The organism is Sphingopyxis sp. Root154, assembly GCF_001427105.1.
Lineage (GTDB): Bacteria > Pseudomonadota > Alphaproteobacteria > Sphingomonadales > Sphingomonadaceae > Sphingopyxis.
In genome coordinates this window covers 741,355-856,697 of the sequence record NZ_LMGI01000001.1, presented here as the reverse complement: position 1 = coordinate 856,697, position 115,343 = coordinate 741,355, and the positions used below count along the sequence as shown (strand labels likewise).

Annotated in this window: 91 protein-coding genes, 1 tRNA gene, 1 other RNA gene and 1 pseudogene (2 of these 94 only partly in view); 51 read left to right on the top strand and 43 right to left on the bottom strand. The window is 64.8% G+C overall.

The genetic code is table 11. The features are described 5' to 3' along the window. A protein-coding gene (locus ASD73_RS03765; protein ID WP_056369008.1) for a lipopolysaccharide biosynthesis protein crosses the window boundary here: on the bottom strand, positions 1-636 show its 5' end (the start). 846 nt of this gene lie to the left of the window's left edge; only the first 636 of its 1,482 coding nucleotides appear in the window; it begins with the start codon at positions 634-636; the stop codon falls past the left edge of the window. Further along, entirely contained in the window at positions 626-1,387 is a 762-nt protein-coding gene (locus tag ASD73_RS03760; protein ID WP_082521338.1) for a glycosyltransferase family 25 protein, read from the bottom strand. The genes ASD73_RS03765 and ASD73_RS03760 overlap by 11 nt, the downstream gene beginning before the upstream one ends. A gap of 223 nt (positions 1,388-1,610) precedes the next feature. On the opposite strand from ASD73_RS03760, the gene ASD73_RS03755 reads away from it, so the two are divergent. The 4 genes from ASD73_RS03755 to ASD73_RS03740 are packed head-to-tail and all read left to right on the top strand — an operon-like array spanning position 1,611 to position 5,654. Then, entirely contained in the window at positions 1,611-2,480 is an 870-nt protein-coding gene (locus ASD73_RS03755) for a glycosyltransferase (protein ID WP_056369010.1), read from the top strand. Further along, the gene (locus tag ASD73_RS03750) at positions 2,480-3,445 is read left to right on the top strand and encodes a glycosyltransferase family 2 protein (protein WP_056369012.1); all 966 of its coding nucleotides are present in this window, start codon (positions 2,480-2,482) and stop codon (positions 3,443-3,445) included. The genes ASD73_RS03755 and ASD73_RS03750 overlap by 1 nt, the downstream gene beginning before the upstream one ends. After that, positions 3,442-4,359: an endonuclease/exonuclease/phosphatase family protein gene (locus ASD73_RS03745; protein WP_056369014.1), complete on the top strand. Its 918-nt coding sequence runs from the start codon at positions 3,442-3,444 to the stop codon at positions 4,357-4,359. Before ASD73_RS03750 ends, ASD73_RS03745 begins: the two co-directional genes overlap by 4 nt. After that, positions 4,356-5,654 (top strand): outer membrane beta-barrel protein, encoded by a 1,299-nt coding sequence (locus ASD73_RS03740; protein ID WP_056369016.1) that lies wholly within the window; start codon positions 4,356-4,358, stop codon positions 5,652-5,654. The genes ASD73_RS03745 and ASD73_RS03740 overlap by 4 nt, the downstream gene beginning before the upstream one ends. A 7-nt stretch (positions 5,655-5,661) precedes the next feature. On the opposite strand, the gene ASD73_RS03735 is transcribed toward ASD73_RS03740, so the two are convergent. Genes ASD73_RS03735 through ASD73_RS03725 form a run of 3 tightly spaced genes read right to left on the bottom strand, consistent with a single transcriptional unit; the run spans position 5,662 to position 8,128 of the window. Next, a complete protein-coding gene (locus tag ASD73_RS03735; RefSeq protein WP_082521337.1) occupies positions 5,662-6,387 on the bottom strand; it encodes a serine acetyltransferase in 726 nt (241 codons plus the stop codon). Continuing rightward, the gene (locus ASD73_RS03730) at positions 6,387-6,950 is read right to left on the bottom strand and encodes a polysaccharide biosynthesis/export family protein (protein ID WP_056369017.1); all 564 of its coding nucleotides are present in this window, start codon (positions 6,948-6,950) and stop codon (positions 6,387-6,389) included. Before ASD73_RS03730 ends, ASD73_RS03735 begins: the two co-directional genes overlap by 1 nt. After that, on the bottom strand, positions 6,947-8,128 hold the full coding sequence (locus ASD73_RS03725) for a glycosyltransferase (protein WP_056369019.1): 1,182 nt from the start codon (positions 8,126-8,128) through the stop codon (positions 6,947-6,949). Before ASD73_RS03725 ends, ASD73_RS03730 begins: the two co-directional genes overlap by 4 nt. Positions 8,129-8,314: 186 nt before the next feature. Here ASD73_RS03725 and ASD73_RS03720 point away from each other — a divergent pair, with 186 nt between their 5' ends. Together ASD73_RS03720 and ASD73_RS03715 are read left to right on the top strand one after the other, a co-directional pair. Next, a complete protein-coding gene (locus ASD73_RS03720; protein WP_056369022.1) occupies positions 8,315-9,475 on the top strand; it encodes an acyltransferase family protein in 1,161 nt (386 codons plus the stop codon). A 15-nt stretch (positions 9,476-9,490) separates the two neighbouring features. Beyond that, positions 9,491-9,769 (top strand): hypothetical protein, encoded by a 279-nt coding sequence (locus ASD73_RS03715; protein WP_156377274.1) that lies wholly within the window; start codon positions 9,491-9,493, stop codon positions 9,767-9,769. Here ASD73_RS03715 and ASD73_RS03710 read toward each other — a convergent pair. From ASD73_RS03710 to ASD73_RS03700, 3 genes are read right to left on the bottom strand one after another with little or no spacing between them, the layout of a single operon-like run. After that, a complete protein-coding gene (locus ASD73_RS03710; RefSeq protein WP_056369025.1) occupies positions 9,766-10,956 on the bottom strand; it encodes a glycosyltransferase family 4 protein in 1,191 nt (396 codons plus the stop codon). The genes ASD73_RS03715 and ASD73_RS03710 overlap by 4 nt on opposite strands. A gap of 37 nt (positions 10,957-10,993) precedes the next feature. After that, complete coding sequence (locus ASD73_RS03705; RefSeq protein WP_037516405.1) at positions 10,994-12,007, bottom strand: NAD-dependent epimerase/dehydratase family protein; 1,014 nt, start codon at positions 12,005-12,007, stop codon at positions 10,994-10,996. Then, entirely contained in the window at positions 12,004-13,350 is a 1,347-nt protein-coding gene (locus ASD73_RS03700; RefSeq protein ID WP_056369028.1) for a UDP-glucose dehydrogenase family protein, read from the bottom strand. The genes ASD73_RS03705 and ASD73_RS03700 overlap by 4 nt, the downstream gene beginning before the upstream one ends. Positions 13,351-13,661: 311 nt before the next feature. Between ASD73_RS03700 and ASD73_RS03695 the strand changes: the two genes are divergently transcribed. The 5 genes from ASD73_RS03695 (at position 13,662) to ASD73_RS03675 (ending at position 20,508) form a co-directional block, all read left to right on the top strand. Further along, positions 13,662-14,933, top strand: coding sequence for an aldehyde dehydrogenase family protein (locus ASD73_RS03695; RefSeq protein WP_056369030.1), 1,272 nt, complete (start codon positions 13,662-13,664; stop codon positions 14,931-14,933). A 68-nt stretch (positions 14,934-15,001) separates the two neighbouring features. After that, positions 15,002-15,940, top strand: coding sequence for a hypothetical protein (locus ASD73_RS03690; RefSeq protein WP_056369031.1), 939 nt, complete (start codon positions 15,002-15,004; stop codon positions 15,938-15,940). Positions 15,941-16,097: 157 nt separating this feature from the next. After that, on the top strand, positions 16,098-16,955 hold the full coding sequence (galU, locus tag ASD73_RS03685) for a UTP--glucose-1-phosphate uridylyltransferase GalU (protein ID WP_056370327.1): 858 nt from the start codon (positions 16,098-16,100) through the stop codon (positions 16,953-16,955). 22 nt (positions 16,956-16,977) lie between these two features. Then, a complete protein-coding gene (locus tag ASD73_RS03680; protein ID WP_082521391.1) occupies positions 16,978-19,134 on the top strand; it encodes a polysaccharide biosynthesis tyrosine autokinase in 2,157 nt (718 codons plus the stop codon). Between the two features lie 12 nt (positions 19,135-19,146). Further along, positions 19,147-20,508: a hypothetical protein gene (locus ASD73_RS03675; protein WP_056369033.1), complete on the top strand. Its 1,362-nt coding sequence runs from the start codon at positions 19,147-19,149 to the stop codon at positions 20,506-20,508. 7 nt (positions 20,509-20,515) lie between these two features. On the opposite strand, the gene ASD73_RS03670 is transcribed toward ASD73_RS03675, so the two are convergent. After that, complete coding sequence (locus ASD73_RS03670; protein WP_056369035.1) at positions 20,516-21,760, bottom strand: acyl-CoA dehydrogenase family protein; 1,245 nt, start codon at positions 21,758-21,760, stop codon at positions 20,516-20,518. 95 nt (positions 21,761-21,855) lie between these two features. Then, a complete protein-coding gene (locus ASD73_RS03665) occupies positions 21,856-22,767 on the bottom strand; it encodes a LysR family transcriptional regulator (RefSeq protein ID WP_056369037.1) in 912 nt (303 codons plus the stop codon). A 210-nt stretch (positions 22,768-22,977) separates the two neighbouring features. Here ASD73_RS03665 and ASD73_RS03660 point away from each other — a divergent pair, with 210 nt between their 5' ends. Both ASD73_RS03660 and ASD73_RS03655 read left to right on the top strand, forming a co-directional pair. Further along, positions 22,978-25,353, top strand: coding sequence for a TonB-dependent receptor plug domain-containing protein (locus tag ASD73_RS03660; RefSeq protein WP_056369039.1), 2,376 nt, complete (start codon positions 22,978-22,980; stop codon positions 25,351-25,353). Between the two features lie 17 nt (positions 25,354-25,370). Continuing rightward, positions 25,371-26,639: an aminotransferase class V-fold PLP-dependent enzyme gene (locus ASD73_RS03655; RefSeq protein ID WP_200934869.1), complete on the top strand. Its 1,269-nt coding sequence runs from the start codon at positions 25,371-25,373 to the stop codon at positions 26,637-26,639. Here the strand turns inward: ASD73_RS03655 and ASD73_RS03650 are convergent. Then, on the bottom strand, positions 26,631-27,809 hold the full coding sequence (locus ASD73_RS03650) for a winged helix-turn-helix domain-containing protein (protein ID WP_056369043.1): 1,179 nt from the start codon (positions 27,807-27,809) through the stop codon (positions 26,631-26,633). The two genes, ASD73_RS03655 and ASD73_RS03650, sit on opposite strands and share 9 nt — an antisense overlap. A 183-nt stretch (positions 27,810-27,992) precedes the next feature. Here ASD73_RS03650 and ASD73_RS03645 point away from each other — a divergent pair, with 183 nt between their 5' ends. From ASD73_RS03645 to ASD73_RS03630, 4 genes are all read left to right on the top strand, one after another. Next, positions 27,993-28,991: a LacI family DNA-binding transcriptional regulator gene (locus ASD73_RS03645; RefSeq protein ID WP_200934868.1), complete on the top strand. Its 999-nt coding sequence runs from the start codon at positions 27,993-27,995 to the stop codon at positions 28,989-28,991. Positions 28,992-29,112: 121 nt separating this feature from the next. Continuing rightward, positions 29,113-32,088, top strand: a complete 2,976-nt coding sequence (gene pgmB / locus ASD73_RS03640) for a beta-phosphoglucomutase (protein WP_235534120.1) — start codon at positions 29,113-29,115, stop codon at positions 32,086-32,088. Next, positions 32,082-34,445: a TonB-dependent siderophore receptor gene (locus ASD73_RS03635; protein WP_056369047.1), complete on the top strand. Its 2,364-nt coding sequence runs from the start codon at positions 32,082-32,084 to the stop codon at positions 34,443-34,445. The genes pgmB and ASD73_RS03635 overlap by 7 nt, the downstream gene beginning before the upstream one ends. A gap of 70 nt (positions 34,446-34,515) precedes the next feature. After that, complete coding sequence (locus tag ASD73_RS03630) at positions 34,516-35,745, top strand: MFS transporter (protein ID WP_056369050.1); 1,230 nt, start codon at positions 34,516-34,518, stop codon at positions 35,743-35,745. 132 nt (positions 35,746-35,877) lie between these two features. On the opposite strand, the gene ASD73_RS03625 is transcribed toward ASD73_RS03630, so the two are convergent. Next, entirely contained in the window at positions 35,878-36,348 is a 471-nt protein-coding gene (locus ASD73_RS03625) for a DUF3237 domain-containing protein (protein ID WP_056369051.1), read from the bottom strand. A gap of 68 nt (positions 36,349-36,416) precedes the next feature. Beyond that, complete coding sequence (locus ASD73_RS03620) at positions 36,417-38,567, bottom strand: TonB-dependent receptor (RefSeq protein ID WP_056369054.1); 2,151 nt, start codon at positions 38,565-38,567, stop codon at positions 36,417-36,419. A 182-nt stretch (positions 38,568-38,749) separates the two neighbouring features. Between ASD73_RS03620 and ASD73_RS03615 the strand changes: the two genes are divergently transcribed. From ASD73_RS03615 to ASD73_RS03585, 7 genes are all read left to right on the top strand, one after another. After that, on the top strand, positions 38,750-40,129 hold the full coding sequence (locus tag ASD73_RS03615; protein WP_056369056.1) for a spinster family MFS transporter: 1,380 nt from the start codon (positions 38,750-38,752) through the stop codon (positions 40,127-40,129). Positions 40,130-40,223: 94 nt separating this feature from the next. Continuing rightward, positions 40,224-40,691, top strand: a complete 468-nt coding sequence (locus ASD73_RS03610) for a MarR family winged helix-turn-helix transcriptional regulator (protein ID WP_056375933.1) — start codon at positions 40,224-40,226, stop codon at positions 40,689-40,691. 93 nt (positions 40,692-40,784) lie between these two features. Next, complete coding sequence (locus tag ASD73_RS03605) at positions 40,785-42,065, top strand: hypothetical protein (protein ID WP_056369061.1); 1,281 nt, start codon at positions 40,785-40,787, stop codon at positions 42,063-42,065. Between the two features lie 102 nt (positions 42,066-42,167). Then, positions 42,168-43,907, top strand: a complete 1,740-nt coding sequence (locus ASD73_RS03600) for a sulfatase-like hydrolase/transferase (RefSeq protein WP_056369063.1) — start codon at positions 42,168-42,170, stop codon at positions 43,905-43,907. 29 nt (positions 43,908-43,936) lie between these two features. Further along, a complete protein-coding gene (locus ASD73_RS03595; protein ID WP_162248129.1) occupies positions 43,937-46,171 on the top strand; it encodes a TonB-dependent receptor in 2,235 nt (744 codons plus the stop codon). Between the two features lie 18 nt (positions 46,172-46,189). Beyond that, entirely contained in the window at positions 46,190-46,804 is a 615-nt protein-coding gene (locus tag ASD73_RS03590) for an NADPH-dependent FMN reductase (RefSeq protein ID WP_056369067.1), read from the top strand. After that, positions 46,801-47,337: a MarR family winged helix-turn-helix transcriptional regulator gene (locus tag ASD73_RS03585; protein WP_082521336.1), complete on the top strand. Its 537-nt coding sequence runs from the start codon at positions 46,801-46,803 to the stop codon at positions 47,335-47,337. Before ASD73_RS03590 ends, ASD73_RS03585 begins: the two co-directional genes overlap by 4 nt. A 57-nt stretch (positions 47,338-47,394) precedes the next feature. On the opposite strand, the pseudogene ASD73_RS23455 reads toward ASD73_RS03585, so the two are convergent. The 4 genes and pseudogenes from ASD73_RS23455 to ASD73_RS22695 all read right to left on the bottom strand — a co-directional run. After that, a pseudogene (locus ASD73_RS23455) lies at positions 47,395-47,565 on the bottom strand (PhoD-like phosphatase N-terminal domain-containing protein); the annotation flags it as partial. A gap of 234 nt (positions 47,566-47,799) precedes the next feature. Then, entirely contained in the window at positions 47,800-50,445 is a 2,646-nt protein-coding gene (locus tag ASD73_RS03580) for a TonB-dependent receptor (RefSeq protein WP_082521335.1), read from the bottom strand. An 80-nt stretch (positions 50,446-50,525) separates the two neighbouring features. Continuing rightward, positions 50,526-51,917, bottom strand: a complete 1,392-nt coding sequence (locus ASD73_RS03575) for an alkaline phosphatase family protein (RefSeq protein WP_200934867.1) — start codon at positions 51,915-51,917, stop codon at positions 50,526-50,528. Positions 51,918-52,591: 674 nt separating this feature from the next. Continuing rightward, the gene (locus tag ASD73_RS22695) at positions 52,592-53,500 is read right to left on the bottom strand and encodes a hypothetical protein (protein WP_156377273.1); all 909 of its coding nucleotides are present in this window, start codon (positions 53,498-53,500) and stop codon (positions 52,592-52,594) included. Between the two features lie 264 nt (positions 53,501-53,764). Between ASD73_RS22695 and ASD73_RS03565 the strand changes: the two genes are divergently transcribed. Both ASD73_RS03565 and ASD73_RS03560 read left to right on the top strand, forming a co-directional pair. Next, a complete protein-coding gene (locus ASD73_RS03565) occupies positions 53,765-54,124 on the top strand; it encodes a VOC family protein (protein ID WP_056369076.1) in 360 nt (119 codons plus the stop codon). A 29-nt stretch (positions 54,125-54,153) separates the two neighbouring features. After that, positions 54,154-54,900, top strand: a complete 747-nt coding sequence (locus tag ASD73_RS03560) for a DUF899 family protein (protein WP_056369077.1) — start codon at positions 54,154-54,156, stop codon at positions 54,898-54,900. Positions 54,901-54,956: 56 nt separating this feature from the next. Here the strand turns inward: ASD73_RS03560 and ASD73_RS22690 are convergent, their stop codons facing one another. Further along, entirely contained in the window at positions 54,957-55,862 is a 906-nt protein-coding gene (locus ASD73_RS22690) for a LysR substrate-binding domain-containing protein (RefSeq protein ID WP_056369079.1), read from the bottom strand. 91 nt (positions 55,863-55,953) lie between these two features. On the opposite strand from ASD73_RS22690, the gene ASD73_RS03550 reads away from it, so the two are divergent. After that, positions 55,954-57,849 (top strand): TonB-dependent receptor, encoded by a 1,896-nt coding sequence (locus ASD73_RS03550; RefSeq protein ID WP_056369082.1) that lies wholly within the window; start codon positions 55,954-55,956, stop codon positions 57,847-57,849. A gap of 419 nt (positions 57,850-58,268) precedes the next feature. On the opposite strand, the gene ASD73_RS03545 is transcribed toward ASD73_RS03550, so the two are convergent. From ASD73_RS03545 to moaA, 3 genes are all read right to left on the bottom strand, one after another. Next, a tRNA-Asn gene (locus ASD73_RS03545) sits at positions 58,269-58,343 on the bottom strand. Positions 58,344-58,426: 83 nt separating this feature from the next. Next, positions 58,427-59,197: an NAD kinase gene (locus tag ASD73_RS03540; protein ID WP_056369084.1), complete on the bottom strand. Its 771-nt coding sequence runs from the start codon at positions 59,195-59,197 to the stop codon at positions 58,427-58,429. A 30-nt stretch (positions 59,198-59,227) separates the two neighbouring features. Next, the gene (moaA, locus tag ASD73_RS03535; protein WP_056369086.1) at positions 59,228-60,250 is read right to left on the bottom strand and encodes a GTP 3',8-cyclase MoaA; all 1,023 of its coding nucleotides are present in this window, start codon (positions 60,248-60,250) and stop codon (positions 59,228-59,230) included. 54 nt (positions 60,251-60,304) lie between these two features. On the opposite strand from moaA, the gene ASD73_RS03530 reads away from it, so the two are divergent. Then, positions 60,305-61,504, top strand: a complete 1,200-nt coding sequence (locus ASD73_RS03530) for a GGDEF domain-containing phosphodiesterase (protein WP_056369088.1) — start codon at positions 60,305-60,307, stop codon at positions 61,502-61,504. Here ASD73_RS03530 and mfd read toward each other — a convergent pair. Beyond that, positions 61,501-64,995: a transcription-repair coupling factor gene (mfd, locus tag ASD73_RS03525; protein ID WP_056369090.1), complete on the bottom strand. Its 3,495-nt coding sequence runs from the start codon at positions 64,993-64,995 to the stop codon at positions 61,501-61,503. The two genes, ASD73_RS03530 and mfd, sit on opposite strands and share 4 nt — an antisense overlap. Beyond that, complete coding sequence (locus tag ASD73_RS03520; RefSeq protein WP_056369093.1) at positions 64,992-65,258, bottom strand: FAD assembly factor SdhE; 267 nt, start codon at positions 65,256-65,258, stop codon at positions 64,992-64,994. The genes mfd and ASD73_RS03520 overlap by 4 nt, the downstream gene beginning before the upstream one ends. A gap of 75 nt (positions 65,259-65,333) precedes the next feature. Between ASD73_RS03520 and recG the strand changes: the two genes are divergently transcribed. Beyond that, positions 65,334-67,400 carry an ATP-dependent DNA helicase RecG gene (recG, locus tag ASD73_RS03515; RefSeq protein WP_056369095.1) on the top strand — a complete coding sequence of 689 codons (2,067 nt, stop codon included), beginning with the start codon at positions 65,334-65,336 and terminating at the stop codon, positions 67,398-67,400. On the opposite strand, the gene ASD73_RS03510 is transcribed toward recG, so the two are convergent. Together ASD73_RS03510 and tyrS are read right to left on the bottom strand one after the other, a co-directional pair. Then, positions 67,397-67,738: a PilZ domain-containing protein gene (locus ASD73_RS03510; RefSeq protein ID WP_056369097.1), complete on the bottom strand. Its 342-nt coding sequence runs from the start codon at positions 67,736-67,738 to the stop codon at positions 67,397-67,399. The two genes, recG and ASD73_RS03510, sit on opposite strands and share 4 nt — an antisense overlap. Before the next feature lie 74 nt (positions 67,739-67,812). Beyond that, positions 67,813-69,039 (bottom strand): tyrosine--tRNA ligase, encoded by a 1,227-nt coding sequence (gene tyrS / locus ASD73_RS03505; protein ID WP_056369099.1) that lies wholly within the window; start codon positions 69,037-69,039, stop codon positions 67,813-67,815. 41 nt (positions 69,040-69,080) lie between these two features. On the opposite strand from tyrS, the gene ASD73_RS03500 reads away from it, so the two are divergent. The 4 genes from ASD73_RS03500 to ASD73_RS03485 are packed head-to-tail and all read left to right on the top strand — an operon-like array spanning position 69,081 to position 73,108. Next, a complete protein-coding gene (locus tag ASD73_RS03500) occupies positions 69,081-69,629 on the top strand; it encodes a DOMON-like domain-containing protein (RefSeq protein ID WP_056369101.1) in 549 nt (182 codons plus the stop codon). Between the two features lie 2 nt (positions 69,630-69,631). Next, positions 69,632-70,831 carry an exo-beta-N-acetylmuramidase NamZ family protein gene (locus ASD73_RS03495; RefSeq protein ID WP_056369102.1) on the top strand — a complete coding sequence of 400 codons (1,200 nt, stop codon included), beginning with the start codon at positions 69,632-69,634 and terminating at the stop codon, positions 70,829-70,831. Between the two features lie 11 nt (positions 70,832-70,842). Continuing rightward, positions 70,843-71,847, top strand: coding sequence for a hypothetical protein (locus tag ASD73_RS03490; RefSeq protein WP_056369104.1), 1,005 nt, complete (start codon positions 70,843-70,845; stop codon positions 71,845-71,847). Positions 71,848-71,863: 16 nt separating this feature from the next. After that, positions 71,864-73,108 carry a M24 family metallopeptidase gene (locus ASD73_RS03485; RefSeq protein ID WP_056370333.1) on the top strand — a complete coding sequence of 415 codons (1,245 nt, stop codon included), beginning with the start codon at positions 71,864-71,866 and terminating at the stop codon, positions 73,106-73,108. On the opposite strand, the gene ASD73_RS03480 is transcribed toward ASD73_RS03485, so the two are convergent. From ASD73_RS03480 to ASD73_RS03465, 4 genes are all read right to left on the bottom strand, one after another. Next, on the bottom strand, positions 73,105-73,953 hold the full coding sequence (locus ASD73_RS03480) for a DUF817 domain-containing protein (RefSeq protein WP_056369106.1): 849 nt from the start codon (positions 73,951-73,953) through the stop codon (positions 73,105-73,107). The two genes, ASD73_RS03485 and ASD73_RS03480, sit on opposite strands and share 4 nt — an antisense overlap. Then, the gene (locus ASD73_RS03475; RefSeq protein WP_082521333.1) at positions 73,946-74,752 is read right to left on the bottom strand and encodes a lipid II flippase Amj family protein; all 807 of its coding nucleotides are present in this window, start codon (positions 74,750-74,752) and stop codon (positions 73,946-73,948) included. Before ASD73_RS03475 ends, ASD73_RS03480 begins: the two co-directional genes overlap by 8 nt. A gap of 31 nt (positions 74,753-74,783) precedes the next feature. Beyond that, positions 74,784-75,962 carry a vWA domain-containing protein gene (locus ASD73_RS03470; protein ID WP_056369108.1) on the bottom strand — a complete coding sequence of 393 codons (1,179 nt, stop codon included), beginning with the start codon at positions 75,960-75,962 and terminating at the stop codon, positions 74,784-74,786. Positions 75,963-76,050: 88 nt separating this feature from the next. Continuing rightward, positions 76,051-77,064 (bottom strand): hypothetical protein, encoded by a 1,014-nt coding sequence (locus tag ASD73_RS03465; protein ID WP_056369110.1) that lies wholly within the window; start codon positions 77,062-77,064, stop codon positions 76,051-76,053. Positions 77,065-77,224: 160 nt separating this feature from the next. On the opposite strand from ASD73_RS03465, the gene ASD73_RS03460 reads away from it, so the two are divergent. Beyond that, positions 77,225-78,622, top strand: coding sequence for a methyl-accepting chemotaxis protein (locus ASD73_RS03460; RefSeq protein ID WP_056369113.1), 1,398 nt, complete (start codon positions 77,225-77,227; stop codon positions 78,620-78,622). 84 nt (positions 78,623-78,706) lie between these two features. On the opposite strand, the gene ASD73_RS03455 is transcribed toward ASD73_RS03460, so the two are convergent. The 6 genes from ASD73_RS03455 to ASD73_RS03430 form a co-directional block, all read right to left on the bottom strand. Next, complete coding sequence (locus ASD73_RS03455; protein WP_056369114.1) at positions 78,707-79,552, bottom strand: AAA family ATPase; 846 nt, start codon at positions 79,550-79,552, stop codon at positions 78,707-78,709. A 124-nt stretch (positions 79,553-79,676) separates the two neighbouring features. Then, positions 79,677-80,348 (bottom strand): DUF6975 family protein, encoded by a 672-nt coding sequence (locus ASD73_RS03450; protein ID WP_056370336.1) that lies wholly within the window; start codon positions 80,346-80,348, stop codon positions 79,677-79,679. A gap of 298 nt (positions 80,349-80,646) precedes the next feature. Then, positions 80,647-80,937, bottom strand: coding sequence for a PspC domain-containing protein (locus tag ASD73_RS03445; RefSeq protein ID WP_056370338.1), 291 nt, complete (start codon positions 80,935-80,937; stop codon positions 80,647-80,649). Between the two features lie 376 nt (positions 80,938-81,313). Further along, positions 81,314-83,341, bottom strand: coding sequence for an RNA polymerase sigma factor RpoD (gene rpoD, locus ASD73_RS03440; RefSeq protein ID WP_056369115.1), 2,028 nt, complete (start codon positions 83,339-83,341; stop codon positions 81,314-81,316). A gap of 34 nt (positions 83,342-83,375) precedes the next feature. Next, entirely contained in the window at positions 83,376-85,259 is a 1,884-nt protein-coding gene (gene dnaG / locus ASD73_RS03435) for a DNA primase (protein WP_056369116.1), read from the bottom strand. A gap of 55 nt (positions 85,260-85,314) precedes the next feature. Then, the gene (locus ASD73_RS03430; protein ID WP_056369117.1) at positions 85,315-85,767 is read right to left on the bottom strand and encodes a GatB/YqeY domain-containing protein; all 453 of its coding nucleotides are present in this window, start codon (positions 85,765-85,767) and stop codon (positions 85,315-85,317) included. A gap of 131 nt (positions 85,768-85,898) precedes the next feature. Between ASD73_RS03430 and carA the strand changes: the two genes are divergently transcribed. The 5 genes from carA to ASD73_RS03405 all read left to right on the top strand — a co-directional run bounded on the left by carA (position 85,899) and on the right by ASD73_RS03405 (position 92,151). Beyond that, a complete protein-coding gene (gene carA, locus ASD73_RS03425; protein WP_056369119.1) occupies positions 85,899-87,071 on the top strand; it encodes a glutamine-hydrolyzing carbamoyl-phosphate synthase small subunit in 1,173 nt (390 codons plus the stop codon). Continuing rightward, complete coding sequence (locus ASD73_RS03420; protein ID WP_056369121.1) at positions 87,068-87,610, top strand: hypothetical protein; 543 nt, start codon at positions 87,068-87,070, stop codon at positions 87,608-87,610. Before carA ends, ASD73_RS03420 begins: the two co-directional genes overlap by 4 nt. Beyond that, complete coding sequence (carB, locus tag ASD73_RS03415) at positions 87,610-90,930, top strand: carbamoyl-phosphate synthase large subunit (RefSeq protein WP_056369122.1); 3,321 nt, start codon at positions 87,610-87,612, stop codon at positions 90,928-90,930. Before ASD73_RS03420 ends, carB begins: the two co-directional genes overlap by 1 nt. Before the next feature lie 95 nt (positions 90,931-91,025). After that, positions 91,026-91,502, top strand: a complete 477-nt coding sequence (gene greA / locus ASD73_RS03410; RefSeq protein WP_056369124.1) for a transcription elongation factor GreA — start codon at positions 91,026-91,028, stop codon at positions 91,500-91,502. 13 nt (positions 91,503-91,515) lie between these two features. Further along, positions 91,516-92,151 carry a rhomboid family intramembrane serine protease gene (locus ASD73_RS03405; RefSeq protein ID WP_056369129.1) on the top strand — a complete coding sequence of 212 codons (636 nt, stop codon included), beginning with the start codon at positions 91,516-91,518 and terminating at the stop codon, positions 92,149-92,151. Positions 92,152-92,307: 156 nt separating this feature from the next. Here ASD73_RS03405 and ASD73_RS03400 read toward each other — a convergent pair whose 3' ends face one another. The 4 genes from ASD73_RS03400 to ASD73_RS03385 form a co-directional block, all read right to left on the bottom strand. Next, positions 92,308-92,853 (bottom strand): NUDIX hydrolase, encoded by a 546-nt coding sequence (locus ASD73_RS03400; protein WP_056369131.1) that lies wholly within the window; start codon positions 92,851-92,853, stop codon positions 92,308-92,310. A 100-nt stretch (positions 92,854-92,953) separates the two neighbouring features. Continuing rightward, positions 92,954-93,640 (bottom strand): TPM domain-containing protein, encoded by a 687-nt coding sequence (locus ASD73_RS03395; protein WP_056369133.1) that lies wholly within the window; start codon positions 93,638-93,640, stop codon positions 92,954-92,956. 12 nt (positions 93,641-93,652) lie between these two features. Beyond that, positions 93,653-94,492 carry a TPM domain-containing protein gene (locus ASD73_RS03390; RefSeq protein WP_235534118.1) on the bottom strand — a complete coding sequence of 280 codons (840 nt, stop codon included), beginning with the start codon at positions 94,490-94,492 and terminating at the stop codon, positions 93,653-93,655. Between the two features lies 1 nt (position 94,493). Continuing rightward, a complete protein-coding gene (locus tag ASD73_RS03385) occupies positions 94,494-95,090 on the bottom strand; it encodes a LemA family protein (RefSeq protein WP_037517941.1) in 597 nt (198 codons plus the stop codon). Between the two features lie 143 nt (positions 95,091-95,233). Between ASD73_RS03385 and mscL the strand changes: the two genes are divergently transcribed. Further along, positions 95,234-95,656, top strand: coding sequence for a large conductance mechanosensitive channel protein MscL (gene mscL / locus ASD73_RS03380; RefSeq protein WP_056369135.1), 423 nt, complete (start codon positions 95,234-95,236; stop codon positions 95,654-95,656). 25 nt (positions 95,657-95,681) lie between these two features. After that, positions 95,682-96,038, top strand: a transfer-messenger RNA (tmRNA) gene (gene ssrA, locus ASD73_RS22150). A 50-nt stretch (positions 96,039-96,088) separates the two neighbouring features. Here the strand turns inward: ssrA and ASD73_RS03375 are convergent. After that, positions 96,089-96,499 carry a MerR family transcriptional regulator gene (locus ASD73_RS03375; protein ID WP_056369136.1) on the bottom strand — a complete coding sequence of 137 codons (411 nt, stop codon included), beginning with the start codon at positions 96,497-96,499 and terminating at the stop codon, positions 96,089-96,091. A 68-nt stretch (positions 96,500-96,567) separates the two neighbouring features. On the opposite strand from ASD73_RS03375, the gene ASD73_RS03370 reads away from it, so the two are divergent. After that, positions 96,568-97,191 (top strand): cation transporter, encoded by a 624-nt coding sequence (locus tag ASD73_RS03370; RefSeq protein WP_056369137.1) that lies wholly within the window; start codon positions 96,568-96,570, stop codon positions 97,189-97,191. 6 nt (positions 97,192-97,197) lie between these two features. Here ASD73_RS03370 and rhaT read toward each other — a convergent pair whose 3' ends face one another. The 3 genes from rhaT to ASD73_RS03355 are packed head-to-tail and all read right to left on the bottom strand — an operon-like array spanning position 97,198 to position 100,760. Next, complete coding sequence (gene rhaT, locus ASD73_RS03365) at positions 97,198-98,259, bottom strand: L-rhamnose/proton symporter RhaT (protein WP_056369138.1); 1,062 nt, start codon at positions 98,257-98,259, stop codon at positions 97,198-97,200. Between the two features lie 21 nt (positions 98,260-98,280). Further along, positions 98,281-99,423 (bottom strand): FMN-dependent L-lactate dehydrogenase LldD, encoded by a 1,143-nt coding sequence (lldD, locus tag ASD73_RS03360; protein WP_056369140.1) that lies wholly within the window; start codon positions 99,421-99,423, stop codon positions 98,281-98,283. Then, positions 99,420-100,760, bottom strand: a complete 1,341-nt coding sequence (locus ASD73_RS03355; RefSeq protein WP_235534115.1) for an FGGY-family carbohydrate kinase — start codon at positions 100,758-100,760, stop codon at positions 99,420-99,422. Before ASD73_RS03355 ends, lldD begins: the two co-directional genes overlap by 4 nt. Before the next feature lie 193 nt (positions 100,761-100,953). Here ASD73_RS03355 and ASD73_RS03350 point away from each other — a divergent pair, with 193 nt between their 5' ends. The 9 genes from ASD73_RS03350 to ASD73_RS03310 all read left to right on the top strand — a co-directional run. Next, a complete protein-coding gene (locus ASD73_RS03350; protein WP_056369144.1) occupies positions 100,954-103,068 on the top strand; it encodes a bifunctional rhamnulose-1-phosphate aldolase/short-chain dehydrogenase in 2,115 nt (704 codons plus the stop codon). Positions 103,069-103,083: 15 nt separating this feature from the next. Next, positions 103,084-104,379, top strand: a complete 1,296-nt coding sequence (gene rhaI / locus ASD73_RS03345; RefSeq protein ID WP_056369146.1) for an L-rhamnose catabolism isomerase — start codon at positions 103,084-103,086, stop codon at positions 104,377-104,379. An 84-nt stretch (positions 104,380-104,463) separates the two neighbouring features. Further along, positions 104,464-105,225, top strand: coding sequence for a DeoR/GlpR family DNA-binding transcription regulator (locus ASD73_RS03340; protein WP_327196896.1), 762 nt, complete (start codon positions 104,464-104,466; stop codon positions 105,223-105,225). Positions 105,226-105,435: 210 nt separating this feature from the next. Beyond that, complete coding sequence (locus ASD73_RS03335; RefSeq protein ID WP_056369150.1) at positions 105,436-108,081, top strand: TonB-dependent receptor plug domain-containing protein; 2,646 nt, start codon at positions 105,436-105,438, stop codon at positions 108,079-108,081. Between the two features lie 12 nt (positions 108,082-108,093). Beyond that, complete coding sequence (locus ASD73_RS03330; RefSeq protein WP_056369151.1) at positions 108,094-111,351, top strand: alpha-L-rhamnosidase; 3,258 nt, start codon at positions 108,094-108,096, stop codon at positions 111,349-111,351. After that, positions 111,348-112,811: a carboxylesterase/lipase family protein gene (locus ASD73_RS03325; RefSeq protein ID WP_056369154.1), complete on the top strand. Its 1,464-nt coding sequence runs from the start codon at positions 111,348-111,350 to the stop codon at positions 112,809-112,811. Before ASD73_RS03330 ends, ASD73_RS03325 begins: the two co-directional genes overlap by 4 nt. Positions 112,812-112,825: 14 nt before the next feature. Further along, positions 112,826-113,680 carry an alpha/beta hydrolase gene (locus ASD73_RS03320; protein WP_162256163.1) on the top strand — a complete coding sequence of 285 codons (855 nt, stop codon included), beginning with the start codon at positions 112,826-112,828 and terminating at the stop codon, positions 113,678-113,680. Then, on the top strand, positions 113,677-115,275 hold the full coding sequence (locus ASD73_RS03315) for a tannase/feruloyl esterase family alpha/beta hydrolase (RefSeq protein WP_056369159.1): 1,599 nt from the start codon (positions 113,677-113,679) through the stop codon (positions 115,273-115,275). The genes ASD73_RS03320 and ASD73_RS03315 overlap by 4 nt, the downstream gene beginning before the upstream one ends. After that, positions 115,272-115,343, top strand: the 5' end (the start) of a protein-coding gene (locus ASD73_RS03310) for an AMP-binding protein (RefSeq protein WP_056369160.1). It continues 1,605 nt past the right edge of the window; only the first 72 of its 1,677 coding nucleotides appear in the window; it begins with the start codon at positions 115,272-115,274; its stop codon lies off the right edge, out of view. The genes ASD73_RS03315 and ASD73_RS03310 overlap by 4 nt, the downstream gene beginning before the upstream one ends.

The window sequence follows — 115,343 nt, the reverse complement described above, 5'->3', positions numbered from 1 at the left end:
AAGCCAGTCGAACTGCCAGCCCGGTTTCCAGTCATAGGAGGCGCGTGACAATATGACCCCGACGATCTCGGTCACGAGGCGCTGGATGACGAGGCTCCAGAGGCCGAGCCCGGCAAAGGCGGCGGCGACCGCGCAGGTGCCGCCGATCAGCCCGCCGACCACCGAGCGGAGCGCGGTGGTGCGATGCCCGAACTCGCGCAGGCGCAGCGCCATATGCGTGGCGCCGAAGGAGGAGATCGGCAGTGCGAGGCTCATCACCGCGAGCGGCAGCGCGATATCGGGTGCGCCCATCCAGTTCGCGATCGGCTGCGCCAGCGCCATGATCAGGATCGCGGAGAGAAAGGAGAAGGCCTGCTGCGAGCGATAGATGGTGTCGAGAAAGGCCGGGGTGATCTCGCGCTTGCGGGCGATCGTCTGCACAAGGCCGGCGGTGGCGATGATGCGGAAGGCTTCGGCGGTCACCGCCATCACTGCAAAGGCGCCGATATCCGCGCGCGTCAGCAGGCGCGCGAGGATCACGAAGACGACGAACGAGAAGATCTGATCCGACAGGAAACGCGTGATCGTCCAGCCGATCGAGCTGCGACTGCGCGCGCGTAACCCGTCGTCGAAGCGGGCGGGGAGGTCAGCGCTCAAGCAGGCGTCTCGCTTTCAGCATCCGCATGCGTGCGCGTTCGAGAGCGCGCCAGGCCTTTTGCCTGACCGAATGATAGAGCGGATCTGCCTTGGGCCCGAAGCGCGAATTTCCGATGTCCGAGACGATCGCGGCTTCGAGGATCGGCGCGGGATAGAGCGCGAGATTGGGCAGGCCGTGCGCCCACGACCGGTCCATCTCGTCATCGATCGGGCGGCGGACGGTGCGGCAATGATTGGCGAGGCGCTGCGCGCCTTCGAGCGTGATCGCATAGCCCTGCGTGCCATAGGCGAGGCCGACCAGCTCGACGATCGCGCGCGAATGCTGGAGGAAGTCGCGCCGCACGACGCGCTGCCATGTCGGCCGCTTGGCGTAGAGCCTGAGGTAATCGATGCCCTCGGCGTGAAGATCGGTGCGCGCGAGCGGTTCGAGATAGGCCCAGTCGACCACCGTATCGTCTTCGAGGACGATCGCCTGCCGCACGCCGCGCGTGACCATGTCCTGCCAGATCGAGAAGTGGCTGGCATAGCAGCCGATCTCGCCCTTGCTCATCGGCCGGCCTTTGTTGCTGCGGATCGCGGGCTCGTCGATCGTCATCCCCGGCGCCGGGGCGGTACAGGCATCAAAAAAACGCCACGCAAGCGACGTGTCCGCCGCGCGCGCGGCAAAGGCCGCCCGGCGGGCCGCTGCTGATTCGAGCGACACCACCAGAACTTCGGTGGTTTTGCCCGATTCGGGTAGGGAATCACCCACTTGGATCGCCTTTTTACTTGCGGTTGCGCATGGCTGCGCGGTTCAGAACCAACGACGGGCCGACGCGATCCTTGGTAGCTGGCAATTATTTGAGAGCGAAGGCACCGGCGCTCCGGTCGTCCGGTCAACGGGGCAACTCGTCTTCGCAGGTGCAGCATATTGTTGACCGGCATGCGGTCGACAGCCGATTGGACCGTCGCGGGGGCACTGGACAGGCGTATCTATGTTTCAAGTCGCAGTCGTCATACCCGTGTGGAACGGAGAAAAGGTGCTCGGCCGTTGCCTCGACGCGCTCGCGCGCCAGACGCTCCCACGCGCGGCATATCAAATCATCGTCGTCGACAACGGATCGAACGACGCAACGCGCACCATTGCCCGCAGCTATGCGGGCGTCGAACTGCTCGAAGAGACAAGGCCCGGCTCTTACGTGGCGCGCAACCTGGGGATCGGCCGGGTCCGCGCGCCGATCACCGCCTTTACCGATGCCGATTGCGAGCCCGCGCCCGACTGGCTCGAGCAAGTGCTGCGCGCGGCGGAGGCGAATCCGGGGTTCGGCGTGCTCGCCGGCAAGATCGAGCTGTTCGACGAGATTGCGCAGGAGCGCGAGGTGTTCGGCGACTACGAGCGGCTGTTCAGCTTTCCCCAGGCGCACGCGGCGCGCGGCAATTGCGCGACGGCCAATTGGGCGAGCGAGACGGCGTTGCTGAAGGCGCTCGGCGGGTTCGATGCGGCATTGAAGTCGGGCGGCGATCGCCAGATGGCGCTGCGCATCCGCGATAGCGGTCATCCGCTCGTCTATGTGTCGGCGATGTTGGTGCGCCACCCGGTGCGCGCGAGCCGCGCGGAGCTGGTGCGCAAGCGGCAGCGGCTGAGCGGCGGGCGCTGGGATCGCACCCGGCGGCGTCCGCGCCTTGTCCATGTGCTCGGGGTTACGGCGGTCGATACGATCCGGCGGCTGCGCCGCGCGGCGATCTCGCGCGAATTGTCGTTTCGGCGGCGGCTGGCCGTGATGTGGCTGACACTGGAGCTCGCCGGGGTGGCGGTGAGCGAATATCTCAATCTCGCGGGGGGACGAAAGGCAGCACGCGACTGATGACTCCTCCCCATGATGCGCCACGTTTTTCCGTGGCGATGCCGCTCTATAACAAGGCCGCGCATGTGCGCGCCGCGATCGAGAGCGTATTTGCCCAAACGTTCCCGCCGCACGAGATACTGGTGGTCGACAATCGTTCGACCGACGGCGGGCGCGAGATCGTTGCCGCGATCGGCGACGAGCGAATCCAGCTGCTCGACCTCTCGACGCCGGGGCCGGGCGGCTATGCCGGGCGAAACATCGGCATCCGCGCGGCGCGCGGCGACTGGATCGCCTTTCTCGATGCCGACGACCTCTGGAATCCCAATCATCTCGCGGTGCTGGCCGAGGGCATAAGCGCCGACCCGGGCGTGCGCGCGGTGGCGACGCGGTTTGACCATGTTTTTGAGGATCGCTCTCAACCCCAGCGGATCGCGCCGGAGCTGGAGCAGCCGCAAAGCCTCGATCTCGCCGGCTTTCTTGCGGCGTGGCTGGCGGTGCGCGAATGTCCGATGTGGACGGGCGCGATCGCGGTCCGGCGCGATACATTGTTCGAGGCGGGACTGTTCCCCGAAGGGCGTGCGGTGCGCGGCGGCGACAAGGATTTGTGGCTGCGGGTGCTTGCGAAAGGGGCGCTGCGTTATGATCCGCGCGTCACCGCTGTCTTTCACCGCGACAGCGAAAACAAGGTCAGCAAGTCGACGACGACGCTCGACGTCCCATGTCTGGTCGAGACCGCGCGCGGGATGATTGCCGGTGCGACGGCGCGCGAGACGGCGTTGCTGCGGCGGCTCGTGAATCAGGAAATCGCGCATTATGCGCGTTATGCGATGAAATATCCGGGGCGCACGGCGATCCGGGTGGGCGATCTCTATCTGCCCGAGGGGGCGGGCACCGCGGCGCTGCTGCTCGCCGCGAAGCTGATCCCCGCATCGCTCCGGCAATCGAGCTATGCCCTGCGCAACCGGCTGCTCGCCCGCGCGTGAAGCTGGCCCGCATCTTTGGCACCCTGCTGGCCGGCGGGGCGAGCCTCGCCGCGTGGCTGTCGCTTGGCGGCGCGCTCGTGCCGATGCTCGATGTTCTGGCGTCATTTCTGCCGCTATTTGGCGTGGCGGTGCTGGTAGGATTGCTGCTCGCCCGGCCGCGCCTGCGCTGGACGGTCGTCGCAGCCCTGGTTGGCCTCACGCCGGTCGCGATTGGCGTGATGCCCGAGCTGACGCGCGAGATTCCGGCCCCGCAAAAGGGCGCGATCCCAATCCGGCTGCTGACCCACAATGTCTGGCAGGGCAATCGCGACCCCGCCGATACCGCGCAGGCGATCATCGACGCCAAGCCCGATGTCGTGATGCTGCAGGAGGTCGATGGCAGTTTTGCGCCGATGCTGGCGGCGCTGAACCAGCATTTCGCCCATGCAACCAAATGCCCGCCGGGCTGTGACCTTGCCATCTTTTCGCGTTGGCCGATCGACGATAGCGACTATTTCCTGAAGGATCCGGGGGGCCGCAAATTCGGTCCCGCGATGCTCTGGGCGCGGGTCGCGGAGCCCGGCGAAAACCCCTTCACCGTGGTGACGCTCCATTATCCCCGGCCGACGTCGCGCGATCAGGCGGTGCGCAGACACGACGTGGCGCGCGCCCTGGCACGGATCGATCGTGACGCGTTGATCGTTGGAGGCGACATGAACCTCACCCCCTGGGCCGCGGCGATGCGAGAGCAGGACCGCGCCTTCGCACCGCTCACCCGCATGACGCGCGCGCTGCCTAGCTGGCCGCGGGCTTTTCCCGTGCTGCCGATCGACCAGCTTTATGCCGGACCCGATTGGAGACTGGTGTCGGCGCAGCGGTTGCCCGCCACCGGGTCGGACCATGTGCCGATCCTTGTGACGCTGGCGCGCCGATGAAGCGCGCAATCACCTTTGCGCTGCTCGGCAGCTGCTGCCTCGCAGTGCCCACGCTCGCCCAGCAATCCGACGCGACCGACGGACTCGGATCGGTTTCGAGCGAGAACAGCTTCGGGCGCGACCGCAATATCGGCGTGCTGGAACGCCGCCGGCCCGATTATACGCCCGAGCCGATCCAGCTCGGCGTGCTCGAACTGATGCCGCGCATGGCGATCGGCGCCGGATATGACGACAATCTCTATGCGCAGGAGAATGACCGGATCGGCGATGCCTATCTGCGCATTCGCCCGCGCGTTTCGCTGGTGCGGCCTTCGCCGACCCTCAAGCTGTCGCTCGACGGTGAGCTCGACCTGCTGCGCTACGCCAGCCGTGCGAGTGAGAACGCCACCCAATATTCCGTGAATGCGGGCGCGCTTTACACGATTAGCAAGTCGGACACGCTGAACCTGACGCTGCGCAACGGGCGCTACAGCCAGGAACGCGTGTCGCCCGATAGTCCGACGCAAGCGTCGCGGCCGGTGCGCTTCACGCTGAGCGGGGGGACGGCGACCTATACGCATGTATTCAACCGGCTGCGCGTGCGCGGCGTCGTCGACGTCGAGAATCGCAATTACAGCGACAGTGTGACGCCGCTCGACGACCCGATCGACCAGGATTTTCGCGATCATACGACCTACACCGGCACCGCCGTCGGCGAATATGCGCTGAGCCCGAGCATCGCGCTGTTCGTCGCGGGCTCGCTCAATAAGCGCGATTATCGCGAGCGCATCGGCCCGGTGCCGGCACGCGATTCCAAAGGGTTCGAGCTGGCCGGTGGCGCGAGTTTCGAACTGGGCCGCAAGGCGCGCGGGGCGCTGCGGCTCGGCTATTTCCAGCAGGACTACCGGCCGGTCGAGTTCGAGGACGTCTCGGGCCTCCTTGTGCGCGGCGAGATCGCCTATTTCCTCACCCCGCTGGTGACGATCACCGGCACCGTCGACCGCGGCATCAAGGAAACCGGCGTCAATGGCGCGACGGGCTATCTCGCGACCAACATGACGCTGCGCGCCGACTACGAACTACTGCGCAACCTGATCATCAGCGCGGGCGGCGAGCTCGAAAAGCGCGATTTCAACAATATCGACCGCAAGGACGATCGCTGGACCTGGCGCGGCAGCGCGTCGTACCTCGTGAGCAAGCGGATGGCGCTGCGCTTCGACCTGCAGCGGCGCACCCAGGCGAGCTGGGGCGCGACGGCGGGCCGCGAATTCACGGACAATCGGGTTTCGGTGGGGCTGACCTTCTCGGGCCTTTAGGGCCCGATCAGCCGGACTTTGTGCGCGATCCGTAGAGCGCGCCTTCGCACGCGGCGAGCAATTCGGGCGGCGCGAGGCGGTTGATATAGCCGTCGGACCCTTGATCGGAGAGCAGCTTCGCGGGGATGCCGCCGACGACGCCGCGCTCGGGCACGTCTTTCGTTACCACCGCATTGGCGCCGATCGCCGCCTCGGCGCCGACATGGATGCCGCCGATTACCTTCGCGCCCGAGCCCAGGAAGGTGCGGTCGCCGATCACCGGTGCGCCGCGCCGGCTGCCGCGGTTCATATAGCCGAGCACGACGCCGTGGGTGATGTTGACGTTGCTGCCGAGCACGGTGTCGCCGTGAAAATAGAAGCCGCCGAAGCGGTTGAGGAACAGGCCCGGCCCGATCTCCATATATTCGGGAATCGCGAAGCCATATTTATAGCGTGCGCGCAGCAGCAGCCATTTGGCGACGACGTAGAGGCCGAAAGCTTTGGCCGGCTTGAGCTTGAGCCAGCCCGTCGTGCGCATCAGCACCGTATATTTATACCCCGGCGTGAAGGCATAATGTTTGGCGAAGGCGCCGAAGCCGACGCGACCCGCGTAGCGATAGAGATCGGCGGCGAGGAGCGCCTTGAGCTTGGCAAAGCTCACCGGGCAGCCGCGCCGATGCGGCTTGCCGCTCTCGTCGGACACGGATTCTTCGAACGCCGGCACGGGCGTCAGCGATGCGGTCGCCATATCCATCAGAAATAGCGTTCGCCGAAGCGGATCGTGTCGCCGGGAAGCACGGCGAAGTCGGCGCTCAACGGATATTCCTGCTCGCCGGCCTCGCCCGCGCGTTTCAGGAAGACGCGCTTCTCGTTGGCGCGATAGGTGAAGCCGTCGGCTTTCGCGACCGCGCCGCGGATGGTGAGGCCCTGCGTATAGGGATATTCACCCGGCTTGTTCACTTCGCCGAGGACGTAGACCGGGCGGAAATTGGCGACCTGGACCGAAACCTGCGGTTCGAGCAGATAGCCGTCGCCGAGTTTTGCCTCGATCGCTTTGGACAGTTCTTCGGTCTGAAGCCCCGCAGCCTTGACCTCGCCGATCAGCGGGAAGGCGATCGTGCCGGCGGGCGAAACCTCGAAATCGCCGGTGAGTTTTTCTTCGCCATAGGTCGCGACCTTGATCTTGTCGCCGGGCGACAGGACGAAAGCCGTCGCGGGCGGCGGCGCGGCACCGCTGCCCGCGAGCGGGGTTTGCCCGGCGCATCCGCCGAGCGCCATCAGCGCCCCCGCCAGTGCGATCTGCATGTGCCATTTCATGAACTTACTCCCGGACGATACGCTGACATGTCTTCGATTTCGGACGCGGCAGACGGCGCGCGCAGCGCCGCCTCAATCCGCGCCCAGTAATTTGCGGCCGCCTGTTCGACGCCATAGGCCAGCGAGCGGTCGCGCGCCCGCGCGCCGCAGGCGCTGCGGCGCGGCACGGCGAGCACGTCGACCAGTGCCGCGGCAAAGGCTTCAACACCATCGGTCGGCACCAACGCACCGGCATCGACATCGATCCTGCCGCTGATCGCATCGCGCGACCGGCCGGCCAGAATTTCGGACGGACCTGATGCGCAATTGGTCGCGACGACGGGGACGCCGCACGCCATCGCCTCGACAAGTCCGTTGGGGAAGCCCTCCGCGTTGGAGGGCATCGCGTAAAGCGCTGCGCGCGCGACGACCGCGAAGGGATTGGCGACGAAGCCGGGCATATCGACCCGGTCGGAAATGCCGAGCGAAGCGGCGAGCGCTTCGAGCGCGCCACGCTCCGGGCCTTCGCCAAGGATGACGAGGCGCTCGCGCGGCGAGGCCTGCGCATAGGCGCGCAGAAGGAGTGGAAAATTCTTGTTCGGCATGAGCCGCCCGGCCGAGACGATATAGCGATCGGCAGGCACGAAGGCGGGTGGCTCGGCTGCCAGTTCGGCGATGCGCCGATGGTCGACCGGATTGGCGATCGCCGACATGCGCGCGCGCGCGACGCCGAAATTGGCGGCAAGATCGTCGACCACGCCTTCGGACACCGCGATGACATGCGCGGCGCGCGGATAAACCATGCGAACCATCGCCTTGGCCGCGCGCGCGTCGCCCAGATGGGCGCTGGTGTTGACCCGCTCGCTGATCAGCCAGGGCCGACGCCGCCCCGCCATCGCCCAGGCGTTGGCGATATTGGCGCGGGTCAGGAAGCTGAGCGTCGCATCGGGCGACACGCGCCCTACAAGCGCGCGAAGCTGGGTCAGGCTCGGCAGCAATTTGTGCCGGGCATCGAGCTGATGAACCTCGACCCAGTCGGGCACGTCATAGGCGCGCGGCTCGTCGTCGAGCAGCGCGAGATGGATGTCGTAGCGCGTGCGCCAGGGCACGGACCCGGCCAGCAGGGTGGCCAGAACGCGCTCGGCGCCGCCCCCCACGAGCGAGTTGATCGCGAATAAAATCCGCTTTCGGTGCAGCATGGTTCCTCGCTGGAGTTTCGGGCGGAATTCGCCACTGGAGAACTCCTACCACGGGCATTTGTTGCAGTGCACACAGGTCCGCCCGCTTCATCGCCCCGCTAGGGCAACTGGCCGATTTAAAGGGGTTTCGCGACGCGAGGCGTCTATCAGGGCGAACATCGACGGACGATTTTGCGGAGGTATTTAATGGACATTCGGCGAGTCGAGTGTCTGGATGGCCTGCGCGGCGTCGCGGCCCTCTGGGTGCTCATCGGGCATATGATGATCCTGACCGGTTTCCGCTTGCCGCTGATCGGCAAGCCGGACCTCGGCGTGGACCTGTTCATCCTGCTCTCGGGCTTCCTGATGATGTACCAGTACCGGCTGCGCGCGGGCAGCGAAGACTGGGATGCGCCCGGTACCTGGGCGGCGTTCTGGACGCGCCGTTTTTTCCGGCTGGCGCCGCTGTTCTATGTGACGCTCGCAGCGGCGCTGATCGCGGGGCCGTCGATCTATGCCGACCGCGTCGCGATCGACAGCTTCCTCGGGCAGGCGCTCCAGCCGACGGAGCGCTATACCGATGCGAGCCTCACCAATATCGTCCTGCATCTGACCTTCCTGTTCGGATTGCTGCCCGAATATGCCTTTCGTACGCCGCTGCCCGACTGGAGCCTCGGGCTCGAAATGCAATTCTACCTGCTCTTTCCCTTTCTCATCCTGCTCGGACGGCGGATCGGCTGGGTGCCCGCGGCGCTGGTCGCGGCGGGCGGCGGTGTGGCCATCGCCTTGCTCGCCGGGGCGGCGGGGCTCGATTATCCGATGCCATCCTTCCTGCCATTGAAGCTCCAGCTTTTCCTCGCCGGCATGCTGATCGCCGCCGATCCGGGGGAGAGCCGCGCGCGGCTATGGTGGCGCCTTGGCGCGGCGATGCTGCTCGCCGCGATTCCGATCGGGGGCGATCAGGATCTGCTCCATTTCGCGGTGCGCGAACTGCTCGTGTTCGGATTTTTCGCACTGGTTCATTGGCGTTCGCTCGGCGTGATCGGCTGGGTTTCGCGCCTGCTCGGCAGCCGCCCCTTTTATTGGCTGGGCGAGCTTTCTTACGGCACCTATCTGATCCACCTGCTGATCCTGCAGCCCGTCGCGGCGGCGGTGATCGCGCAGTTCGGCACCGGGCTCGGCGCCGCCGGCCGGTTCGCCCTGACCGGAGCGGTCGTGGTGCCGGTGACTTACGCGCTTGCCTTTGTGACCTATAAGCTGGTCGAGCTGCCCGGACAGCGGCTGGGCAAGGCGATGATCAAGCGCGTGGCCGGGGGCAGCACGCCGCGCGCGCTTCAGACCGTGCCCGAAAAGATCGCCGCGCCCTAGCTACAGGATACGGAAATGGATCGACGAACGCTTCTGACTTCGATGGCCGCCGCGGCGGCCGGCAGCGCATGCACTGCAAAAGACCCCGGGTCCGGGTCCGAAAAGACGGGACGGCCGACGCTGGCGATCGATTCCGACGAGCCGGGGCGCTGGCGAATTCGCAGCTGGGCGTGGCGGGAGAATGCGTGGCACCCGCGGATCGCGCGAGCGACGCAGACCGGTGCAGGAATCGAAGTACGTGGGCCGATCGATGCGGCGGACCGGGCGAAAGTCCTCGCCCGGCTCGGCGCCTAAGCCTCGACCGCGTCGGAATAGGTGGAAGTGCGCGGGGCGGTCCGGCCCGGCGCGAGCGTGGCGCGATAGACGTCGAGCGTGTCCTCCGCCGCCTTGTCCCAGCTAAAGCGCGCGCGCACGGCGTCGCGGTCGACCTGAAACTCCGCGCAATCGGCGTTCAGCCGCTCGGTGAGCGCGGTGACGTCGCCGACCGGGAAATAATTCTGCCTGTCGAGCGCGATGTCGAGATTGGCGGGGATGTCGCTCAGCAGCATCCGCGCGCCGCAACTCGCCGCTTCCAGCGCTGCGATCGGCAGGCCCTCGTGATAGGAAGGCATCACGAACAGCGCGCAATGTTCATAGAGGCATTTCAGTGTCGCGCGCGACTGGACGCCGGCAAAGATCACGCGGTCGCCGGCGCGTGCGAGCAGTTCGCGGGCATATTCGCTTTCGTGATCGGCCGAGCCGGCGATCACCAGCTTGGCGGTGCAATTCGAGCGCTCATAGGCGTCGATCAGGTCGTGCAGGCCCTTCTCCGGGACGAGTCGGCCCACGGCGAGGAGGAAATCATTGTCCTTGAGGCCCAGTCGTTCGAGCACCAGCGCCGGATCGGCATCGCCGGGCAGGTCCGATGTGCCGTTGGGAATGTAGGAGATCGCGTGCGCGCGTTTCGGGAAGCTCTGCCGGAGTTGTGCGGCGAGCGAGGGCGAGACGGCGATGACGCGATTGGCAAAGCTGAGCGCCAGCCACTCGCCGGTGCGCAGCGCGGTGCGTGCGAGCAGGCCCCATTTGGCGCGGTGATAGTCCGTGCCATGATGCGTCACGACCACCTTCAGCCCGAGCAGCCGGGCAAGCGGCGCGAGCAGACCGGGACCGATCGCATGGATATGGATCAGCCCGGCGCCGCGCTTGCGGGCGGACAGGACCGCAAGGAAGGTCGACACCACCGCCTCGAGATTTTGCGAGCGAGGGCAGGGGATGCCGATAATCTCGACGCCGCGATGCTCGCCCACCGGCTCGGGCAGGTAGGGCGCGCGGCCGAGCACGACCGAGCGGTGATCGGGCCAGATCGCCTTGATCCGCGGGAGAAGCTCCTCGCAGTGACTTTCGATCCCGCCCATTACGTGCGGGAAGCCGCGGAGGCCGGTCACGCAGATGACGGGCGCGCCCGCGGGCGCGCTGGAAGACAGACTTGTCCGTTGCAGCATTGTTAAACTCCATTAGCGCCCGGCCGGATTTCCCGGCTCAGGCCACCGCTGCCATCGGCCCTCTTCCACCATTTTCTATTTCGCCCAGATACCAGTCGACGAACCGCTCGATCCCCCGCGCAAGCGGGACCTTGGGGCTGTATCCGGTGAGCGCGTTGATCGCCGAAATGTCAGCGTAGGTCGCGGTCACGTCGCCCGGCTGCATTGGCCGCATCAGCTTGATCGCCGGCCGGCCGAGCGCGCGTTCGAGCACTGCGATCATGTCCATCAGTCCGACGGGATTACAGTCGCCGATGTTGAGCAGCCGGTTTTCGCCGCCCGCCGGCGGCCGGTCGAGCACGCCCACCACCCCGTCGACGATATCGTCGATATAGGTGAAATCGCGCGCCATCCGGCCCTCGCCGAACACCTCGATCGGCTGGCCTAGGAGAATCTTCTGCGCGAAACCATAATAGGCCATGTCGGGACGGCCCCACGGGCCATAGACAGTGAAGAAGCGCAGCCCGCTGAGCGGCAGGTGATAGAGCTTGGCATAGCTTTCGCTCATCAACTCGCAACTGCGCTTGGTCGCCGCATAGAGCGAGACCGGCGCGGTGCAGGGCTCGTCCTCGCGAAAGCCGGTGCCGCCGAGCGGGCGGTCGCCATAGACCGAACTCGACGAAGCGTAGACGAGATGCTCGATATTGCCCGCGTGGCGCGCCGCCTCGAGCACCGCGAGATGCCCCTTGAGGTTGCTATGCTCATAAGCGAAGGGGTTTTCGAGGCTGTAGCGCACGCCCGCCTGCGCGGCGAGATGAACGATCCGGCGGATGCCGTTCGCTTCCACGAGCTCGCTGATCAATCCCGGGCTCGCGATGTCGCCATCGATCAGCCGGAAGTTGAAATTATCGACCAGCCGCGCGGTGCGCGCCTTTTTGAGCGAAACGTCGTAATAGTCGGTGAAATTGTCGAGCCCGAGCACGCGTTCGCCGCGCGCGAGGAGCCGTTCGGACACCGCATGGCCGATGAAGCCCGCGGCGCCGGTTACCAAAATGGGGCTGTCGTCGGTCACGCGGCGTGCCTCTCGTTCGCGGCATCGTCTGCGGACTGGCCAGGCCGGCCGATGCCGACGTAGCGCAGGCCCGCTTCTTCTGCTCGTGCGGGCGGATAGATGTTGCGCAGGTCAACGAGCACCGGCTCGGCCATTGCGGCCTTGAGGCGCACGAGGTCGAGTGCGCGGAAGGCGTCCCATTCGGTGACGATCACGGTCGCCGCCGCGCCTTCGGCGGCGGCATAGGCCGAGGACGCATATTCGACGTCGGTCAGCACCGCTTTGGCGGCGTCCATGCCCTCGGGGTCATAGGCGCGCACCCTGGCGCCGGCGTCCTGCAGCGTCTGGATGATCGCGATCGACGGCGCGTCGCGCATATCGTCGGTGTTGGGTTTGAAGGTCAGGCCGAGCACCGCGACGGTACGGCCGCGCACGCGCCCGTCCAGCGCGGCGATGACCTTGCGGCCCATCGCGCGCTTGCGCTGATCGTTCACCGCGACCGTCGCCTCGATCAGCCGCAGCGGCGCGTCGTGATCCTGCGCTGTCTTCATCAGCGCAAGCGTGTCCTTGGGGAAACAGGAGCCGCCATAGCCGGGGCCGGCATTCAGGAACTTCGCGCCGATCCGGTTGTCGAGCCCGATGCCGCTCGCGACCTCCTGGACGTCCGCACCGACCTGTTCGCACAGGTCCGCCATCTCGTTGATGTAGGTGATCTTCATCGCGAGGAAGGCGTTGGCGGCATATTTGATCAGCTCGCTGGTGCGGCGGCTCGTGAAGACGATCGGCGCCTTGTTCAGCGACAGCGGGCGATAGACCTCTTTCATCGGCGCGCGCGCGCGCTCGTCCTCGATGCCGATCACGACCCGGTCGGGGCGCTTGAAATCCTCGATCGCGGCGCCTTCGCGCAGGAATTCGGGGTTGGAGGCGACGGCGAATTCGGCGGCGGGGTTGCACTCACGGATGATCCGCTCGACCTCGTCGCCGGTGCCGACGGGCACGGTCGATTTGGTGACGATCACGGTGAAGCCGGAGAGTGCCCCGGCGATCTCGCGCGCCGCGTCATGGACATAAGACAGGTCGGCATGGCCGTCGCCGCGGCGGCTGGGGGTGCCGACCGCAATGAACACGACGTCGGCCGCGCCGACCGCCTCGGACAGTTCGGTGGTAAAGGCGAGATTGCCCGCCGCGACATTGCGCGCGACCAGGTCGTCGAGACCGGGCTCATAGATGGGGATGCCGCCGGCCTGAAGGCGGGCGATCTTGTTCGCGTCCTTGTCGACGCAGGTCACATGATGGCCGAAATCGGCAAAACACGCGCCCGAAACCAGCCCGACATAGCCGGACCCGATCATTACGATACGCATTACGCGCTGCTCCCTATTTATATGAAGTCGGCTTTTTGCTGCACGTGCGAACAATCGCGTCGCAACGGTTAACGGTCAACTTGCCAGCTTTGAGCGGAGGCAATTGAAAGGCGAAATGATCGTTCCCAAAATCCCGACCCAGAACGGGACAAGGTGAAAAAATGCGATATATTAGAAGCGGATAATTCGGGGCTTTGCCTAAACGACGGCCAGGCGAATTGGCTGCAATGCGACGAAACGCTTCGACTTGATCTTGCCACGGGTCGGCGTCGGAGTAGAAGCTGGACAGGATAAAATGCGGGAAGGGTGAGATGCTGGAAGCGCAACGTGGGGCATTTTTCGCCGACTTGCCGGTGTCGCTGGCCATTCGCCGCGACCGGCTGCGGCGCGCGGTGCTGATGATCGAAAAAAACGCCGATGCGCTGTGCGACGCGCTCGCCGCTGACCAGCCGAATCAGGATTCGGACTCCGCCAGGCTTATCGAAGTGGCACCGGCGCTCGCGGCGCTGCGGGCGTCGATCGACGGGGTGGGCCGCTGGATGCGCGCCGAAAGCGGGCGCGGGCTGCTCGCGCGGCTGCGCGGGGCTGGCGACTATTTGGAATATCTGCCGGTCGGCGTGATCGGCATAGCGGCGCCGGCGTCGCTGCCGCTGCTCCGGACGGCGGGCATTCTCGCGGGGGCGCTCGCCGCGGGCAACAGGGTGACGTTGAAATTCGACGCGGCCTCGGTGCAGCTGGGCCGGCTGGTCGGCGAGCTGGCGCCGGATTTCTTCGATCCGCTCGAACTGGCGGTGGCGTCCGGCGCGGACTTTGCACAGCAGGCGTTCGACCTGTTGGTGACCAGCGAACCGCAGGAAGGCGATGGGGCGACGCTTGCGCGTTCGGACAAGTCGCCGGTCATCCTCGGGCGCTCGGCCGATTTTGCCAAGGCGGCCGACAATGTGATTGCACGCAAGCGTCTCAAAGGCGGACGCGCGCCGCTCGCGCCCGACTATCTTCTCGTGCCCGAAGAGCAGGAAGAGGCGATGGCTTCATGGCTGTGGCGCGCGGCGATGCAGCCCGGGGTGAACGAAGCGGCGTTGCCCGACGCCGAACATCGACGGCTGGCGCGGCTTTTGGATGACGCGCGCGCGCGGGGGGGCGAGGTGATGACCGCGGAGCCGCGCGGGCCGGCTATGCCGCTCCACATCATTCGCCACGCCAGCGAGGACATGCTGGTGATGCAGGAGGAGTTTCGGGGGCCGATCCTGCCGCTGCGCAATTATGCGCGGATCGAGGATGCGATTGCCACGATCCACCGGCGACCGCCGCCGCTCGCCATCTATTATTTCGGCCGTGATGCCGGCGAGCGCCGGCACGTGCTGGAACACACGCTGTCGTCGGCGATCGCGATCGACGGGCGAATTCCGTCGGCGGCGAAGGCCGGTGCGGGCATGACGCTCAACATCGACCATGGCGAAGCCGGCTTCCGACGGTTCAGCCGGACGAGGCACGTTTGTCGCGAGCCTTTGGTCGGTTTTTCGGGTGCGTCCGCGCGCGACGCCGGCGACGATCTGGGTGGAGCAGCGCCCGCGCTGCACTGACCCCGGACGCGCCACGCCGCGCCGCATCGCGCTGGCCTTGATCGGTGCGCTCCGATTAGCGCGGCGGCATGGATGACCCATCCTCTCGCTTCGCCGCCAAGCCGGTTCAGATCAATGCAGGGGGCGAGCCGGTCTATTTCGTGGAGTCGGGCGCCGTTTATCGCGGCGTGCGCGCGCGCGATGTCGGCAACGGCCTGTTCGTGATCCGCGAGCCGGTCCACAATGTGCAGATCGCCAATATCAGCGTGGCGGGCGGCTACCGGGTGATCGAGAACAAGGCGGCGCCGGAACTGGCGGGGGCGGGAAGCGTCGGGCTCCGCGTGCGCGGGGCGCGGGCGACTGATCTCGAACGCAGCTTCGCCCGCATTCGGTATGACAGCCATGACGGGGTGATCGAGGATGTCAGCGCGAGCGGCATGCTGACGACAGGCGCGACCGACCTGCCGGTCGGCATCGCCTTCGACGGCACCGCGCACGACTTCCGGGTCGAGCGCTGCTCGATGCGTGGTTTTCAATGGCAGCGCAAGGCCAGGCAATATTGGAATGGCGACGGTTTCTCGACCGAGCGGGGCAATGCGCGGATGTTGTTTCGCCAATGCGCCGCGTGGGACAATAGCGACGGCGGATTCGACCTGAAGTCGACCGAGACTTTGCTCGACGACTGCGTCAGCGGCCGCAACGCGCGTAACTTCCGGCTCTGGTCGAGCATCCGCGCGACGCGGCTCAGCAGTCTCGATCCCGTCAAGATCGGCGGGATCGGCGACACCAACCATTTCACGATCATGGCGGCGAAAGGCGCGGGAGAGCCGCTGGTCATCCATATCGAGCATCTGGTGGTGAAGAGCGACCGGGGCTGGCCGATATTTGACGTGCACCACGGGCCAGCGAAAATCATCATCGGTTCGCACGATATCCAGGTGCCGCCGGGCACGCCGCTGGTCCGCTCGCGTGGCGGGGGTTCGGTGCCGGGCGGAGTGTCCTTTGCCGGGACACCTCCCAAGCTCTGAATGGCCTGGCGCACTTTGGACACGTTTCGACGCCGGGCTCTTGCTGCAATGCAGCGTAAAGGCGCAGGTCGCTCCTCGGCAGCACGTGGCGATCGTGTTTGCCGATCCAACGCTGGTTAATTGGGGGGGAACCCAGCGACCAGAAAAGGGTGAAAAGATGCGAAAAATACGCAAGGCCGTGTTCCCCATCGGCGGCCTTGGAACCCGGTTCCTTCCGGCGACCAAGTCGATGCCCAAGGAGATGCTGCCCGTCGTCGACCGGCCGCTGATCCAATATGCGGTCGACGAGGCCCGCGAGGCGGGTATCGAGCAGTTCATTTTCGTGACCAGCCGCGGCAAGAGCCTGATCGAGGATCATTTCGACCACGCTTTCGAGCTTGAGGAGGCGATGGCCCGGCGCGGCAAATCGCTCGCCGCGCTCGACGGCACGCGCCCGTCCCCGGGCGATATCGCGATCGTGCGGCAGCAGGAGCCCCTCGGGCTGGGCCATGCCGTATGGTGCGCCCGCCGCCTTATCGGCGACGAGCCTTTCGCGGTACTGCTGCCCGACGATCTGATGGTCGGCGAACCCGGTTGCCTCAAGCAGATGGTCGAGGCCTATGCCGACGTCGGCGGCAATCTGATCTGTACCGAGGAAGTCGCGGCGGAGGACACGCATAAATATGGCATCGTCACGCCGGGCACGAGCGCCGGCGCGATTACCGAAGTCAGGGGACTGGTCGAAAAGCCGGCTCCGGACGTCGCACCGTCCCGGCTCGCTGTCATCGGCCGCTACATCCTCCAGCCCGAGGTGATGAACATCCTCAGCAATCAGGAGGAAGGCGCGGGCGGCGAGATCCAGCTCACCGATGCGCTGGCGCGGATGATTGGCCAGCAGCCTTTCCACGGCGTCACCTTCCAGGGAAAACGCTATGATTGCGGCGACAAGAGCGGCTTTGTGACCGCGACGCTCGCGCTGGCGCTCGCCCGTCCCGACATCGCGCCCGCGGTGCGGGCTTTCCTGGCTGCCGCGTAATATGGACGCAGTCACACGGCACATGCCGCGCGGCCGGGAAGCGGACACGCAGGTAGATCGGGGCGCGCTGATCGACCTGCGCCGGGTAGGCGCGGTGCTGCGCCGGCGGTGGATGATATTATGTGCGGCGATGGCCGCGGCGATCGTGATCGCCGCGGCCGCCTATCTCGTCGCCGAACCGCGCTACCTCGCCACCGCGCAAGTCGCGCTCGAGCGTTCGGCAGAGCAGGTGATCAAGGTCGATTCGGTGATCCCGACCACCGATCCCGATTCGGCGGCGGTCGATACCGAGGTGCAGGTACTTCGCTCGCCCGAACTCATCGGGCGGGTCGTCGACCGGCTCCGGCTCGTCCGCGATCCGGCGTTCAACAGCGCGGCGGGAGATGGGCAGCCGACGGCGCAGCCCGATCTGATCGGGCGCCAGCGTGCGATCGGTACGGTGCTGAACGGGCTGACGGTGAAGCGCGACGGGCTTTCCTATGCAATCAGCGTCTCGTTCGAGGGCGGCACGCCGGTGCAATCGGCGCAGATCGCCAATGCGCTGGTCGACGATTATGTATCGGGGCAGGTCGGCTCGAAGACCGAGGCAACGCATCGCGCGCGCGGGTTTCTCGAAGAACGTCTCCAGGACCTTCGCGCGCAGGTAGTCGGCGCCGAACGCGAAGTCGCCGACTATCGCGCCGCGCACAGTCTTTTCGCGGTCTCCGAAGCGAGCAGTGTGACGCAGCAGGAGCTGTCGGGGCTTTCGACCCAGCTCGCTCAGGCGAAGGCCGAAAACGCCGCGGCGCAGGCGCGCCTTTCGGCGGCACGCGCGCAGCTGAGCGGCGGGCGGACCGGCGAGGAGCTTGGCGATTCGCTCGATTCACCCGTGGTCAGCCAGTTGCGCGCCCAGCGCGCCGAGGTGGCGCGCGAGGTCGGGGCGCTCGAAAAACGTTATGGTCCGCGCCATCCCGATCTTGTCCGCGCGCAGAGCCAGCTCCGCGTCGCCGATCAGCAGATCGCGGCCGAGGTGCAGCGCATCGTCGCCAATGTCTCGATCCAAGCGAGCATTGCCAACCAGCGCGCGGGTTCGCTCGCGGGTTCGGTGGCGCAGTCCGAGGGCAAGCTCGCCAGCGACAATGCGGCGTCGGTGCGGCTGAATGAACTGGAGCGCAACGCCGAATCGGCGCGGACGCTCTATCAGGCGTTCCTCGATCGCTATCGCCAGACGGTCGCGCAATCGGGGCTCGAGCGCAGCGATGCCTATATCGTCAGCCGCGCACGCGTTCCCGGCGCCCCGAGCTCGCCCAATATGCTGATCTATGCGGCGATGGCCGTCGTCGGCGGGCTGGGCATCGGAGTGCTGCTCGTCGTCCTGCTCCAGCTGCTCGAACGCGGGCTCGAAACGAGCGATGCGATCGAGGATGCGTTGGGGCTGTCGACGCTCGCCGCGATCCCCGACGCCAACACGTTGCCCGGCTATCGCAAGCTGGGCCCGCCGGCGCCTCCGGCGGAATTGCTGCTCAAGCGACCGCAATCGACCTATGCGGAGGCTTTCCGCACGCTTCGCACCTCGATCCAGTTCGCCGAGGCGGCGAACCCGATCCGCGTCGTCGCGATTACCTCGGCGGTGCCGGGCGAGGGCAAGACCACGACCGCGATGGGGCTGGCCCGCGCGGTAGCCGCGGCGGGCGGCAAGGTGCTGCTGATCGACGCCGATGCACGTCGCCGCGCTTCCAGCCGGCAGTTCGCCGAAGGCGTGACGTTGGGGCTGGACGAGGTGCTGGCGGGGCAGGCGACGCTGGAGCAGGCGATCGTCAAGGACAGCATGTCGGGTGCCTTCCTGCTGCCGCAGCGGACCGATTCCAAGGGCGTCGGGCTGACCGAGAGTCCGCGGCTGGCCGAGCTGATCGAGCAGGTGCGCGAGCGCTACGACCTCGTGATCCTCGACACGCCGCCGGTGTTGCCGGTCGACGAGGCGCGCGTGATCGCGAGCATGGCCGACGGCGTGGTGTTCCTCGTGCGCTGGCGCAAGACGCCGACCAAGGCGGCGTCGGTGGCGCTGCGGCGGCTGTACGATGTCCACGCCGAGATGCTGGGCGCGGTGCTGACGCTGGTCGACGTACGCGAGCAGGAGCGGGCCGGTTATGAAGATGGCGGCACCTTCCTGAAGGCGTACCGTCCCTATTATGCCGATTGATCCGGCGGCGCCGTGACCGCGCAGGCGCTACCTTATGGCCCGGCGTTCGGGCTCGGCATCTTGCTGCCGGTGACGGCATTGCTGCTCGTTGCGCTGGTCATCGCGGCGCGGCGGGCGGGCAGCGTCGCGGGCGCGTTCGTGGTTGTGGCGCTATGGATGCGCTACACGGCGGGCGCTTATCATCTCTACATGTTCCAGCCGCTCGCGGGCGGGCTTTCGGGCAACGCCCTGCTCTCGATCGGGATCACCGCATTCGGGCTGCTCTTTGTGGTGCGGCCCGCCAATCTGGCGCTCAAATGGCTGCTGCCCGTCTATGCGCTGGTCGGGCTCGCGCTGCTCAGCGCCGCACTCAATGGCGATGCAGCGGGCGGGATCAACGTGGCGGTCAAATATGCCTATATGATCGTCATCATGATCGCGGTGTTTCAGGCGCTGCGCAGCGATCCCGACGCGCGGTTCCTGAGCTGGGCGATGGTCTCCTTTCTGCCGCTGCTCGTCTTTCAGGCGCTGTCGCTGGCGCTGAACCTGCCCAAGGGGTCGGAGGATGGCGACGGGCTGGTGTGGATCGGGGGCTATAATCACGAGGCCGCCTTTTCGGTCGCGATGATGACTGGGTTCCTCGTCGGCTGTTTCGCCAAATCGGCGCCGCGCGGCGTCCGTGTCGCCTTCTTGGCCGCGACCTTTCTCGGTATCCTGCTCGCCGGCTATCGCACGACGATCCTCGCCGCCGCGCCGCTAGCGCTGGCGGTCTTCCTGAGCGGGTTGACGCTGAGCGTGAGGCGCGACCAGCGCGTGCCGATGGCGGTGACTGCGGTGGTGGCGGGCGTGCTGCTCGTCTCGTTCGCCGCCCTGTCCTACAGCGAGAGTTTCACCGACCTAGCCGCCTTCCTCTCGGATCCCGCCGGGCTGATCAAGCCGCCGCGCGACTTCGACCTGCTCGAACGGCAGGTGATGTCCGCGCGCCCGTTAATCTGGAGCAGCTACATCTATGCGTGGGCAGAGGGCACGCCTGTCCAGCACCTGTTCGGGCTGGGGCCGGAGAGCTGGGAGGGCGTGTTCAAGGTGTATCCGCACAACACGCTGGTCGCGACGCTCTACGAGCTCGGCTGGTTCGGAATCGCCGCGATGATTGTGCTGTGGACCGTGATGTTCGCTGCGGCGGCTTCGGCGCACGGCGAGCGCTTCAAGCTGCTCGCGGCGCATTTCGCCTTCTTCCTGCTCAACATGGCGACGATGCCGTTCTGGCAGGTCGAGGGGCTGGCGCTCTATGGGCTGCTCTGCGGCTACACCGTTTACGCCGCCCGTGCGGCGCCGCACCCGCAGAAGCGGTTACGGCGCCAAATCCCGGGCGCTAGAATGCGGCCGTCGTCGTAAGGGTTTTTCAGTGCCGCCCGAGTTCGTCGCGGCCGACCACCATATAATGAACCTCGTCGGGACCGTCGGCGAAGCGCAGGTGGCGCACGTCGGCATAGAGATCGGCGAGCGGGGTCCATTGCGAGATACCGGTCGCGCCGTGGATCTGGATCGCCTGATCGATGATCTGGCAGGTGCGTTCGGGGACCATCGCCTTCGCCATGCTCACCCAGACCCGCGCCTCGCGATTGCCGAGCAGGTCCATCGCCTTTGCCGCCTTGAGCACGATCAGGCGCATCGCCTCGATCTCGATCCGCGCGCGCGCGATCACTTCCAGATTCTTGCCGAGCTGCGAGATCTGGCGGCCAAAGGCGGTGCGTGAATTGCCACGCTTGACCATCAGGTCGAGCGCGCGTTCGGCCTTGCCGATCGTGCGCATGCAGTGATGGATACGCCCCGGCCCGAGGCGCATCTGCGAAATCTCGAACCCGCGACCCTCGCCGAGCAGGATATTGTCCTTGGGCACGCGGACATTGTCGAAGCGCATGTGCATATGCCCCTGCGGCGCATGGTCGGCGCCGAAGACGTGCATCGGGCCGAGCACCTGTACGCCGGGCGTGTCCATGGGCACGAGGATCTGCGAATGCTGGGCCTTTCGCGCGGCTTCGGGGTTCGTGTTCACCATGCAGATCAGTATCTTGCAGCGCGGATCGCCGGCGCCGCTGATGAAATATTTCTCGCCGTTGATGACCCATTCGTCGCCTTCGAGGCGCGCGCGCGTTTCGAGGTTGCTGGCATCCGACGAGGCGACGCCGGGCTCGGTCATCACATAGGCCGAGCGGATTTCGCCGTTCAAAAGGGGTTTAAGCCAGCGCTCCTTCTGTTCGGGCGTGCCAACCATTTCGAGCACTTCCATATTGCCTGTGTCGGGCGCCGAGCAGTTCAGCGATTCCGATGCGAGCGGCGACTTGCCGAGCTCGGCGGCGATATAGGCATAGTCGAGATTGCTGAGCGGTGTCCCGGTGTCGCCATGCGGCAGGAAGAAATTCCACAGACCCGCGGCCTTCGCCTTGTCCTTCGCACCTTCGAGCAGTTCAAGCTGGCCCGGCGCCCAGCTCCAGCGATCGGCGCGGCCTTCGCCGAGCCGGAAAAATTCCTCGGTGATCGGATCGACATTCTCGGCGATGTGGCGTTTGACCGCGTCGAACAGCGGCTGCGCCTCCTTCGACATCCTGAGGTCGTTGAGTTCGGCTTCGAGTTCGATCTCGGTCATGGCAATCCTCCGCTGGGTTTCGCCCGCAGCTTAGCCACGCCATGTCATCAAGGAAAATGATAGGAGCGAATATGTGATATTCACAATAAGAATGACTATGCGGTCTGCGCCAGCTCGTCGGCGATGATCGTGCGCAGCCAGCCAAGCCCCGGATCGGCCTGCGCGGCCTGATGCCAGTACAGATAGCTTCCGCCTTGTTCGACCGGCAGCGGCAGGTCCACGAGCTGCATCGGCCACATCGCGCCCAGAACCTCGGCATGCGATCGCGGCAGCGAAAACAGCATGTCGGATGTGGCGACGATCTGCCACGCGGTGATCGCATGCTGACAGCGGACCGCGACGCGCCGCGCGAGGCCCATGCGGCCGAGCGCGATGTCCTCGATCCCGGGGCCATAGGGCCGCGAGGTCGCGATAATATGCTCGAGCGCGAGATAGGTATCGAGGTCGATCGCGCCATGGACGCGTGGATGCCCCTTGCGCGCGACAACGACGATCGGCTCGGTCCCCAGATAATTGCGCTGGAGCCGGTCGTCGGCGGGCAGCGCGACATCGAGCGCGAGGTCGAGGTCGCCGCTCGCGAGCATCATCACAAGGTCGCGGCGGCGGAAGGTCACGCTGGCGAGCGCGACATGCGGGGCTTCGCGTCGGACGCGCGCAACGAGCGAGGAGAAGCGCGGCATCTCGCCCGAGAGGCGCACGCCGATGCGGAATTCGCGCGTCGCCTCGGCGGGATCGAACGATGCCGCGGCGTCGAGCGCCGCGTCGAGCCCGCGCAATGCCTCGCGCACCGGCCCGGCGATCGCGCGCGCCGCCGGGGTCGGCACCAGCCCGTTGCCCTGCCGTACGAACAGCGGATCGTCGAACTGCGTTCGCAAACGCGTCAGGGCGTGGCTGATCGCCGGCTGCGACAGGTTCAGGTGGCGCGCCGCCGCCGACACGCCGCCCTTGACGAAGATCGCGTCGAATATCCGCAGCAGGTTGAGATCGAATCTGGCGAGCTGCCGCAAGACGTCCTCCTCTGCGAAATCGGCGTGTGACGGATAATGGGCCTAATCGCTAATGATGCGGAAGTGAAGCGCCGCCCGCAGAAGCGCTCCCGTTCGTTACGGCCATCGTCCCCGATCGGTATCGAGCGACACCGGTTTGTCACAATGAATTTCTAGGGCGCGACGGCAATCAAAACATAACTCTCCCCCGTCGAGATCCAAGGAGCATCCATGAAAAGCCTCACCGCCTGCGCGCTTGTCGCGCTGCAATTTGTTGCGCCCGCGACGGCCTCGGCCGGAGAGATGGCGACGGCCGGAACCGAAAGCGCCGAGGGCGAGACGATCATCGTCACCGGCACGCGCGATGCGCGGCGGACCCAGTTCGACACGCTGGCCCCGATCGACGTTCTGTCGGGCAGGGCGATCGACAGCAGCGTGTCGAACGACCTGTCGGATACGCTCGGGCAACTCCTGCCGTCGTTCAACGTCCAGCGCCTGCCGGCCGCCGATGGTCAAGCGTTCGTCCGCCCCGCGACTTTGCGCGGCCTGTCGCCCGACCAGACGCTCGTCCTCGTCAACGGCAAGCGTTATCACCGTTCGGCGCTGCTCGGCACGCGCGGCGCGCAGGCGGCCGACCTTGCCACCATCCCGAACCTTGCGATCAAGCGGATCGAGGTGCTGCGCGACGGCGCATCGGCGCAATATGGTTCGGACGCGATCGCGGGCGTGATCAACATCATTCTCGACGATCAGCCCGGCATGACCGCCTTCGGCCAATATTCGAGCTATTATGAAGGCGACGGCCAAAGCTATCAGACGGGCGGGCAGGGCGGCGTCGCGCTCGGCGACCGCGGCGTGCTGGTCTTCACCGGCGAATTTACGAAGTCCGATGCGACCTCGCGCACGCGGCAGCGCCCCGATGCCGAGGCGTTCCAGGCGGCGAACCCGAATCTCGACGTGCCGAACCCGGTGCAACGCTGGGGCCAGCCCGACCTGCGCTCGGTACGCGGCGCGGTGAACGCCGATTACGAGATTGTCGATGGCGCGACCATCTATGCCTTTGGCACTGTCGGGAGCGGGGAGGGGGTCACCGACTTCAACTGGCGCAATCCCGCCGGCACCGCGAACGTCTATAACCCTAGTACGGCGTTTCCGGGCTTCAGCTTCCGGAGCCTCTATCCCGCCGGCTTCACCCCGCGCTTCGGCACCAAATACGATGATTTCCAGACCGCGGGTGGCCTCCGCGGCGAGGCCGGCGATGCCTTCACCTATGATCTCAGCGCGGCGCTGGGACGCAGCCGCATCAACTACAATATGGGAGAATCGCTCAACGCCTCGCTCGGTCCGGCCAGCCCGACCAGCTTTTACCTTGGGCGATTGTTACAACGCGAGTTCAACCTGAACGCCGACTTCGTGTATCGCCTGCCGCTCGGGCTGGTCGAGCCCGCGAATATCGCGTTCGGTGCCGAACGGCGGAAGGAAACCTATGCCATCCGGCCCGGCGATCCGGCTTCCTTTGCGATCGGCGCCGGCGCGGCGACGGGACTGGCGCCGAACAGCAACGGTTTCCCGGGCTTCAGCCCGTTGAGCGCGGGCGAATGGTCGCAGACGAGCTATGCTGGCTATCTCGATGTCGAGGTCAAGCCGGTCGAGATGCTGACGCTTGGTGCGGCGGGGCGTTACGAGGATTTCTCGGCCTTTGGCGACACCTTCAACTACAAGCTGTCGGCCCGCCTCGAACCCGTGAGCGGCGTGGCGCTGCGCGCGACCTGGTCGACGGGTTTCCGCGCGCCGACCCCGGCACAGCTCAACGCGCTCACCACCAGCCAGGGACTCGACACGCGAACGCTGCAGATCTTTAACACCGGCCGGCTGTCGCCGAGCGATCCGATCGCGGTCGCCCTCGGCGCCAAGCCGCTGACCCCCGAAAAATCGCGTACGCTGACCGCGGGCCTGACCTTTCAGTCGGGTTTCGGGCTGACGGGCAGCATCGACGTCTATCAGATCAAGCTGCGCGACCGGTTCGGCCAGTCGGCGACCTTCGCGGTGCCGGCCAACCTGCCCAATCCGCAGCGCTTCACCGCGGTCACCTATTTCACCAACGACTTCGACACGCGCACGCGCGGGATCGACGTCGTGCTCGCCTATGCGCGCGACGTCGGGCGGGGCAAGGCCGACATCAGCCTTGCCTACAACTATAACCAGACGCGGGTGACGAGCGGCACGAGCGCGTCGATCGGGAACGAAACGCAGCGGATCCTGTTCGAAGATCGCTTGCCCAAGCATAATGGCACCGCCTCGCTCGGCTATACGATCGGCCGCTTTGGATTGCAGGGCCGCGCGCGCTATTATGGCGCGTGGACCGACGTCAGCGGCAATTCGACGGGCGAAGTCTTCCAGCGCTTCGGATCGATGGTGATGTTCGACCTGTCGGCCAGCCTCCAGCTGAACGATCATCTGTCGATCCGCGCGGGGGCCGAGAATATCTTCGACACCTATCCCGACGAGGCGACCAACCAGGCGGTGCGCGGGCTGATCTATTCGCGCAATGCCCCCTATGACACCGACGGCGGTCAATATTATGTCCGCGTCGGGATCACCTTCTGACGGCAAAGGGAACGCGCGTGGAGCTGAATCGGAGGCAGATGCTGATGGCCGCCGCGGCGGCGCCAGTGGCGGGGCGGCTCGAAGCCGCGCCGCTGCCGGCGGGCGCCCGGCCCGATGACGAGTCTTATTGGGCAAAGGTCGCGGCGCAATATGATGTGATCGGCGACATCATCCAGCTCGAGAATGGCAATTGGGGCATGATGGCGCGGCCTGTGCTCGAACAATATGAAGCCGCGGTGCGGCGGGTGAACCGCGCGACGAGCTATTATGCCCGCCGCGGGCTTTTCCCCGATCTTCTCGCGGTGCGCGCGCGGGTCGCGGCGAAGCTGGGCGTCGCGCCCGAAGAAATCGCCTTCACCCGCAACGCGACCGAGGCGCTCAAGGCCCTGATCGGCGGGTATAACCGGCTGCGCGCCGGCGACGCCGTGCTTTATGCCGATCTCGATTATGACAGCATGCAGGCGTGCTGCGATTCTCTCAAGAAAACCCGCGGCGTCGATGTGGTGCGCATCGCGCTGCCCGAACCCGCGACGCATCAGGGGCTGATCGACTGCTACGAAGCGGCGCTCAAGGCCAACCCCCGCGTCCGGCTGATCCTGCTCACCCACCTCAGCCACCGGACCGGCCTTGTCGTTCCCGTCCGCGAAATCGTCGCGATGGCGCGCGCACGCGGGGTCGATGCGATCGTCGATGCGGCGCACAGCTGGGGGCAGCTCGACTTCGCGCTGCCCGATCTGGGCGCCGATTTCGTCGGGCTGAACCTGCACAAGTGGATGGGAGCCCCGCTCGGGGTCGGTGCGCTCTATATCCGCAAGACGAAGGTCGAGCTGATCGACCCCGATATCGCTAACGACCCGCCGTTCGCCGCGACGGCCCAGGCACGCGTGCATACGGGCACGGTCGATTTCGCGGCGCAGCTCACCGTCCCCGCCGCGCTCGATTTCCAGGACGCGATCGGCGATGCGGCGCGCGCGGCACGCCTGCGCTATTTGCGCGATCGCTGGGCTGAACCGCTGCGCGGCGCGCCGGGGGTCGAGATATTGACCCCCGCCGATCCGCGCCTGCACGGCGGCATCACATCCTTCCGCCTCGCCGGCCGCACCAGCGAAGCGGACAATGTCGCGGTCGCCAAACGCCTGCTCGACGAGCACCAGATCTTCTCGGTGCATCGTACCGGACCGGCGCGCGGGGCGTGCGTCCGGATCACGCCGGCGCTGTTCAACGGACCGGGCGACGTGGACATGCTCGCCAAGGCGATCAGGGAATTGGCTTCTGCCTCAGGATGACGCGATCGTCACGCCGATCCGGACGCCTGCCAGGCCAAGCCATGCCGCCATCCGGTCGAGTTCGATCCCGAGACGCTCCAGCGTCTCGGCGGGAGCGCCCGGTTCGAGCGTGATCCGGTGCGCGAGCAGGACGCCGGCCTGGCGATCGGCCTTGAGATCGACGCGCGCCACCAGCGCGTCGTCCATCAGGAAGGGCAGGACGTAATAGCCGTGGGTGCGCTTGTCCTGCGGGACATAGATTTCGATACGGTAGCGGAATCCGAACAGACGTTCGGTGCGACTGCGCTCCCAGATCAGTGGGTCGAACGGGGCGAGTAGCGCCGCACCCCTCACGCGGCGGGGCAGGCGGGCGTCGCGGTGTACCCAGACCTTCTGGCTCCAGCCTTCGACCCGCGCGGGCAAAAGAACGTCCGCCTCGGCCTGCGCAGTGATCGCATCATCGGCTTCATCGGGCTTTAGCCGATAATAGTCGCGCAAATCCGCGGCAGTCGCGACGCCAAGCGCTCGGGCGCTCCGTTCGATCAACGCGCGTTGCGCGCTTGCGGCATCGGGCGTGGGCAGGTCGAGAACGGCCCTGGGCAACACGCGTTCAGGCAGGTCATAGACCCGCGCAAAGCTACCGCGGCGCGTCGCGGTGGTGATCCTGCCCGACCAGAACAGAAATTCCAGGGCATGTTTGGTGTGGCTCCATTCCCACCAGCCGCTTTTGCTCGATCCGTTCTCGAAATCGGCGGCCGTCAGCGGCCCCTCGGCGATAATCCGGTCGAGCACGGCCTGTGCTTCGGGGCGGTGCTCGATCGCAAAGCGCTTCAGGGCCTGATAGCCGATCTCGCCCCGCTCGGCGCGGGCCATGCGCCAGCGGAGCAGCGGATGAAGCTCGAGCGGAAGCAGCGAGGCCTCATGCGCCCAATATTCGAACAGGCGCCGCTGGCGGGTCGGGCCCCAGGCATCGCGTTCGAGCAGCGCGCGATCATAGCCGCCGAGCCGCGAGAAGGCAGGAAGATAATGCGCGCGCGCCAGAACGTTGACGCTATCGATCTGAAAGAGCCCCAGACGGCCCAGCGATTTGCGTAAATGGAGGGCCGTCGGCTGGTCGGGGCGACGGACGCCGAAACCCTGCGCGGCGAGCACGATTCGGCGCGCTTCCTTGAGAGAGAGGGTGATCGTCACTCACGGAGACTTGGCGTCGGCTTCAGGAAGCGTCAACCGTCATGGACGCACAGCCGGGATGGCAACCCGGTACAAAATGCATCCGGCTGTGAAGCGGCTTGTGAAAGCCGGCCGTCGGGCGTTAGGGGTGCGGCATGGCTCAGCGCATCGATTCTCGCCATCCGTCACCATGCGATGCTGCGGGTGAGTAAAGGAAAGCCCACCGACGGCGCGCGGCCGACGATGGCGGATGTGGCTCGCGAGCTGGGCGTCGCGAAAATCACCGTTTCGCGCGCGCTCTCGAACCATTCGACGGTGAAGGACAGCACGCGCACGCTGGTCCGCGAGACGGCCGAGCGCATGGGTTACCGGCTCAACGTGTCGGCGCGCAACCTGCGGCAACAGCGCACGCGGACGATCGCGGTCGTGATCGAAATGACGCCGTCGCACGAGCGTCTGATGAGCGAGCCCTATCCGTTGCTGCTGCTCGGGGGCATCCTGCAAGAACTGACCGCGGCGGGGCAGAATATGGTGCTCACCACCATCGACCTGTTTTCGGAAGCGCCGCCTTCGGCCGACGGAGTGATCCTGCTGGGGCAGGGGGTGCATGACGACGCCGCGGCGGTGATCGAGGCGACCGGGCTTCCGTATGTGGTCTGGGGCGCCGAACACGGCCCGCCCGAACGGATCGTCGTCGGCAGCGACAATCGCGAGGGCGGGCGCCTCGCCGCCGAATATCTGCTTCGCCGCGGATGCCGCCGTCTGCTGTTCCTCGGCGATGCAGAACATGGCGAGGCCGAGGATCGGCTGAGAGGATTCGAGGCGGGGCTCGCGGGTTCGGATGCGGCGATCGCCGGCAACATTCCCTGCGCCTTCACGCTCGCTGCCGGCCGCGAGGCGGTGACGCCGCTGCTGGACGGGCAAAGCCTCGGCTTCGATGGCATCTTTGCAAGCAGCGACGCGATTGCGATGGGTGCGATTGAGGCGTTGCAGGCATATGGGCATGCGGTTCCCGGCGATGTGTCGGTCGTCGGATTCGACGATTCCCCGGGGGCGGCGCTTTTTTCGCCGCGCCTCACGAGCATCCGGCAAGACTGGGGCGTCGGGGGCGAACTGCTGGCGCAAAAGGTTCTCGACAAAGTGGCCGGGAAAGCGGTCGCGTCACGTGCGATGCCCGTGGTCCTGATCGTCCGGGAAAGCTAGGATAACAGCGCTTTCTTTGCACTGCATCCTATGTTTCCCGCAAAATGGTATCGATACCTTGACATCGATACCATTTTGCGGGAAACCCGCGATCGAGAGCGAAGGCCGAGGAGTCTTCGCCATGGGTGAGGACGGCGTGGCGACTATCGAACATTCCCCCGAAGCGATGCGGCTCGTCCGGCACGGTGCGTCGGCGACCGGTGCGCAGGCGCATGCGCTCTTCGCGCTCGCCAACGGGCTGGTCGGCGTCGAAGGGGTGATCGACGAATGCGCGGCCAGGCCCTGCGCCTATCTTCCGGACGCCTATGTCCGCCGGCCGATCGCCTATCATGAAAGCTTTCCCGGTTACGCGACCGCGACCGATACGCGGATCGCATGCCCCAGCCCGGTGCTGCTGCGCATCCATATCGATGGCGCGCCGGTCGATTTCGATGCGGCCGAACTCGTCGACACCGAAAGCGCGCTTGATTTCGAGGGCGGCCAGCTTCGCCGCATCTCGCGTTGGCGGCTTGCCGGCGATCGCACGCTCGAAATTGCGGTCGACCGCGTCGTCCCGCTGGCCGGCAGCGCTTGCGTCGCGTCGCGTATCCACCTCCGGCCGATCGATTTCGGTGGCGCGGTCGAGGTCCGGCTGACCTATGGGATCGAGGGCGCGGGCGCTGGCAACGCCGAAGCTGACGATCCGCGCATCTCGGCCCGGTTGCGGCCGGTCTGGACTATCAGCCCCCCCCTGCCGGGCGACCCGACCACGGTTGCCCGGTTCGCGCAGGATGTCGTCGAGCTCGCCTATCGCCAGCAAGTTGCCGCGCCCGCTGCCGAAGTTACGGCGGATGGCGCGGGGCATGTCGTGCGAGGCGCGCTGGTCGCCGGCGGCACCCTGACGATCGACCGGGTGGTCGCGCTGGCATCCGCCCGCGGCCGCCCGGTCGACCTCGCGGTTTTCGACGATGCGGCGGTGGACTTCGACGCGATTTCCCAAGGCCAGCGTGCAGCGGTGGAGGCGCTATGGGACGGCGCTGCGTTGGCGATCGACGGCGACGAGGCGATGACCGCGGCGCTGCGGTTCGACCTGTTCCAGCTCCATCAGTCGGCCAGCCGCGATCCGGGCCACAGCATCGGCGCCAAGGGGCTGACCGGCGAGGGCTATGAGGGCCATTATTTCTGGGACGCCGAAACCTTCATGCTGCCGGTGCTCGCGCTGCAGGCGCCGGGCAAGGCGCGGACCTTGCTCGCCTATCGCATCGGCAAGCTTGACCGCGCGCGCGCGCATGCAAAGGCGCTCGGTCATTCGCGCGGTGCGCTTTATCCGTGGCGAACGATCGCGGGTGACGAATGTTCGTCGCACTATCCGACGGGATCGGCGCAATATCATATCAATGGCGACATAGCCTATGCGCTCGCGCTCTATGTCGCGGCGACGGGCGATGAGGCGTTTCGTGCGCGCGCGGCTGAAATGCTGTTCGAAACCGCGCGCATGTGGATCGAGATCGGCGCGTTCGATGCGCGGCGCGGCGGCGCTTTCTGCATCCATGGCGTGACCGGGCCCGACGAATATTCGGCGCTCGTCGACAATGATTTCTATACCAACGCGATCGCGCGCCGGCACCTTGGCTATGCGGCCGAGACGGCGGACTGGTTGCATGCGCGGGGCGATCTCGCGGCGCTGGCAGGTGCGATCGGTCTCGATGACGACGAGATCGCGACGTGGCGCAAGGCAGCCGACGCAATGTGGCTGCCCGTTGACCCGCTGCTCGGCATCAATCCGCAGGACGACGCCTTCCTCGGCCGCCCCGAACTGCCCGGCCTGAAAACGCCGGGCCAGGACGGCCCGCTGTTAATGCGCTATCATCCGATGATCCTGTTCCGGCACCAGGTGGCGAAGCAGGGCAATGTCGTCCAGGCGATGGCGATGGACCTGGTGTCGATGCCGGTGTCGCAGCAGCGGCGCAACCTCGACTATTATGGCCGCGTCACGACGCATGATTCGACGCTGTCGTCGGTGTCTTTCGCGATCATCGCGGCACGGCTCGGCGACGAGGCGGCGGCGCTCGATTTCATGCGCGAATGCGCCTTCGTCGATTTGGAAGATCGCCACGGCAATACCTCGCACGGCTTGCATATGGCCGCGCTGGCGGGAAGCTGGCTGGTCTTGGCGCAGGGGTGGGGCGGCTTGCGGCTCGACGGGCGGGTGCCGGCCTTCGCTCCAACGCTTCCGTCAGCCTGGCAAGGCTACCGCTTTCGCCTGCAATGGCGCGGCAGCGTGATCGAGCTTGCGGTCGACGCCGCGGGCTGCACCTATCGCCTGTTGTCCGGCGCCCCGCTCGATATTCTCGATCATGGGCGGCCGCTGTGGGTCGGCGCGGCCCCCTCGACGCTGACGCGGCCGACGGTGAAGGGTGCGATCTTCGACCTCGACGGCGTGCTGACCGACACCGCGGAGGATCATTATCAAGCGTGGCAGGCGCTCGCCGATACATATGGCTTCGCTTTCGACCGTGCGGTGAACGAGCAGTTGAAAGGGGTCGACCGCGCGGGATCGTTGCGGCTGATCCTCGATCAAGCCCGTGCCGTTGTCGACCCCGAGGCGTTCGACGCGATGCTGGCGGAAAAGAATGCGCTCTATCGGGCGCGGCTGGCCGATTATTCTCCCGCTAATCTCTTCGCGGGCGTCACTGGCCTGTTCGCCGAGCTGCGCGCCGCCGGACTGAAAATCGGCCTTGCGTCGGCGAGCCGCAACGCCGGTGACGTCGTGCGACTGCTTGGTATCGCCGACCAGTTCGACTTTATCGCCGACGCGGGCGGGGTCGCGCACGGAAAGCCGGCGCCCGACATCTTTCTGGCCTGTGCCGACGGCATGGGCCTCGCCGCGAACCAGTGCGTCGGGATCGAAGACGCACAAGCGGGAATTTCGGCCATCCATGCGGCGGGCATGGTGGCCATTGGCATCGGGTCGGAAGAGGCGCTGCCCGATGCCGAGATCAACGTCACCGCCATAGGCGATCTGACGCTCGGCCGGATCCTGTCAGCAGAACAGGAAGCGGCGGCGCGCGGACGCCTTTCAATCAGAACAGGTAAAGTGGAGGATATGCCATGTTGAAACGAACCTATTTGCTATCGTCGATTGCGCTGATCGCGTTGCCGACCACGGCTTTCGCCCAGGAAGCGCCTCAACCCGATGACGCGGCCGCGGCCAATGAAGAGATCATCGTCACCGGCACCGCCGGCGGCGGGGTCAACCGCCAGGATGCGGCGTTCGCGATCACCAGCATCAATTCGGACGCGATCGATCGCGCCGCGCCGAACAGCACCGCCGACCTGTTCAAGGTCATCCCCGGCGTGTCGGCCGAAAGCTCGGGCGGCCAGAATGGCGCGAACATCTTTGTGCGCGGCTACCCGTCGGGCGGCGACGCCGAATTCGTCACGCTGATGGTGCAGGGCGTGCCCTTCTTCTCGCCCCCGACCCTGTCGTTCCTCGAAAACACCCAGCTGATCCGCATCGACGAGACGATCGAGCGCGTCGAGGCGGTCCGCGGCGGCACCGGCGCGCTGTTCGGCAGTGGCCAGCCCGGCCTGACCGTCAACTTTGTCCAGAAGGAAGGCGGCCGCGATTTCGAGGGCCTCGTGAAGGCCAGCATCACCGACTATGGCGACCTGCGCGGCGACATGCTGCTCTCGGGCCCGCTCGGCGAGAATACCAGCTTCATGGTCGGCGGCTATTATTCGAGCGGCGAAGGCATCCGTAGCCCCGGTTTCACCGCCGAAAAGGGCGGTCAGATCACCGCCAACGTCCGCCACGATCTCGACAAGGGCTCGATCCTCGTCTTCGCGCGCTACCTCAACGATCGCGGCCAATGGCTGCTGCCGATCCCGGTGATCCGCGACGGCGACAAGGTGCGCCAGTTCGGCAATATCGATCCCGGCACCGGCGTGCTCGCGGGTCCCGAAACGCGGCTCAGCACGCTTCCCGACGGCACGCGCGCCGACCTTGCCGACGGCCGCGGGGCAAAGCTGGTCAACCTCGGCACCAATTTCGATTACGAGATCGGCGAGGGTTTCCAGCTGCGCTATCGCGCGAGTTACCTCAAGGGCGATGCCGACACGACGGGTCTCGTCCCCGCCAGCACGGCGACGACCGCGAACGCCTACGCCGCCTCGCTCGGCAGCACGGTCGGCAGCCTGACCTATGTCAATGGCGGGCAGGCGGTCGCCGGCACCCAGCAGGTGATCCGCGCGGGCACGTGGATCGTGCGCAAGCAGATCGAGGATTTCACCAACGACCTCGCAGTCGAATGGGAAAGCGGGAATAACAAGTTCACCGTCGGCGCCTATTATTCGGACTTCTCGTCGGACGACCAGTGGAACCTCGGCAACGTCCACCTGTTGACCGCGGAAAACCACGGCCGCCTGCTCAACCTGACGCTCGCTGACGGCCGGGTCGCGTCGAGCAACGGCTTCACCCAAGGATCGTTCTTCAACGTCAACGCCGCCTATGACGGCCGCGAATATGCCTTCTATGCGGTCGACGAGTTCCAGATCACGCCCGAGCTGCGCTTCGACGCCGGCATCCGCTACCAGAATTACAAGGCGACGGGCACGATAGAGAACAACAGCTCGGTCGACACCGATAACAACCCCAATACGCTGTACAACAACGGCACGGCGGTGCTCAACGGCACCTTCCGCAACATCGCATACAAGAAGGGCGCGTGGTCGTGGACCGCGGGGCTGAACTACGACGTCTCGTCGTCGGTCGGCGTTTATGCCCGCTACAACCGCGGCAACACCAACCCCTTCTTCGACAATCTGCGCGACGGGATTTTCGTGTCGCCGCGCGTCGACAATTTCGAGGGTGGGGTGAAGCTCCGCACCGACCTCGTGTCGCTCTATGCCACCTTGTTCCACACCAAGTTCAAGGGGCTGGTCACGACGGTGATCCAGAATGGCGCGCCGGTTGCCGACATCGGCGGCGCGCGCAGCACCGGGATCGAACTCGAAGGGCAGATCCGTCCGATCGACAATTTCGCCATCGCCTTCTCGGGCACGTGGCTCGATGCGAAATACCGCGATTTCTTCGCGGGCGGCGGGACGATCGACCTCAGCGGCAACCGCGTGCAACGCCAGCCGAAGTGGCAATGGCGCGTGACGCCGTCGTACGACATCGAGTTCGGCGACAATAGCAAGGTCTCGCTCTATTCGACCTTCAGCTACGTCGGCGACCGCTTCTCCGACACCGCGAACACCCAGTCGCTGCCGCATTATTTCAAGATCGATGCGGGGGTGACCGTCGACGTCAACGACGCGCTGCAGTTCGCGGTCACCGCCGACAATCTGACCGACAAGGTCGGCCTGACCGAAGGCGATCCGCGCACGCTGGGGCAGGCAGGGGGCGAAGTCGTCAACGCGCGCCCGATCCTCGGCCGGTCGTTCCGCTTCAGCGCGGCCTATAAATTCTAGAGGATCATCCCTCCCTGGGTGGCCGCGGCCTCTTCGCGGCCACCCCTCTTTTTTCTGCTAAGGACGGCTGATGGCGCGCACTCGACTGATCGCAGCACTGATCCTGACCTATGTCGCTTTCGCGATGCTGCTCAACAGCGTTGGGACGGTGATCCTTCAGTCGATTTCCAGCTTTCATGTGACCAAGCCCGAAGCGAGCACGCTGGAGGGTTTCAAGGATATCACGATCGCGGTCATATCGTTCGTGACCGCGAGCTACCTGCCGCGGCTTGGCCTTCGCAACGCGCTGATCGGCGCGCTCATCCTGGCGATCGCCGGCTGTATCGTCATGCCGCTCTTCGGCAGCTTCGGCGCCGCGCAGCTCCATTTCGCGATGGTCGGCGCGGCCTTCGCGGTCGCGAAGGTCGTCGTTTATTCGATGATCGGGCTCGTCACCGACAGCCCGCGAAAGCACGCCAGCCTGACCAGCCTGATCGAGGGCATGTTCATGGTCGGCGTCCTCTCTTCCTATTGGGTGTTCAGCGCCTTCATCGACCCCACGGGCCTCCGCTGGCTGAACGCCTATTGGGTGCTCGGTGCGATTACGGCACTGGCGCTCGCGCTGCTGCTCACGGCGCGGGTCGACGAACATCGTACGCACGAGGGCGAGGAAGCGGCCGCAAGCGACGGACGGCCGTTCGTTGCGATGCTCAAGCTCGCGGCACTGCCGCTGGTGCTGGTCTTCGTCGCCTGCGCCTTCCTGTTCGTGCTGATCGAGCAGGGAATCCAGAGCTGGCTCCCGACCTTCAACAACGAGGTGCTGCATCTGCCCGCGCAGATGAGCGTGCAGGCGGCGAGCCTGTTCGCCGCGTGCCTGGCGATCGGACGCTTCGGCGCGGGCGCGGTGATGGCGCGCTTCGACTGGTATCCGGTACTGAACGTCTGCCTCGCAGCGCTTGCGGCGCTGATCATCCTCGTGCTGCCGCTCGCCGACGGCCTCGCCCCCGGGGCGATCCACAGTTGGGGCGACGCGCCGATCGCGGCTTTCCTCTTTCCGCTGATCGGCATCGCGCTGGCGCCGGTCTATCCGACGATCATCTCGGTGATGCTGAGCGCCATGCCCAATCGCCAGCACCCGTCGCTGATGGGGCTCGTCGTCGTCTTCTCGGCGCTCGGCGGGACGACCGGATCGGTCATCACCGGCGCCATCTTCGCCCACCTCGACGGGCGCACCGCGTTCACGCTGATGCTCGTCCCGACGGCGGTGCTCGCGGGCGGGCTCTTTTTGCTCCGCCGCAGGATCCAGGTCATAGGAGCCTGATTTCAGGGAAGGGCGAGTCATGGTCGCGAACCGACTGGGTAAACCGAGAGGGGCGGCCTGCGTTTTCCGGCGAGGGATGTCGAGGGCCGCTATTCGCTCCCGGGAGTCCAGTTCGCCGACGATGGGGCCCTCCTAAAGCAACTCGAACACATCGTAGCGTACCGCGCCGCCAATACTGGCCCCGAGCCCGACTGCGACGATGTCGTTGAGCCACAGGTAGCGCTCGTCACCGGTTTCGAACATCGGCGTCGTGCGGAAATAGACCTCGGCCTTTTCCTCCGGGGTTCGGGGGCCGCCGTTCCGCGCATGCTTGTGTGCGGCCGACAGCGGGCGCAGCACGCCGCGATAGGAAACGTAGATCAGCGCGCCATCGTGCGTTTCGACCGTGATGCGCGCGTCGAGCCGCAGCGTGTCATTGTCGTCGATCGTCGCCCAGTCGCCGCCGCTTGGCATCACGCGGCCGTGCAGACGTTCGCCCTCGACCTCCCCGCCGGTCAGCGCGGCGATCATCCGGCGCCCAAAATGCGCCTTGCCGATCATCTGCTGCGGCTCGGTGAAGCTGGCTCTGTACGAACAGAGGTAGCGGAAACGGGGTTCTTCCATCGGTCATCCTCTCGATAGTGCAGGGGGAAGGGACGCGGCGGCGAAAGGGGTGCCGCCGCGCCCGCGGGTCACATCTTGAATGCGACCGTTACGCCATAGGTGCGCGGCGGCGCGTAGGGCGTCAGGATCTGGCGGAAGGGGCCGAAATAGGTGACATAGGTCGGCGTTAGCTCGTCGGTCAGATTCTTGCCCCACAGCGACAGCTCCCAGCGATCGTCGGGACCCGAAATTGAGAGGCGCGCATCCAGATTGTCGTGCGAAGGCCAGAGCTGCTGCGGGATGTTCGACGCCTCGAAAAAGGCGTCGTCGACCCAGCTGTAATCGACGCGCAGCTTCGCCGACAGGTCGCCGACGGGGGTTTCGAACTGGCCGCCGATGTTGAACTTGTTCTTCGGCGAGCGCGGCAGCTGGTTGCCGGTATAGTTCAGGCCCGGGATCGTATATTCGGTGAACTTAGCATCGAGATACGCATAGCTGCCGTCGATCTGGAAACCCTCGAACGGCCGCGCCACCGCCTCGACCTCGATCCCCTTGATCCGCGCCTTCGCCGCGTTGCTGACGACAACGCAGCACAGCGGGACGAGCTGTGAAACCTGGAGATCCGAATAGTCGGTGCGAAATGCCGCGACATTGAGCCGCAGGCGGCGGTCGAGCCAGTCGGTCTTCGCGCCGACCTCATAGCCCCAGGCGAATTCGGGGTCATAAGGGGTCGAGGCGCCTGCGGCGGTACCCGACAATCCCTGGAACCCGCCGCTCTTGTAGCCGCGCGCGACCGAGGCATAGAGCAGCACGTCGTCCGTCGCCTTCCAGTTGAGCGCGAAGCGCGGCGTGAAGGCTTTCCAGCTCTTCTTCCCGGTCACGTCATAGCCGGCGAGCGACCCCAGCGGCGGCGGCAGGCCCGGGCCGTCGTCGGCCTTGAACCCCGCGAAGCGCCCGCTCTTGCGCTCCCATGTCATGCGCGCGCCCACCGTCGCGGTGAGCGAGGGGACGATCTCGACATCGACCTGCCCGAAAATCGCGACGCTGCGCGCGTTGACCGACTGCGGATAGATGCCGGTTCCCGAGCCCGCAGGGGTCGGGAAGTCCTGAATCTGCCCTTCGATACGGTCGTTGTTCTCCTTCAGGAAATAGACGCCCGTCTGCCCCTTCAGGCGCCCGCCCCACGCATCGAAGGAGAGGCGCAGTTCCTGGCTGAACTGGCTGTTGTCCTCTTCGCCGAAGCTCGTCGATTCGATCTGTGCCGGAGGGTTGACCGGGTTGCTGAAGAAGGGGGTGACGAAGTTGAACTTCACCTTGCGAAGCGCGGTGAGTGAGGTCAGCGTCCCAAACGGCAGGTCGAGGTTGGCCTCGGCCGAATAGGTCTGGATCGTCCGTTTGACCTCGCCGTCGATATAGGCGTTCACGACGCGCGGATCGGGGTTGATGCCGACGCAGTGGATGCCGCCCTGAAAGCTGGTGTCGCAATTGTTGTGGCGCGGATTGCCCTTCTGGTCCTGATGCGAAATGTCGGCCCGCAGGATGATGTCGAGCGTGTCGGTGGGCACAAAACGCAGCGCAACGCGGCCCGTCGTCAGGTTGAGGTCGTTGACGTCGTTGCCCGTCGTCTCGTTAAATTCGAAGCCGTCCCGCTGTTTGTGCGACAGCCCCGCCGACAGATACACCTTGTCGGTCAGCGCCATATTGCCGCGCGCGATCACGCCGAAGCGGTCGTAGTTGCCGTAAGTGCCCTCGAAAAAGAAGCTCGTCTCGTCGGTCGGCTTGCGGCTGATGAACTGGACGAGGCCGCCGATCGCATTCTTGCCGAACAGGGTGCCCTGCGGTCCGCGCAGCACTTCGACGCGTTCGAGGTCGAGCGCATCAAGGTCGGGGGTGCCGCCGCGCCCCGCATAGACGCCGTCGATGAAGACGACGACCGAGGGATCGCCGCCGGCGTTCTGGCTGATGCCCGGCGCGCTGCCGATGCCGCGCATCGCGAAGTTGGTGTTGATCGGGTCGACCGCGCTGACCGCAAGGCCCGGGGTGCGGATCGCGATGTCCTGCACCGTTTCGATGCTGTTGTCGCGAAGCTGCTCGGCGCCAAAGGCGGTGACCGAGACGGGGACGTCCTGAAGCCTCTGTTCCTGTCGCTGCGCGGTGACGATGATGTCGCCGCTCGTGTCATCGGCGACCTCCTGCGCCGCGGCGACCGCGGGCAGCGCGGCGATCGCCGCGCCGGCCAAGAAGAGAACGGACTGCTTCCTTCCGAAATTTGTCATATCGCGTCTCCCAACACGTTGTTTTTTCGTGCGTCCCGATCATGCTTGACTCGGTCGCCAATTTACTTAGTTTGCTAAGTAACTGTTTCTATATAACAGGCCGACTTGTGGTGCAAGAGCGAGCGGCGATCGGGAGGACAGGATCGATGGCGACGGAGATCGCGACAGGCGCGCCGCAAGACGAACTGATCGGTGAAGCGGATGCAGAGCCGGGCTGGCCGCGCCCCGCCTATAGCTGGTACGTCGTCGGCGTCCTGCTGCTCGCCTATACGCTGTCCTTCGTCGACCGGATGATTCTCAGTCTGCTGGTCGCGCCGATTCGCGCCGCGCTGAATATTTCGGACACCGAAGTCAGCCTGCTCATCGGGCTCGCTTTCGCGCTCTTCTATACGGTGCTCGGCCTTCCGATTGCGTGGATCGCCGACAGGTGGAACCGGCGGAATCTCATCCTCGTCGGAGTGGCGCTGTGGAGTGCGATGACCGCCGGCTGCGGCTTTGCGGGAAGCTATGCGACGCTGTTCCTGGCCCGCATGGGCGTTGGCGTCGGCGAGGCGGCGCTGTCGCCCGCGGCCTATTCGATGCTCAGCGACACCTTCCCGCGCGACCGGCTCGCGCGGGCAATGGCTGTCTATTCGATCGGCGTCCCGCTCGGTTCGGGCGTTGCGATGATCCTCGGCTCTTTCGTCGTCCAGGCGGTGCTTGCGGCGCCGATGGTCGACCTGCCGCTGATCGGGCCGGTCGAGGCGTGGCGCACGATTTTCCTCTGGGTGGCGGCTCCGGGGCTGCTCGTCTGCCTGCTGTTGCTGACGGTGCGCGAGCCGCTTCGGCACGGCCTCCGCCAGACCGCGGCCCTACGCGGTGAGGCGGGGCCGGCCCCCGGCTTTCTGGCGCATCTCGTCGCACACCGGGCTTCGCTGGGGGCGCTGTTCGCTGGCATGTCGCTGATCGGGCTCGTCATGTATGGCGTGATCGCATGGGTGCCGACCTTTTTCGCGCGCACCTATGGCATGGACGTGTCAGAGGCCGGCCTGTGGTTCGGTATCATCATGGCAACGGGCGGCGCGGCGGGGCTGGTGGCGGGCGGGACGCTCGCCGACCGGCTGTTCGCGAAGGGGGTCGCCGACGCGCATCTGCGCGTGATGCGGCTGTCGATCCTGCTTGGCGGGCCGCCATTGCTCGCAGCGACACTGATGCCCGACGCCACGCTTGCCTTCGTCATGCTCGCGCTCGCCTTTCCGATGCTGACGATGCATGGCGTCGGCACGGTGGCGCTGCAGTTCATTACGCCGAACGAATATCGCGCGCGTGTCACCGCGCTCTATTTCTTTGCCGTCAACCTGACCGGGCTCGGGTTCGGCCCGATGCTGATGGCATTGCTCACCGATCATCTGTTCGGCGATGACGGCGCGCTGCGCTACTCGATCGCCTTGGTAACGGGTATCGCGCTGCCGCTCGCGGCGATCATCCTCACCGCGGGCTTTTCGGCTTTCGCTCGCGATCTCGCCAAAATGACGGACGCCGGTTGACCGTAACCAGACCGGGCTCCATGCCGCTGCGGATTGCCCGCAGATCGTGCCGGAGATTCTGACGGGCCCGCACCGCGGCCAAAGGAAGACGACGATGGATAGCCCGTTCCTGATGATGAACCTGCTGAGCGCCGTCTACTGGTTCGACGAGGCGCTCCAGGCGGCGCTCAAGGAAGCCGGCATCCCCAATGTCAGCCGCGCGCAGTCGATGTTGATCGCCAATATATCGGCGGGCGAACATCGCGCGACGCGCATCGCCCGCAATCTCGGCGTCACGCGGCAGGCGATCAGCCTGATGCTCAGCGAGCTCGAAACGCGGGGCATCGTCGAACTCGTCCCCGATCCCGCCGACCGGCGCGCGCGGATCGTCCGCTTTGCCGAACAGGCGAACGACACCCGCCGCGCCGCCGCCAAGGCCTTGCAATATCTCGAAGTCAAACTCGTCGAACGGATCGGCCTGCCCGCCTATCACGGCCTTCGCGACGCGATGCGCATGGACTGGGGCGATCCGCCGCGCGTGCCGCCCGGAGCGCTCGAAGGGCCCGAGGGGGCTACAGCCTAGGTCTTGTCAATTTAGTTAAGTTTCTTGACATTATTTCTCAGCGGTCTACTCTGGCCGCATAAGCCGATTCCGGCTGCCGGGAGAAAGGATGTCATGAATATCGCCGCTCAAACGCGCCGGGCGGAGGACGCCGCCGAGTCTTTCGCCGATCGCCGGATTCCGAAAGGCGGCGACTGGCTGTCGCGCGAGGAACTCGCGGCACTGACGCCCGGGGAACTGGTGCGCCGCACGACCGCGCTCAAGCCGCTCGTCGCGGCGCACGCGCTCGAATGCGAGCAGTTGCGTCGTCCCGTCGATGCGGTCTGGGACGCGATCCGCCGGACCGGCGTCTTCTATCACTTCGTGCCGCGGCGCTACGGTGGGCTGGAGTTCGACATCGACAGTTTCATCGACGCGATGCTGCCGATCGCCGAGGGCTGCGGTTCGACCGGCTGGGTCACCGCTTTTTGCGTCGAGCATAACTGGATGCTCGCGCAATTCCCCGAAAAGCTGCAGGAAGAGACTTTCGGCGGCGCCTTTCCCTATGTCATCGCGCCGGGCGCGACCAACCCGCCGGGCGTCGCCCAGCCCGTCGACGGCGGCTATCGCCTGACGGGCCGGTGGAAATGGGGTACGGGCGTCATGCACGCCGACTGGGTGATGGTGACCGGCATGATTCCCGGCGAAAACCCGCCGCGCCAGCTTTTCCTGGCGTTGCCGGCGGACGAGATCGAGGTGCTCGACACCTGGCATGTCGACGGGATGATCGGCACGGGCAGCAACGACATCCGCTGCGAAGACGTCTTCGTCCCCGAACATCGCGTGATGGACATGGGCGAAATGCGCATGGGCTGCGCGCCCGGCGCAAAGATCCACGCGCACAATCCGGTTTACCGGATGCCGATGACGCCCTTCCTCGCGATCACCGCGGCCATCGGCGCGGTCGGCGTCGCCCGGTCGGCGGTCGATCATTTCCGCGAACGCATCGGGGTTCGCACCATGCTCGGCACCACCGTCAAGCAGAACGAAAAGGCTTCGGCGCATATGCGGCTCGGCGAAGCCGCGGCGAAGACGCAGACCGCCGAAATGATCCTGCGCGAGGTCGGGCGGCGCAATGTCGCACTGACCGAAGCGGCCGGAGACGGGCTGGTGAGCAACGAGGACCGCATCGCGCTCCGCGCACAGGTCGCGCTCGCGATGGATCTGTGCCGCGACGCGATCCGGCTGCTGGTTGAAGGCGCGGGGTCGAGCGCGCATATGACCAGCAGCCCGCTCCAGCGCGCGCTACGCGACGTCAATGTGATGGCCAGCCACGTCGTCTACGACTTCGACGGCGCGACCGAACTGCTCGGACGGTCGCTGATCGGCTTGCCTCCCAACACCCCGGTCTTTTGAAATCGGTGAAAATTTGCGCAAGCAACTTGACAAATATTTTTCGCCTGCCATGATCTTAGTATACTAAGAAACTTCGGCACGACCGGCTATGGGAGGTGCGGGATGCGCGATATGGGAGAGATCGACCGGCGGACATTGCTCGCCGGAGGCGCTGCGGCCCTGGCGGCGGTGCGGGGCGCGAGCGCGGAAAGGGTTGCCGCCGCGGAAAGTGCCGCGCCGGTACGGGCGGGCCCGAAACGGCGCGGCGGCCGCCCGAACATCCTCCTCATGGTCAACGACCAGGAACGGGCGCTCGCCGACATTCCCGCCGGCCTGCCGCTTCCCGCGCACGACTGGTTGCGCGAACGGGGCATTCTCTTCGATCGCTTCCATGTGAACACGACGCCCTGCGGCCCGTCACGCTCGAACATCTATACCGGGCTGCACACGCAGCATAGCGGCGTCTATGCCAATCCCAACTCGCCGCCGCATCCCCAGCTCAGCCCGAAGATTCCGACGGTCGGGACGATGTTGCGCCGCGCCGGTTATCGTACGACCTATAAGGGCAAATGGCATCTTTCGAATATCAACGAGGGGCTGAACCTGCGCGGCGTCGCCGGCGGGATTTTTCCCAACACGCGCGACATTCTCGAACCCTTCGGCTTTTCGGGCTATAATTTCAATGGCGAGCGCGAGGGGCTGTCGTGGGAAGGTTTCATGAGCGACGGGGTGACCGCCGCCGAGGCGGCCAGCCAGCTCCGCACCTTTGCCGACGATGACGAGGCGGCGCCGTGGTTCATGGCGGTCAATTTCGTCAATCCGCACGACATCATGTTCTATGACCCGAGCGGCGAGGGCGAAGCGACGCGCGCGCGGCCGAACCTTGTCGCGCCGCTGCTCGCTGCGCCGGGCGATCCCGTCTATGGCCGCGACTGGAATTTCCCGCTGCCGCGCAGCTTTCATGCCGACGATCTGTCGCGCAAACCGCGCGCCCACGCCGCGATCAACGCCAGCGCGGGTGCCTTCTACGGCCGGATGCGGCACGCGGATGAGGCGGTATGGCGCCGCAACCAGAATTATTATTTCAACTGCATCCGCGATGTCGACCGGCATATGCAGACGGTGTTCGACGCGCTCGTCGCCTCGGGGCAATTCGACAATACGATCATCATCTTCACCTCCGACCATGGCGAACGCGCGGGCGCGCACGGGATGCGGCAGAAGGGCGGCACGATCTACAAGGAGGATGTCGGCGTACCGCTGATCGTCGTCCACCCAGACCTTCCCGGCGGGCGCACGACCCACGCGCTCGGCAGTGCGGTCGACCTCGTTCCGACGATGCTGGCGCTCGCCGGGATCGACGAAGCGGCGGGACGCGAAATGCAGCCGAAGCTGGCGGGCCACGACCTGTCGGCGGCGATCGCCTCGACCACCGCGCGCACGCGCCGCGACGAAGCCGGCGTCCTCTTCAACTATGCGGTGCGCTACGGGTGGAACGCCCCCGATGTCCCGAAAGGCGTTGCCGAGACGAAGCCGCTGGCCGAAAACGACCTGATGCTGCGCCGCCTGCATCGCGGTGTGCACGACGGCCGCTACAAGTTCGCACGCTATTTCGCGCCTGCGCAGCATCATATCCCGCAGCGCTGGGACGACCTCGTCGCCCATAACGACCTCGAACTCTATGACACGGTGGCCGACCCTGACGAGATCGACAATCTCGCCTGGCGCCCGGACGCCCACAAATCGCTCATCGAACGCCTGAACGCCCGGACCAACGCGCTGATCGAAGCCGAGGTTGGCGAGGACAAGGGCGCCGAATATCCGGGTCCGGCCACACAATATGAGACGCTGAAACTCGTCTGACCCGTCACCTTGGGAGAGGGACTATGAAAATGACAAGACTGCTTTGCGGCGGCGCGATGGCGCTCGCCCTCGGAACACCGGCCTTTGCACAGGAAGCTGCGGCAGACGGCGCAGGCGCGCGCGATGACCAGACGATCATCGTAACCGCGACCCGCCGCGAGCAGACGCTTCAGGAAGTGCCGATCTCGGTGGCAGTGGTCAGCGGCGATCAGATCGAAAAGCAGGGCATCCTGCTGTTCGACGACGTCCAGGATAGTGTCCCGAACCTCCAGATCGACCGCACCAACGGCAATTTCGCGATCACGATGCGCGGGCTCGGCGCAGGCACGGGCAACCTGTCGTTCGAGCAGTCGGTCGGGCTGTTCATCGACGGCGTCTATTTGAGCCGCTCGCGCGCGTTCCAGAACCCGCTGCTCGACGTCGAGCGCGTCGAGGTCGTCCGCGGGCCGCAAGGGGCGCTGTTCGGAAAGAACACCAATGCGGGCGCGATCAGCGTCGTGACGCGGCGCCCGACGCGCACGTTCGAAGGCTTCGTACGCGCGAGCGGCGAGGTCGAGCAGGGCGGCTGGAACCTTGAAGGCGCGGTCTCGGGTCCGATTTCGGAAACGCTCAGCGTCCGCCTGACGGGCCGCGCGGGCGCGATTGGTGATTTCATGCGCAACACGATCACCGGCCGCGAAGAGAATGGATCGCGTTATGAGGCGGTCCGCGGGCAGCTTTTGTGGGAGCCGACCGACGCTTTCGAGGCGCTGGTCAAGGTCGAGCATTCGTCGAACCGCATTGACGGCGGCACCACGGTCTTCAACTATATTGGCGGGCCGGCCTGCGCGCTGTGCAACGCAGTGCGCAATTCGGGGGAGGATGTCCCCGAGTACCCGTCGTTCCGCCGCGCCGCGCGGACGATCAACCCCGAATATGATAATACGAAAACGACGATGGCGCAGCTGACGATGAACCTCGACGTCGGCGACTGGACCTTCACCTCGGTCACCGCCTGGCAGGATCTCGATGGCGGGGTGAACTCCGACTATGACGGCCCGCTCACCTTTCTCGAATCCGATATTACCGAACAGTCTAATTCGTTCTTCCAGGAAGCGCGCGCGCAGCGCGAGATCGGCGACGGCGGCTCGTTCATCGCTGGTCTGACCTATATCGACACCGACCTGCACATCCAGCAGGCCTCGCTGTTCGGCGCGACGAGCGCCGGCGTACCGCTGCCGCTCAACGGGCTGTCGACGCGCCAGTTCGACCAGAAAGGCACCAGCTGGTCGCCGTTCGCGTCGCTCGAGGTGCCGGTGACCGAACGGATCATGCTCAGCGGCAGCTTGCGCTATTCGGACGAAAAACGTCGCGGCCGCGCGCGTTCGTTTAACAGCGGCGTCTTCCCGCCGACCTATCTGACGTATGACCTCACCGAAACGCGCAAGGAGAGTCTGTGGGATTATTCGCTCCGCGCGCGCTATGAGTTCACGCGCGACGCCTATGTCTATCTGAGCTATGCGACGGGGACCAAGGGCGGCGGTTTCGTGTCGAACGACGCGCTGCTCCTCTACAATATCCGCAACGGCCTCGCGACCTTCCAGTTTGATTCCGAGCGCGCGCGGTCGTGGGAAATCGGCGGAAAATTCCGTTTCCTCGATGGCAAGGGCCAGTTCAACATCGCGCTGTTCCGTACGAATTTCAGCGACCTTCAGGTATCCGAATATAATGGCACCGCCTTCATCACCGGCAACGCCGCGTCGGCGATTTCGCAGGGGGTGGAGGTCGATACCGACATTGGTATCGGCGACAATTGGCGGATCGGCGGCAGTCTCGGCTACCTCGATGCGCACTATAAGGACTACCCGGGCGGCGCCTGTCTCTATGACGCACCGCCGACCTGCACGCCGCAGACCAATAATCTCGCCGGAACGCGGCTCGTGCGTGCGCCTGAATGGACTGCGAACGGCTTCGTCGAGGCGCGATATCCGGTTTCGGGCAGCCTCTATGCGCTCGCTCGAGTGTCGGCCAACTACCAATCGCGGTCCTTCTTCCAGCCGGACATGAACCCGCTCAATTCGCAGCCGGCCTTCACCAAATATGATGCGCGCATCGCGGTGGGACGCGAGGACGGACCGTGGGAAGTCGCGCTCGTAGGCCGCAATCTGACCGACAAGGTCACGATCACCCAGGCGTTCAATACGCCAACATTCGGCGGGAACAGTCATATGGCGATGGTTGGTGCGCCGCGGACGGTGACGCTGCAATTGTCGCTCGATTTCTGATTGGGGAGCGGAGGCAGGATGGGGCGGCCCAAACTCTTGCTGCTCGCCGGGGGCATTCGTCCGGGCTCGCTCAACGAGAAGCTGATCAGCTGCGCGGCGGCGGCGGCGCGCGACCGCGGGTTGCCCGCGACGCGCCTGTCGCTCGCGGACTATCGCCTGCCGCTGTTCGGCGCCGAAGCGCTGTCGATCGACGACGTACCCGACGCGTTGGCGCTAAAGGCCGTGTTCCGGCGCCATGACGCGGTAATCATCGCGAGCCCCGAGCATAATGGCTCGGTCACGGCGATGCTGAAGAATGCGCTCGACTGGATCTCCTGTCCGGGAGACGGCGAGGCGGCGCAGGCATATGGCGCCTTTCGCCGCAAGCCTTTCGCGCTGCTGTCGGCATCGTCGAGCCCGTTCGGAGGGTTGCGCGGCCTGTCCCAGCTTCGGCAGATTCTGACCACCGTGAATGCCTGGGTGGTGCCGGAACAACTCAGCGTGCCGCACGCCCATCGCGCGTTCGACGCGACGGGCAACCTCGCCGATCCCTTCCTTCGGGCCCTGCTGGACGAACTGGTCGATACCGTTGCGGGTGCGGTTCGGCACGGGGCGGACTCTATGCCCCGTCCCTCGCCGTTAACGGAAAAATGATAGGCGAGCAGCGGCCTGCCGGGAATTGTTGGGCTTTTGATGACAGCCTCGGCTATCTCGCTCGCCTGATCTTCCGCTCCTTTTCCCGGCTGCGCGAGCAGCATACCCGCGAATATGGCATATCGTCGGGTCAATGGGCGTTCCTGCGCCAACTTTGGTGCGAAGACGGGATCAGCCAGCGCGAGCTGAGCCGCCGGCTCGCGATGCGCGATGCGACGACTGCGGTTACGCTCCGCACGCTGGAACGGGCGGGTCTGGTGCGCCGCGACGTCAACCGCCGCGACCGGCGTGAAATACTGGTTCATCTGACTCCGCACGCCAAGTTCCTGGAAAAACTGCTCCTGCCAAGGACCGCCGAAATCCAGGCGCTTGCCATCCGCAATTTGTCGGATACCGAGGTCGATACACTCAGGCTGCTGCTGCTCCATGTGATCGATAATCTCGCTTGCGCCGATCCCGAGCTTCAGGACAGTCGGCGAACTGTTCCTCACCCAAGCAGATCGACAGGGGCTGCCACCTCGCGACCAGGTTGACTTGGTGCGATGCTGAAGGCGAAGCAATCGCAAAGAGACGTCGTGCGCCAAGTCAGTGACACGCTCGTCGGGCCCGCCTCCGAGCTCGGGTCGGGCAAGCGCCTCGCCTTTGCGCGCGATGTTGGAGAAGCCCTGGTCTTCCGCAATCTCCCAGCGGACGGGCACCGCGGCATGGGGCATCCCGCCATGTTCGTCGAGCGGACGCGGCGCGAGCCGGGTCCAGATGACGAAGCCATCGGGCTATGGATCGCCCGAAGCCACGCCCAGCGTGAAGGGATTGGTGCCGAGTGGTGCGGCGAACAGGCTTTGAGGGGCGAGACCGCCAACGATGGCAAGCTTGCCGAGGGCGGAGAGAAGCGTGCAGCGATCAAGATGCGTGGCGCAGGGCTTTCGTTGAAGTTTGATCGAACGGTTCAGAGCTGCGGGCCGGGAAGGGCGAGAGTCCGTCCCGGCCCCCTGGGCCTAGATCTTGAAAATCACGTCGAGCGAGAAGGACCGGTTGCGGGTCATCTCGTAGCGCCGCATCGCATAGGGTTCGAGATAGCCTTGGGCGATCGGCTCCTTCAAAATGTTGTTCGCCTGGAGTTTGACGATCACATTGTCGGTGAGCGAATAACGCAATGCCGCATCGAGCTGGCCGCGCGATTCCAGCCAGTAGGTCGTCCAGGGATAGGCGCCGAGCGAGATCGGGCTTTTGCTTTTCCAGTTATAGGCGACCCTGAGCTCACCCTTGTTCGGCAGCTTGTAGAACATCGTCGCGTTGAGCAGCCAGTCGGCCTGATATTGCAGCGCGTCGAGATGGACGAAATTGTTGCCGGAGGCGTAGTCCATGTCGGCCCACATGCGGGTCGCGTTGAGCGAAACCCCCAGATCGTCGCCGATGAGCGGCAGGCCCGGGATGCTGTTGGTGACGATCTGGAACTCGATACCGCGCATCTTTGAAGCCGACGTGTTGCGTGGCGTGGACACGGTATAGGTGACGCCGTCGATGTCCTGTTCCTGGGCGGTCGTATAGATGTCGTCTTTGATATTCTTGTAGAAGCCACCCAGCGAGATCAGCCCGCTGCCGCCGAAATAATATTCGGCCGCGAGATCGAAATTGTCCGAGCGGCGCGGCTTGAGGTCGGGGTTCCCGCGCGCGATCGTTAGATTCTCGTCATTACGCACTTCGGCGCGCGCGATGTCGTCGAATGCCGGACGCCCGAGCGAGCGGCTGTACGCCGCCTTGATGCGGAGATTGTCGGTCAGACTATGGGTGATAGTGAGCGACGGCAGGAAATGGCTGTATCCGCCCTCGTGGCTCTGGAACGAGCCATCATATTTGCCCGCAACGGACAAGGGCGACCGTGCGTCGAAATCGACGTCGTCATAGCGCACGCCGGCTATGATGCGCGTATTATCGGTCGCATACATCAGCGAGGCGTATGCGGCGAGGATGCGCTCCTTATAGCGATAGTCCGCTGACCATTCGGCGTTACCGGTCGTTGCCTGGTTGATCGCAAGGCCCGGCTTCACCGTCTCCGCAAATTTCTGATAGTCGATCCACAGCACCGGATAATTATAGAGGAAGGAGTTGATGTCGGGCACGAACCCGATCGACCCAAGGGTGCTCTTGCCCGGCACATATGTGGTCGTCGACTGGTCGCGGCCGACGCTGACGCGCCGGGCATTGACCCCAACTGCGAAGCCCAGGCCCGAACTGTCGAAGGCATAGTTTTTCTTGAAATCGACCCGGCCTTCGCGCGACGTTGTTTTCGACCGGACGGTGAGATCGGAGGCGGCGCTCAGCGCATATTTCGAGACGTCGAGGAGCGCCTCATTATTGTCGATCCGGATCTGGTCCGACGGCTGGCTCATGTCGAATTCGATATAGGAAGCGGGCGGGCTGTAGCTGTAGATGACGCCCAGATCCTGGTTGTAGAATTTATTCTGGCTGTATCCGGCGCGGACCTCGAGCGAGGCGTCTTCGCCGAATTCCTTGACCGTTTTGAAAATGCCGCCGCGGGTTTCATTCTGGAAGCGGTCGTAGTCGAAGCTGGGGCGCGTGCGGCCGATCTTCAGGCGTGAGGTTTCGGGCCCGGTCCGCACGATATTGCTGAACTGCTCGACGTAGAATTGGTTAAGATTCTGGTCCTCGATCTGCTTGTAGGCGTAGCCGAGCAGCGAGAACTCAAGGCCTTCCGCCGCGCGATATTCAAACTGCGCCGATCCGCCGAAGGTCTTGGTGAAATGAGTATAGTCCATGGGACGGATGAGGGTTGGCAGCGGCTGCAGGCCGTCCCAGTCGGAGAGGTCGGTCTTTCCGACATTGCCTTGCGGCGTATAGAAGACGCGGCCGTTCGGATTGCGCTTCGTATAGTCGTAATGCTTCTGGCGGAACATGCCGCTCAGCACGATGCCGAACTGCTCGTCGCCGCCGAACTTGTGCGCCCAAAGGCCCTTCACGCCCCAGCCCCATGGCGTATCCTTATAGTTGCCGAGGCTGTTGTCGCCGGGGACATATTTGCCCTTGCCGGCCTGATAGCTGACGAGGCCGTCGATGTAGAAAGTGTCCTTCCCATGCAGGGCGCTGCGCGGCTGGATGTTGGTGACGCCGCCGATCGCGCCGGCGTCGAGGTCCGCCGTGAAGCTCTTGTAAACTTCGGTGGTGCGCGAAATTTGCGTCGGGATCAGGTTGAGGTCGACTCGGCGCAGGCCATCGCCGTCGTTCGCGGTCGAAAACAGCGCGATGCCATCGAACGACACGAAGTTCAGGTCGGGCGAAATGCCGCGCGTCGAGACATAGGCGGCTTCCTGCTCGCCGTAGAGCGTTTGCATCGAGCTCACGCCCGGTACACGGATCAGCGCCTCGGCGAGCGTCTCATCTGCAAGGTCACCGGTGTCGTCCTGGGTCAGCGTGTCGACGACGCCGAGCGATTCACGGCGGTTCCTGACCGCTTCCTGGCTGCGCAGCGCGCTGCCGGTCACGACGATTTCGTCGCCGGCCGCGCCGGACTCATCGTCGACCGACGGTGCGGGCAGGGGCACGGGCGCGGTTTGCGCCTGCGCGGCGGTTGCGAGAGCGAGAAGCGATGCGGTCAGCAATGTGCGGGAGAGAAATGCAGTCATGATATGCTCCGAGTTGCGACCCTTGGAGGCATGTTTCCCGCCCCTTCGAAGTCCCTGTTGAAATCTCTATTTTTGGAAGATCAGTCGGCTGAGCCGGTGTTCTGATTGGTCACCGCCGTTCGCTTCCGACGACCCTTTTCCTGGACGGGCGCGTGCTGGTTCGCACCCGGGATCGGGGGCGCGGGAAGATTGGCGGCGGCATAATGGGCCTGATGCAAAAGACCTGCCGTGCTCGGCAGTGTCGGTGGCTGCGCGCGCGGCTCGCCAAAGCGGAAGGCCGAGGTCAGGTCGCCGAAGGTCCGGCGCCGCCAATCCGAGATATTGGGCTCACGCACCCCGGTGAAGCGCTCGAGAAACTGGAGCACCGAGGTGTGATCGAATGGCTGGCTGCACACCCAGCCACCCGCCGTCCATGGCGAGACGAGAATGCACGGTACCCGAAAGCCTGCGCCGATCGGTGTGTCTCCGACATATTCGCCCGGCGTTCCGAGCGGTGCCACCGGCGGCGGGACATGGTCGAACAGGCCGTCATTCTCGTCATAGTTGAGGATGAAAACCGTCTTGGCCCAGACATCGGGGTTGGCAGCGACAGCGTCGAGCTTGCTCGCAATGAATTCCGCGCCCGCGGCGGGGCCGGAATTGGAGGGATGCTCGGACCCCTCGTTGGTCGGGCAGAGCCAGGTGACCGCCGGTAGCCGGTCGTGCCGGGCATCATATTCAAACTGGCCGTCGGAGGCCGCCGGCATGCCCTTCAGCCGGAGCGGCGAGTTCGGCGGCGAGTCCATGAATTGCTGAAATAATCGCAGCACGTTGAAGCCGGTGCCATTGTCGGCATGCTGATAGACTTTCCAGCTTACTCCGGCTTCCTCGAGCCGTTCGGCATAGGTCTTCCAGCGCACGCCTTCGGGCGGCGTCTTCTGCGAGATCATCGGGCCGCCGTATCGGCCTTCGGGATCGATCGTGCCGCTGAGATAATAGAAGCGGTTCGGCCGCGTCGATCCCATCACCGAGCAGTGGTACGCATCGCAGATGGTGAAAGCCTCGGCGAGCGCGTGATGGAAAGGGACATCCTCGCGCTTGAAATAACCCATCGTATAGGGGCCGTGCGCGCCGTCGGCCGCGCGATGCGCGGGCAGCCATCGGTCCATGCGCCCGCCATTCCAGGATTCATGTTGGACGGCCCAGCCATGTCCCGTCGACGGCAGGCGCTGCGCGCTCGTGGCGAAGCTGTCGAGATGGAACGGCAGCATATAGCCCGAGGGGTTCTCGGCGTCGGGCTGATGGAAGACGCTGCGGCCGGTGGGAAGGGTGACCGCGTGGGGATCTCCGAAGCCACGCACGCCGGGTAGCGTGCCATAATAATGGTCGAACGACCGGTTCTCCTGCATCAACAGCACGACATGCTTGATGTCGCGGAGCGACCCCTTGCGCCGCGGCTCCTGTGCGAGAACCTTTTGTACATTTGGCGGCATCAAGGTCGATGCAGCTGCGAAGGATGCAGCTTGTGCCGCATGTTTCAGGAGACGTCGGCGCGTGCCATCGAAGGGAGGAAGGGCAACCAAATCCATGACCTTGAGCGTGGATATGGCGCACGTTTTCGTGGCAGCAAAAGCCGCGAAATTTGTTCAGCCAAACCCGGAAAACTGGGGACACGGCCGCCCCTAGTCAGCACCCATGACGTTGTTGTGAAACGATTACGCATCCTGCGTGAATCTTATTTGACGCTAGCGTGACACCGTAGCACCGCGGCGCAGATTCTCTGGCGGGACGCCGATGCCTCGGACCCTCGCTCAGTCAGGGAGTATTACCAGATCATACGCAATAAGGAGTGAGGGGCGGGGCGTCCGGCGGCGCTCGTTACGGCTCTCCGGAAAGAGACGATCGCGCTTCTTTGCACTTCGCATCCAAATGCCCTCGGAAGACCGTCTGGTTGTCCCTCAGGCACTGGCTAAATTTGGGACCCAAGGCATTTTTCGTCCAGACGAGCAGATACGCATAAAAAGTCCGCTTCACGCCATCTTACCCGGAAGCTGCCGGTCCGCTAGCGGCCAGAACCCGATTAGTAGGTCGCGTGCTGCACTCGATCCGGTTGAGTGTGATTTCAAGCTCAACCGCGCCCCGCCCCAGTTGCCTTTGCATTAACTTTCTAATCCACCTCAAACTCGATAGAGCGCTCGGTTCTCGTTGCGATGAGATACGGCTCGAACAGCGCAGTTAGTCGGACGTCAATGCTATCCTGGCTGATACTTTCAACCACCAGCTCCGCTCCTCTGTTATTGAGCGATGTTCCTGGCACCGCGGGTAGCTCCCCGTTCGATTTGGGTCGAAGCGCGGCTTCGCGCGGCGCGAAACATGCTGTGCCGTCGTTTTGGACGAGCGTTATGACACTGCGCCGCTTTTCAATCTCGGGTCTGGCTTTCTTGATTTCGCTCGGAAGTAGGGACATGCACCAAGACGATCGTCGCTTCGAAACGTCGGAATAAATAATCGTCGCGCCGATCGAAAAACCTGTAACTTCGGTAGGCTCGGCGTCGACGAGCTTCACGGGGTTGGCCAACGGCAATGCGCCCGTGAGACGGCGCACCGAAGGCAAGCCAAGCGAATCGAACTTGCCGTCCAGTTGGGTATCTTCCAGCCCATCGCCGTTGCCGTCGGCGAGGCATTTGGTGGATCCTCCCCATGCGGTCTTGAAATAGCGCATAAAGATCGACCCGCCCCAGGCATTTTCAACTGCTTTAGGAGTGCTCGCGGCAACTGCCGAAGGCAGCACGCACCACGCGGGAAGTTTGGATGACGTTGCAACGGTAAACGCGAGAAGCGATCCGGCAGGAAGTACCTTTCCGTCAATCGTCGTGTCTGTTTCGAGGCGCCGTACACGAGCGGGGACAGAACGTTGCGGGATGGAAACATGCCCGCCAAGCTCTACGTGAACTGTACTTGTCGGAGCTTGTGCTGGCAGCACAAGCCAAGGCGTCAAGCTGTCCCCTTCTGGAACTGCGGCGGAGCACGGCCAAGAAGCGACGAGAGTGAAAAAGACGAAGCTGGCAAATTTCATTTAGATCTATCCCCCGCTTGCGGAGTTAGCATGGTTCCGCTCAGTCCGCCATCTTGAGTAATGGCGCGTGCCCGTAAGCGGCCGTCTCCAGGCGGCCAGTTCAGGCGTGAACGACCAACGGGCAAGTGTCGTCCCCAAGCCATTTCGCTGTGCGTTATTCGCACAGACCCTCTGCGCTTGATGCACGGAACCAAGGGTCCTCTCGCTTAATTTTAACGTCAAAGATTTGCCCGTGATTGCTGGCAAGAGACTTCGGAGAGCCCAATGAAACTCGAGAAGCTGTATTCCTCGTTGCTCGCGGCCGACCTCGCGGCTGCCGAGCGCTGGTACACGACGTTGTTCGGCCGCGGACCGGATTACCGGCCGATGCCCACCTTGTTGCAGTGGGAACTGTCCGATCGGGGTGGGCTCATGCTCGCAAGTAGCGAAGAGATCGCCAGCCAGGGCTCGATTTTCCTTTATGTTGCTGATCTCGCGGCGGAGCGCAGCCGGCTCGAAAAGGGCAGAATCCTGATCGGCGGCGATATTCCGGGTGATTATTCGACGCTGGCGCAGGTCCGCGATCCGGATGGTAATCTCATCACGCTGGCCTCGCCACCGTCGGCGCCGTTCCCCCCGGCCTGAGGCGTAGTCCCGAATTCTGGAGGCAGACGATGGCACATCTATCCGAAAGCGAAGCAACTGCACCGACGGTGACAGATCGGGCGACATTCCAGGCGGACATCGACACCCTGCGGATCCGGGAAAAGGCTCATATGCGCGACGGCGATGACATAGCCGCCGCGCGGCGCCGGCTTCCTATGGTCGCAGTCGACGGACACACCCCGATTATCGGCGACAAGGGGCCCACGACGTTGCTTGACGCGTTCGAGGGTCGGCGAATGCTGATAGGCTATTATTATATGTGGTTCGCGGGCAGGCCTGCGGCAAGGCAATGTCATGGCTGTAGCTGGTTTACATCCCAAGTGCGCGAATTGAGCTATCTGCATTCGCGCGACGTGACCTACGCAACCTTTTGCCAAGGACCCTATGACGAGAGCGTGCGCTACCGCGATTTCATGGGCTGGGACATGCCTTGGTACTCGGTCACGGACTCGGTCGAAACGTTGCTGGCCGGCCGTGATGTCGGCAGCATGTATCTTGTCTGCTATCTACGGCTGGGTTCGGATGTGTTCGAGACTTATTGGACGACGCGCCGCGGGGTCGAGGCGATGGACAACAGCTACCGGCTGCTGGATCGTACCGTCTACGGACGGCAGGAGGAGCAGGAAGTATCCCCACCAGGCTGGCCGCAAGGTTGGGGGGAGAACGAAACTGTGCATCCCTTCCGGAGCGATGGGCGGCCGATTGCGCAATGGCAACGCCTGGAGGCGGGTTGTTCGGACGATCTTGGCAACTGAGCGGCCGGGAATTTGGGGCGGCCGATTCCATGGCCGGCCTCGAATGGGCGCTACCGCTAGCCGGCTTTGCTACAGGAATCCTCATCCCCGATAGCCACTATTCTATCTCTCAAGGTCAGCACGGCCTGACGCGCTGCTCCCGCACGCAGGCAGACGAAATGTCCGGCGGGGTTTTCCATATAGTCGGATGTGAGGGCAATCAGCTTGCCATGGGCCAGCCGGTCGCTGGCGAGCGGCTGGCGAAGGAGCGCGATACCGAGCCCCGCCTCCGCCGCGGCGAGGACCGTGTCATAATCTTCGAAGCGGCGATCCTGCCATCGCGGCCGGTAGGATATCCCGGCCCTGCTCAGGAAAGTTCGCCATTGCGATGTATCGGAGTCGTGAAGCAGAGGCCATTGCATAAGGTCGGCAATCGCTGGGGGACCGTCCGTCCGGATTTGTGTGTCGGGCGACGCGACCGGGGTGAGGGTTTCTTTCATGATCCGCTTCGCATCGACCCCGACCCATGTGCCGCGTCCATAACGGATCACTATTTCCGCTTCCCTCGCATCGAGGTCCATTGTGCGATGGTCGAGTGAGAGCTCGATATGCGTATCGTTTTGCTCGATGGCGTGGAGGCGAGGCAGGAGCCATAGCCGCGCGAATGACGGTACGACCGACATTCGAACGGTTTGACGGCCGCGTCGGGGCCGCCATTGCTCGGCACTATGCGATAATCGGCCAAGGCTCTCACGGGTATCTTGGGTGAAGCGCAGCCCCGCAGGGGTGAGCCGGACGCCCCGGCCATGCCGTTCAAAAAGCGGCGCCCCGAGCCAGTGTTCGAGCGACGCGATCCGGCGGCTGACGGAGCCGTGGTTAAGACCCAGCTTCGCCGCGGCTCCGCTGAACGACCCTTCCTCCGCCGCTGCAAGCAGCGCCGTGAGGCCATCGAGCGGCGGGAGATCATAAGAGCTGTGCGTCATGTACACATGATCACAACGACCTATGCGTGATGTCAAGTAGCGTCCGCGATGTGAACATAAGCGAATGTTACGCTTCACAACCATAATCGGCATGGCGGCCGCGTCGCTTGCCGCCCTCCCGGCCGGCTCGCCGGCATTCGCCCAGAGGTCGGACGACAATGCGATTGCGGACGCCGAGGATGCGTTCGGTTCGAACGACGGCGGTGAGGTGCTCGGTATCTATAACCCGAACTCCGTGCGCGGTTTTTCGCCGATCGACGCCGGCAATGTTCGGCTGGAAGGCCTCTATTTCGATCGTCAAGGCGAGTTCTCGCCGCGGCTCGTCGAGGGCAACCGGATCAGGGTCGGCCCATCGGCGGCCGGTTACGCATTCCCGGCGCCGTCGGGCGTGGTCGACTATCGTTTGCGCACCCCGGGCGACGACGCGGTGCTGAGCGGGGTGTTGCAAACCAACAGCTGGGGCGGCGCATTGGCCGAGATCGACGCCGCGTTGCCCGTCAGCGACGTCTTGAGTGTCGGGGCCGGGGCGAGCTTCAGCCGGAGCGAATATCCGTCGGGCAACAATGCCGATATTACCAATCTTGCCGCTATCCTGCACTGGCGACCCGCGCCCCGGACCGACGCAAAGCTGTTCGCCAGCCGCACGCGGATCGCCGATGAGGACATCTATCCGATCATCCTGGGCGATGGTCTGGCGACGCCGGCTCGGCTCGCACGCCGCCGGTTCCTCGGCCAGCCTTGGGCGGACGTCGAAACCGAGCGCTTCACCTTCGGCGCGCTGGGCCGCGCCAGCATCGGGGGCTTCGCGGTTCGGGCGGGACTTCTCCGGTCAGACAACGACGTGCAAGAGGGACACAATATCTTCCTGCACGCCGCACCATTGGGGACGCCGGCGGATCGCGTAGTCAGCGCTTATCCGGGCCGGGCCAGTGTCTCGACCAGCGGCGAACTGGGTATCGCGCGCACATTCTCGACGAGTGCGTTGGAACATCGCCTGCAGTTGATCGGTCGCAGGCGGGCGCAGGATCGCCGATATGGAGGTTCGATCCGACAATCGCTCGGGGCTGCGCCGTTCGGGGCTCCCGACTATATCGCAAGGCCGGACTTCGCTTTTCCGGATCAATCCGAAGACGGCGTCCGCCAATGGTCGATCGGGCTGGATTATCAGGTGAGGGCAAGCGGCTTGGGGCAACTCAGCGTCGGCGCGCAGAAGGTGAGCTACCGCAAACACGTGGTCACGCCGAACGGCCCCGCTCCTGCCTCGCGCGATAAGCCGTGGCTGTTCAACGCGACCGCCATGATCGATCTGACGCCGGTGGTATCGCTCTATGCTTCTTTCACGCAAGGGCTCGAGGAGAGCGATGTGGCCCCGGAAACCGCCGCGAACCGCGATGAGGCACCCCCCGCTATCCGGACGCGGCAAGTCGATGCTGGCGTGAAAGTGCGGACTGGGGGGATGACGTTGATCGCGGGTCTATTCGATATCAAGCGCCCCTATTACGGCGTCGATGGAAGCAATTTCTTCCGGCAATTGGGCGCGGTGCGACACGCTGGCATCGAAGCATCGCTGAGCGGTTCGCCGACACCCGGACTGACAGTGATTGCGGGCGGATCATTTGTCAGAGCGCGCGTTTCGGGCGATGAGGTTGCGTCCGGAACGATCGGCAGTCGACCGGTGGACGTGCCATCCCGCAAGCTGGTCGCCAGCGTGGACTGGCATCCGCCTTCGTCCCCGACATCGCTCGATGCCACCGTCGAGCACGTTGGCCCGAATACGGCGGACACCCTCAATCGCGTTCCTGTCGCTCCATATACGACTCTCAATGTCGGGCTCCGCCACAGGTTCGCTATCGGCCGATCGACCGCCGTTTTCCGCATCCAAGCCACGAATCTGTTCGATGCTTACGGATGGGAGGTGGCGGGCGACAACGCTTTTGTCTATGTGCAGCCTCGTCAGCTAACAGCTAGGCTGTCGCTGGACTATTGACCGATCTCCATGGTTGAGTGTCGAGGCGCAGGTAATCGGCGGACATGTCGAACGGCCAGCATAGATGTCCGCTCTCGCCCTTGGCGCGCCAGAAGCTGCCGTTCCGCAAACGGCCGAAAGCAGATCGTCGTTCATCGGGTCGTTGGCCCAAGACTCTACGCCAGTGTAATCGGAAGGTACACGGGGCGATGCTGCTGTGTCCGCAGGAGCGCCTGGCAGCTCTATGGCTTGTATTTCTTCGCTAGCCTGCGCGAAGTCGATTTGTCCGTTGCAGTATCGGGGCGGCCTACGATATTCTGCTCTGCGATAAGAGCGGAGGCTCTTTTCATCGCTGCCCTGGAGTACGGGAGACTACTGCTGATGAATCTCGCGCAAAGCAAGAGTGCTTTGGCGTATGCTTCCGCGCGTCTAGAAAGAAATGGCTCCCCGGGTAGGATTCGAACCTACGACCGATCGATTAACAGTCGATTGCTCTACCGCTGAGCTACCGAGGAACACGCCGCCTAAGCGGACAAGGCGGCCCCTTTGCCGCCAACCGACAACTTTATCAAGGGGCTTTTATGGCCTTTTGTCACTCTCAGACGATAAATTGTTCCATCGCGATGCGTTCGTCGAGGCCCTGGTCGGGGTCGAACAGCAAAGTCAGCGGCCGGCTGCGGTCGGTGGTGACCAAAACCGTCTTCACATCGCGAATCTCGCGCTGGTCGGCGACCGCACTGACCGGGCGTTTCGCCGCCTCGCGGACGTTGAAGCGGATGCTCGTCGATTCGGGGACCAGCGCGCCGCGCCAGCGGCGGGGGCGGAAGGGGCTGATTGGCGTAAGCGCGAGCATTTCGGATTCGAGCGGCAGGATGGGGCCGTTGGCGCTGAGGTTATAGGCGGTCGATCCCGCCGGGGTCGACACGAGCACGCCGTCGCACGCCAGTTCCTCGAGCATCGTCTTTTCGTTGATGATCACTTCCAGTTTTGCCGCCTGGCGCGTTTCGCGCAGCAGCGAAATCTCGTTGATTGCGGGCAGGATGTGGCGCTCGCCGCTGATCGTCGTGATGTCGCCCGACAAAGGATGGATCAGGAAGGGGCGCGCGGCGGCGAGCCGGTCGACCAGCCCCTCGATCCGGAACTCGTTCATCAGGAAGCCGATGGTGCCTCGGTTCATGCCGAAAACGGGCATGCTTCGGCGCTGATCGAGCAACTGGTGCAGCATGTGGAGCAGGAAACCGTCGCCGCCGAGCGCTATCAGCAGATCGGCTTCCCCCAGCTCGACAAAGTCATAGAGCGGGCGCAGTTCGGCCTCCGCCTCCATGGCCGCGGGCGCGTTCGATGCGACGAGCGCAATCTTGCGATGCATATTGGTCCGGTTCCCCTAGCGGGCGGCCCCTCAGCCGCCCGTTGCACTCATATGACGCGCGACCGCCGGTTTGGACTTTCCATCAATATGAAAGTCATGCGCGCGGGGTTTGCCAGCCAAAGCCGCATCAATCAACCCATCGACGTCGCCGCCGTCGCGCAGCGCGGCGCGCAGGTCGACATGATCGTCCTGACCGAGGCACATATAGACGCGCCCCTCGACGGTCAGGCGGATGCGGTTGCATGTCGCGCAGAAATTGTCGCTGAGCGGGGTGATCAGCCCGAGCGTCACGGGGCTGTTTTCGACCGCGAAATATCGCGCCGGGCCGCCGGTGCGCTTGTCGACCGGATAGATGGCGCGCGCTTCGCGAAGCGGCGCGATGAAGTGATGGAGCGGGATATAATGATCGCTGCGGTCGCCCTCGACCTCGCCGAGCGGCATCGTTTCGATCAGCGTCAGGTCGCAGCCATTAGCGGCGCAATAATCGAGCATCGGGACGAGCTGGTCTTCATTGAGCCCGGCGAGCGCGACCATGTTGATCTTGACCGCCAGCCCGGCGGCGCGCGCCGCATCGATACCGCGCAGCGCGATGGCGAGGTCGCCGACGCGGGTGATATGGCGAAAGGCGGCGGGGTCGAGCGTGTCGAGGCTGACGTTGATTCGGCGCACGCCCGCCGCAGCCAGCATCGGCGCATGCCCGGCCAGCCGCATCGCGTTGGTGGTCAGCGTCAGCTCGTCGAGGCCGCGGCCGATCATCGCCCCCAATCGCATCGCGAGCGTGTCGATCCCGCGCCGCACAAGCGGTTCGCCGCCGGTCAGACGGATGCGGCGGATGCCCCGCGCAACGAAGCGCTCGGCAATTTCGCCCATTTCCTCTATGTTGAGCACCGCCGATTTGGGCAGGAAGGTCATGTCCTCGGCCATGCAATAGCGGCAGCGCAGGTCGCAGCGATCGGTGACTGACAGGCGTAAGTAGCTGATCTGGCGGCCAATGCCGTCGATCAAGGGTGCCGTCGATACGGCATGTCGGGATAATGTGGCAGCCACGCGCATATTGTGCTGCAAAAGGGAAGCTCTTGGCAAGCAAAGCCTGATAGAGGGACCGCCATGAATCGCCTGTCCGACACCCTTTCCGCCTGCGCCCGCAAACTCGAAGCCCTGCACGCGCGCTATGATGCCGACGCCGGGGTTATCCTGGTCCAGGTCGACCAGATGGCGCGCATCAACAACAGCGCGGGGACGGCGACGGGCGATTCGGTGCTCGACGAGATCGGGCGGCGGCTCGAAAATTTCGCGAGCGACGAATTCGGGCAGGGATCGTGCGTCGACCGGCTCGACGGCCCGCGTTTCCTGATCGTCCCGTCGACACCGATGTCGCTCGGTGCCCTGCGCGCGCAGGAGCGCGCGCTCCACGTCGCGCTGGCCGAACCGATCGTCGGCGATCCGAACGGCCGCCTGTCGATCCGCATCGCCGCGGCGCTGATCACGCGCGATGAGTCGGTCGCCGAGCAATTGCGTGCGGCATGCGACCAGCTGGCGCGGCCGGCGTCTGCCCGCGACGGCGTGATGGTCCATGCGGCGTTGTCGCAGAATGAGGTCGTGATCCACTACCAGCCGCAATACGACGTCGCGACCGGCGAAATGACCGGGGTCGAGGCACTGCTGCGCTGGCAGCATCCCGAACTCGGGCTGCTTGGCGCAGGGCCGCTTGTGACCGCGGCGCGCGCGGCGCGGCTCGAATGCGAGCTCACCGAACATGCCCACCGCGTCGCGCTGGCCGAAATGGCCACCTGGCCGAAGGCGCTCGCGAAGCTCCGCGTGTCGCTCAACATCACCGCCGCCGATCTCGGCGATCCCGAATTTGCCGGTCGCTTCGCCGCGATGGCAAAGGCGGCGAAGATCGATCCCGACCGGCTGACGCTCGAGCTGACCGAACAGGCGATGCTGAGTGACCCCGCGAGCGCGGCCGACCAGCTGGCACAGATTCGCGCGCTCGGCGTCGCGGTCGCGATCGACGATTTCGGCACCGGCTATTCCAGCCTGTCGCTGCTCGCGCGGCTGCCCATCGACTATCTGAAGATCGACAGCGGCTTTACCCGCACGATCGACGGCAGCGACCGCGACCGCATCGTCGTGCGCGCGATCGTCGACCTGGCGCGCGCGTTGGGGCTGCTGGTGGTGGCCGAGGGGATCGAGAATGAGCGCCAGCTGGCGCGGCTGTCCGAACTGCGCGTCGCGACATGGCAGGGGTTCCTGAAGTCGGGGCCGGTGCCGGCGGATCAGCTGCTGGCGTTGATGGGCGCCTAGGCGACCTGTTTCGCCAGCTTGCCCAAACCCTTCGATAGCTGCAGCGCGCCGTTGAGGCGTGCGCCGGTGCTGACCCAATCACCGCTGATCGACAGCTTGTTGTCGGGGCGAATGCGCGCGCGGCCCTTGAGCCGTTCGACATAGGCGATCAGCCCCGGAACGTTCGCGAATTGGTCGCCGTGGAAGCTCACGAGCGCGCCCTTGGTCCCGACGTCGAGCTTGGCGATGCCCGCGAGTTTGGCGTTCGCCTTGATCTCCATCAGCTGGACGAGGTTCGCGGTTTCGGGCGGCAGCGGGCCAAAGCGATCGATCATCTCGGCGGCGAAGGCATCGAGCGCCGGACGGTCCAGCGCGTCGTTGAGGCGGCGATAGAGCGCCATGCGCAGCGGCAGGTCGGGAACATAATCCTCGGGAATCAGGATCGGCGCATCGACGGTGATCGTGGGCGACAGCGCTTCGCGCGGCGGCAGCTTTCCGGCGCCTTCGGCCTTGGCGACCAAAATCGCATCTTCGAGCATCGACTGGTAAAGTTCGAAGCCGACCTCGCGGATATGCCCCGACTGTTCGTCGCCGACGAGGTTACCCGCGCCGCGAATGTCGAGATCGTGGCTTGCAAGCTGGAAACCCGCGCCGAGCGTGTCGAGGTCGCCGAGCAGCTTGAGCCGCTTTTCGGCGGTGTCGGTGATCGCGCCATGCTCGGGGGTCGTGAGATAGGCATAAGCGCGCGTCTTCGCGCGCCCGACTCGCCCGCGCAGCTGGTACAACTGCGCGAGGCCGAAGCGGTCGGCGCGGTGGATGATCAGCGTGTTGGCGCTCGGGATGTCGAGCCCGCTTTCGACGATCGTCGTCGACAGCAGCACATCATATTTGCGATCGTAGAAGGCGCTCATCCGGTCCTCGACCTCGGTCGGGGTCATCTGGCCGTGCGCGACGACATATTTGATTTCGGGCACGCGGTTACGCAGGAATTCCTCGATATCGGGCAGATCCTTGATCCGCGGGACGACGAAGAAGCTCTGCCCGCCGCGGTCATGTTCGCGCAGCAACGCTTCGCGCAGCACCACGGCGTCCCACGGCGCGACATAGGTGCGGACCGCGAGGCGATCGACCGGCGGGGTCTGGATGACGCTGAGCTCGCGCAGCCCCGACATGGCCATTTGCAGCGTGCGCGGGATCGGCGTTGCGGTCAGCGTCAGCACATGGACGTCGGTCTTGAGCTGCTTCAGCCGCTCCTTGTGAACGACGCCGAAGCGCTGCTCCTCGTCGACGATGACGAGACCAAGATTCTTGAACTCGACCGATTTAGCGATCACCGCATGCGTGCCGACGACGATATCGATATGACCGCTCGACAGGCCATCGCGCGTCTTTTGCGCCTCACCCGCCGGAACGAGGCGCGACAGCCGGCCGATGTTGACCGGGAAGCCTTTGAAGCGCTCGGAGAAATTGGTGTAATGCTGGCGCGCGAGCAAAGTCGTGGGCACGACCACCGCGACCTGCACCCCCGCCATTGCGGCGACGAACGCAGCGCGCAGCGCGACCTCGGTCTTGCCAAACCCGACGTCGCCGCAAACGAGTCGGTCCATCGGGCGACCCGACGCCATATCGGCGAGCACGTCGCCGATCGCGCGGTCCTGATCGTCGGTTTCCTGATAGGGAAAGCGGTCGGCAAAGGCAGGGTAAGCGGCGTCCTGCGCGAGCAGCTCGCCCGAGCGCAAGGCGCGCTGCGCGGCGGTCGCGAGCAGCTCGCCCGCAATCTCGCGGATGCGCTCCTTCATCCGCGCCTTGCGACGCTGCCACGCCTCGCCGCCGAGCTTGTCGAGACCGACGCCGTCGCTCTCGCCGCCGTAGCGCGAGAGCACGTCGAGATTCTCGACCGGGACGTAGAGCTTGTCGCCGCCCGAATAGGTAAGCGCGACGCAATCGTGCGGGCTGCTCCCGACCGGGATCTGGGTCAGCCCCTCGTAACGCCCGATGCCGTGATCGAGGTGGACGACAAGGTCGCCGACGCTGAGCGTCGCAAGTTCGGCGAGGAAGGCATCGGCGCTCTTGCGGCGTTTCTGGCGGCGGACGAGGCGTTCGCCGAGAATGTCCTGTTCGGTTAGCAGGCTGATCGCGTCCGATGCGAAGCCGTGGTCGAGCGGGAGCACGACCATTGCGGTGGCGCCGCCGCTTTCCGACGACGCGGTGCCGAGTGCCTCCTGCCAGCCGTCGACCGGCGCGAGCGAGGTGACGCCATGGTCGCGGAGCAATCCGGACAGGCGCTCGCGCGCGCCACCCGAATAGCTCGCGATGATCGTGCGCCGGCCCTTGCGGCGCTCGTCGGACAGATGGTCGGCGACCTTGTCGTAGACGTTGAGATCGGCGGTGCGTTCGGGCGTGAAATCGCGCGCCGCGAAGGTTTCGAGGTCGACGATGGTCGCGGCGGGCGGGACATCGAACGGCGTGACGATATGGATCGGGCGATCCGACGAGGCCCCGGCCCATTCGCTTTCGGTCAGGTACAGCGTCTCCGGCGCCAGCGGGCGATAGCTGCCCGGCGATTCGCGTTCGGCGGCGACGCGGTTGGCGTGATAGTCGGTGATCGCGGCGAAGCGCGTCTCGGCGGTCGCTTCGGTCCGATGGCCTCGTAGCACCGGGGTCGCCGGGTCGATATGGTCGAACAGCGTCGCGAGCCGTTCCTCGAACAGCGGCAGCCAATGGTCCATGCCCGCCTGCCGCCGACCGTCGCTGACCGCCTGATAGAGCGGATCGCCCGTCGACTGCCCGCCGAACAGGTCGCGATAGGCCGAGCGGAAGCGCTTGATCGTCGCTTCGTCGAGCAAGGTTTCGCTGGCAGGAAGCAGTTGCAACGCCTTGGCGGGACCAAGGCTGCGCTGGTCGGCGGGGTCGAAACGGCGGATGCTCTCGATCTCGTCGCCGAAGAAATCGACGCGGAGCCCCGTTTCCTCACCCGCGGGGAACAGGTCGAGGATGCCGCCGCGCACCGCGAACTCGCCCTGGTCGGCGACGGTGTCGACGCGGCTAAAGCCGTTCGCGATGAGCAGTTCGGCGAGGGCATCGCGGTCGATCCGCTGTCCGGCCGCCAGCGTCGTCGCGAGCTGGCGAATACGAAAGGGTGTCAGCGTGCGCTGCGTGATCGCGGCGACGGTGGTGAGGATGAGTTCGCCGCGTTTTGGCGCGATTTGCAACGCCGAGAGCGTCGCAAGCCGGTCGGCGCTGACGCGCATCGACGGGCCGGCGCGGTCATAGGGCAGGCAGTCCCATGCCGGGAAGCGGTGGACGATCAGATCGGGCGCAAAGAAGGGCGCCGCGTCGGCGATCGCCTGCATCGCGCTATCGTCGGTCGCGACATAGACGAGGCGCTTATCGCTTGCCCGCGCGAGATCGGCGAGTAGCAGCGGCAGGAAGCCGTCGGCGGCGCGCGCCAGCGTCAGCGGCGCCGTCGCCGATCCGATCGCGGCAAAAATGTCGGCGGCGGGCATCGTCATGGCAGCGGGATATAGTCCAGGCGGCGCATCGCGGCGATCATCTCCGGTCGGTTGAGATGCGCGGGCGGCTGACCGGTGCCGAGCGCCCACGCCATGATGTCGACGTCGTCTTCCTCGACAACGGCTTCGTACCAGCTGAGTTCCGCTTCGCCCCATTCAGCTGAATAGCGGTCGAAGAAGCCGCCGATCATATAGTCGGCCTCGCGCGTGCCGCGGTGCCAGGACCGGAATTTCAGGCGTTTGAGGCGATCGGTGTCGGACACGGCGGGAATCCCGATAGCCCATGCTGCCGGGAGTGGCGCACGGGGCAAGCAAGCGATAGATGGGACGCAGTAGCCATGCGACCCGAGATACTCAATCCGCTCTTTGCTGCGCTCACCGACCTGAAAGGCGTCGGGCCGCAGCTTGCCAAGCCGCTGACGCGGCTGGGGCTGGAGCGCGTCGTCGATGTGCTGTTCCATTTGCCGACGGGATTGATCTCGCGCTTTCCGGTCGAACGGCTCGATCAGGCGCAGGCCGGGCAAACGATCATCGTCGAACTGACCGCGCAGGATTACCGCGCCGGTCGCTCGCCCCGCGCCCCCTTCGGGGTCGAGGCGTTCGACGACGCGGGCGACCATGTCCGGCTCGTCTATTTCGGGCGCACGTCGGGGCTGGCGCGGAAACTCTTTCCCTTGGGCGAGAAGCGCCGCGTGTCGGGTCGGCTCGACCTCTATGGCGACATGCGCCAGATCGTGCATCCCGATCAGGTGATCGAGCCGGGCGACGAGGCGGGAATCGCCGAACATGAGCCCGTCTATCCGCTGACCGAAGGGCTCACCAACGCGCGGTTGTCGCAGCTGGGACAGGTGGCGCTCGAACGGCGCCCCGAGCTTGCCGAATGGATCGATGCGCCTTTGCTCGTCAGCCGGAGCTGGCCGACATGGACCGAGGCGATGGCGCGTGCACATGCGAGCCCGCGCGACGAGGCGGCGCGCGACCGGCTCGCCTATGACGAGATTTTCGCGAGCCAGGTCGCGCTGATGCTGATCCGGCAGGGGCTGCGGACACGCAAGGGCCGGGCGATCGTCGGCGATGGGCGGCTGACCGATGTGCTGAAGCTGCCGTTTGGGCTGACGGGCGCGCAGGAGCGTGTCGGGCGCGAGATTGCGGGCGATTTGGCGCAGGATACGCCGATGCTGCGCATGCTGCAGGGTGACGTCGGCTCGGGCAAGACGCTCGTCGCGTTGCGCGCCATGCTGGCGGCGGTCGAGGCGGGGACGCAGGCGGCGCTGCTCGCACCGACCGAAATTTTGGCGCGCCAGCATTTTGCGACGTTGCAGCGGATGCTTGGCGGCTTGCCGGTAAACCTCGCGATCCTCACCGGGCGCGACAAGGGCAAAGTTCGCGAATCGACGCTGATGGGGCTCGCCGACGGCAGCATCGATATCCTCGTCGGCACCCATGCGATCTTCCAGCAGGCGGTGACCTACAAGGATCTCGCGCTCGTCGTCGTCGATGAACAGCATCGTTTCGGCGTGGCGCAGCGGCTGATGCTGACGCAAAAGGCGGCGCGCCCGCCGCACCTGCTGGTGATGACCGCGACCCCGATCCCGCGCACGCTGCAACTTGCCAACCATGGCGAAATGGACGTGTCGCAGATTGACGAGATGCCGCCGGGGCGCACCCCGGTCGATACGCGCGTCGTGTCGGTCGATCGGCTCGACGAGGTCGTCGACGGGCTCGACCGGCACCTCGCGACCGGCGCCCAGGCCTATTGGGTGTGCCCGCTCGTCGCCGAAAGCGAGATCAGCGAACTCGCGGCGGCCGAGGAGCGCGCGGCCTTGCTGCGCGCGCGGCTGGGCGAAAGCCGCGTCGGGCTGGTACACGGGCGGATGAAGGGGCCCGAGAAGGATGATGTCATGGCGCGCTTCCAGGGGGGCGAGATCGGCGTCCTCGTCGCGACGACGGTGATCGAGGTCGGGGTCGATGTCCCCGCCGCCAGCCTGATGATCGTCGAGCATGCCGACCGCTTCGGCCTCGCGCAGCTCCATCAACTGCGCGGCCGCGTCGGGCGCGGCACGGCGAAGTCGGTTTGCCTGTTGCTGCGCTCGCAGAATCTGTCGGAAACCGCGCGCGAACGGCTCGCTTTGATGCGCGAGACGAACGACGGTTTTGTGATCGCCGAGAAGGATCTCGAGTTGCGCGGCGGTGGTGAATTGCTTGGGCTCAAACAGTCGGGCGATGCCGATTACCGGCTCGCAACGCCCGAACAGCTCGTGCGCCTGCTGCCCGTCGCGCATGATGATGCGCGGCTGTTCGTCGAACGCGATGGCGGGATGGACGGCGCGCGGGCGGAGGCTGTGCGGCTCTGCCTGTATCTTTTCGAACGCGACGCGGCGGTGCCGCTGCTGCGGAGTGGTTAGTTGACGTCGCCCCGCGCGCCCATGGCGCGGATCATCGGCAGATAATCTTCGACCGAGATCGATTTGTCGAACTGCAAACCGGTCTTGCCGGCGAGCGACCAGACGACTTTCGCCGAGGTGCGGCCGATGATCGGCATGCGGAGCACGACGAGGTCGCCGATCTCCAGTCCGCGTTCGAAGCGCATCAGCATACCGTCGGCGCTGATGTTGACGCAGGTGCACATTTCCTGCCGTCCGTCGGGCATGACAAAGGGCAGGCGGCAATAGACGTCGCTACGCGGAGCGATCCGCTGGTCGAGGCCGACATAATGGGCCTTGCTCGTGTCAATCTTGCGCATATTCGTGGACCTTGTTGATTTGGCCATGACGATCCATCCGATTGCTGAAGAAGTCGTAAATGCGTCTGTGCGCGTTACCGGGTCACAAGGCCATGTTTTTTTGACCCGAGGCTGAGCGGAACGGGATCCGCACCGGGCTGGATCAGGTGCTGCGGGTCGCGAACGACCGCGCCGTCAACCTTCACCGCGCCCTCGTCGAGCTTGCGGCGTGCCTCTTTGTTCGAGCCTGCGAAGCCGAGTTCGCGCAGCGCATCGACGACGCTGATCCCCTCGGCGGGTGCGACGGCCTGCGGAAGGTCGCCACCGATCTGCCCCTTTTCAAAGGTTTGCGTAGCGGTCTCGGCGGCGGCTTTCGCGGCGTCCGCGCCGCGGCACATCGCGGTCGCCTCGTTCGCGAGGATTTTCTTCGCCTCATTGATCTCCGCGCCTTCGAGCGCTTCGAGCCGCGCGATCTCTTCGAGCGGCAGGTCGGTGAACAGCTTCAGGAACTTGCCGACGTCGCGGTCGTCGCAGTTGCGCCAATATTGCCAATAGTCAAAATGGGACAGTTGTTCGGGATTGAGCCACACCGCGCCGGCGGCAGTTTTGCCCATTTTGGCCCCCGCGGCGGTCGTCAGCAGCGGAGTCGTGAGTCCATAGAGATCGGCGCCGTCCATGCGGCGGCCCAGCTCCATGCCGTTGACGATATTGCCCCACTGATCCGATCCGCCCATTTGCAGACGGACATTCATGTCCTTCGACAGGTGGCGGAAATCATAGCCCTGGAGGATCATATAGTTGAATTCGAGGAAGGTCATCGGCTGCTCGCGCTCGAGCCGCAGCTTGACCGAATCGAAGGTCATCATGCGGTTGATCGTGAAGTGCGTGCCGACTTCCTGCAGCAACTGGATATAGCCGAGTTGGCCGAGCCAGTCCTGATTGTCGACCATCACGGCGTCGGTCGGGCCGTCGCCGAAGGCCAGATATTGCTGGAAGATGCTGAAGATCGACGCGATGTTCGCGGCGATCGTGTCGTCCGACAACATCTTGCGGCTTTCGTCGCGCCCGGTCGGGTCGCCGATCCGCGTCGTCCCGCCGCCCATCAGCACGACGGGCTTGTGTCCCGTCTGTTGCAGGCGGCGCAGCATCATGATCTGGACGAGGCTGCCGACGTGCAGCGACGGCGCGGTCGCGTCGAAGCCGATATATCCCGGGATGACCTGTTTCGCGGCGAGCGCATCGAGCCCTTCCGCGTCGGTCGTCTGATGGATATAGCCTCGCTCGTCGAGCAGGCGCAGCAGGTCGGATTTGTAACTGGTCATAGCGGGCGGGCGCTTAGCATGGGGTTTGATATTTGGATAGCATGCGCAAAGAGCTGATCTGTCACCCGGCGACGCCGGGCAAGGCCGTGCGCGCGGTGGCGGTCGAGGTCAGCCTGTCGTTCGAGGACGGTTTTGCGCTGCGCTTCATCGTCGATGGCGCGATCGCCGCGCTGGTGCTGCCCGACGGGCAGGGCGAACTCGTGATCGCCGACAGCGCCACCGATGGCCTCTGGGAAAGCACCTGCTTCGAGGCGTTCCTGACCGAGGAAGGCGAGCCCGACTATACCGAATTCAACTATTCGCCCGACGGCCGCTGGGCCTGTTACCAGTTCGACGATTATCGCTCGCTGCTGCGCACCGACGACCTCGCGCCCTGGGAAATGGCGGCGGAGAAGGGCGACCAAAGCTATGCGCTGCGCGTCGAGCCCGGGATTTTTCCCGACAATGGCGCGAAGCTCGCGCTGTCAGCGGTGATCGAGGAACTCGACGGCACCAAAAGCTATTGGGCGCTTGCGCATCCGCCGGGCAAGCCCGACTTCCATCATCCCGATTGCTTTGCGCTCACGCTTGGGGCACCCGACGCGGCATGACAGTGAACTTCGGCATCGACCGCCTGCTCGCCGATCCGGCGCTTCGCAAACCGCTCGAAGGCAAGCGCGTCGCGCTGCTCGCGCACCCCGCTTCGGTCACCGCCGACCTGACGCACAGCGTCGATGCGCTCGTCGCGTCGGGGCTCGACATCACCGCGGTGTTCGGGCCGCAGCATGGCGTTCGCGGTGACCTTCAGGACAATATGATGGAGTCGCCCGACTTCACCGATCCGACCTATGGCATGCCGGTGTTCAGCCTCTATGGCGAGGTGCGGCGGCCGAGCGGCCAGTCGATGCATACCTTCGACGTGATGCTCGTCGACCTGCAGGATCTGGGTTGCCGCATCTATACCTATGTGACGACGCTCCTTTATATTCTCGAAGCCGCGGCGCAGCATGGCAAGGCGGTATGGGTGCTCGACCGGCCGAATCCCGCGGGGCGCCCCGTCGAGGGGACGCGGCTTCTGCCCGGCTGGGAAAGCTTCGTCGGCGCGGGACCGATGGTGATGCGTCATGGCCTCACGATGGGCGAGATCGGACACTGGTTCATCCGCCACTTCGGCCTCGACGTCGATTATCGCGTGATCGAAATGGAGGGCTGGGACCCCAAAGGCCCCGGCTTCGGCTGGCCGGAGGGCCGGGTGTGGGTCAACCCCAGCCCGAACGCCGCGAACGTCAACATGGCGCGCGCCTATGCCGGCACGGTGATGGTCGAGGGCGCGACCTTGAGCGAGGGCAGGGGCACGACCCGTCCGCTCGAGCTGTTCGGCGCGCCCGATATCGACGCCAAGGCGGTGATTGCCGAAATGCAGCGCCTCGCGCCGCAATGGCTCGGCGGATGCAAGCTGCGCGACATCTGGTTCCAGCCAACCTTTCACAAGCATGTCGGCCAGCTCAATAGCGGCGTGCATATCCATGCCGACGGGCCGTGGTACGATGACGATGCGTTCCAGCCGTGGCGCGTGCAGGCGCTGGGATTCAAGGCGATCCGCAGCCTCTATCCGGACTATCCGATCTGGCGTGGCAAGGATTTCAAATATGAATATACCGACGATGTGCTCGCGATCGACGTGATCAACGGCGGACCGGGCCTGCGCGAGTGGGTCGACGATGCGGGTGCAGATGCGGGCGATCTCGACGCGCTGGCGCTGCCCGACGAGGCGGCGTGGCGCGAAGAGATCGCGGATTTGCTGATTTATTGAGGGGCGAACAAATGCTGACGATCTGGCGGCGAAGCTTGGCGGCTGCGATCAGCATTGCCCTTGCATTCCCGATCGCAAGCTGCGCGGCCGAGCCGTCAGCCGCATCCTTCGTCGAGCGTGAGATCATTACGCTGCCGTTCCCCGGCGGGACCGATATCGAGCGTCTGAAGCAATCCCATCGTGATGTCGTCGGCCTGCTGCGGAAACGGGCAGCAGAAGAAGCGCGCGACTCAAAATATCAGCCTCATGTCGGCGTTTATACCGTTTTTCCTGCCAACCCTGCGCGCCCGCGGACCATCATTGGCGCGGTGACACCCCGAAAGGGTGTGTTCTACGCCGTGCCTTATGGCCATTATGTATCGCTGGACGATTACAATAATGGCCGGATCGAGCCGAAGGACAAGATCGATGTGTGCCGAATGGAAATGCGATGGGACCGGCTTCCGGGCGGGCCGATCGCGCCGGGGTTCGTCTGGGCGCGCATGTATATGCCGGACCTCGATTGCAAGTTGCCGCCGGCCGACCAGTTGGCCCTGCTGGATGAGTGGAAAAACCGCAAGGCAGGGCCGGACTATATCGTCGAAGACAAGGTTTCGGCAGGCGATGTCAGCGTTACGCTGATCCGGGAAGTTCGGCCGAAAGGCTCGGCATATCGGCCCTACGATGCCGTTGCGGCGTCGGCGAAGATGATGAAAGCCGGGGATGTTGTGATGTGGGCGATACCGTTGATCGAGGATAACGAGACCGCATCGGTCGTTGCGACGCGGCGCGGACGATTGTTTGCCTATTTTTCCGACGGAATTTACGCGCGGGACTTCCAGGACCTGATGTGCGTTGCCGATGGACTGTCATGGGCCGATATCGTGGCAGAGCCGGGCCTGCTCGGGACGGAGACCGCCCGGCGGTTCTGCCAAGACCTGATGAGGCAATATAGTGATCGCCGCAGCGAAGAGATGCAGCGCATCAATGAAAAATTGCCGCCGCCCTTAAGTATACCCATGACGCCCCGAAACTGACGGAGAGAAAGCAATGATGCAGCGACGGCAATTTCTGGGCACCGCGGCGATCGGCGGACTGGCGGCGACTTTGCCCGCGCCGGCGTTCGCCGCCGATACGGCCGGCCTTCCCAATCTCGCCGCCAAGGCAGTGCCGATCGGCAAGGCCGAGCGTGTGGCGCGGATCGCCAAGGCGAAGGAGTTGATGCGCGCGAACGACATCGGCGCGCTGTTGATCGAGCCGGGGTCGAGCCTCATCTATTTCACCGGGGTCGAATGGTGGCGCAGCGAGCGGCTGACCGCCGCGGTGCTGACGCGCGAGGGCGAGGTCGCGATCGTCACGCCCTTTTTCGAAGAACCGTCGGTGCGTGAGAGCCTGGGCGTTGAGGCCGAGGTGCTGACGTGGAACGAGGACGAGAATCCGCTCGCCGCGGTCGCCGCCTGGCTCGGCAAGCGCGGGCTGGCCAAAGGAAAGATCGGCGTCGAGGAAACGGTGCGCTATTTCGCCGTCGATGGCCTCGAGAAAGCGATGCCGCAGGCGACCGTCGTCAACGGCGCGCCCGTCGTGCGCGGATGCCGGATGCACAAGTCGCCCGCCGAAATCGCGCTGATGCAGATCGCCGCCGACATCACGCTCGCCGCCTATCGCCACACCGCGCCGCGGGTCGAGGCGGGGATGACGCCGTCCGACATCGGGGCGATCATGAAGGCCGCGACCATCGCGCTTGGCGGCAAGAGCGAGTTCGAGCTGATCCTGCTCGGCGAGGCGAGCGCCTATCCGCACGGGTCGGGCAAGCCGCAGGCGGTGAAGAACGGCGAGGTCGTGCTGATGGACTGCGGCGCCACCGTCCATGGCTATCAGTCCGACATCTCGCGCAGCTTCGTTTACGGCAAGGCGAGCGCGCGCCAGCGGCAGGTATGGGACCAGATGCGCAAGGGACAGGATGTCGCTTTCGCCGCGGCCAAGCTCGGCACGCCCGCGGGTCAGGTCGATGACGCGGTGCGCGCCTATTACGAGAGCCTCGGCTGGGGCCCCGGCTACAAGCTGCCCGGCACCTCGCACCGCACCGGCCATGGCATCGGGCTCGACGGGCACGAGCCGGTCAATCTGGTGCGCGGCGAGACGACAAAGCTCGCGCCCGGCATGTGTTTCTCGAACGAGCCCGGCATCTATATCCCGGGCGAGTTCGGCATAAGGCTGGAAGACTGTTTCTACATGACCGACGGCGGGCCGAAATGGTTCAGCGAGCCGCCGCCGTCGATCGACAAGCCGTTCGGCTAATCGGGCGTCTTGGGCCGCTGGACAAGGCTGACGAGCACGAACGAAATGATCATCAGCAGATACCAGCTGCCGAGCTTTTCGACGCCGACCATGTGCCAGCCGTCGTTCTGGCTCGGATAGGTCCAGGCGCGCGCGAAGGTGCCGATATTTTCGGCGAACCAGATGAACAAAGCGACGAGCCCCCAGCCGACGAGCAGCGGCATGTGGCGGTGGATGTGGAGCGGGCGGAACCACACCTGACAGCGCCAGAAGAGCAGCGCGGTCGCGGCGAACAGAAACCAGCGGATGTCGTATACCCAATGGTGCGCGAAGAAATTGACGTAGATCGCCGCCGCCAGCGCATAGCTGGCCCACGCGGGCGGGTAGCCTGAATAGCGGAAATCGAAGATGCGCCAGACGCGCGCGATATAGCTGCCGACCGCGGCATACATGAAGCCCGAAAAGAGCGGGACCGCGCCGATGTGGAGCAGGCTCGCCTCGGGATATTGCCACGATCCCGCGGCGGTCTTGAACAATTCCATCACCGTGCCGACGATGTGGAAGATGAGGATGACGAGCGCCTCCTTCGGCGTTTCGAGCCGGAAGGCGAGCATGCCGAGCTGGATCAGCACCGCGCCGATCGTGATTGCGTCATAGCGATGGAGCGGCGCATCGTCGGGCCAGAAGAGATGCGTGCCGAGCAGCAGCGCAAGCATCAGCGCGCCGAACAGGCACGCCCAACCCTGCTTGAAGCCGAAGACGAGAAATTCGAGAAACCAGCCGCGCGGCCCGGGTGTTACCGCCATCGCCTCCAGCCGCGCTCGGACGGCATGGAAGCGGCTGTGGCCGCGCTGCGTGTCAGACATGCACGGCAACGTATGCGATCAGCAGCGCGGCTGGCAGCAGCAGCGCCTGCGCCAGGACCGTGCCCGCAAGGCGGCTCAGCGAGATCAGCGTGATCGCGCGGCGGAAATCGGCCTCGTCGACTTTGCCCTCGACCGCATCGTCGGTCATTACCGACAATTGCGGGTCGATGAAGGCAAACAGGAGGATCGTCGCAAAGCCGTTGATCAGCGCCGAGAGCTGCGACGCGGTGACGCGAAATTCGGGAGCGAGATAGCCGGCGTAGAGCGACGCGACGACGCCGACCGCGAGCAGCGACTGCGCGAGGCAGTTCGCGATAAGGACGCCCCAGCCAATCCCCTTGGGCATGCGCCAGCTTTTGAGGTGCGACAGGCTGGGGAGGGTAAGCGAGCGGCCCAATGTGCGCAGGCCGCTCGGGCTCGCGGCCTTCAGGGCGAGTTTGGTCGTCGAACGATTGTCCTGATACCAGCCGATCGCGGCGGCGAACATGCGCTGCCCTGTGGGCACCAGCAGGATGCCGACAAGCGTTGCAACGCTCGCCGCGGCGAGCACGAACTGCATGTCGATGAAGAGCTGAGCGCCGCTGCCGTCGTGGATTCGCGTCTCGATCCGCTTGGCGAGGAAGGGGCCCAAAAAGCTGTTCGACGTGCGCGAGAAGAGCACGAGGATGTTGAACAGCGCGAACGACATCGCGATGCGCCGCGTCCGCACCCCGGCAATGCGCGCGGCATAGGCAAGCGCGCCGATCAGGTTGATGAAGCCGGTGAGGAGCAGGATGGTGACGAGGGGGAGATCGATCATCTTCGCGCCCCTACACCCCGCCCACGCCGCGTCAATGCTTTCGCGTCAGCTCGCGCATCGCGTCGTCCAGCCCGGCGAGGCTGAGCGGGTACATGCGGTCGTTCATCAACTGTTTGATCAGTTTCACCGACTGGGTGTAGCCCCAATGAGCCTCGGGCACGGGATTGAGCCACACTGCGGCGGGATAGACGTGGGTGATGCGCCCGAGCCAAACCGCGCCCGATTCCTCGTTGAAATGTTCGACGCTGCCGCCCGGATGGGTGATTTCATAGGCGCTCATCGATGCATCGCCGACGAAGATGACCTTATAATCATGGCCATATTTATGGAGGATGTCCCACATCTGGTGGCGTTCGGACCAGCGGCGCTTGTTGTCTTTCCACACGCCCTCATAGGGGCAGTTGTGGAAATAGAAGAATTCGAGATTCTTGAACTCGGTCGTCGCCGCGCTGAACAATTCCTCGCAGAGCTTGATGAACGGGTCCATCGATCCGCCGACGTCGAGGAACAGCAGCAGCTTGACCGCGTTGCGCCGTTCGGGGCGCATCTTGATGTCGAGCCAGCCTTGTCGAGCCGTCCCATCAATCGTGCCCGGAATGTCGAGTTCGTCGGCCGCACCCTCGCGCGCGAACTTGCGCAGGCGGCGGAGCGCGATCTTGATGTTGCGGGTGCCGAGTTCCTTGGTGTTGTCCAGATTCTGGAACTCGCGCTTTTCCCAGACCTTCAGCGCGCGCTTGTGCTTGCTCTCGCCGCCGATCCGCACCCCCTCGGGATTATAGCCCGAATTGCCGAAGGGCGAGGTGCCGCCGGTGCCGATCCACTTGCTGCCGCCCTCATGGCGCTTCTGCTGTTCCTCGAGCCGCTCCTTCAGCGTCTCCATGATCTTGTCCCAGTCGCCGAGCGACTCGATCGCCGCCATTTCTTCGGGTGTCAGGAATTTCTCGGCGACCGCCTTCAGCCAGTCGGCGGGGACGTCGACCGGGTTTTGGCCATAGTCCGAAATGATGCCCTTGAAGACCTTGTTGAACACCTGGTCGAAACGGTCGAGCAGGCCCTCGTCCTTCACGTAAATCGCGCGGGACAGGTAATAGAATTGCTCGGGGCTGCGATCGATCACCTCGCGGTCGAGCGCCTCCAGCAGCATCAGATGCTCTTTCAGGCTGGCGGGGATGCCCGCGGCGCGAAGCTCGTCGAGAAAGCCGAAAAACATGGGGCAGGCGTATCGCGTTCGCGCGGCGCGTGCAATCACTTTACGTGAACGTAAAGCTGCCCCCTGCCGATGACTGTCGGCCCGAACGTCAATCGGGCGCGTAGGCCGCCGCATCGGCCGGCGCGATGAAAGCCGATGTTTCGGGATGCGCGACGAGGCTGTCGACCGTTGCGGCGAAGGCCTCTTCGCCGGGCTTGCCGGCAAAGAAGCGGACGACGCCGCTTTCCTTCTTCGCCGACCACGACAAGCTGTAAAGCGGCGCGCGTGCGGAAATCCGGCCGAACGCCTCCGCGAACAACGGTATTATCTTTTCGTCGAGCGGATAGAGCGTCCAGCGTTTTCCGCCCGCTTCGCGCGCATAAACGGGCTCTGCCGCATCGCCCAGCAATGCCTTGCCCTGACCGCTCGCGACGATCTTCGACAGGAACATCTCGGCCATATGGTTGTTGAAGGGCATTGCCTGCTCGCCGTCACAGGCCGAACCGCTGCAAGCGCCGTTCGCGGCCAAAATCGACGCCCAGGGAAGCGCACGGACGAAAGCGTCGATCTGGCCTTCCTCGGCGGGTTCCTTCGATGCGGGAAGCGTTGCCCGCACTTTCGCGGTCCATTTCCCCAATTCGATGAAATAGAGATATTCGAGCAGCGTGTCGCCGCCGATACCGACCTTGTAGGTGGCCTTGAAGCCCCGTAGCTTCTGCGGTGCTTCGATATCGAAGGGGCCATCGGCCCACAGAAATGTCATCACGTCGCGGCCATGGCCGAGCGAGGCAATCGCCCCCTTCAGCCGATGCTCGGCAAGGTCGCCGCGCTGGAACAGGAACGCCGAAATCTCGGTCGAGGCCGCTTCGCGCTTCAGCCTATAATGCAGCATGACGTCATTGCCATTGTCGACGGCCATCAGGCTGGTGCGCTGAAAGCCGTCGATGCTTTCGGGAAAGACGGTGCCCGTTGCGATATGGGTGATCGGCCCGCTCGTCTCGCTGCCCGACCAGATTGCGGGGTCCGCGGTGCGGATGATGCGATGACCGCCGACAGTTTCCTGCGCCCCTGCGGGCAGCGCGACTGTTACGGCGACCGCCGCCAGAACCGGCCAAAGACGCATGATATTTCCCCCGTATTCCCCAACAGCCCGTCCGAAGGCGTAACGCGTCGCCGGACGGTGTGCAATGCGCCTTCGATCCCGCGATCAAGCCGCGAAATTGACGCGCCGTTAATCATTGTCCGCCATATCTCCTCGATCATTCAGGGACGTGGGCAAGCCAATGAAATATGATCCGATCAATCCGGCGGCGCCGATACTCGATCAGTCGGTCGCAAGCGACTGCGGCGAGCTTGCCGTCGGTTGCAGCGACGCCGCGGGCCGCATCGAGCGGGCGACCGACCAGATGGATCGCCAGATCGCCGAACTCGGGCGGCTCGAGGAATATGTCGTCAGCCTCGAGGCCGACCAGCGCCAGATCGCCGATTCGACCGATGAGGCGAAGCTGTTGTCGGCGCGCGCGTGCGAACAGCTCGACACCGGCGCCGAACGCGTCAATGCTGCGGTCTCCGAATTCCGTTCGGTCATCGACCTCGTTGCGCGGCTAGGCCAGCATGTCACCAACTTCGCCGCGGTGATGGAACAGGTGCAGCAGGTCAGCCAGTCGATCGAACAGATCGCCAAAACGACGAATATGCTCGCTTTGAACGCTGCGATCGAGGCCGAACGCGCGGGCGATGCCGGCCGCACCTTTGCGGTCGTTGCCGCCGAGGTGAAGAAGCTGGCGCAGAACACGCGCGGCGCGACCGACGAGATCCGCCGCAGCATCGGCAGCCTCGCCGCCGAGGCGAGCGGGCTCGTAACCGAAATCCAGTCGGGCGTCGAACAGTCGAGCCGCGCCGAGGCGCAGTTCGAAACGATCACCGACGCGTTGCACGATGCGACGCACCTCGTCGCGCTGCTCGATGACCAGAGCGACCGCATCGCGCAATCGAGCGCGATGGTGCATGCGAATGGCGCGAAGGTGCGTGAGGCGCTCGACGGCGTCGTCACTTCGGTGCGCGACAATAGTTCGACTCTGGTGGGCACGCGCGATTCGATCCTGTCGATGGAGCATGTGTCGAACCGCATGTTCAACGCGGTGATCTCGGCGGGGGTCAGCCCGCAGGATTCGGCGATCGTCGCCCTGGCGGCGAAGGTGCGCGACGAATTCATCGGGCTGGCCGAACGCGCGGTCGCGCATGGCGAGCTGTCGATGGAGCAGCTGTTCGATACCAATTATGTGCGCGTGCCGAATTCGAACCCCGAACGTTTTCGCACGTCACTCTGTGACTGGGCCGATGCGCACTGGCGCCCGTTGTTCGACCGCATCGTGGCGCAGCATCCCGAGATCAAGATGTCGTCGGCGGGCGACATGAACGGCTTCCTGCCGACGCATATCACCGAATGCTCGCGCGCGCCGACCGGCGACCTCGAGCATGACACCGCGCATTGCCGCAACGGCCGCATCCTCTATGACGGGGTCGACGCCGCGGCGAAGCGCAGCACCGCGCCCTTTTTCATGACGGTCTATCGGCAGGAAGGCGACGGCATCAATTACGTGACCGTGCGCAACGTCTATATGCCCGCGATCATCAACGGCCGCCGTTGGGGCGATGTCGAGGTGGCGTATCAATTATAGGCGTCATCCCAGCGAAGGCTGGGATCGCTCAACCGGGAGCGCCTGGTCGATAGCGGTCCCAGCTTTCGCTGGGATGACGATAATTCAACTGCCCTGACGGCGCGCCATAAACGCCAGCTTTTCGAACAGCATCACATCCTGCTCATTTTTGAGCAGCGCGCCGTGGAGCGGCGGGATCGCCTTGCCGACGTCGCGGTTCTGCAGCACTTCGAGCGGCATGTCCTCGTTGAGCAGCAGCTTGAGCCAGTCGATCAACTCGCTCGTCGACGGTTTCTTCTTGAGCCCCGGGACTTCACGGACTTCGTAGAAGATATCCATCGCGCGGCTGACGAGCGTCTTCTGGATGCCGGGGAAATGGACCTCGACGATTTCGGCCATCGTGTCGCGGTCGGGGAATTTGATATAGTGGAAGAAACAGCGACGTAGGAAGGCGTCGGGCAGTTCTTTCTCGTTGTTCGAGGTGATGACGACGATCGGGCGTTCCTTCGCGGTCACCGTCTCGTCGGTCTCGTAGACATGGAAGGCCATGCGATCGAGTTCCTGGAGCAGGTCGTTCGGGAATTCGATGTCGGCCTTGTCGATCTCGTCGATCAGCAGCACGGGCAGCTTGGGCGAAGTGAACGCCTCCCACAATTTGCCCTTGCGGATATAGTTGCGGATGTCGTGGACGCGCTCTTCGCCGAGCTGACCGTCGCGCAGGCGCGCAACCGCGTCATATTCATACAGGCCCTGTTGGGCTTTCGTGGTCGATTTGATGTTCCATGTGATGAGCGGCGCATCGAATGCCTTGGCGATCTCCTCGGCGAGCACGGTCTTGCCGGTGCCGGGTTCGCCCTTCACGAGCAAGGGGCGGCGCAGCAGGGTCGCGGCGTTGACCGCGACCTTCAGGTCGTCGGTGGCGATATAGGCGCTGGTGCCTTCGAAACGCATCGGCTCTTTCCCTTAACGTGAACGTCAAGCGGGCATAGCGGGGGTGGCGGAGCGGTGCAAGCGGACGCTTCTTCTCCCCTTCCGCTTGGGGAGGGGGAACTTAACGCGTCCAGTTGCTCGTTATTTAAGGATGCAGGCGGCTGGCGGCGCGTGCCGCCATCAGGTCCCACAGGCCGCTGTGCTGGGTGATCAGCTGCTGTGCACCGAACACCATCGCGCGTTCCACCGCAGGCGTTCCGCCGACGGTTGCGGCGAGCCGGGCGGTTTCGCGAAGGTCGGGAAGGGTGCAGGTCGGTGGGCTGAGGTCGAGCCGCAGCGCGCTGATGTCGAGCAGGACGCGGATCGTCCGCCAATCGAGCGTCAGCGCGATCGCCGCGCCGAGCGCGCAGCCGTGGCGGTCCGACTCGGCAAGCATGTCGATCGCCTTGCGCTGCGCGGCGACTGCGGCCTCGCATTGCGCCTGCCCCTGCGTGCTCGGCACCGGGCCGACCGCCGAGGCGATCTTGGTCAGGAAGGCGCGTTCCTGGACGAAAGCGTCGGCCGCTTCACCCATCCACTGGCGCGACGCGGGGTCGACCGCCTTGCGCGCGGCATTGTCGATCACGCCCGGATAACGGCCGTGGAGCAGGCAGAGAAAATGCACCGCGTCGGCGAGGTTGCGCATCGCTTCGGGCCCGCTCGACAGTGCGCCCGAGCGGACGTGCGGATGCGCGCCGGTGCCGTCGCTGGCGACCAGCGCATCGAGCAATTCGGCGACGCCGCGCGTCTGTGCTTGGGGCTGGGGCGACTGGCTCAAGGCTTGATCCTCGCTGTGGCGGGGCGCCGGCGCCCAAGCCAATGGAATTACAGCGATCGGTCATAGATCAACGTCGTAAACGACGCGTTTATGCGTGGCGATTGATTTGCCCCCGATTTGTCCATGACTGTTCCAGCCGGGGACAAAACGTTCGGGAAACAAGGCAATCGGGAATAAAAGCAAAGGGACCGGCAAGCCCCGGGGAGAAGCTTGCCGGTCCGATCTATGGCACCAGTGGACGCCATAAAGGACGGGGGTTGGCCGGACTTAGAAGGAGAGGGCGTCCGGCCGGTTGCGCTTAAGCTGCGAGGGCGAGTTCCCCGGTTTTTTCAATCTGCGGCGCGGCGACGTCGATCGCGTTCGGCATGGGCTGGGCAGCCGCCTTTGCGGGGAAGATCAGGCGCGATGTGAGGACGGCCAGGCCAAGGGCGAAATAGCCGATGAAGGTCTGGACCGGGAAGAAGAAGAGCGGCGCCACGAAGGCGAGGCGCAGCCACAGCGGGTTGAAGCCAAAATCCTGGCCAACGGCCTCGCAGATACCGAAGAAGGTATCCCGGCGGCGGAAGAGGTTGGTGGTTTCGTTTTCCATCTTTTTTTGTCTTTCCCTTTGGCTGCAGGCACTGCCCCGCGCCGATGCCGAATGCATCGCAAAGGTCGTGCCAATTTTTGCGAGCCCCAGATTTCCGAGCTTTTTTGTGTCAGCCGCGTTGAACGGCCTGCTCCGGATCGTGAATCAATCCCCATCTTGTGGGAATGATTGCCATTTGATGGGGGGCACCTGAACCACTCATGAAGCCCCCCCATCGCGTGACGAGCGCTATCTGGTGGACAAATATGAAGATTTAAAGATCGCCGGCAAAATAATTGTGCAGCGCAGCATTCGGGCAACGCTTTGATCGAAAGCGCAAAACAAAACACCCCGCCGGTGAGGGCGGGGCGTCTGGTGTGCGGAAGACCCGAAGGGCTTACTGGTCGAGGAAGCTGCGCATCTTGCGGCTGCGCGAGGGGTGCTTCAGCTTGCGGAGCGCCTTCGCCTCGATCTGGCGAATACGTTCGCGCGTCACGCTGAACTGCTGGCCCACCTCTTCGAGGGTGTGGTCGGTGTTCATCCCGATGCCGAAGCGCATGCGCAGCACGCGCTCTTCGCGCGGGGTGAGCGACGCAAGGACACGGGTGACCGTTTCCTTGAGGTTCGACTGGACTGCAGCGTCGACCGGGATGACCGCATTCTTGTCCTCGATGAAATCGCCGAGGTGGCTGTCTTCCTCGTCGCCGATCGGCGTTTCGAGGCTGATCGGCTCCTTGGCGATCTTCATCACCTTGCGGACCTTTTCGAGCGGCATCGACAGACGCTCGGCCATCTCCTCCGGCGTCGGCTCGCGGCCGCTTTCGTGGAGGAACTGGCGGCTGCAGCGCACGAGCTTGTTGATCGTCTCGATCATATGGACCGGGATACGGATCGTGCGCGCCTGGTCGGCGATCGAGCGGGTGATCGCCTGACGGATCCACCAGGTCGCGTAGGTACTGAACTTGTAGCCGCGGCGATACTCGAACTTGTCGACCGCCTTCATCAGGCCGATATTGCCTTCCTGAATGAGGTCGAGGAACTGCAGGCCGCGGTTCGTGTATTTCTTGGCGATCGAGATCACGAGGCGCAGGTTCGCCTCGACCATTTCCTTCTTGGCGATCCGCGCTTCGCGCTCGCCCTTCTGGACCATGTTCACGACGCGGCGGAATTCGGTCAGGCTCATGCCTGCCGCCTGCGCGATTTCGCTGATTTCGATACGGATGCGGTCGACCGCGCCGGCTTCATTCTCGGCGAAGGCGGCCCATTTCTTGTCGAGCCCGCTGACGCTCTCGATCCAATTTTCTTCAAGCTCGCGCCCGACATAATTATCGAGGAACGACTTGCGCGGCACCTTGTGGCGCTCGGCAAGGCGCAGCATCTGGCCGCCGAGTGCGGTCAGGCGGCGGTTATAGCTGTAGAGCTGGTCGACGAGATATTCGATCTTCGTGTTGTGGAACTGCACACTCTCGACCTGCGCGGTGAGTTCCTCGCGCAGCTTGTGATATTTCTTTTCCGATGCCGAGGGGAATTCGCCCGCCGTCGACAAAGCCTCGAGCCGCGCTTCCTGCAGCTTGGAGAAGGCCTTGAAGCTCTTGGTGATGTTCGCGAACTTTTCGAGTGCGTCGGGCTTCAGCAGCTCTTCCATCGCTGCGAGGCTGAGGGTGTTGTCTTCCTCATCCTCTTCGAAGGTCTCGCGCTTACCCGACGAGCCTTCGCCGTCCTCGTCGTCGCCGTCGGCCGCGGGTTCTTCCTCGACCTCGTCCTCGTCCTTGAACGAGACGCCGGCGGTCTTTTCGCTGATTTCGCCGTTGTCCTCGGCGCCCTCTTCCTCGAGATTTTCGGGAACGGGGTCTTTCGAGAGCATCGCTTCGAGATCGACGATCTCGCGCAGCTGCATGTCGCCATTGTTCAGCGCGGTCGACCAGTCGATGATCGCGTTGAAGGTCAGCGGGCTTTCGCAAAGCCCGAGGATCATCGTGTCGCGGCCCGCCTCGATGCGCTTCGCGATCGCGATTTCGCCTTCGCGGCTGAGCAACTCGACCGCGCCCATTTCGCGCAGGTACATGCGAACGGGATCGTCGGTGCGATCGACCGTTTCCTTCTTCTTTTCGATCGCCGGGTTCGAAACCGAACCGGTGCCGGCGCTGACGTCGACTTCGTCGTCGGGTTCGGCGTCGGCCTCTTCCTGCACATCCTCGTCGCTTTCGACGATGTTGATGCCCATGTCGGAGATCGCCGACATGATATCCTCGATCTGCTCGGACGACATCTCGTCCTGCGGCAGCGCCGCATTCAGCTCGTCATAGGTCAGGTAACCGCGCTTCTTGCCGCGCGCGATCAGCTTTTTGACGTCCGCCTCGTTGAGGTCGATCAGCGGACCGTCGGTGTCGGTATCGGTGTCGGCTGCGGTGCTTTTGGTGGCCATATATTGTTCCTGCCTGCGGGCATTAAAGTGGTCGTTACTGGTCGCTGCTGTCCGACAGCGCGGACAGGCGGCGGGTCAAATCCTCGTCCATCGCACGCAGCTTTTGCTGCCTTGCATGGCCTTCATCGTCCATCGAGCGCATGTAATCCGCGGTGGCTTCGGCAAGCCGGGTGCGGATTTCCGGCTGGGTGACCAGCACGCCGATATATTCATCAAGGTCGCGCAACGCGGTTTCCCGTATTGCATCAACTTCTTCGCCTTCAAGCCTGCGATTGAACGAGAAGTGCATTCCGTCGGCTCTGAGCAATGTCATCGCCCTATTATACACTTTCATTGGCTCCAATATGGCAAGCAACCCCTCGCAATCAAGCCCTTCCTGACGCATTGCACTGTCAAGCATTACGCCGAGCAGTTCGGCGTCGCTTGAATCGCTCACCGGCAGCCGCGTCAATGCCTCCTCGTTGCGCCGGAGCGCCTCGGGGTAACGCAGCAATCCACCGATCAGCGCCGCGACATAAGGCGCCGAAATCCCGGCCTGCCCGATGGAACGCGTCTCGTCGGCCGGAGGTTGCAATCGCGGGTCGGGGCCGAAGCGTCGATTGCCAGCGCCCCGAGGCGGGTTCGACGTCCAGGGCTGGCGCTGGGCGCGCTCGGGTTGCTTGCGCGCGAACAGCGTATCGAGCCGCTCGCGGAACGCCTCGCGATAATGGTGGCGGACGTCGGCGTCCTCGATCGCGTCGGCGTGGGCGAGCAGGCGGGTCTTGAGCGCGGCGCGTTCCTCGGGGGTCGCGAGCGGCCCCGCCGCGACCTCATGCGCCCAAAGCCGTTCGACGAGCGGCTGCGTCTCGTCGAGGATGGCGTTGAACCCATCGGCGCCGCGCGCGCGGACGATATCGTCGGGATCCTGTCCCGCAGGCAGCGTCGCAAAGGCGAGGCTGAAACCGGGGCGGAGGAGGGGGAGCGCGCGCATCGCGGCGCGCATCGCGGCCTTCTGTCCCGCGGCATCGCCGTCGAAGCAGAGCACCGGCACCGGCACCATCCGCCAGATGAGGCCAAGCTGCGCCTCGGTCAGCGCGGTACCGAGCGGCGCGACCGCGTCGGCGATCCCCGCCTCGGCGAGCGCGATCACGTCCATATAGCCTTCGACGACGATGATCCGGTTCGTCTGCCGCGACGCCGGCGACGCCTTGTCGATATTGTAGAGGACGCGGCCCTTGTCGAACAAGGGCGTGTCGGGCGAGTTCAGATATTTGGGCTCGCCGTCACCGAGTATGCGGCCGCCGAACGCGATGACGCGCCCACGCGCGTCGCGGATCGGGATCATCAAGCGGCCACGGAAGCGGTCGTAAGGTTCCTTGTCGTCGACCGCGATCAGCATCCCCGATTCGACGAGCATCGCGGTCGGGAATTTCTTGAGCGCCTCTTTGAGCGCGCTGCGGCTATCGGGCGCGAGACCGAAGCCAAACGCCTTGCGTGTCGCCTCCGAAATGCCGCGCTTGGCGAGATATTCGCGCGCCGGGGCGCCGTTGCTGCTGCCGAGTTGCTGCGTGAACCAGTCGGCGGCGCCCTGCACGACATCGCGGAGGCTCGCCGCCTCCTCGGCCTTTTTCGCGGCGCGCGGGTCGGCGGCGGGGACCTCCATCCCGGCCTCGGCGGCAAGCTCCTTCACTGCATCCATGAACGACAGCCCGCGCTGGTCGGTCATCCAGCGGATCGCGTCGCCATGCGCCGAGCAGCCAAAGCAGTGGTAGAAGCCCTTCTCGTCGTTGATCGTGAAGCTGGGCGTCTTCTCGTTATGGAAGGGGCAGCACGCCTTATACTCGCGCCCCGCACGCGTGACCTTCACCGTCCGCCCGATGAGGGTCGACAGCGTGACGCGCGATCGCAGTTCGTCCAGCCATTGCGGGGTGAGGCTCATCGTCGAAATATGCCCACGCCCGCCCACGCCCGCAAGCGGGCGAGTGGGGCGAAGATCAGGACAGTGCCGCCTTCACCCAGCCCGACGCCTTGCTCATATCGAGCTGGCTCCCAAGCCGGTCCTTCACCGCGGCCATAACCTTACCCATATCCTTCAGGCTCTCGGCACCCAGCTCCACCACGATCGCCTTGATCGCCGCGGTCGCTTCATCGTCGCTCAGCTGCGCGGGCAGGAAGTCCTCGATCACGACGACTTCGGCGGCCTCTATGTCGGCGAGTTCCTGGCGGCCGCCCTGCTCGTACATGGTGATCGATTCGCGGCGCTGCTTGACCATTTTCTGAAGGACGTCGGTGACGAGCACATCGTCGTCGGCCGGCGCGGTGCCGGTGCGGAGCTCGATGTCCTTGTCCTTGATCTTGGCCAGCATCAGCCGGATGGTGCCGAGCCGCGCCTTGTCGCCGCTTTTCATCGCAGCCACCTGCGCAGCCTTGATGTCGTCACGAATCATACGTGTCCCCATGCGCTGCAAATTTCGGAAAGGCCCTCTCTAGCGAGAAGTTTCCTAATCCGATAGCTTGTGAATCACTTTTTTGGCGCCTACTTGGTCGGCCGTTTAGCCCCCCGTCCGGAGCATGTTGAATGGCACCAGCCAACCCCTCTGCCGCGCCCAAAAGCCAGCCATCTGGCGCCACTGGCGTCCTTGTCCTCGCCGATGGCACGATCCTGTGGGGCGTGGGTTACGGCGCGAGCGGCGCCGCTGTGGGCGAGATTTGTTTCAATACGTCGATGACGGGCTATCAGGAAATCCTGACCGACCCCAGCTATGCGGGCCAGATCGTCACCTTCACCTTCCCGCATATCGGCAATGTCGGCGCGAACCCCGAGGATATGGAACGCGGCGTCCACGGTGCGCTCGGCGCGATCACGCGCGAACTGCCGACGCAGCCGAGCAACTTCCGCAGCGTCCAGACGCTGCCCGAATGGATGGCGGAGCAGGGCGTGATCGGGCTGGCCGGGATCGACACGCGCGCGCTCACCCGCCGCATCCGCGATGCGGGCGCGCCGAACGGGGTGATCGCTCATAGCCCCGACGGCAAGTTCGACATCGACGAACTGCTTGCCAAGGCGCGCGGCTGGGCCGGGCTGGAGGGTATGGACCTCGCGAAGGAAGTCAGCCGCACCGACACCGGCGACTGGACCGGCGGCGCGTGGACGCTGGGCCACGGCTATGCGACCGAAGAGGGCGGCGAGCGGCCGCATGTCGTCGCGATCGACTATGGCGCAAAGGACAATATCTTCCGCAACCTCGTGAAAGCCGGCGCGCGCGTCACCGTGGTGCCCGCGACCGCGAGCCTCGACGAGGTGCTGGGGCATCAGCCCGCGGGCGTGTTCCTGTCGAACGGCCCCGGCGATCCCGCCGCGACGGGCGACTATGCGGTGCCGGTGATCCAAGGGCTGCTCGAACGCGACGTGCCGATCTTCGGCATCTGCCTCGGCCACCAGATGCTCGGTATCGCGGCGGGCGCCAAGACGGTGAAGATGCATCAGGGCCATCGCGGCGCGAACCATCCGGTGCAGCGTGCCGAAGACGGCGTGGTCGAGATCACCAGCATGAACCACGGCTTCGCGGTCGACGCGGCGACGCTGCCCAAGGGCGTGGTCGAAACGCACAAGAGCCTGTTCGACGGATCAAACTGCGGCATCGCGATCACGGGCAAGAACGCGTTCAGCGTGCAATATCACCCCGAGGCTAGCCCGGGGCCGCAGGACAGCTTTTATCTGTTCGAGAAGTTCGTGCAGGGCCTTGGATGAAAGTCCTGCTGCTCTCATTTCTGATCGGCGCGCTCGCCGTCTATTCCTATGCCGCATTTAGCGGATATGGAAATCCGTGGCGCGATGTGACCTATTCGACTCCCAGCGGTAAGCGCCTTCAAGGCAAAGCCTTCTTCCTCGATAAATGTGTTTCCAACACACGGGGAGAAATATGCGAGTTGCGGAAGAAATATGCGAGAACGCTGATGTTCGTGCAGGGTGACGGGGTTCAGGGCTATCCGGGTGCCATTCGAGGCGAGGGTAAGCCGCCGATCAAGTTGTTTGCGAAACTTCGCCGGAAAGTCGTGGGCGATCCGGACCTACTTCTGGAGGCCGTTAAATCCTGTACGGACTCCTTCGTCCATGTGGAATATCGTTGGCACTCCGAAGCCATTATAGTTCCCGAAACTTCAGATAATTTGTCGACGGTCAGATGCGTGAAGTCAGACCTTTATGGGGCCTTTTCCGCTGGCCTTGGAAACCCGCTGCGCGGCGACGCTGACACCACCTTCTTCAAGAGTTTAGAGACAGCAAAATAATGCCCAAAAGAACCGACATCCAATCCATCCTCGTCATCGGCGCCGGCCCGATCGTTATCGGTCAGGCGTGCGAGTTCGACTATTCGGGGACGCAGGCGATCAAGGCGTTGAAGGAGGAGGGCTATCGCATCGTCCTCGTCAATTCCAACCCGGCGACGATCATGACCGATCCCGACCTCGCCGACGCCACGTACGTGGAGCCGATCACGCCCGAGATCGTCGCGAAGATCATCGCGAAGGAGCGCCCCGACGCCGTCCTGCCGACGATGGGCGGACAGACCGCGCTCAACACCGCGCTCGCTTTGTTCAACGACGGGACGCTGGAGAAATATGGCGTCGAGATGATCGGCGCCGATGCCGAGGCGATCGACAAGGCCGAGGACCGCATCAAGTTTCGCGACGCGATGGACAAGATCGGGCTGGAAAGCGCGCGCAGCGGCATTGCGCACACGCTCGACGAGGCGTTTGCGGTGCTCGAACGCACGGGCCTGCCGTCGATCATCCGCCCAAGCTTCACCATGGGCGGCACCGGCGGCGGCATCGCGTATAACCGCGAGGAGTTCGAACATATCGTCCGCGGCGGCCTGATCGCCTCGCCGACCACCGAAGTCCTGATCGAGGAATCGCTCCTCGGCTGGAAAGAATATGAGATGGAGGTGGTGCGCGACCGCAAGGACAATTGCATCATCATCTGCTCGATCGAAAATGTCGATCCGATGGGCGTCCACACGGGCGACAGCATCACCGTCGCGCCGGCGCTGACGCTGACCGACAAGGAATATCAGATCATGCGTAACGCGAGCATCGCGGTGCTGCGCGAGATCGGGGTCGAAACCGGCGGGTCGAACGTCCAGTTCGCGGTCAATCCGAAGGATGGCCGCCTGATCGTGATCGAGATGAATCCGCGCGTGTCGCGCTCGTCGGCGCTCGCGTCGAAGGCGACGGGCTTCCCGATCGCCAAGGTCGCGGCGAAGCTCGCGGTCGGCTACACGCTCGACGAGATCATGAACGATATCACCGGGGTCACCCCCGCATCGTTCGAACCGACGATCGACTATGTCGTCACCAAGATCCCGCGCTTCGCGTTCGAAAAGTTCAAGGGCGCCGAGGCGACGCTGTCGACCGCGATGAAGTCGGTCGGCGAGGTGATGGCGATCGGCCGCACGATCCACGAAAGCCTGCAAAAGGCGCTGCGCGGGCTGGAGACGGGGCTTAGCGGCTTCAACTTCGTCGACCGGCTCAAAGGCGCGACGCACGACCAGCTGCGCAGCGAGCTCGCTAAAGCAACCCCCGACCGGCTGCTCAACGCCGCGCAGGCGATCCGCGAAGGGCTGCCGCTTGCCGAGATCAACCGCGTTGCGGGTTACGACATGTGGTTCCTCGAACGCATCGCCGAGATCGTCGAAGCCGAGCAGGAGGTATGCCGCGAGGGTCTGCCCCGCGACGCCGAGGGGCTGCGTAAATTGAAGGCGATGGGCTTCTCCGACAAGCGGCTCGCCTATCTGGCGCTCCAGTCGGCGAACCTCCACCCCGGCACGCGCCGCGCGACCGCGCGCGGCAGCGGGCTGATCCACGAAGCGGTGAAGGCGATGACCGGCGGCGTTACCGAAGCCGAGGTGCGCGCGCTGCGCCACAAGCTCGGCGTGCGTCCGGTGTTCAAGATGATCGACACCTGCGCCGCCGAATTCGCGGCAAAGACGCCCTATCTCTATTCGACCTATGAAGCCCCGACCTTCGGCGAGCCCGAGAATGAGGCGAACCCGTCGGATCGCCAGAAGGTCGTCATCCTCGGCGGCGGCCCGAACCGTATCGGGCAGGGGATCGAGTTCGATTATTGTTGTTGCCACGCCTGCTTCGCGCTCGAAGAGGCCGGCTATGAAACGATCATGATCAACTGCAACCCGGAGACGGTGTCGACCGATTATGACACGTCGGACCGCCTCTATTTCGAACCGCTGACCGCTGAGGATGTGCTCGAGATTCTGCACGTCGAGCAGTCGAAGGGCACGCTCGTTGGGGTGATTGTCCAGTTCGGCGGGCAGACGCCGCTCAAGCTCGCGCAGGCGCTGTCCGACGCGGGTATACCGATCCTTGGCACGTCGCCCGACGCGATCGACCTGGCCGAAGATCGCGAGCGTTTCGCGGCGCTTGTGAACAAGCTTGGCCTGAAACAGCCCGAAAACGGCATTGCGCGCAGCCGCGAGGAAGCGATCGCAGTCGCGACGCGCATCGGTTACCCGGTGCTGACGCGTCCGTCCTATGTCCTCGGCGGCCGCGCGATGGAAATCGTCGACGATCAGGCGCAGCTCGAAAATTATATCGAGACCGCGGTGCAGGTATCGGGCGACTCGCCGGTGCTGATCGACCGCTATCTGCGCGACGCAATCGAGGTCGATGTCGATGCGCTGTGCGACGGCATCGATGTGGTCGTCGCGGGCGTGCTCCAGCATATCGAGGAAGCCGGGGTCCATTCGGGTGACAGCGCCTGCTCGATCCCGCCGTACAGCCTGTCCGCCGACATCGTCGCCGAAATCGAGCGGCAGACCGAAGCGCTCGCGCGTGCGTTGGAAGTCCGCGGCCTGATGAACATCCAGTTCGCGGTGAAGGGCGACGAGGTTTATCTGATCGAGGTCAACCCGCGCGCCAGCCGCACCGTGCCTTTCGTCGCCAAGGCCGTCGGTTCACCGATCGCCAAGATCGCGGCGCGCGTGATGGCGGGCGAAAAGCTCGCCGACCTGCCGAAGATCAACCGCGACATCAAGCACGTCGCGGTCAAGGAAGCGGTCTTCCCCTTCGCGCGCTTCCCCGGTACCGATCCGGTGCTGTCGCCCGAAATGAAGTCCACCGGCGAAGTCATGGGAATCGACAGCAATTTCAATCTCGCTTTCGCGAAGGCGCAGCTCGGCGCGGGCGACCGCCTGCCCACAACCGGGCGCGTGTTCGTGTCGGTGAAGGATAGCGACAAGCCGCGCATTCTCGATGCGGTGCGTCAGCTGACCGGCTGGGGCTGGCAGGTGATCGCGACTGGCGGCACGGCCGACTATCTCGTGGCCAATGGCATCGAGGTCGAGCGCGTGAACAAGGTCGCCGAAGGCCGTCCGCATATCGTCGACCGGATCAAGGACGGCGATGTGCAGCTGATCTTCAACACCACCGAAGGGTGGCAGTCGTTGCAGGACTCGCAGTCGATCCGCGCGTCGGCGCTCGCGGCCGACATCGCCTATTATACGACGGCTGCTGCGAGCGATGCATCGACGCAGGCGATCGGGGCGCTCCGCTCGCACTCTCTTGAAGTGAAGCCGCTTCAGGACTATTATTGAACCACCGCTCCACCCCCCGACATTGACGGATCAGCGGCGCAGCCGCCCGGCGAAACTTCGCTGGCGCTGGATTATTGACGAAGGACAACAGGATAATGGCAAGCGTTGAAAAGGTGCCGATGCTGGCAGAAGGCTATGAGAAGCTGAGCACGCAGCTCACGGCACTCAAAGCCGAGCGACCGTTGATCGTCGATGCGATCGAGGAAGCGCGCGCGCATGGCGACCTTTCGGAAAATGCCGAATATCACGCCGCGAAGGAGCGTCAGGGCCAGGTCGAAGCGACGATCGGCGACCTCGAAGACAAGCTCTCGCGTGCGCAGGTCATCGACCCGACGATGCTGTCGGGCGACCGCATCGTGTTCGGCGCGACCGTTACGCTCGCCGACGAAGACGAGAAGCCGGTGCGTTACCAGATCGTGGGTCAGGCCGAGGCCGACGCCAAGGACGGCAAGATCAGCTATAATTCGCCGCTCGGCCGCGCGCTGATCGGCCGCCGCGTCGACGACGAGATCGAAGTCACCGTGCCCGCGGGCGACAAATATTATCTGGTGAAGAAGATCGAATTCATCTGATGGGTTTTTGACGATGAAGCCGCACGATGCGCCGCTGGTCACGGGCTATGCGCTCGTCTGCGTCATCGTCTTCACCTTGTTGTGGATCACCGGATTTCAGGTCGACGCGATCGTGCGCGCGGGGTTCATTCCCGCGCGTTTCGGCAATGAGCTGATCCTCCCTCCCGGGGCGATGGTTCCCTTCATTCTGACCCCGCTATCGTCGGCGCTGCTGCACGGCGGCGTGCTGCACATCGTCTTCAACGTCATCGTGCTGCTCTTCATCGGCCGCCAGCTCGAGGCTCCCCTGGGCGCGAAGGCGATGGCGGTGCTGCTGCTCGCCGGCGCTTATGGCGGCGCGCTCGCGCAGTTCCTTGCCGATCCGCAGTCGGCGGTGCCGATGATCGGCGCCAGCGGCGCGATATCGGCGCTGATCGCGGTGTATGCGCTGATCTTCAGCCGATCGCAGGCCTCCGCGATCGGCCCGATCCCGGGGCATTGGGTGCGCGCTTTATGGCTCGCCGCGGCGTGGATCGGCCTTCAACTGCTGCTTGGTTTCGCCGGCGGCGGCGGCTTTGGTGCGGTCGCGATCTGGGCGCATGTCGGCGGTTTCCTCGCGGGCTTGCTGCTCGCGCGCCCGCTGCTCCGCTGGCGTTTCGGGGCGAGGTAGTCACCGACCTGAAAAATGGCGCAGGGGTGCGAGGGCCGCTCCTGCTTTCGTCACCCCGGACGTGATCCGGGATCCACTAACGCTCCGGTAGCTATAGACCCCGGATCAAGTCCGGGGTGACGATGATAGAAAGCGGCTGCTTCCGCTCGAAACCGGCTATCCAGCCAACAATCCGCCTGCCAGCAGCATCGCCACGCGCACATCGATCCCGCAGCCTTCGGCGCGTTTGGCCGCGACGAAATCGGCGACGCCGTCCAGCGGCACACGGTGGACGATGATGTCTTCGCCATCGACCCCGCCGCCTTCGCCGACCCGGGTCAATCCGGTCGCGACCAGGAGTGTGAAGCTTTCGCTGACCATACCGGGCGAGCTGTAGAATTCGCCGACGATGCGCCAATGGTCGGCGCGATAGCCCGTTTCCTCTTCGAGTTCGCGCTGCGCCGCGATTTCGGACGCTTCGCCTGCGGTGTCGTCGCCGACCAGTCCCGCAGGCAGCTCAAGGCAATTCACCTTCAGCGGCACGCGATATTGTTCGACCAATATGACGTGACGCCCGTCGCTATCCTCGTCGATCGCAAGGATGACCGCGGCGTGGATGCCGCGGGCGCGCGAGACATATTCCCATGTCCCCTGCTGCTTGACGGAGATGAAGCGGCCTTCCCACCGCGTCTCGATGGGGGCGTCGGGGGAGGGGCGGGTCATAAAATTGTCCTATCGTCATTGCGAGCAGAGCGAAGCAATCGAGCTGCCTTGCAATGCTCTGGATTGCCACGGGCCTTCGGCCCTCGCAATGACGATGGGCTTAAATCTCGATCAGGCGGTCGGGAAGTTCGTTGGGATTTTCATCGCCCTTGGGGAAATGTTCGGCGAGCACGATGCCCATCTGGCGCACCGCCTCCGCCATGCCTTCACCGGGCTTGCCGACGCGTACGCGCTCGATCAGGCCGGCCATCGCGTTGCCCCAGATTTCGGGGGTGACCTTTGCGGCGATCGCTTCGTCGGCGACGATGTCGGCGCGATGTTCGTTGAGGCTGAGGTAGAGGAGGACGCCGGTGCGGCCGAGCGTCTTGGCCTCGGTCCCGACCTTGAACAGGTCGATTGCGCGGGCGCGGACGCGCTGCGCCTTGATCGCGCGAGGGGTCAGCGCCATCCGTAGAGGGCGCCACAGCAATATCAGCCACATGCCGATCCATTTGAGCACGCCCACCGCAATCACCGTTCCAAGCCACTGATTGGCGGTGAGCTCATGCCCCCAGCCGCCGGTGAGCCGGTCATAGAGGCTGCGGTAAAAGTCGGGGAACAGCGCGATCACCGACATCGCGACGAACGCGATGACGCTGGCCCAGACGAGCGCGACATCGTCATAATCGTTCGACTTCGCCGCGACGACGGTGACGATCTCGCCGCTAGTATGCGCCTCGGCCGCCGCAACGGCCGCGGTCACGATATCATGATCGGCCTCGCTCACATGATTGACTTTATGTGGCATATCCAGCGTCCCCTACCAGCCGCCCGAGGCGCCGCCGCCCCCGAAGGAGCCGCCGCCGCCCGAGAAGCCGCCGAAGCCGCCGCCCCCGCCCCAACTCGAGCCGCCGCCGCCCCATGAGGAACCGCCGCCGCCCCAATGGTCGTCGTCGCCGCCGCCCCATATGATGATCGGCGCATCCCACGGCCGCTCCTTGCCTCGTTTCTTCCCCCGCCGCCCGAGACGCGAGAGCATCGGCAGGACGAAGAAGATCAGGATGATGAAGCCGACGAAGAAAAGTCCGCCGAAATTGCCGTCGTTGGCGCGGTCGCGTTCGGCGGAAGCCGCCGCCGCCGCCCGCGCCGCGGCCTCCTCGGGCGGCAGCTGGATCTGCTGCGCGATCGCATTGACGCCATCCTGGATCCCGCCGGGCATATCGCCCGCCTTGAACTTCGGCGTCACGACGTCGCGGATGATCCGTCCCGACAGCGCGTCGGTGAGCACCGGTTCGAGGCCGAGGCCGACCGCGATGTTCATCCGCCGCTCGTTCGGCGCGATCAGGAAAACGACGCCGTCGTCTTTCGCCTCGTCACCGATGCCCCACGCGCGGCCCAGCTTGTAGCCATATTCCGAAACATCATTGCCTTCGAGGTCGCTGACCGTCGCGACAACAAGTTGGTGCCCCGTGGTCTTCTCCAGCTCGAGGAGCTGCGTGTTGAGCGCCGCTTCCTCGGCCGCGGGGATGATGTCCGCCTGATCGACGACCGGATTGCCTGCGAGCTTGGGAAAGGTCTGCGCGGCGGCGGGGCCCGCCAGTACCAGCAGCCCGGTGAGGGCCGCTGTTACCAGTGGACGCAAAAGGGCGGTTGGGGCCACCTTATTTGCCGAAGTCGACCTTCGGCGCCTGGTTGGCGTTCGGCGTGATCGCCTTGTAGGGGGTCATCGGCTGTGCGCCATGGACGATCTTGGCGCCGATGATGTCGGGGAAGGTGCGAATCGTCGTATTATAATCCTGCACCGCGCCATTATAATCCTGGACCGACACGTTGATCCGGTTTTCGGTGCCCTCGAGCTGGGTCATCAGGTCGGCAAACCGCGCCTGGCTCTTGAGGTCGGGATATGCTTCGACCGTGGCAAGAAGGCGGCCGAGGGCGCCCGAGACCTGTCCCTGCGCCTGCTGGAACGCCTGAACCTTTGCGGGATCTTCGAGATCGTCGGTGCTGAGCTTGACCTGCGTCGCGGAGGCCCGCGCTTGGATCACGCCTTCGAGCGTCGATTGCTCGATCTGCGAAGCGCCCTTGGCGGTTTCGACGAGGTTAGGGATCAGGTCGGCGCGGCGCTGATACGCTGCTTCGACATTCGCCCATTTGGCTTTGGCGGCTTCTTCCTTGGTGGGAACGCTGTTGATGCCGCAAGCGGACAGCGACATCGCGGCAACGGGCACAATCAACCAACGGGCGGAACGCAAAGTCATGGTCGGACACTCCCTCCACGCGGCACGGCGCCGCGCCAACTGGTTTAATATAGTAAGACGCTTCGCGCGCCGCAATCATTGACGCGGATAATCGTGTCATGCACTCTGGAACGTGCAGGCACAGCGACCAAAGGGGTTGGTACATGATCAAGGATTTCAAGGCATTCCTGAACCAGGGCAATGTGATGGGGCTGGCGGTCGGCGTCATCATCGGCGCGGCGTTCGGGACGATCGTCAAGTCGCTGACCGACGATGTGCTGATGCCCTTAATCGGTTTCGTCACCGGCGGCGGGGTCGATTTCACCAACCAGTATCTGGTGCTGTCGGGCGGCGACAAAGTGACCGCGGGCATGACGCTCGCGGCGGCGAAGGCGACGGGCGCGAATGTGATGGCACTCGGCAGCTTCGTCACCGCGGTGATCAATTTCATCCTGCTCGCCTTCGTAGTTTTCTTGCTGGTGCGGCAGGCGGCCAAATTCATCAAGCCGGCCGAGGAGGCGCCCGCGGGCCCGACCGAGATTGATATCCTTACCGAAATCCGCGACGAGCTGAGAAAGAAGTCGTGACCTATCCGCGATGAATTGAACGCGTGCCCTTTCCATCGGCGTGCAGGCGCCCTATATCAGTCATGCCGGTTTCGGCCGGCTATGGTGATAAATGGTGTCGTGGAATAGACACAGCGGACCCGGGGGCAGTACCCGGCGGCTCCACCACAAACCCGCGTTTCTTTGATGGGCGCGCGGGTTTCTGACGGGGCCGAACCAGGATCGACGTGTGTTCAAAGACGATATTTTTGCCCGGGCTGAGTAACCCGTTCAAGGCTCAAAACCAATAGGTGCTAACGATAACGAAGCACTCGCTCTGGCTGCCTAACCGATAAGCCTCACGGCCTAAGGTTAGACAAATAGAACGCGGTTCGGACCGAACCGGGCAACAGAATCGGATACCAGCGGCTGGGGACGAGCCGGGCAACAGAATCGTCCCACCTTATCCCCAAATCAGTGCGCGCTTTCGCAGTGGCTATGGTCGCCGAGCGCCTCGATCACGCGGCAATCGGCGGCAACACCCCCGCGGCAGCGCCCGACGATGCGCGTGAGCTCATCGCGAAGCAGCGTAAGCTGCGCGATCTTTTCCTCGACCTGTTCCAGATGCCGCGTAGCGATCCGGTCGGCCTCGCTGCAGTCGCGCGCCGGATCGTCCGACAGGTCGAGCAGCGAGCGGATTTCCTCGATCGTAAACCCCAGATCGCGCGAATGGCGCACGAAGCTCAGCCGCGACCGATGCGCGTCGCCATAGCTGCGATAATTCGCAGCGGTGCGATCGGGCGCGGGAAGCAGCCCGATGCGCTCATAATAGCGGATGGTTTCGATATTGGTCCCGGTCGCCCGCGACAGTTCGCCGATTTTCATCGCTTGACCCTGTAGTTGCTACGGGGTGCATATAGGGTGCCGACTCGAAGATAACAGGAGCTTTTAAGGTGGTCGATCAATGCTGTGCCGGCAAAAGCGGCAAGACCGCACTCAATGACCCCACATGGCGGCGTATCCTGTGGATCGCGCTGCTGATCAACGCGGCGATGTTCGGCGTCGAGATTTTCGCGGGCGTCGCGGCGGATTCGCGCGCGCTGCAGGCCGACGCGCTCGATTTCCTCGGCGACAGCGCCAATTATGCGATCAGCCTCGGCGTCGCGGGCATGGCGCTCGTTTGGCGCGCGCGCGCCGCCTTGCTGAAGGCGGGGACGATGCTTGTCTTCGGCCTGTGGGTGTTCGGATCGGCGGTCTGGGGCTTTGTCACCGTATCGGCGCCGCATGCCGAGACAATGGGGCTGATCGGCGCGCTTGCGCTCGCGGCGAATATCGCGGTCGCGTTGATGCTCTATCGTTATCGCACCGGCGACGCGAACATGCGCTCGGTGTGGATCTGCTCGCGCAACGATGCGATCGGCAATATCGCGGTGATGGGCGCGGCGCTCGGTGTGTTCGGCACCGGACAGAGCTGGCCCGACCTTGCGGTCGCGGCGATCATGGCCGCGCTCGCGATCTGGGGCAGCATCGAGGTGTTCCGGCAGGCGCGCGGCGAACTCGCCACCACACCTGCCTAGGAAGCGTCACGCGAGACTGTTGCCAAGGCCGATCACGACAGTCGAGGCCATCAATACCGCGATCCCGAGCCAAACCAGCGCGCGCGTTCGCTTTCCGGCGGGTGCCCATTCCTTGAGCGCGAAGCCCCAGAGCGTCGAGAAAAGGATGATGCTCGCCATGTGGAGCGTCCAGCTCGAAAAGCCGAAGCGCCCCATCTGGCTTTCGCCCATCGTGTAAAAGAAGAATTGGAAATACCACAAAGTCCCGCCGAGCGCGGCGAGGCCATAGTTCAGCGCGAGCGGCGGCTTCTCGGTCGCGCCGGGCGCGGCCTCGCCGGTGAACTGGTGGATGCTGCGGTTGCGCGCGATGAGGATGGCGCACCAGATGAGGTTGGTGGTGAGCCCGCCGAGCAGCACAACGCAGAGCACGGGCAGCCCCTGCCACAGCGGGTCGGTCCCCGCCGCCAGCGTCAGCTCGCGGATCGGCGCGCCGGCGTCGAGACCCCAGGCGAAACAGCCCGACATGATGCCCGAGAAGACTGCAATCGCGAGGCCCTTGCGTAAGTTGAACTCGGACTTGTCCGCCTCCGCGATCGCGTCGCTCATCTCGCGTTCCTTGCGGCGCCCCGCCTGCGCAACGATGACGATCCCGACCAAAGTGATCGCGATGCCGAGGAACACCGTCTGGCCGCTCGTGGTCGCGAACAGCTCGCCCAGCGTGCCGCGAAAGATCGGCGGCCCCATCGTGCCGATGACCGTCGTCAGCCCGAGCGCAACGGCCATGCCGAGCGAAAGCCCGAGGTAGCGCATGGTGAGCCCGAAGGTCAGTCCGCCAAGCCCCCACATCGCGCCCCAGAACCAGCACCAGAACCAGATATCGCCGGGCGTGCCGCTCAAAACGCCGATCAGGTCATGCGTCTGGATCGACGCGAACAGCCATGGCGCGATGAGCCAGGAAAAAATGCCGCCGGTGATCCAGAAAATCTCCCACGACCAGGCGCGGATGCGCTTGTACGGCACATAGAAGCTCGCCGACGATAGCCCGCCCAGCCAGTGAAAGAACACGCCAAGCAGCGGGTTCGCATCCATAATCTTCTCCCCTCGTCCGTATCAGGCGGCCAACGTCTCCGGGCCGATTTTGTCAATATTGGTCACACCGGTGAGCGCCATCGCGACGCGCATTTCGGCTTCGATCAGGTCAAGGATATGACGGACGCCGCGTTCGCCGTCGGCGGCGAGCGCAAAGGCCCAAGCGCGGCCGAGCATGACGCCCTTCGCGCCGAGCGCGAGCATGCGCACGACATCGAGCCCCGATCGCACCCCGCCATCGGCCAGCACGGTCAGCCGGTCGCCTACCGCATCGGCGATCGCGGGCAGCGCACGTGCCACCGAGGGCACCCCATCGAGCTGGCGCCCGCCATGGTTGGACACGATGATTCCGTCGACTCCCGCTTCGGCGGCGTGCCGGGCGTCATCGGCGTCGAGGATACCCTTGATGACGATCGGGCCTTTCCAGTGTGCGCGCACGAAATCGAGGTCGGCCCATGTCACGGCGGGGTCGAAATTATCCTTCATCCAGCCGAGGAAATCCTCGAGCCCCGATTTCGGTCCGAGCAAAGGTGCGACATTGCCAAGCTGGTGCGGGCGGCCGTGAATGCCGACGTCCCATGCCCAGCCCGGGCGCTTCATGGCCTGACCGACGCGCCGCACTTGTCCGCATAAGTTCGCCGCGCCCGAAAGCCCCGAGCGGACGTCGCGATAGCGCGCGCCGGGCAGCGGCATATCGACGGTGAACACGAGCACAGGGCAGTGCGCCACGCTCGCTTCGTCGAGCAGCGAGCGCATAAAGCTGCGGTCGCGCACCATATAGAGCTGAAACCAGAAGGGCGTTGGTGAAGCCTGCGCGACCTCGGCCAGCGAGCAGGCCGATACGGTCGACAGCGCAAACGGCACGCCCTTCGCGGCCGCCGCGCGCGCCGCCTGCACCTCGCCGCGCCGCGCCGCCATGCCGGCAAGCCCGATCGGACCGAGCGCGACCGGCATCGCGAGATGCTGGCCGAACAGCGTCGTCGAAAGGTCGATCGCCGACACGTCGTTCAACACCCGCTGGCGCAGCGAAATATCCTGCAGGTCCTCGATATTCGCGCGCAAAGTGCGCTCGGCGTAGGAGCCGCCGTCGAAATATTCGAACAGGAAGTGCGGCAGGCGCCGCCGCGCGGCTTCGCGATAATCGCCGATCGATGCAGGTCTCACGCGGCTTCTTCCACCCGTTCGGCTTCGCGCCGCCAGCGGTCGCGATAGGGCGCGAGATCGACGTCGAGCGGCGCCGCCAGTTCGAGCGGCTCGGCGGGGGGCAGGGCGGCGTTGAGCAGTCGCAGCGCGCCATAGGACACATCGTTATGCGCTTTGCCGACATAGACACGCAGGTCAGGGCGCAGCGCGGCGAGTGCGCGTACGAAAACCTGACCCTCGGCAAAGCGGCCTTCGATCAGCAGCCGTTCCTGCGTGCCGATAAGGCTCAGCGACGCATCGGTGACCAGCGCGGCATAGAGCGACACCGCGGCGCGGCGCGCGGCAGGATTGTCGGGCCTCGCGATCCATCGCCCGTGTCCGCGCGGGAAGGGACCGAAGCCGGGCGCAAAGGTCGGCAGCACCATCGCGCCGCTCGCGAGCACATCGGGGAGCGCCGCGAGCAGTGCAGGCTGGTCGGCCGCGATATCGATCTGTCGCGTGTCGAGCCCGATCAGCGTTTCGATTTCGCGCCCGCCCATAAAGCGTGCCGACGGGATCGGCTTACCGAACGCATCGACATTGATCAGGCAATCGCGCCCCTCGTCGAGGTGGCTCCTGTCCATCGACGCCGCATCTTTGGGTGATCGCATCGCGACGAACCATGTGCCCGTCGACAGCACCGTCGATTCCTCGTCGGCAATCTCGGCAAAGCCGCGCGCCGCGAGAAGTGCGGCGTTCGAATCGTGGAACCCGCAATGGACTTCGGTATCGGCGGGCAGGCCGGTGCGCCTGACCCATGCGGGGGTCAGCGTGCCGAGCACTTCGCCAGCCCCGCGCAGCGGCGCGAGCCGTGCGGCCCAGCCGTGCCGCTCGGCAAGCGCTGAGGGCTTGCCCGCCAACGGGTTCCAGAGGTCGGTGTGGCAGCCGAGGCTGGTCACCTCCGATGCCGCGACGCCGCAGAGCAGCCAGCTCCAATATTGCGCCCACGGGAGTATTTGCGTGCTGTGCGCAAGATCGGGATCGAGCGCCTCGAGCCGGAAGATTTGCGCACCGAGGTTCAGGCCGTCCGGAAGGCAAGGCGAGCCGGTGTCCGAAAAGGCGTCGCGCTCGGCTTCATAGCGCGCGCGCAGGTTCGCGGGCATCGCGACTTCATAATCGACGGGCGGGCAGGCGAGGCGGTCGCCGCGGATGATCGCCGCCGCTGCGCCGTGCCCGACGGTGATGATTGCGCCGACATCGGCCAGCTTGGCAAAGTCGCGCAGCACCTCAGCCACCCACGCTTCGATCCCCGCCGCGTCGAGCGCCACATAGGCGTTTGTTTCGACGCGCGTGTTGGCGCGCACGCGGCGTTCGATCATCGCGCCATCGGCGGACCAAAGGCTCAGCTTTGCCAAGGTTTTCCCGCTATCGAGGACTATGGTTGCGCGACCTTTCATCCCTCTCCCTTTGCTTCGTTGCGACCGAATTTGATCGAACTTTATCGAAACTGATTGCAGAGCGCCAGCGATTTCGATACACATCCCCGCATAGTCGAAACAACGAGTTTCCTTCATGCCCGATCTTCGCGACGTCCCACCGCAATCCAACGCCGCCGCTCTGCTTTTCGCCATCCCGGCGAATCGCTGGTCGGACGAGGAGGCGCGGGGCAAGTCACCCGAAGACCTGCTCCTCTATCGCTCGAACCGTCTCGGCTCGGATCTCACCGTCACCAATTTTGGCGGCGGCAACACCTCGGCCAAGCTCGACGCGCGCGATCCGCTGACCGGTGAAACCGTGCCCGTGCTCTGGGTGAAGGGGTCGGGCGGCGACATCGGGTCGATGAAGCTCGACGGGTTTTCGACGCTGTCTCAGGACAAGCTGCTTAGCCTCGAAGAACTTTATCGCGGCCTTGCGCATGAGGATGAGATGGTGGGCTATTTGCCGCACTGCACTTTCGCGCTCAATCCGCGCGCCGCGTCGATCGATACGCCGCTCCATAGTTATTTGCCCTTTGAGCATGTCGACCATGTCCATCCCGATGCGATCATTGCGCTTGCTGCATCGAGTGAGGGCGAAGCGGCGACCAAGGCTATCTGGGGCGGGGCGGTCGGCTGGCTGCCCTGGCAGCGGCCGGGGTTCGACCTCGGATTGAAGCTGCGCAACTATGTTGTCGCCCATCCGGGGCTGCGCGGCGTGATGCTCGCGGGGCATGGCATCATCTGCTGGGGTGACAGCGCCAAGGCCTGTTACGAAAACACCATCACGTTGATCACCGATGCCGCGAACTATCTGAACGCGAAACTCGCCGATGGACCGGCGTTCGGGGGCGAAACCAACCCGCCGCGCCCCGCCGCCGACCGCGCATCCGCCGTGGCAAAGCTGATGCCGCTGCTCCGCGGGTTGATGGGCGGACGGCGTGTCGGCCATTTCGCCGACGATGCCGAAACGCTCGAATTCACCGGCAGCCGCGACTTTGCGAAGCTCGCCGCGATCGGTACCTCGTGCCCCGACCATTTCCTGCGCACCAAGATCGCGCCGCTGGTCCTCGACCCGGCGCGGATCGACGACGGCGCGTATCTCGCCGAGCGGATCGAGGCGTATCGTGCCGATTATGCCGCCTATTACCAGCGGTGCGCGCGGCCCAATTCGCCCGCGATGCGCGATCCCAATCCCGTCGTCGTGCTCGTCCCCGGCATAGGCCGCATGACCTTCGCCGGCGACAAGACGACCGCGCGGCTTGCAGGCGAATTCTATGCCAATGCGATCAATGTGATGCGCGGCGCCGAGGCGATCGGCACCTATGTCGGGCTCGACGAACAGGAAGCGTTCGACATCGAATATTGGCTGCTTGAGGAAGCGAAGCTCCAGCGCATGCCGAAGCCCAAGCCGCTCGCGGGACGCATTGCGCTGGTCACAGGCGGGGCGGGCGGGATCGGTGCTGCGACCGCCGAGCGGCTCGCCGCCGACGATGCGTGCGTGCTGCTCGTCGACCGCGATGTCGAGGCACTGAGCAAGGCGGCCGCGGAACTCGAGGGCCGCTTCGGCCGCGACCGCATCCGCTCGGCCGTCTGCGACGTGACCGACGAGACGCAGGTTGCCGCGGCATTCGCGGCGTGCGCGCGTGAATTCGGGGGACTCGATATCCTCGTCGCCAACGCCGGCATCGCCTCGTCGGCGCCGATCGAGGATACGACGCTCGAGCTGTGGCAGCGCAATTATGACGTGCTCGCGCAGGGCTATTTCCTCACCGCACGCGCGGCCTTTCCGTTGATGAAGGCGCAGGGCGGCGGTTCGATCGTCTTCATTGGGTCGAAGAACGGCATTGCCGCGGCGACCAACGCATCCGCCTATGCCTCGGCGAAGGCAGCGGCGCTGCACCTCGCACGCTGCCTCGCGCTCGAAGGCGCGCCGTTCGGCATTCGCGTCAACACGGTCAATCCCGACGCGGTGATCAAAGGATCGCGGATCTGGGACGGCGACTGGCGCCGCGAGCGCGCGGGCGCACACGGAATCGATTCGGGCAGCGAGCTCGAGGAACATTATCGCAACCGATCGATGCTCAAACGCGACGTGCTCCCCGAGGATGTCGCTGAAGCCGTCTATTTCCTCAGCTGCGATATGTCGGCAAAGTCGACGGGTAACATGATCAACGTCGACGCGGGCAACGCGCAAGCATTCACACGCTAAGGTACGGAGAGTTTTATGGCTGGCGATCTGCCGCTCGCACAGGATGATATCGAGCGGCTGAACGCCGGTCTGACCGACGCGCTCGAAGATGATTATGGCAGCCTCGGCCGCCAGCTCGGCCGGCGCGGGATCGACATCGGCGCGGTGAAGACGAAGGTCGCGGGCTTCTCGGTTGCGGTGCCGAGCTGGGGCGCAGGCCGCGGCGGCACGCGCTTTGCAAAATTCCCGATCGCGGGCGAGCCGACCAACATTCATGAGAAGCTCGAGGATTGCGCGGTCATCCAACATCTCGGCCGCGCGACCCCGCGCGTCAGCCCGCATTTTCCGTGGGACAAGGTCAGCGACTATCGCGGTTTGCGTGAGGAAGCGGCGGCACTAGGGCTCGGCTTCGACGCGGTGAACAGCAACACCTTTCAGGACCAGCCGGGGCAGGCGATAAGCTATGCCACTGGCTCGCTCTCCTCGACGCGCGCCGAGGTGCGCGAGCAGGCCGTCGCGCATAACATCGAATGTATCGAGATTGGCCAACAGCTCGGCGTGACCGACCTGACGGTGTGGGTCGGCGACGGCACGAACTTCCCGGGGCAACAGGATCTCGGCCGCAGCCTCGACCGCTATCTCGACGCTGCGGCAGAGGTCTATGCCGCACTCCCCGGCGACTGGCGGATGCTGATCGAGCACAAGATGTTCGAACCCGCCTTTTACTCGACGGTGATTTCGGACTGGGGCAGCTCGATTCTCGTCGCGCAGGAGCTTGGCGACAAGGCGAAATGCCTCGTCGACCTGGGGCATCATGCGCCGAATGTGAACATCGAACAGATCGTCGCGCGGCTGCATCGCTTCGATAAGCTCGGCGGTTTCCACTTCAACGACAGCAAATATGGCGACGACGATCTCGACTCGGGGTCGATCAATCCGCACCAGCTCTTTCTCGTCTTCAACGAACTGATCGAGGCCGAGATGAACCCGCGCGGCGATTTCCGCCCTGCGTACATGATCGACCAGTCGCACAATGTGACCGATCCGATCGAGAGCATGCTCTCGTCGGCCGAGGCTATCGTCGCGGCCTATGCCAAGGCGCTGCTCGTCGATCGCGAGGCGCTGCTTGCGGCGCAAGAGGCCAACGACACGATGATGGCATTTCAAACGCTGCGCACGGCGTACCGCACCGACGTCACCCCGATCCTCGCCGCGGCGCGCGCCGAAGCGGGCGGGGCGATCGACACGATCGCGGCCTATCGCGCGAGCGGCTGGCGCGATCGCAAGGCGCAGGAACGACGTTCAGCGGGCGCGGCGGCGGGGATCGTCTAATCATTCGATTGCAACTCGGCGCAGCTCCCGTCAAATAGGCGCAATCAGACAGGGACCGAAATGCACGCAGCCGAACGCGAAAGAATGATCCTTGATAGCCTGAGCGACAGCGGGTTCGTCTCGTTCCGCGATCTCGAAAGCCGTGTCGCCGCATCTCCCGCTACCATCCGCCGCGATCTCGACCGGCTCGAAGAAGCCGGCGTCATTACCCGCGTGCGCGGCGGGGCGAAGCGCGTCGGCGGGGGAAGCGGTACGCCAACCGCGTCCGAAGATGGCCTGTCGGGCATCCCCTTCCATGAAAATATCGGCCGCAATCGCGCCGCGAAGGAAGCGATTGGGCGCGCGGCGGCGCAGCTTTGCATCCCGGGCGAAGGCGTGATGATCGACGGCGGTTCGACGACGCTGCAGATGTGCCCGCATCTCGACGGCCTCGCGCTTCAGGTTCTCACCAATTCACTGCACATCGTCAGCGCGCTGCTGCCGCAGCCGACGACGCGTATCCTCGTGCCGTCGGGGCAGGTGTTTCGCGAACAGAATATCGTCCTGTCGGCGGCGGGCGACGACGGAATGCCGCGCTTTCACGCGCCCAAGCTGTTCATGGGCGCGGCATCGATGGGCCCCGCGGGGCTGATGCAGGCCGATGTGATCCTCGTCGCCGCCGAGCGCCGCCTGATCGAGCGCGCCGACGAGATCATCGTGCTGGTCGACAGTTCCAAATTTTCGGGTCCCTCGGGCAATGTCGTCTGTTCGCTCGACGAGATCGACGTTGTCGTCACCGACTCCAGAATCGAACCGCACCATGTCGCAATGATGGAAGCCGCCGGTATCCGCGTCATCATCGCCTGAATTTCCGAAAGCCTTCACACCAGAACCGCAGCCCGCCGTGCCGTTCGGGCTCGAATGATTGAATTTGATCGTTGACGTGATTGATAAAGACAAATAATGAGCAGTGATGCAGAAACGCTCACCGAAGCGTGGCATCGGAGGGACAAGATGCCCGGACAGGCACCTCCGTCAAAAGGGACAACTCGCGAGGGCGAGTGCAGGGAGGATGCGATGAAGGCGATGACGACTGCGGGTCTGGATTTTGCGGCGCGGCGGAACGCGTGGCGGCGGGGCATTTCGATGCTGGCGTGCACTGGCGCGCTATTCGGCGCGACGAGCGCCTATGCACAGGACGCCGATTCCGAAGCCCCGACTGACGCGGACATTGTCGTCACCGGTACCCTGCTGCGCGGCGTTGCGCCGGTCGGCACCAATGTCGTCGCGGTCAGCGAGGCCGATGTCGTCGCTTCGGGCGCGGCCTCGGCGAACGATCTCCTCGCCTCGATCCCGCAGGTCGGCAATTTTGGCACAATCCCTGCCGGGCTCGGCAATTTCGGCAATCCGATCGTGCGCCCCAATATCCGCAACCTCGGCAACAGCGGCGGCTCGACCACCTTGGTGCTTGTCGACGGCCACCGCATGGTCGGCGCGGGCATTCTTCAGACGAGCTTCGATCCTTCGGTGATCCCGCCCGATGTGATCAAACGCGTCGACGTCATCCCCGACGGCGGCTCGTCGATCTATGGTTCGGACGCGATCGGCGGTGTGATCAACTTCATCACGCGCGACCGTTACGACGGCATTGGCGTCAACGCGCGCTACGGTTTCGCCAAAAATTACCAGACGATCGACGCCAGCGTCATCGCGGGCAAGGACTGGGGCTCGGGCTCGGCCTATATTTCCTATTCATACGCCTGGCACGACGATCTGATCGGGCTCGACCGCGATTATGCGACCGCGAACCAGACCGATCACGGCGGTGGCGATTTCCGCAGCACCGCCTGCGCGCTCGCGAACATCACCGTCGGCACGACGACCTATGCGCTGCCTGGCCGGGCGCCGGGGGTCAATCGCTGCGACCAGACCGATTATGCCGCCATCTATCCGCGCGAGGAACGCCACAGCGTCTTTGCGGGACTGACGCAGGATCTCAGCGATTCTGTCGCGTTCAAGCTGTCGGCCTATTGGTCGAAGCGCGACACGCTGCACCGCAGCGCTCAAAGCAGCATGAGCGGGACGATCACCGCCGCCAATCCCTTCTTCCGTCCGATCGGGGCCGAGCTCGCGCACAGCGTCGCTTTTGCGTTCGACGACGTCTTTGGGCCGAGCAACGACAGCCCGTCGAGCTTCACCTCCTATGGCATCACCCCCAGCTTCGATTTCGAGCTTGGCGGCGGCTGGCAGCTGCGCACGATGGCCAATTTCGGGCGCAGCGAGAATGAATCGACCGAACGCTCGTTCAACTCGACCGCGGCGACGATCGCGCTCGCCGGCAGGACGGCCGCAACCGCGCTCAACCCCTATAATCTCTCGGCGACGTCACCCGCGGTGCTCGCGGCGATCGATGATTTCGTCAACTATGGCGACGCGACGCAGGAACTCGCCGAAGGCCGCGTCGTGCTCGACGGCCCGCTGTTCGCAATGTCCGGCGGCGACGTGCGTCTCGCGGTCGGCGGCGAATATCACTACGAGAATATCCGGTCCTTCACCGGCAGCGGCCCCGAAGCCGCGGTCACCGGATCGAACGCCTATGCGGCGCGCAACGTCAAGTCGCTGTTCGGCGAATTGCTGATCCCGATCTTCGGCGCCGATAACCGCACCCCGGGTTTCTATAGCCTCGAATTGTCGGGATCGGTCCGTTACGATGATTACAGCGACGTCGGCAGCACGACCAATCCCAAGATCGGGGTGACCTGGCGTCCGTTCGAGGCGCTGACGATACGCGGCAATTACGGCACGTCGTTCCACGCGCCCAGCCTCGCCGACCTTGGCAATTCGGTCGACGCGCGCGTGCAGGTGCTGCCGTTCAGCCCGTTCCGCGCGCCCGGCAGTTCGCCCTTCGACGCGCTGCGCCCGACGATCGCGATCGCCGGCGGCAACGCCAATCTGAAGCCCGAGACCGCCGACACCTGGTCGCTCGGTTTCGACCTCAAGCCCGCCGCGATCGAGGGCTTCGTCGCCAGCGCGACCTATTTCAACGTCAAGTTCAAGGACGCGATCGCGGTCCCGCCCTTCACCTCGCCGCTCTTGTTCACGACGCCCGCCTATGCCGATTTCTTCATCCTCAACCCGACGCTTGCGCAGGCGCAGGCGGCGGCGGGAAATCTCCGCGTCGACGGCGTACCGAACCTTGCGACCTTGTTCGCGATCAGCTCGCCCTATGTGCTGTTCCTTGCGCAGCGTGCGAACCTCGGCGCGGTGAACGTCGACGGGATCGACTTCAATCTCGCCTATAATCGCCCCACGGGCTTCGGCTCGATCAATGCGAATTTCACGGGTAGCTATCTCCTCAATCGCGAGACGCAGGTCGTGCAGGGTGGTCCCGTCAACGACGATCTCAAGAATGGGACGGGCCGCTTCTTCTTCACCGCGGGGCTCGGTGCGACGGTCGGCGATTTCGCCGCGCGCGCGACGCTCAACCATCGCAGCGGTTTCCCGGTCCTTAATCTTGCGCCGCAGACGCGCGTTTCGGCGTTCGATACGGTTGACCTCTTCTTCAGCTATGATCTGGGCGACATGCTCGCCAACACGCTGCTGACGCTGAACGTCGACAATGTCTTTGACGAGGATCCGCCTTACTTCAACAATGCGGCGGGCTATACGAATGGCAGCACGCTGGGCCGGCTCGTGTCGTTCGGTATCCGTACCAAATTCTAAGGGAGTAGGGTGTTGCCGCTGATCGGAAGTCTGCGAAGCCTGCTGCTCAGCGCGCTCGCGGCCGCCGGTCTGGTGGCGACGCCGCTCCATGCCGCCGATCAGGCGCCCGCGGAGCTCAGGACCGAATATGCCGCGGCGCCGTTGGGTCTCGACACCGCGGCACCGCGCTTGGCGTGGCGCTCGCCCGTTGCGCGGCAGAGCGCGTATCGTATCCGCGTCGCGACCTCGGCCGCCGACCTCGATCGCGCGCCGCTCTGGGACAGTGGCAAAGTCGCCTCGGCGAACAATGTCCAGATCGCCTATGCCGGGCCGACGCTCGTATCGCGCCAGCGTTACTGGTGGCAGGTGCAGGTGTGGGACGAGGACGGCAATGCCACCGGGTGGAGCACGCCTGCCTGGTGGGAAACGGGGCTGCTCGGCGCGTCGGACTGGCAGGCCCAATGGATTTCGGGACCCGTGCGGCGCGACCATGACTGGGGCGATCTGACGCTCGATGCCGATCTGACGCTGATGGGCAAGAGCGTCGACATATTGTTCCGCGCACTGCCGAACGGCAAGACCTATGGCGACGCTTATGTCTGGACGCTCGCGGACGACAAGAATGGCCCGGAGCTGATCCAGACGATCCGCCGTTATCCGGGCGGCACGAGTTCGGCGATCAAGATGGAGCGGCTGGGGCAGGTCAAGTTGCCTGCGCCGATCAAGGGGCGCCGCATCGCGCTGTCGATCCGCGCCGAGGGCGCTCATATTGTCACGCGCATCGACGGGGCGGTTGTTGCGACGGTCGACAACGACGCGCACAAGCATGGCACGATCGGCTTTGCGGGTAAGGAAGCCAGTGCCGCCGTCATTCATTCGGTCCGCGTATCGGGCACGCAAAGCCCCGCGGTCGCGTTCGATTTTGCGGGCGACGACAATCCCTTCACCGGCGGCAGCGTGGCGAAGGACGGGTTCGTCGTCGCCAGCGGCGTTCCGGGGGTCGATCTCGTGCTTCCGATCGAGGCGCCCGCGCCGCTCGTCCGGCGCGCCTTCCGTCTCGCCAAGCCGGTGGCCAGCGCACGGCTCTATTATGCGGGCGCGGGTATGCCGCGTCTGTCGGTCAATGGCACCGTCGTCGGTTCGTCGCTCGGTGCAGGGTTCACCGCCTATGACAAGCGCGTCCTGGGCTATGCGCTCGACGTCACCAGCCTGCTGCGCCGCGGCGAAAATATACTCGGCGCCGAACTCGGGCGTGGCTGGTACGGGCTGACCGATCCCAACGAATGGTATTTCCACGCCGCGCCGTGGCACGCCGAACCTGCGCTGAAAGCACAGCTTGAAGTCGCCTACACCGATGGAACACGCGAGACGATCGTGACCGACGGCAATTGGCGTACCGTTTCGGGCCCGACGCTCAATGACTCGATCCATCGCGGTGAACGCTATGACGCGCGGCTGGTGCCCGCGGGCTGGGACCGCGCAGGCTTCCGCGACCGCAAATGGCAGGCGGCGCCGGTTGTCGCAGGGCCGGCGGGACAGCTTGTCGCCGCCAACTCCGAAGCGATTGAGCCGGTCGAGAATATTGCCCCCGTCGCGGTCAAGGAGGTCGCCCCCGGCGTCCATGTCTATGACTTCGGCCGCATCGTCGCGGGCTGGCCGGTGCTCAAGGTCAGCGGTCCGCGCGGGATCACGGTGTCGATGGTTGCGAGCGAGCGCGTTGCCGACGATGGGAAGGTCGTCCCCGCTGCGGGCCTGATCGACGCGCAGCTCCAGACCGACCGTTATACGCTGGCGGGCAAGGGTGCCGAGCAGTGGGAACCGCGCTTCGGCTATCGTGGCTTCCGTTATGTGCAGGTCGAGGGATTCCCGGGAACGCCGCCCGAGGGCGCGCTGACGGCGCGCATCGTCCATTCGGCGGTCGCACGCACGGGCAGCTTCACGAGCGCCGATCCGCTGCTGAACCAGATCGACTTTGCCGCAATCGCGTCGATCCTCAACAATCTCCACGGCTTCCAGACCGATACGCCGACCTATGAGAAGAATGGCTGGAGTGGCGATGCGCAGGCGTCGGCCGGCGCCGCGGCGCGCAGCCTCGACATCGCGCGGGTCTGGACTAAATGGCTCGCCGATTTCCGCGATGCGCAGTCGGAGAAGGGTGAGGTGCCCGAAATCGCGCCGACGACGCCTTTCTATGGCTATGAGAACACTCCCGGCTGGAATGTGATCTGGGGGCCGACGACGCCGTGGGATGCCGCAGCGATGATCCTGCCGTGGGAACTTTACACCACCTATGGCGACACGCGCATCCTCGCCGACAACCAGGACATGCAGCGCCGGTTGGTCGATTATACCGCGACCTATATCAAGGCGCCCGATTACCAGCGCTCGGCGGGGCTCTCCGAATGGGCGTCGGCGGGCGGTATGGATTACAGCAATGCGCGCGGCGGCGGCATCGACGCGGTGACGACGGCCTATTTTTTCCATCAGGCTGATCTGCTCGCCAAATCGTCGGCGATTGTTGGCAAGGCCGAGGATGCGGCGCGTTATGCCAAACTCGCGGACGAGATCCGCGCCGCCTATAACGCGCGCTACTGGAACGGGGCGATGGGCTGGTATCGTTCGATCGACAGCAAGGGTGCGGTCGGTCAGCCGACGCAGGTGCAGAATATCCTGCCGCTCGCGTTCGGCATGGTGCCGCCGGGCCGCGAACAGGATGTCGCCAACGCCATCGCAAACAATGTCGACAAACAGGGGCTGCGCACCGGCGTCTATGGTGCGCGCTACCTGCTCGAGATCCTCAGCGACTATGGTCATGCAAACCTCGCGTACCGCGTCGCGACGCGCACGGACGAGCCGAGCTGGGGCTGGTGGGTCAAGAACGGCCACTCGACGATGTTCGAGACGTGGAGCCTGAACAGCCGCTCGCGCGACCATCATTATTTCGCCTCGATCGCCGACTGGATGCGCCAGCGGCTTGCCGGGCTGCGCCCGGGCGCGCCGGGGTATAAGGTCGTGCTCGTCAAACCGGCGATCCCCGATGGCCTTGCCAGCGCCGAGGCCGCGATGGACACGGTCCATGGCCGGGCTTTCTCGGGGTGGAAAGTCGACGTGGGCAAGCTGACGCTTACCGCCGAAGTCCCCGCAAACACGACCGGCGAGATATGGGTGCCCACGCGCTTCGGTCCCCTGACCGCGCCCCCGGGTGCCGACCCGATCCGCGAGGACAAGGGCTATTCCATCTACCGCACCGGCCCCGGCCGTTTCATTTTCACCACCGGAGGCGCGCCATGATCCGCCGCATATTCGTTTCGGCCCTCATGTTGGCGACCCCCGCCGCCGCGAAGCAGGTCGCGATCGACAGCGGCATCATTGCCGGTGCGACCACGCAGGGCGTTGCGGCGTTCAAGGGCATTCCTTACGCCGCAACGCCGGTCGGGGCCCTGCGCTGGAGCGCACCCGCGCCGGTCCAGCCGTGGAGCACGCCGCGCGATGCGACGGCTTATGGCCCCGACTGCATGCAGAACCCGCTACCGGGGATTCAACCCGGATCGCGGCCAATGAGCGAGGATTGCCTGACGCTCAACGTCTGGACGCCGAAGCCCGCCAAGGGCGCGAAGCTGCCGGTGATGGTCTGGATCCACGGCGGCGGTTTCGTTGGCGGATCGGGCACGCTGCCCGAGACCGACGGTAGTCTGCTCGCCAAACGCGACGTCGTGATCGTCAGCTTCAACTACCGCCTCGGTCGCTTCGGCTTCTTCGCGCATCCCGCGCTGGGCAAGGACGGCAACTGGGGGCTGATGGACCAGATCGCCGCGCTCAAATGGGTGCAGCGCAATATCGCATCCTTTGGCGGCGATCCGGCGAAGGTCACGATATTCGGCGAAAGCGCGGGCGGGGAGTCGGTGTCGCGCCTGATGGCGTCGCCCGCCGCGAAGGGCCTGTTCGCGCGCGCGATCGTTGCGTCGGGCGGCGGCCGCGACGACTGGCCGACGCTGGCTGAGGCGCAGGGGAAGGGGCAGGTCTTCGGCACGCGCGCGGGCGGCGTGGACGCTGCAGCGTTACGCGCGCTCCCCGCCGACAAGGTGCTCGGCGGTCTCGCGCTGATGAGCAAGGAAGAGGATCGCTATTCGGGGCCGATGACCGACGGGACGATCGTTCCCGTGGGCGCCGAGACGATCTTTGCCGAGGGCAAGCAGGCGCGCATTCCCTATATCATCGGCAGCAACGACGATGAGCTCGGCTTCATCCCCGCGCCGTTCCGCGCGATGGTCAACGGCCCGGTCGAAAAGGCGTTGGGCTCTGCCGCCGCCACCGTCAAAGCTGCCTATGCGAGCGAAGACGAAGCGAACCGGCGGCTAGGCGGCGACGCGATCTTCGCCGAACCCGCGCTCGCCTTTGGTCTGCTGCAGGCCCGCGCCGAGGTGCCCACCTTCCTCTATCGTTTCGGCTATGTTGCCGAGGGTCAGCGCAAACCCGACGTCGGCGCGGTGCACGCATCGGATGTCGCCTTCCAGTTCGGCAACCTGCCCGCCGATGCCACCGCCGCCGATCGTGCGGCGGCCAGGCAGCTCGGCGACTATTGGACCAATTTCGCGAAGACCGGCGATCCGAATGGCAGCGGACTGCCCGTCTGGTCGCGTCTCGACCCCGCCACGCCGCAGCTGCTGTCGATGGGAATCGCGGCAACCGCGATGGCGCCCGCAACGACGCCCGCTCTGACTGCCATCGCCGCCGCACGGGACGGAAAATGAAAATAATGAAAGTCATGACCATGCGCCTCTCCGCCGTCCTCGCTGGTGCGCTTGCCATTGTCGCAATCCCCGCCTGCGCGTGGGAGGTGATCCGCCTGTCGTCGGACCCCGTTCCCGCGACCTCGAAGGAAGTACGCGAGACCGGGCCGTTCGGCACGATCGTGCGCAACGTGTCCGATGCTACGCTCACCCCTTATGTCGCCGACAAGCCCAACGGCACCGCGGTGATCGTCGCGCCCGGCGGCGGCTTTCACATGCTGTCGATCGACAATGAGGGCGAGGCGGTCGCCAAATGGCTGAACAGCCAGGGCGTGACGGCGTTCGTCCTCAAATATCGCCTGCTCGAAACCGGCGCCGATTTTCCGCTCCAGATGATGCGCTATCTCGCCAATCTTCCCTCCCTGCGCACCGCGGTCGAACCGCTGCGCCCGCTCGCGACCGCCGATGGCGAGAATGCGGTGAAGTGGGTACGCAAGAACGCTGCCCGCTATGGCATCAAATCGAACCGCGTCGGGCTGATGGGTTTTTCGGCGGGCGGCGCGGTGACGGTGTGGACGCTCGCGGCGAACAAGCCCGCGAGCCGCCCCGATTTCGCGATCGCGATCTATCCCGGCCTGCTGCCCGACACGATCGCGGTGCCGAAAAAGGCCCCGCCGCTCTTCGTCACGGCCGCTAAGGACGACAAGCTGGCCTATGATGACAGCATCCGTCTTGCTGCCGCATGGAAGGGTGCGGGCGCTAGCAGCACGATCGTCACCTATGAAAGCGGAGGCCATGGTTTCGGCATGAAGAAGAGCGGCAAACCGAGCGACGCGTGGACCGACGCGATGTCCGAGTGGATGCGTAGCCAGGGGCTGGTAGGCAAATGAGGATCCCATCGATCACCCTGCTCGCCGGCGGATCGCTGCTCGCGGCGTGCACCGCCAATGAGCCCGCACCGGCGCCGACGCCTGCCGCACAAAAGGTCGGTAGCTGCGAAGCGCTGACCGGTCTCGCGTTGAAGGACGGCAAGATCGACGCCGCGACCTTGCTCGCGGGCGGCGCGATGGTCAATCTGGAGGCCGGCAAGCCGGGCCTGCCTGCTCCCGCCGCTTTCTGCCGCGTTCAGGCGACGCTGTCGCCGGTGCCGGGATCGTCGATCAAGGTCGAGGTGTGGCTGCCCGAACGCGCGGGCTGGAACGGCAAGCTGCTCGGCGCGGGCAATGGCGGGTTCGGGGCGAACATGCTGCTGCCGTCGCTGCTGATGCGCGGCGCGGTACAAAAGGGCTATGCCGCGGTCGGCACCGACATGGGCCATGTCAGCGAAGCCGATGTCGATGCGAGTTGGGCGCTGAACGCGCCCGAAAAGATCCGCGACTATGGCTGGCGCGCCAATCATGTCGGTGCCGAGACCGCGAAACAGGTGATCGCGGCCTTTTATGAAAATCCGCTGTCAGCAAGCTATTTCCACGGTTGTTCGGACGGCGGGCGGCAGGCGCTGACCCTCGCGCAGCGTTACCCCGCCGACTATGACGCGATCATCGCGGGCGCCCCCGCGATGCCGTGGACGCGCATGGCGAGCGCCTTTGCGAATAATGCCGTCGCGGCGAACAAGCCCGGCGGCGATCTTTCGATGGCGAAGCTCAAATTGCTCCAGACGGCATCGCTCGGTCAGTGCGACGGGCTCGACGGCGTGAAGGACGGCGTGATCGACGATCCGCGCGCCTGCCATTTCGATCCAGCGAAGCTCGCGTGCAAGGGCGGCGAGGGCGCCGATTGCCTGACGCCGGGCGAGGTCGCGACCGCGAAGCTGTTCTACGAAGGTCCGAAGACCGCCGACGGCAAGAGCTTCTACCCCGGCTTCGCACCGGGAGCTGAGGCCGAAGCGGGAACCTGGTCGCAATGGCTGACCGGCAAGACGTCGCAGCATGTAAAGTTCGGCACCGCCTTCTTCCGCTATTTCGTCCACGCCAACCCCGACTGGCAGCTCTCCGACTTCAACCTCGAACGCGACTATGCGTTGGCGAAGGCGCGCGTTGGCGGCGATCTCGATGCGGACCGCACCGACCTCGGCGCCTTTTACAAGCGCGGCGGCAAACTGATCCTCTATCACGGCTGGAACGATGCCGGGATTCCGGCACAGAACACCGTCGATTATTATGAGCGTCTGGTCGCAGCGAACCCGAAGGCTGCATCGACCTCGGTGCGCCTGTTCATGGTGCCCGGCATGTCGCATTGCCTTGCGGGACCGGGGCCGAACAATTTCGACCCGCTGGCGGCGCTCGACGGCTGGCGGCAGGGCGGACCCGCGCCCGAACGGATCATCGCGACCAAATATGACAATGACCTGTTCGCCTATATCGGCCTCCCCGCAAAGGCCGGGCGGACGCGGCCGCTCTGTGCATTCCCCAAGGTCGCGAAATGGGACAGTAAGGGTTCGACCGACGATGCGGCGAGCTTTACATGCGAGGCACCCGGAAAATGACGAGCCATGTTCACGGAGCAACCGAACCCCCGCTAATCGAACACACAATCGGTGACGCCCTCGCGCTC

Coding starts and splice junctions, on each gene's coding strand:
- ASD73_RS03755 (WP_056369010.1), top strand. CDS start 1,611: ATGTTTCAAGTCGCAGTCGTCATACCCGTGTGGAACGGAGAAAAGGTG.
- ASD73_RS03750 (WP_056369012.1), top strand. CDS start 2,480: ATGACTCCTCCCCATGATGCGCCACGTTTTTCCGTGGCGATGCCGCTC.
- ASD73_RS03740 (WP_056369016.1), top strand. CDS start 4,356: ATGAAGCGCGCAATCACCTTTGCGCTGCTCGGCAGCTGCTGCCTCGCA.
- ASD73_RS03735 (WP_082521337.1), bottom strand. CDS start 6,387: ATGGATATGGCGACCGCATCGCTGACGCCCGTGCCGGCGTTCGAAGAA.
- ASD73_RS03730 (WP_056369017.1), bottom strand. CDS start 6,950: ATGAAATGGCACATGCAGATCGCACTGGCGGGGGCGCTGATGGCGCTC.
- ASD73_RS03725 (WP_056369019.1), bottom strand. CDS start 8,128: ATGCTGCACCGAAAGCGGATTTTATTCGCGATCAACTCGCTCGTGGGG.
- ASD73_RS03720 (WP_056369022.1), top strand. CDS start 8,315: ATGGACATTCGGCGAGTCGAGTGTCTGGATGGCCTGCGCGGCGTCGCG.
- ASD73_RS03715 (WP_156377274.1), top strand. CDS start 9,491: ATGGATCGACGAACGCTTCTGACTTCGATGGCCGCCGCGGCGGCCGGC.
- ASD73_RS03710 (WP_056369025.1), bottom strand. CDS start 10,956: ATGCTGCAACGGACAAGTCTGTCTTCCAGCGCGCCCGCGGGCGCGCCC.
- ASD73_RS03700 (WP_056369028.1), bottom strand. CDS start 13,350: ATGCGTATCGTAATGATCGGGTCCGGCTATGTCGGGCTGGTTTCGGGC.
- ASD73_RS03695 (WP_056369030.1), top strand. CDS start 13,662: ATGCTGGAAGCGCAACGTGGGGCATTTTTCGCCGACTTGCCGGTGTCG.
- ASD73_RS03690 (WP_056369031.1), top strand. CDS start 15,002: ATGGATGACCCATCCTCTCGCTTCGCCGCCAAGCCGGTTCAGATCAAT.
- galU (WP_056370327.1), top strand. CDS start 16,098: ATGCGAAAAATACGCAAGGCCGTGTTCCCCATCGGCGGCCTTGGAACC.
- ASD73_RS03680 (WP_082521391.1), top strand. CDS start 16,978: ATGCCGCGCGGCCGGGAAGCGGACACGCAGGTAGATCGGGGCGCGCTG.
- ASD73_RS03670 (WP_056369035.1), bottom strand. CDS start 21,760: ATGACCGAGATCGAACTCGAAGCCGAACTCAACGACCTCAGGATGTCG.
- ASD73_RS03660 (WP_056369039.1), top strand. CDS start 22,978: ATGAAAAGCCTCACCGCCTGCGCGCTTGTCGCGCTGCAATTTGTTGCG.
- pgmB (WP_235534120.1), top strand. CDS start 29,113: ATGGGTGAGGACGGCGTGGCGACTATCGAACATTCCCCCGAAGCGATG.
- ASD73_RS03635 (WP_056369047.1), top strand. CDS start 32,082: ATGTTGAAACGAACCTATTTGCTATCGTCGATTGCGCTGATCGCGTTG.
- ASD73_RS03630 (WP_056369050.1), top strand. CDS start 34,516: ATGGCGCGCACTCGACTGATCGCAGCACTGATCCTGACCTATGTCGCT.
- ASD73_RS03625 (WP_056369051.1), bottom strand. CDS start 36,348: ATGGAAGAACCCCGTTTCCGCTACCTCTGTTCGTACAGAGCCAGCTTC.
- ASD73_RS03615 (WP_056369056.1), top strand. CDS start 38,750: ATGGCGACGGAGATCGCGACAGGCGCGCCGCAAGACGAACTGATCGGT.
- ASD73_RS03610 (WP_056375933.1), top strand. CDS start 40,224: ATGGATAGCCCGTTCCTGATGATGAACCTGCTGAGCGCCGTCTACTGG.
- ASD73_RS03605 (WP_056369061.1), top strand. CDS start 40,785: ATGAATATCGCCGCTCAAACGCGCCGGGCGGAGGACGCCGCCGAGTCT.
- ASD73_RS03600 (WP_056369063.1), top strand. CDS start 42,168: ATGCGCGATATGGGAGAGATCGACCGGCGGACATTGCTCGCCGGAGGC.
- ASD73_RS03595 (WP_162248129.1), top strand. CDS start 43,937: ATGACAAGACTGCTTTGCGGCGGCGCGATGGCGCTCGCCCTCGGAACA.
- ASD73_RS03590 (WP_056369067.1), top strand. CDS start 46,190: ATGGGGCGGCCCAAACTCTTGCTGCTCGCCGGGGGCATTCGTCCGGGC.
- ASD73_RS03585 (WP_082521336.1), top strand. CDS start 46,801: ATGATAGGCGAGCAGCGGCCTGCCGGGAATTGTTGGGCTTTTGATGAC.
- ASD73_RS03580 (WP_082521335.1), bottom strand. CDS start 50,445: ATGACTGCATTTCTCTCCCGCACATTGCTGACCGCATCGCTTCTCGCT.
- ASD73_RS03575 (WP_200934867.1), bottom strand. CDS start 51,917: ATGCCGCCAAATGTACAAAAGGTTCTCGCACAGGAGCCGCGGCGCAAG.
- ASD73_RS22695 (WP_156377273.1), bottom strand. CDS start 53,500: ATGAAATTTGCCAGCTTCGTCTTTTTCACTCTCGTCGCTTCTTGGCCG.
- ASD73_RS03565 (WP_056369076.1), top strand. CDS start 53,765: ATGAAACTCGAGAAGCTGTATTCCTCGTTGCTCGCGGCCGACCTCGCG.
- ASD73_RS03560 (WP_056369077.1), top strand. CDS start 54,154: ATGGCACATCTATCCGAAAGCGAAGCAACTGCACCGACGGTGACAGAT.
- ASD73_RS22690 (WP_056369079.1), bottom strand. CDS start 55,862: ATGACGCACAGCTCTTATGATCTCCCGCCGCTCGATGGCCTCACGGCG.
- ASD73_RS03550 (WP_056369082.1), top strand. CDS start 55,954: ATGGCGGCCGCGTCGCTTGCCGCCCTCCCGGCCGGCTCGCCGGCATTC.
- ASD73_RS03540 (WP_056369084.1), bottom strand. CDS start 59,197: ATGCATCGCAAGATTGCGCTCGTCGCATCGAACGCGCCCGCGGCCATG.
- moaA (WP_056369086.1), bottom strand. CDS start 60,250: ATGCGCGTGGCTGCCACATTATCCCGACATGCCGTATCGACGGCACCC.
- ASD73_RS03530 (WP_056369088.1), top strand. CDS start 60,305: ATGAATCGCCTGTCCGACACCCTTTCCGCCTGCGCCCGCAAACTCGAA.
- mfd (WP_056369090.1), bottom strand. CDS start 64,995: ATGACGATGCCCGCCGCCGACATTTTTGCCGCGATCGGATCGGCGACG.
- recG (WP_056369095.1), top strand. CDS start 65,334: ATGCGACCCGAGATACTCAATCCGCTCTTTGCTGCGCTCACCGACCTG.
- ASD73_RS03510 (WP_056369097.1), bottom strand. CDS start 67,738: ATGCGCAAGATTGACACGAGCAAGGCCCATTATGTCGGCCTCGACCAG.
- tyrS (WP_056369099.1), bottom strand. CDS start 69,039: ATGACCAGTTACAAATCCGACCTGCTGCGCCTGCTCGACGAGCGAGGC.
- ASD73_RS03500 (WP_056369101.1), top strand. CDS start 69,081: ATGCGCAAAGAGCTGATCTGTCACCCGGCGACGCCGGGCAAGGCCGTG.
- ASD73_RS03490 (WP_056369104.1), top strand. CDS start 70,843: ATGCTGACGATCTGGCGGCGAAGCTTGGCGGCTGCGATCAGCATTGCC.
- ASD73_RS03485 (WP_056370333.1), top strand. CDS start 71,864: ATGCAGCGACGGCAATTTCTGGGCACCGCGGCGATCGGCGGACTGGCG.
- ASD73_RS03480 (WP_056369106.1), bottom strand. CDS start 73,953: ATGTCTGACACGCAGCGCGGCCACAGCCGCTTCCATGCCGTCCGAGCG.
- ASD73_RS03475 (WP_082521333.1), bottom strand. CDS start 74,752: ATGATCGATCTCCCCCTCGTCACCATCCTGCTCCTCACCGGCTTCATC.
- ASD73_RS03470 (WP_056369108.1), bottom strand. CDS start 75,962: ATGTTTTTCGGCTTTCTCGACGAGCTTCGCGCCGCGGGCATCCCCGCC.
- ASD73_RS03465 (WP_056369110.1), bottom strand. CDS start 77,064: ATGCGTCTTTGGCCGGTTCTGGCGGCGGTCGCCGTAACAGTCGCGCTG.
- ASD73_RS03460 (WP_056369113.1), top strand. CDS start 77,225: ATGAAATATGATCCGATCAATCCGGCGGCGCCGATACTCGATCAGTCG.
- ASD73_RS03455 (WP_056369114.1), bottom strand. CDS start 79,552: ATGCGTTTCGAAGGCACCAGCGCCTATATCGCCACCGACGACCTGAAG.
- ASD73_RS03445 (WP_056370338.1), bottom strand. CDS start 80,937: ATGGAAAACGAAACCACCAACCTCTTCCGCCGCCGGGATACCTTCTTC.
- rpoD (WP_056369115.1), bottom strand. CDS start 83,341: ATGGCCACCAAAAGCACCGCAGCCGACACCGATACCGACACCGACGGT.
- dnaG (WP_056369116.1), bottom strand. CDS start 85,259: ATGAGCCTCACCCCGCAATGGCTGGACGAACTGCGATCGCGCGTCACG.
- ASD73_RS03430 (WP_056369117.1), bottom strand. CDS start 85,767: ATGATTCGTGACGACATCAAGGCTGCGCAGGTGGCTGCGATGAAAAGC.
- carA (WP_056369119.1), top strand. CDS start 85,899: ATGGCACCAGCCAACCCCTCTGCCGCGCCCAAAAGCCAGCCATCTGGC.
- ASD73_RS03420 (WP_056369121.1), top strand. CDS start 87,068: ATGAAAGTCCTGCTGCTCTCATTTCTGATCGGCGCGCTCGCCGTCTAT.
- carB (WP_056369122.1), top strand. CDS start 87,610: ATGCCCAAAAGAACCGACATCCAATCCATCCTCGTCATCGGCGCCGGC.
- greA (WP_056369124.1), top strand. CDS start 91,026: ATGGCAAGCGTTGAAAAGGTGCCGATGCTGGCAGAAGGCTATGAGAAG.
- ASD73_RS03405 (WP_056369129.1), top strand. CDS start 91,516: ATGAAGCCGCACGATGCGCCGCTGGTCACGGGCTATGCGCTCGTCTGC.
- ASD73_RS03400 (WP_056369131.1), bottom strand. CDS start 92,853: ATGACCCGCCCCTCCCCCGACGCCCCCATCGAGACGCGGTGGGAAGGC.
- ASD73_RS03395 (WP_056369133.1), bottom strand. CDS start 93,640: ATGCCACATAAAGTCAATCATGTGAGCGAGGCCGATCATGATATCGTG.
- ASD73_RS03385 (WP_037517941.1), bottom strand. CDS start 95,090: ATGACTTTGCGTTCCGCCCGTTGGTTGATTGTGCCCGTTGCCGCGATG.
- mscL (WP_056369135.1), top strand. CDS start 95,234: ATGATCAAGGATTTCAAGGCATTCCTGAACCAGGGCAATGTGATGGGG.
- ASD73_RS03375 (WP_056369136.1), bottom strand. CDS start 96,499: ATGAAAATCGGCGAACTGTCGCGGGCGACCGGGACCAATATCGAAACC.
- rhaT (WP_056369138.1), bottom strand. CDS start 98,259: ATGGATGCGAACCCGCTGCTTGGCGTGTTCTTTCACTGGCTGGGCGGG.
- ASD73_RS03355 (WP_235534115.1), bottom strand. CDS start 100,760: ATGATCGAACGCCGCGTGCGCGCCAACACGCGCGTCGAAACAAACGCC.
- ASD73_RS03350 (WP_056369144.1), top strand. CDS start 100,954: ATGCCCGATCTTCGCGACGTCCCACCGCAATCCAACGCCGCCGCTCTG.
- rhaI (WP_056369146.1), top strand. CDS start 103,084: ATGGCTGGCGATCTGCCGCTCGCACAGGATGATATCGAGCGGCTGAAC.
- ASD73_RS03340 (WP_327196896.1), top strand. CDS start 104,464: ATGATCCTTGATAGCCTGAGCGACAGCGGGTTCGTCTCGTTCCGCGAT.
- ASD73_RS03335 (WP_056369150.1), top strand. CDS start 105,436: ATGAAGGCGATGACGACTGCGGGTCTGGATTTTGCGGCGCGGCGGAAC.
- ASD73_RS03325 (WP_056369154.1), top strand. CDS start 111,348: ATGATCCGCCGCATATTCGTTTCGGCCCTCATGTTGGCGACCCCCGCC.
- ASD73_RS03320 (WP_162256163.1), top strand. CDS start 112,826: ATGACCATGCGCCTCTCCGCCGTCCTCGCTGGTGCGCTTGCCATTGTC.
- ASD73_RS03315 (WP_056369159.1), top strand. CDS start 113,677: ATGAGGATCCCATCGATCACCCTGCTCGCCGGCGGATCGCTGCTCGCG.